General features: G+C 71.2%; 87 protein-coding genes and 5 pseudogenes (2 of these 92 cut by a window edge). 51 read left to right on the forward strand and 41 right to left on the reverse strand.

The features are described from left to right. Nucleotides 1-970 carry the 5' portion of a helix-turn-helix domain-containing protein gene (locus tag ACIQ7D_RS00260; RefSeq protein ID WP_403931632.1) on the reverse strand. 23 nt of this gene lie to the left of the window's left edge, so the window shows 970 of its 993 coding nt (coding positions 1-970); it begins with the start codon at nucleotides 968-970; the stop codon falls past the left edge of the window. Nucleotides 971-1,330: 360 nt separating this feature from the next. Between ACIQ7D_RS00260 and ACIQ7D_RS00265 the strand changes: the two genes are divergently transcribed. Together ACIQ7D_RS00265 and ACIQ7D_RS00270 are read left to right on the forward strand one after the other, a co-directional pair. Then, nucleotides 1,331-2,725: a protein phosphatase 2C domain-containing protein gene (locus tag ACIQ7D_RS00265; RefSeq protein ID WP_403931635.1), complete on the forward strand. Its 1,395-nt coding sequence runs from the start codon at nucleotides 1,331-1,333 to the stop codon at nucleotides 2,723-2,725. Between the two features lie 151 nt (nucleotides 2,726-2,876). Beyond that, nucleotides 2,877-4,619, forward strand: coding sequence for a pyruvate dehydrogenase (locus ACIQ7D_RS00270; RefSeq protein WP_403931637.1), 1,743 nt, complete (start codon nucleotides 2,877-2,879; stop codon nucleotides 4,617-4,619). 64 nt (nucleotides 4,620-4,683) lie between these two features. Here the strand turns inward: ACIQ7D_RS00270 and ACIQ7D_RS00275 are convergent, their stop codons facing one another. Then, nucleotides 4,684-7,812 carry a glycoside hydrolase family 38 C-terminal domain-containing protein gene (locus tag ACIQ7D_RS00275; RefSeq protein WP_403931640.1) on the reverse strand — a complete coding sequence of 1,043 codons (3,129 nt, stop codon included), beginning with the start codon at nucleotides 7,810-7,812 and terminating at the stop codon, nucleotides 4,684-4,686. Between the two features lie 213 nt (nucleotides 7,813-8,025). On the opposite strand from ACIQ7D_RS00275, the gene ACIQ7D_RS00280 reads away from it, so the two are divergent. After that, complete coding sequence (locus tag ACIQ7D_RS00280) at nucleotides 8,026-8,418, forward strand: ATP-binding protein (protein ID WP_403931642.1); 393 nt, start codon at nucleotides 8,026-8,028, stop codon at nucleotides 8,416-8,418. Nucleotides 8,419-8,668: 250 nt separating this feature from the next. Here the strand turns inward: ACIQ7D_RS00280 and ACIQ7D_RS00285 are convergent, their stop codons facing one another. Continuing rightward, nucleotides 8,669-9,721, reverse strand: coding sequence for a DUF2637 domain-containing protein (locus ACIQ7D_RS00285; protein WP_403931645.1), 1,053 nt, complete (start codon nucleotides 9,719-9,721; stop codon nucleotides 8,669-8,671). Nucleotides 9,722-9,932: 211 nt separating this feature from the next. Next, nucleotides 9,933-10,781, reverse strand: a complete 849-nt coding sequence (locus ACIQ7D_RS00290; RefSeq protein WP_403931646.1) for a (2Fe-2S)-binding protein — start codon at nucleotides 10,779-10,781, stop codon at nucleotides 9,933-9,935. A gap of 152 nt (nucleotides 10,782-10,933) precedes the next feature. Here ACIQ7D_RS00290 and ACIQ7D_RS00295 point away from each other — a divergent pair, with 152 nt between their 5' ends. Both ACIQ7D_RS00295 and ACIQ7D_RS00300 read left to right on the forward strand, forming a co-directional pair. Further along, nucleotides 10,934-11,824 carry a GntR family transcriptional regulator gene (locus ACIQ7D_RS00295; RefSeq protein ID WP_403931649.1) on the forward strand — a complete coding sequence of 297 codons (891 nt, stop codon included), beginning with the start codon at nucleotides 10,934-10,936 and terminating at the stop codon, nucleotides 11,822-11,824. Between the two features lie 410 nt (nucleotides 11,825-12,234). Continuing rightward, nucleotides 12,235-14,142, forward strand: a complete 1,908-nt coding sequence (locus ACIQ7D_RS00300; RefSeq protein ID WP_403931652.1) for an acyl-CoA dehydrogenase — start codon at nucleotides 12,235-12,237, stop codon at nucleotides 14,140-14,142. 24 nt (nucleotides 14,143-14,166) lie between these two features. Here ACIQ7D_RS00300 and ACIQ7D_RS00305 read toward each other — a convergent pair whose 3' ends face one another. The 5 genes from ACIQ7D_RS00305 to ACIQ7D_RS00325 are packed head-to-tail and all read right to left on the reverse strand — an operon-like array spanning nucleotide 14,167 to nucleotide 18,088. Further along, the gene (locus ACIQ7D_RS00305) at nucleotides 14,167-15,534 is read right to left on the reverse strand and encodes a cytochrome P450 (RefSeq protein ID WP_403931655.1); all 1,368 of its coding nucleotides are present in this window, start codon (nucleotides 15,532-15,534) and stop codon (nucleotides 14,167-14,169) included. A gap of 11 nt (nucleotides 15,535-15,545) precedes the next feature. Next, nucleotides 15,546-16,136 carry a GTP-binding protein gene (locus tag ACIQ7D_RS00310; protein ID WP_403931659.1) on the reverse strand — a complete coding sequence of 197 codons (591 nt, stop codon included), beginning with the start codon at nucleotides 16,134-16,136 and terminating at the stop codon, nucleotides 15,546-15,548. Then, entirely contained in the window at nucleotides 16,111-16,491 is a 381-nt protein-coding gene (locus ACIQ7D_RS00315; RefSeq protein WP_403931662.1) for a DUF742 domain-containing protein, read from the reverse strand. The genes ACIQ7D_RS00310 and ACIQ7D_RS00315 overlap by 26 nt, the downstream gene beginning before the upstream one ends. Beyond that, nucleotides 16,488-16,898 carry a roadblock/LC7 domain-containing protein gene (locus ACIQ7D_RS00320; protein WP_403931663.1) on the reverse strand — a complete coding sequence of 137 codons (411 nt, stop codon included), beginning with the start codon at nucleotides 16,896-16,898 and terminating at the stop codon, nucleotides 16,488-16,490. The genes ACIQ7D_RS00315 and ACIQ7D_RS00320 overlap by 4 nt, the downstream gene beginning before the upstream one ends. Then, nucleotides 16,895-18,088, reverse strand: coding sequence for an ATP-binding protein (locus ACIQ7D_RS00325; protein ID WP_403933719.1), 1,194 nt, complete (start codon nucleotides 18,086-18,088; stop codon nucleotides 16,895-16,897). The genes ACIQ7D_RS00320 and ACIQ7D_RS00325 overlap by 4 nt, the downstream gene beginning before the upstream one ends. 518 nt (nucleotides 18,089-18,606) lie before the next feature. On the opposite strand from ACIQ7D_RS00325, the gene ACIQ7D_RS00330 reads away from it, so the two are divergent. The 6 genes and pseudogenes from ACIQ7D_RS00330 to ACIQ7D_RS00355 all read left to right on the forward strand — a co-directional run bounded on the left by ACIQ7D_RS00330 (nucleotide 18,607) and on the right by ACIQ7D_RS00355 (nucleotide 26,776). Next, a complete protein-coding gene (locus ACIQ7D_RS00330) occupies nucleotides 18,607-20,364 on the forward strand; it encodes an ABC transporter transmembrane domain-containing protein (RefSeq protein WP_403931666.1) in 1,758 nt (585 codons plus the stop codon). Then, nucleotides 20,361-22,178, forward strand: coding sequence for an ABC transporter ATP-binding protein (locus tag ACIQ7D_RS00335; RefSeq protein WP_403931669.1), 1,818 nt, complete (start codon nucleotides 20,361-20,363; stop codon nucleotides 22,176-22,178). The genes ACIQ7D_RS00330 and ACIQ7D_RS00335 overlap by 4 nt, the downstream gene beginning before the upstream one ends. A 289-nt stretch (nucleotides 22,179-22,467) precedes the next feature. After that, the gene (locus ACIQ7D_RS00340) at nucleotides 22,468-23,754 is read left to right on the forward strand and encodes an ABC transporter substrate-binding protein (protein WP_403931672.1); all 1,287 of its coding nucleotides are present in this window, start codon (nucleotides 22,468-22,470) and stop codon (nucleotides 23,752-23,754) included. Nucleotide 23,755: 1 nt separating this feature from the next. Next, on the forward strand, nucleotides 23,756-24,775 hold the full coding sequence (locus ACIQ7D_RS00345) for a carbohydrate ABC transporter permease (RefSeq protein ID WP_403931675.1): 1,020 nt from the start codon (nucleotides 23,756-23,758) through the stop codon (nucleotides 24,773-24,775). Then, nucleotides 24,765-25,634 carry a carbohydrate ABC transporter permease gene (locus tag ACIQ7D_RS00350; protein ID WP_403931678.1) on the forward strand — a complete coding sequence of 290 codons (870 nt, stop codon included), beginning with the start codon at nucleotides 24,765-24,767 and terminating at the stop codon, nucleotides 25,632-25,634. Before ACIQ7D_RS00345 ends, ACIQ7D_RS00350 begins: the two co-directional genes overlap by 11 nt. A 90-nt stretch (nucleotides 25,635-25,724) precedes the next feature. Then, nucleotides 25,725-26,776, forward strand: a pseudogene (locus ACIQ7D_RS00355) (LacI family DNA-binding transcriptional regulator). Nucleotides 26,777-26,805: 29 nt separating this feature from the next. Here ACIQ7D_RS00355 and ACIQ7D_RS00360 read toward each other — a convergent pair. Then, complete coding sequence (locus ACIQ7D_RS00360) at nucleotides 26,806-27,591, reverse strand: hypothetical protein (protein ID WP_403931680.1); 786 nt, start codon at nucleotides 27,589-27,591, stop codon at nucleotides 26,806-26,808. A gap of 383 nt (nucleotides 27,592-27,974) precedes the next feature. Then, complete coding sequence (locus tag ACIQ7D_RS00365) at nucleotides 27,975-29,804, reverse strand: PucR family transcriptional regulator (protein ID WP_403931683.1); 1,830 nt, start codon at nucleotides 29,802-29,804, stop codon at nucleotides 27,975-27,977. Between the two features lie 393 nt (nucleotides 29,805-30,197). Between ACIQ7D_RS00365 and ACIQ7D_RS00370 the strand changes: the two genes are divergently transcribed. The 5 genes from ACIQ7D_RS00370 (at nucleotide 30,198) to ACIQ7D_RS00390 (ending at nucleotide 36,119) form a co-directional block, all read left to right on the forward strand. Then, nucleotides 30,198-31,097, forward strand: a complete 900-nt coding sequence (locus tag ACIQ7D_RS00370) for an FAD binding domain-containing protein (protein ID WP_403931685.1) — start codon at nucleotides 30,198-30,200, stop codon at nucleotides 31,095-31,097. A gap of 2 nt (nucleotides 31,098-31,099) precedes the next feature. Next, complete coding sequence (locus tag ACIQ7D_RS00375; RefSeq protein WP_403931687.1) at nucleotides 31,100-31,672, forward strand: (2Fe-2S)-binding protein; 573 nt, start codon at nucleotides 31,100-31,102, stop codon at nucleotides 31,670-31,672. A 5-nt stretch (nucleotides 31,673-31,677) separates the two neighbouring features. Continuing rightward, complete coding sequence (locus tag ACIQ7D_RS00380) at nucleotides 31,678-34,062, forward strand: xanthine dehydrogenase family protein molybdopterin-binding subunit (RefSeq protein WP_403933720.1); 2,385 nt, start codon at nucleotides 31,678-31,680, stop codon at nucleotides 34,060-34,062. A gap of 67 nt (nucleotides 34,063-34,129) precedes the next feature. Beyond that, nucleotides 34,130-35,287, forward strand: coding sequence for an XdhC family protein (locus ACIQ7D_RS00385; RefSeq protein WP_403931691.1), 1,158 nt, complete (start codon nucleotides 34,130-34,132; stop codon nucleotides 35,285-35,287). A 145-nt stretch (nucleotides 35,288-35,432) separates the two neighbouring features. Beyond that, nucleotides 35,433-36,119 carry a pentapeptide repeat-containing protein gene (locus ACIQ7D_RS00390; RefSeq protein ID WP_403931694.1) on the forward strand — a complete coding sequence of 229 codons (687 nt, stop codon included), beginning with the start codon at nucleotides 35,433-35,435 and terminating at the stop codon, nucleotides 36,117-36,119. A 4-nt stretch (nucleotides 36,120-36,123) separates the two neighbouring features. On the opposite strand, the gene ACIQ7D_RS00395 is transcribed toward ACIQ7D_RS00390, so the two are convergent. Continuing rightward, nucleotides 36,124-36,660, reverse strand: coding sequence for an aKG-HExxH-type peptide beta-hydroxylase (locus ACIQ7D_RS00395; protein ID WP_403931697.1), 537 nt, complete (start codon nucleotides 36,658-36,660; stop codon nucleotides 36,124-36,126). On the opposite strand from ACIQ7D_RS00395, the gene ACIQ7D_RS00400 reads away from it, so the two are divergent. Next, entirely contained in the window at nucleotides 36,569-37,396 is an 828-nt protein-coding gene (locus tag ACIQ7D_RS00400; protein ID WP_403931699.1) for a Scr1 family TA system antitoxin-like transcriptional regulator, read from the forward strand. The two genes, ACIQ7D_RS00395 and ACIQ7D_RS00400, sit on opposite strands and share 92 nt — an antisense overlap. Before the next feature lie 252 nt (nucleotides 37,397-37,648). On the opposite strand, the gene ACIQ7D_RS00405 is transcribed toward ACIQ7D_RS00400, so the two are convergent. The 3 genes from ACIQ7D_RS00405 to ACIQ7D_RS00415 form a co-directional block, all read right to left on the reverse strand. Continuing rightward, nucleotides 37,649-38,026, reverse strand: coding sequence for an aldehyde dehydrogenase family protein (locus tag ACIQ7D_RS00405; RefSeq protein WP_403931700.1), 378 nt, complete (start codon nucleotides 38,024-38,026; stop codon nucleotides 37,649-37,651). A gap of 28 nt (nucleotides 38,027-38,054) precedes the next feature. Next, complete coding sequence (locus ACIQ7D_RS00410; protein ID WP_403931703.1) at nucleotides 38,055-38,402, reverse strand: hypothetical protein; 348 nt, start codon at nucleotides 38,400-38,402, stop codon at nucleotides 38,055-38,057. 357 nt (nucleotides 38,403-38,759) lie between these two features. After that, a complete protein-coding gene (locus ACIQ7D_RS00415) occupies nucleotides 38,760-44,609 on the reverse strand; it encodes an RHS repeat domain-containing protein (RefSeq protein ID WP_403933721.1) in 5,850 nt (1,949 codons plus the stop codon). A 798-nt stretch (nucleotides 44,610-45,407) separates the two neighbouring features. Between ACIQ7D_RS00415 and ACIQ7D_RS00420 the strand changes: the two genes are divergently transcribed. The 8 genes and pseudogenes from ACIQ7D_RS00420 (at nucleotide 45,408) to ACIQ7D_RS00455 (ending at nucleotide 52,891) form a co-directional block, all read left to right on the forward strand. Then, nucleotides 45,408-48,521, forward strand: a complete 3,114-nt coding sequence (locus tag ACIQ7D_RS00420) for an FG-GAP-like repeat-containing protein (RefSeq protein ID WP_403931705.1) — start codon at nucleotides 45,408-45,410, stop codon at nucleotides 48,519-48,521. A 210-nt stretch (nucleotides 48,522-48,731) separates the two neighbouring features. After that, nucleotides 48,732-48,863: a hypothetical protein gene (locus ACIQ7D_RS00425; protein WP_403931707.1), complete on the forward strand. Its 132-nt coding sequence runs from the start codon at nucleotides 48,732-48,734 to the stop codon at nucleotides 48,861-48,863. Then, nucleotides 48,860-49,237, forward strand: a pseudogene (locus ACIQ7D_RS00430) (DinB family protein); the annotation flags it as partial. The gene ACIQ7D_RS00425 and the pseudogene ACIQ7D_RS00430, both read left to right, overlap by 4 nt. Before the next feature lie 66 nt (nucleotides 49,238-49,303). After that, entirely contained in the window at nucleotides 49,304-50,218 is a 915-nt protein-coding gene (locus ACIQ7D_RS00435; protein WP_403933723.1) for a transposase family protein, read from the forward strand. 106 nt (nucleotides 50,219-50,324) lie between these two features. After that, a protein-coding gene (locus ACIQ7D_RS00440; RefSeq protein ID WP_403931710.1) for an IS5 family transposase occupies nucleotides 50,325-51,142 on the forward strand; the annotation gives its coding sequence in 2 pieces (ribosomal slippage) (nucleotides 50,325-50,673 and nucleotides 50,673-51,142; 819 coding nt in all). 129 nt (nucleotides 51,143-51,271) lie between these two features. Then, entirely contained in the window at nucleotides 51,272-51,598 is a 327-nt protein-coding gene (locus ACIQ7D_RS00445) for a hypothetical protein (RefSeq protein WP_403931713.1), read from the forward strand. Between the two features lie 226 nt (nucleotides 51,599-51,824). After that, nucleotides 51,825-52,673 carry a Scr1 family TA system antitoxin-like transcriptional regulator gene (locus tag ACIQ7D_RS00450; protein ID WP_403931715.1) on the forward strand — a complete coding sequence of 283 codons (849 nt, stop codon included), beginning with the start codon at nucleotides 51,825-51,827 and terminating at the stop codon, nucleotides 52,671-52,673. Then, nucleotides 52,670-52,891: a DUF397 domain-containing protein gene (locus ACIQ7D_RS00455; RefSeq protein ID WP_403931717.1), complete on the forward strand. Its 222-nt coding sequence runs from the start codon at nucleotides 52,670-52,672 to the stop codon at nucleotides 52,889-52,891. The genes ACIQ7D_RS00450 and ACIQ7D_RS00455 overlap by 4 nt, the downstream gene beginning before the upstream one ends. A 325-nt stretch (nucleotides 52,892-53,216) precedes the next feature. Here ACIQ7D_RS00455 and ACIQ7D_RS00460 read toward each other — a convergent pair whose 3' ends face one another. Further along, nucleotides 53,217-54,251 (reverse strand): LacI family DNA-binding transcriptional regulator, encoded by a 1,035-nt coding sequence (locus ACIQ7D_RS00460; protein WP_403933725.1) that lies wholly within the window; start codon nucleotides 54,249-54,251, stop codon nucleotides 53,217-53,219. A gap of 215 nt (nucleotides 54,252-54,466) precedes the next feature. Here ACIQ7D_RS00460 and ACIQ7D_RS00465 point away from each other — a divergent pair, with 215 nt between their 5' ends. After that, the gene (locus tag ACIQ7D_RS00465; RefSeq protein WP_403931720.1) at nucleotides 54,467-55,753 is read left to right on the forward strand and encodes a VWA domain-containing protein; all 1,287 of its coding nucleotides are present in this window, start codon (nucleotides 54,467-54,469) and stop codon (nucleotides 55,751-55,753) included. Continuing rightward, entirely contained in the window at nucleotides 55,753-56,622 is an 870-nt protein-coding gene (locus ACIQ7D_RS00470; protein WP_403931721.1) for a hypothetical protein, read from the forward strand. The genes ACIQ7D_RS00465 and ACIQ7D_RS00470 overlap by 1 nt, the downstream gene beginning before the upstream one ends. Before the next feature lie 142 nt (nucleotides 56,623-56,764). Here ACIQ7D_RS00470 and ACIQ7D_RS00475 read toward each other — a convergent pair whose 3' ends face one another. Then, nucleotides 56,765-57,955, reverse strand: a complete 1,191-nt coding sequence (locus ACIQ7D_RS00475) for an alginate lyase family protein (RefSeq protein ID WP_403931724.1) — start codon at nucleotides 57,953-57,955, stop codon at nucleotides 56,765-56,767. 368 nt (nucleotides 57,956-58,323) lie between these two features. On the opposite strand from ACIQ7D_RS00475, the pseudogene ACIQ7D_RS00480 reads away from it, so the two are divergent. Then, a pseudogene (locus ACIQ7D_RS00480) lies at nucleotides 58,324-58,653 on the forward strand (Scr1 family TA system antitoxin-like transcriptional regulator); the annotation flags it as partial. A 289-nt stretch (nucleotides 58,654-58,942) separates the two neighbouring features. Continuing rightward, nucleotides 58,943-59,962, forward strand: a complete 1,020-nt coding sequence (locus tag ACIQ7D_RS00485; RefSeq protein WP_403931727.1) for a helix-turn-helix domain-containing protein — start codon at nucleotides 58,943-58,945, stop codon at nucleotides 59,960-59,962. A gap of 53 nt (nucleotides 59,963-60,015) precedes the next feature. On the opposite strand, the gene ACIQ7D_RS00490 is transcribed toward ACIQ7D_RS00485, so the two are convergent. Continuing rightward, the gene (locus ACIQ7D_RS00490; protein ID WP_403931730.1) at nucleotides 60,016-60,870 is read right to left on the reverse strand and encodes a response regulator transcription factor; all 855 of its coding nucleotides are present in this window, start codon (nucleotides 60,868-60,870) and stop codon (nucleotides 60,016-60,018) included. A gap of 105 nt (nucleotides 60,871-60,975) precedes the next feature. On the opposite strand from ACIQ7D_RS00490, the gene ACIQ7D_RS00495 reads away from it, so the two are divergent. Both ACIQ7D_RS00495 and ACIQ7D_RS00500 read left to right on the forward strand, forming a co-directional pair. Next, on the forward strand, nucleotides 60,976-62,712 hold the full coding sequence (locus ACIQ7D_RS00495) for an AMP-binding protein (RefSeq protein WP_403931731.1): 1,737 nt from the start codon (nucleotides 60,976-60,978) through the stop codon (nucleotides 62,710-62,712). After that, nucleotides 62,709-64,325: an AMP-binding protein gene (locus tag ACIQ7D_RS00500; RefSeq protein WP_403931733.1), complete on the forward strand. Its 1,617-nt coding sequence runs from the start codon at nucleotides 62,709-62,711 to the stop codon at nucleotides 64,323-64,325. The genes ACIQ7D_RS00495 and ACIQ7D_RS00500 overlap by 4 nt, the downstream gene beginning before the upstream one ends. A gap of 39 nt (nucleotides 64,326-64,364) precedes the next feature. Here ACIQ7D_RS00500 and ACIQ7D_RS00505 read toward each other — a convergent pair whose 3' ends face one another. From ACIQ7D_RS00505 to ACIQ7D_RS00515, 3 genes are all read right to left on the reverse strand, one after another. Beyond that, on the reverse strand, nucleotides 64,365-64,895 hold the full coding sequence (locus ACIQ7D_RS00505; protein ID WP_403933727.1) for a GNAT family N-acetyltransferase: 531 nt from the start codon (nucleotides 64,893-64,895) through the stop codon (nucleotides 64,365-64,367). 80 nt (nucleotides 64,896-64,975) lie between these two features. Continuing rightward, a complete protein-coding gene (locus tag ACIQ7D_RS00510) occupies nucleotides 64,976-65,668 on the reverse strand; it encodes a hypothetical protein (RefSeq protein WP_403931735.1) in 693 nt (230 codons plus the stop codon). Then, nucleotides 65,668-65,967 carry a hypothetical protein gene (locus ACIQ7D_RS00515; RefSeq protein WP_403933827.1) on the reverse strand — a complete coding sequence of 100 codons (300 nt, stop codon included), beginning with the start codon at nucleotides 65,965-65,967 and terminating at the stop codon, nucleotides 65,668-65,670. Before ACIQ7D_RS00515 ends, ACIQ7D_RS00510 begins: the two co-directional genes overlap by 1 nt. 48 nt (nucleotides 65,968-66,015) lie before the next feature. Between ACIQ7D_RS00515 and ACIQ7D_RS00520 the strand changes: the two genes are divergently transcribed. After that, nucleotides 66,016-66,534 (forward strand): Lrp/AsnC family transcriptional regulator, encoded by a 519-nt coding sequence (locus tag ACIQ7D_RS00520; protein ID WP_403931738.1) that lies wholly within the window; start codon nucleotides 66,016-66,018, stop codon nucleotides 66,532-66,534. Nucleotides 66,535-66,628: 94 nt separating this feature from the next. Here ACIQ7D_RS00520 and pcaD read toward each other — a convergent pair. From pcaD to ACIQ7D_RS00550, 6 genes and pseudogenes are all read right to left on the reverse strand, one after another. Continuing rightward, nucleotides 66,629-67,381 (reverse strand): annotated as a pseudogene (gene pcaD, locus ACIQ7D_RS00525) (3-oxoadipate enol-lactonase); the annotation flags it as partial. A 44-nt stretch (nucleotides 67,382-67,425) separates the two neighbouring features. Beyond that, the gene (gene pcaB, locus ACIQ7D_RS00530) at nucleotides 67,426-68,787 is read right to left on the reverse strand and encodes a 3-carboxy-cis,cis-muconate cycloisomerase (protein WP_403933729.1); all 1,362 of its coding nucleotides are present in this window, start codon (nucleotides 68,785-68,787) and stop codon (nucleotides 67,426-67,428) included. A gap of 80 nt (nucleotides 68,788-68,867) precedes the next feature. Then, nucleotides 68,868-69,461, reverse strand: a complete 594-nt coding sequence (gene pcaG, locus ACIQ7D_RS00535; RefSeq protein ID WP_403931741.1) for a protocatechuate 3,4-dioxygenase subunit alpha — start codon at nucleotides 69,459-69,461, stop codon at nucleotides 68,868-68,870. Continuing rightward, nucleotides 69,461-70,228, reverse strand: coding sequence for a protocatechuate 3,4-dioxygenase subunit beta (gene pcaH / locus ACIQ7D_RS00540; protein ID WP_403931743.1), 768 nt, complete (start codon nucleotides 70,226-70,228; stop codon nucleotides 69,461-69,463). The genes pcaG and pcaH overlap by 1 nt, the downstream gene beginning before the upstream one ends. After that, nucleotides 70,225-70,899 carry a CoA transferase subunit B gene (locus tag ACIQ7D_RS00545; protein ID WP_403931747.1) on the reverse strand — a complete coding sequence of 225 codons (675 nt, stop codon included), beginning with the start codon at nucleotides 70,897-70,899 and terminating at the stop codon, nucleotides 70,225-70,227. The genes pcaH and ACIQ7D_RS00545 overlap by 4 nt, the downstream gene beginning before the upstream one ends. Continuing rightward, a complete protein-coding gene (locus tag ACIQ7D_RS00550; RefSeq protein WP_403931750.1) occupies nucleotides 70,899-71,654 on the reverse strand; it encodes a CoA transferase subunit A in 756 nt (251 codons plus the stop codon). Before ACIQ7D_RS00550 ends, ACIQ7D_RS00545 begins: the two co-directional genes overlap by 1 nt. A 231-nt stretch (nucleotides 71,655-71,885) precedes the next feature. Between ACIQ7D_RS00550 and ACIQ7D_RS00555 the strand changes: the two genes are divergently transcribed. Both ACIQ7D_RS00555 and ACIQ7D_RS00560 read left to right on the forward strand, forming a co-directional pair. Beyond that, nucleotides 71,886-72,344, forward strand: a complete 459-nt coding sequence (locus ACIQ7D_RS00555) for a MarR family winged helix-turn-helix transcriptional regulator (RefSeq protein WP_403931753.1) — start codon at nucleotides 71,886-71,888, stop codon at nucleotides 72,342-72,344. Between the two features lie 130 nt (nucleotides 72,345-72,474). Further along, nucleotides 72,475-72,978 (forward strand): peptidylprolyl isomerase, encoded by a 504-nt coding sequence (locus tag ACIQ7D_RS00560; protein ID WP_403931756.1) that lies wholly within the window; start codon nucleotides 72,475-72,477, stop codon nucleotides 72,976-72,978. 127 nt (nucleotides 72,979-73,105) lie between these two features. Here ACIQ7D_RS00560 and ACIQ7D_RS00565 read toward each other — a convergent pair whose 3' ends face one another. The 4 genes from ACIQ7D_RS00565 to ACIQ7D_RS00580 all read right to left on the reverse strand — a co-directional run bounded on the left by ACIQ7D_RS00565 (nucleotide 73,106) and on the right by ACIQ7D_RS00580 (nucleotide 77,068). Further along, entirely contained in the window at nucleotides 73,106-73,285 is a 180-nt protein-coding gene (locus tag ACIQ7D_RS00565) for a hypothetical protein (RefSeq protein ID WP_403931758.1), read from the reverse strand. A 100-nt stretch (nucleotides 73,286-73,385) separates the two neighbouring features. Further along, entirely contained in the window at nucleotides 73,386-74,186 is an 801-nt protein-coding gene (locus tag ACIQ7D_RS00570) for an SAM-dependent methyltransferase (RefSeq protein ID WP_403931761.1), read from the reverse strand. A 612-nt stretch (nucleotides 74,187-74,798) separates the two neighbouring features. Further along, entirely contained in the window at nucleotides 74,799-76,514 is a 1,716-nt protein-coding gene (locus ACIQ7D_RS00575; RefSeq protein WP_403931764.1) for an enoyl-CoA hydratase-related protein, read from the reverse strand. Nucleotides 76,515-76,687: 173 nt separating this feature from the next. Then, complete coding sequence (locus ACIQ7D_RS00580; protein WP_403931767.1) at nucleotides 76,688-77,068, reverse strand: winged helix-turn-helix transcriptional regulator; 381 nt, start codon at nucleotides 77,066-77,068, stop codon at nucleotides 76,688-76,690. A 1-nt stretch (nucleotide 77,069) separates the two neighbouring features. Here ACIQ7D_RS00580 and ACIQ7D_RS00585 point away from each other — a divergent pair. From ACIQ7D_RS00585 to ACIQ7D_RS00595, 3 genes and pseudogenes are all read left to right on the forward strand, one after another. After that, nucleotides 77,070-77,693: pseudogene (locus ACIQ7D_RS00585) on the forward strand (NADP-dependent oxidoreductase); the annotation flags it as partial. 218 nt (nucleotides 77,694-77,911) lie between these two features. Then, on the forward strand, nucleotides 77,912-78,184 hold the full coding sequence (locus ACIQ7D_RS00590) for a hypothetical protein (RefSeq protein WP_403931770.1): 273 nt from the start codon (nucleotides 77,912-77,914) through the stop codon (nucleotides 78,182-78,184). Nucleotides 78,185-78,237: 53 nt separating this feature from the next. Then, nucleotides 78,238-78,594, forward strand: a complete 357-nt coding sequence (locus ACIQ7D_RS00595; protein ID WP_403933731.1) for a helix-turn-helix domain-containing protein — start codon at nucleotides 78,238-78,240, stop codon at nucleotides 78,592-78,594. Nucleotides 78,595-78,607: 13 nt separating this feature from the next. Here the strand turns inward: ACIQ7D_RS00595 and ACIQ7D_RS00600 are convergent, their stop codons facing one another. After that, nucleotides 78,608-79,993: a glycoside hydrolase family 43 protein gene (locus ACIQ7D_RS00600; protein ID WP_403931773.1), complete on the reverse strand. Its 1,386-nt coding sequence runs from the start codon at nucleotides 79,991-79,993 to the stop codon at nucleotides 78,608-78,610. Between the two features lie 332 nt (nucleotides 79,994-80,325). On the opposite strand from ACIQ7D_RS00600, the gene uraD reads away from it, so the two are divergent. The 3 genes from uraD (at nucleotide 80,326) to ACIQ7D_RS00615 (ending at nucleotide 83,690) form a co-directional block, all read left to right on the forward strand. Next, nucleotides 80,326-81,264 (forward strand): 2-oxo-4-hydroxy-4-carboxy-5-ureidoimidazoline decarboxylase, encoded by a 939-nt coding sequence (uraD, locus tag ACIQ7D_RS00605; RefSeq protein ID WP_403931776.1) that lies wholly within the window; start codon nucleotides 80,326-80,328, stop codon nucleotides 81,262-81,264. Between the two features lie 2 nt (nucleotides 81,265-81,266). Beyond that, nucleotides 81,267-82,238, forward strand: coding sequence for a factor-independent urate hydroxylase (pucL, locus tag ACIQ7D_RS00610; RefSeq protein ID WP_403931780.1), 972 nt, complete (start codon nucleotides 81,267-81,269; stop codon nucleotides 82,236-82,238). 75 nt (nucleotides 82,239-82,313) lie between these two features. Next, a complete protein-coding gene (locus tag ACIQ7D_RS00615; RefSeq protein WP_403931783.1) occupies nucleotides 82,314-83,690 on the forward strand; it encodes an 8-oxoguanine deaminase in 1,377 nt (458 codons plus the stop codon). Nucleotides 83,691-83,754: 64 nt separating this feature from the next. Here the strand turns inward: ACIQ7D_RS00615 and ACIQ7D_RS00620 are convergent, their stop codons facing one another. From ACIQ7D_RS00620 to ACIQ7D_RS00635, 4 genes are all read right to left on the reverse strand, one after another. Continuing rightward, nucleotides 83,755-84,558, reverse strand: a complete 804-nt coding sequence (locus ACIQ7D_RS00620; RefSeq protein ID WP_403933733.1) for a chitosanase — start codon at nucleotides 84,556-84,558, stop codon at nucleotides 83,755-83,757. Between the two features lie 124 nt (nucleotides 84,559-84,682). Beyond that, nucleotides 84,683-85,279, reverse strand: a complete 597-nt coding sequence (locus ACIQ7D_RS00625) for a TIGR03086 family metal-binding protein (RefSeq protein WP_403931787.1) — start codon at nucleotides 85,277-85,279, stop codon at nucleotides 84,683-84,685. Nucleotides 85,280-85,378: 99 nt separating this feature from the next. After that, nucleotides 85,379-87,010 (reverse strand): malate synthase A, encoded by a 1,632-nt coding sequence (gene aceB / locus ACIQ7D_RS00630; RefSeq protein WP_403931789.1) that lies wholly within the window; start codon nucleotides 87,008-87,010, stop codon nucleotides 85,379-85,381. A gap of 170 nt (nucleotides 87,011-87,180) precedes the next feature. Beyond that, nucleotides 87,181-87,867, reverse strand: coding sequence for an NTP transferase domain-containing protein (locus ACIQ7D_RS00635; RefSeq protein ID WP_403931792.1), 687 nt, complete (start codon nucleotides 87,865-87,867; stop codon nucleotides 87,181-87,183). A gap of 294 nt (nucleotides 87,868-88,161) precedes the next feature. Between ACIQ7D_RS00635 and ACIQ7D_RS00640 the strand changes: the two genes are divergently transcribed. After that, nucleotides 88,162-88,479, forward strand: coding sequence for a DUF5955 family protein (locus ACIQ7D_RS00640; RefSeq protein WP_403931795.1), 318 nt, complete (start codon nucleotides 88,162-88,164; stop codon nucleotides 88,477-88,479). Between the two features lie 38 nt (nucleotides 88,480-88,517). Here ACIQ7D_RS00640 and ACIQ7D_RS00645 read toward each other — a convergent pair whose 3' ends face one another. Further along, nucleotides 88,518-89,330, reverse strand: coding sequence for an IclR family transcriptional regulator (locus ACIQ7D_RS00645; RefSeq protein WP_403931798.1), 813 nt, complete (start codon nucleotides 89,328-89,330; stop codon nucleotides 88,518-88,520). Between the two features lie 294 nt (nucleotides 89,331-89,624). Here ACIQ7D_RS00645 and allB point away from each other — a divergent pair, with 294 nt between their 5' ends. The 4 genes from allB to ACIQ7D_RS00665 all read left to right on the forward strand — a co-directional run bounded on the left by allB (nucleotide 89,625) and on the right by ACIQ7D_RS00665 (nucleotide 94,185). Beyond that, a complete protein-coding gene (gene allB / locus ACIQ7D_RS00650) occupies nucleotides 89,625-90,977 on the forward strand; it encodes an allantoinase AllB (RefSeq protein WP_403931800.1) in 1,353 nt (450 codons plus the stop codon). A 3-nt stretch (nucleotides 90,978-90,980) separates the two neighbouring features. Then, on the forward strand, nucleotides 90,981-92,141 hold the full coding sequence (gene alc / locus ACIQ7D_RS00655) for an allantoicase (protein ID WP_403931803.1): 1,161 nt from the start codon (nucleotides 90,981-90,983) through the stop codon (nucleotides 92,139-92,141). 122 nt (nucleotides 92,142-92,263) lie between these two features. Continuing rightward, nucleotides 92,264-93,490 carry a sensor histidine kinase gene (locus tag ACIQ7D_RS00660; protein ID WP_403931806.1) on the forward strand — a complete coding sequence of 409 codons (1,227 nt, stop codon included), beginning with the start codon at nucleotides 92,264-92,266 and terminating at the stop codon, nucleotides 93,488-93,490. Beyond that, a complete protein-coding gene (locus ACIQ7D_RS00665) occupies nucleotides 93,487-94,185 on the forward strand; it encodes a response regulator (protein WP_403931809.1) in 699 nt (232 codons plus the stop codon). The genes ACIQ7D_RS00660 and ACIQ7D_RS00665 overlap by 4 nt, the downstream gene beginning before the upstream one ends. A gap of 75 nt (nucleotides 94,186-94,260) precedes the next feature. On the opposite strand, the gene ACIQ7D_RS00670 is transcribed toward ACIQ7D_RS00665, so the two are convergent. Beyond that, on the reverse strand, nucleotides 94,261-95,265 hold the full coding sequence (locus ACIQ7D_RS00670) for a Gfo/Idh/MocA family oxidoreductase (RefSeq protein ID WP_403931813.1): 1,005 nt from the start codon (nucleotides 95,263-95,265) through the stop codon (nucleotides 94,261-94,263). 101 nt (nucleotides 95,266-95,366) lie between these two features. Between ACIQ7D_RS00670 and ACIQ7D_RS00675 the strand changes: the two genes are divergently transcribed. The 6 genes from ACIQ7D_RS00675 (at nucleotide 95,367) to ACIQ7D_RS00700 (ending at nucleotide 101,147) form a co-directional block, all read left to right on the forward strand. Then, nucleotides 95,367-96,188, forward strand: coding sequence for a GntR family transcriptional regulator (locus ACIQ7D_RS00675; protein WP_403931816.1), 822 nt, complete (start codon nucleotides 95,367-95,369; stop codon nucleotides 96,186-96,188). 149 nt (nucleotides 96,189-96,337) lie between these two features. Continuing rightward, nucleotides 96,338-97,351 (forward strand): sugar ABC transporter substrate-binding protein, encoded by a 1,014-nt coding sequence (locus tag ACIQ7D_RS00680; protein ID WP_403931819.1) that lies wholly within the window; start codon nucleotides 96,338-96,340, stop codon nucleotides 97,349-97,351. Continuing rightward, nucleotides 97,348-98,370 (forward strand): ABC transporter permease, encoded by a 1,023-nt coding sequence (locus ACIQ7D_RS00685; protein ID WP_403931821.1) that lies wholly within the window; start codon nucleotides 97,348-97,350, stop codon nucleotides 98,368-98,370. Before ACIQ7D_RS00680 ends, ACIQ7D_RS00685 begins: the two co-directional genes overlap by 4 nt. Further along, nucleotides 98,367-99,182 carry an ATP-binding cassette domain-containing protein gene (locus ACIQ7D_RS00690; protein ID WP_403931824.1) on the forward strand — a complete coding sequence of 272 codons (816 nt, stop codon included), beginning with the start codon at nucleotides 98,367-98,369 and terminating at the stop codon, nucleotides 99,180-99,182. Before ACIQ7D_RS00685 ends, ACIQ7D_RS00690 begins: the two co-directional genes overlap by 4 nt. A gap of 205 nt (nucleotides 99,183-99,387) precedes the next feature. Further along, nucleotides 99,388-100,545 (forward strand): ROK family glucokinase, encoded by a 1,158-nt coding sequence (locus tag ACIQ7D_RS00695; protein WP_403931827.1) that lies wholly within the window; start codon nucleotides 99,388-99,390, stop codon nucleotides 100,543-100,545. Then, nucleotides 100,542-101,147, forward strand: coding sequence for a hypothetical protein (locus ACIQ7D_RS00700; protein WP_403931829.1), 606 nt, complete (start codon nucleotides 100,542-100,544; stop codon nucleotides 101,145-101,147). Before ACIQ7D_RS00695 ends, ACIQ7D_RS00700 begins: the two co-directional genes overlap by 4 nt. Nucleotides 101,148-101,193: 46 nt before the next feature. Here ACIQ7D_RS00700 and ACIQ7D_RS00705 read toward each other — a convergent pair whose 3' ends face one another. The 3 genes from ACIQ7D_RS00705 to ACIQ7D_RS00715 all read right to left on the reverse strand — a co-directional run. Next, nucleotides 101,194-102,393: an FAD-dependent monooxygenase gene (locus ACIQ7D_RS00705; protein ID WP_403931831.1), complete on the reverse strand. Its 1,200-nt coding sequence runs from the start codon at nucleotides 102,391-102,393 to the stop codon at nucleotides 101,194-101,196. Between the two features lie 8 nt (nucleotides 102,394-102,401). Beyond that, nucleotides 102,402-109,730, reverse strand: coding sequence for an amino acid adenylation domain-containing protein (locus ACIQ7D_RS00710; protein WP_403931833.1), 7,329 nt, complete (start codon nucleotides 109,728-109,730; stop codon nucleotides 102,402-102,404). 139 nt (nucleotides 109,731-109,869) lie between these two features. Beyond that, a protein-coding gene (locus ACIQ7D_RS00715; protein WP_403931836.1) for an SDR family NAD(P)-dependent oxidoreductase crosses the window boundary here: on the reverse strand, nucleotides 109,870-115,343 show its 3' portion. 844 nt of this gene lie beyond the right edge of the window; 5,474 of the gene's 6,318 nt are visible here — the last part of the coding sequence; the start codon falls outside the window, past its right edge; its stop codon occupies nucleotides 109,870-109,872.

The raw sequence follows: 115,343 nt of genomic DNA on the forward strand, positions 1-115,343 counted from the left end.
CCCAGCCCCGCTCGTACGCGTGCCAGCCGAGCTGGAGCCGGGTCGTCACCCCGCTCAGCTCCATCAGCCCCTTCACCCGGCGCTGTACGGTCCGCAGCCCCAGGTCGAGCTGTTTGGCGACGCTCGCGTCCGTCATCCCGGCGAGCAGCAGCGACAGGATCTCCAGATCGGTGGGGTCGGGGCCGGGCGGACCGTCCTCCCGTACCGCCCCGTCCGTACCCAGCCGCAGCGGCAGCCCCTCCCGCCACACCGCCTCGAAGAGCCCCATCAGCGACTCCAGCAACCCGCTGGCGTGCACGACCAGCGCCGCGGGCCCGATACCGCGGCCGGTCAGCGGCACCATCGCCAGCGCACGGTCCGCGACCACCAGCTTGGTCGGCACCCGCTCGGTGACCCGGACCCGTTCCTGCCGGCCGAGCGCGGCGGCCAGTTCGGTGAGTCCGGTGGGCTGGGCCAGCACCTCGCGCTCGATCACCACCCGGTAGGCGACGCCCCGGCTCGCCGCGCCGTCCTCGGCCTCGTTCTCCCGGCCGGTCACGGCGACGGGCTGTCCCGTGACGAGGGCGCAGACCTCCTCCGTGGCACCGAGCTGGAGCTGGAGGAAACGATGCGCCACGGCGCTGGCGCCCGTCACCACCTCGATCAGATCGTGCACGGCGGGCTCCGCCGCCTCCGCGCGGTACTCCTCGGCGAGCAGCACCGCCGCCAGCTCCGCCTGTTCGAGCTGATGACGGTGCTGGGTCAGCAGCGCGCCCAGCGCGACGGCGGGCGGCGCGGCGACCCACCGGCCCGCCCGGGAGGAGGACTGGGCGGCCAGGCCCTGCCGCTCCAGCCTGCGCAGCGCCCGTTCGGTGTCCGGTTCGGGCAGGGCGAGCCGGTGCGCCAGATCCGCGACCTCCGCGGCCCCGATCGCCACCAGCGCCCGATACGCGGCCTCGTGTCTCTCGTCAAGGCCTATGGCTCCCAGCACCCTGCCCACCCCTCCCCGCTCGCGCCGCGCGACCTCCTCGGACGCGTCCGTTCCCCGGCCCACCGTGGCGGATACCGGCCACGGCGTAAACCCGCCGTGCCCATCATCCCCTGTTCGCCCCGGCACTCTGTCATGGTGGCGCCATCACAGCAGCAACAGTCCCGGTCATATGCCTCTGTGCCTCTTCGGCCGGGATGTGCTCGGGAGAGCGATGCGTGCGGCCCGGCGCCCGCGTATCGGCCCGCGCTGGATCTGTGACCGTTCGCCGGGCGTCCTTCCCGTGGGGGGTGGGGTCGCCCGGCGGACTCATTTTTCGCGATGCCCGTTTTCGCTCCCCGGCAGCGGTCGACAATAAGGGACATGAGCGAGCAGGGGGAGCGGCCGAACACGGACGACTGGTGGGCCCGCCTGTACGACGCGTCCGCGCCCGACACGGGCCCCGCCGCGAAGTCCGGGGACACGCTCGACGACCGCTTCGACTCGGCGGCGGGCGCGGTGAACGCGGACCCGGCCGAAGGCCGCCCGGCGCAACCGGGCGACGGGGCTACGGGGGCTCGGCCACGCGCCTGGTGGGAGCAGGCGCCCGCGCCGGCCCCGTACGCGCCCAGCGACGCCAGGCCCCTGCCGAGAACGGACGCCCAGGACGCGGTGCCGGCCCCGGACCTGGGCCTGGCCCCGGACCTGGGCCTCGTCCCGGACCGGGCCCCGGACCCGCCCGTACCCCCGCCCGCGTCCGGTCCGCGTGCCGTCCCCGATCCCCGGTCCGCGCCGGAGCGCACTCCTGCCCCCGCCCCCGCTCCGGAGCGCGCCCGGGTCACCCATCTCGGTGACCGGCCGCCCACCTACGATCCCGAGCCCACCGCACTGCCCGCCGCACACCCCGACCGGCTGGACGAACTCACCGCCGACACCGTCCTCGACGGCGCCGCCTACGGGACGTACACCCTGCGGGCCGTGTCCGTACGGGGCGACTCCGCGCGGTACCGGGGCGAGCCCCGGCGCGACGCGCTGCTCACCGCCCGCTTCGGGACGGGGCCCGGCGCGCTCGTCCTCGTCGCCGTCGCCGGCGGCGCCCGCGCGGCCGAGGGCGCCCACCGGGCCGCCGGCGACGTGTGTCACTGGATCGGCGGCGCCGTCGGACGCAGCCACAGCAGGCTCTCCGAGGACCTGAGGGCCGACCGCAGGGGCGCGCTCAAATCCGGTCTGCACCGGCTCACGGACCGGGGGTTCGGCAAGCTCAGGGCCCGCGCCGCCGAACTGGGCCTGGCGCCGGAGGAGTACACCGCGAGCCTGCGCTGTCTGCTGCTCTCCGCCGACCCCGACTGCCGCACCCGGGTGTCCTTCGGCGTCGGCCCCGGCGGCCTCTTCCGGCTCAGGAACGGCGGCTGGCAGGACCTGGAGCCCCCGGTCAGCGCCGCTGTCCCTGCCCCCGCCGCCGAGACCCCCGCGGGCGACCGGACCACCATGGACCTGGAGATCACCAAGAGCCACGCCCCGTACATCGAGGGCCCGCTCCCGCCGGCGCCCGAGCCGTTCCGGTTCCGGGCGTCGGTCGGCCGTCCTGGCGACACACTCCTGCTGTGCAGCGCGGGGCTGGCCGAGCCGCTGCGCGGGGAGCCCGCGCTCGCCGGGGAACTGGCCGGCCGCTGGGCGGCGCCGGAACCGCCGGGGCTGGCCGGCTTCCTCGCGGACACCGCGCTCCGGGTGAAGGGCTACGCCGACGACCGTACGGCGGTCGGCGTCTGGGAGGCATGACGGAGGAGACGCCCGCCCACGCGCGCCCGCCCACGCGATCACCCGCCCGGCGCGCACGGCTGAGCATGCGCGACCGGCCCCGCCGTGGGTTGATGGAGACCGCAGGGCGGACCGGCCGTCCTGACCGTCACCGGAGAGGGCGCGGAGATCCATGGCCAAGCAGAACGTGGCGGAACAGTTCGTCGACATCCTCGTCAGAGCGGGCGTCCAGCGGTTGTACGGAGTCGTCGGCGACAGCCTCAACCCCGTCGTCGACGCCATCCGCCGCACCCCCGCCATCGACTGGATCCAGGTCAGGCACGAGGAGACCGCCGCCTTCGCGGCCGGTGCCGAGGCCCAGGTCACGGGCAGACTGGCCGCCTGCGCGGGCTCCTGCGGCCCCGGCAACCTGCATCTCATCAACGGCCTGTACGACGCGCACCGCTCCATGGCCCCCGTCCTCGCCCTCGCCTCCCACATCCCCTCCGCCGAGATCGGCCTCGGCTACTTCCAGGAGACCCACCCCGAGCGGCTGTTCAACGAGTGCAGCCACTACAACGAGATGATCTCCAGCCCCCGGCAGATGCCCCGGCTGCTCCAGACGGCCATCCAGCACGCCATCGGCCGGAGCGGCGTCAGCGTCGTCACCCTGCCCGGCGACATCGCCTCCTCGCCCGCCCCGGAGAAGGCGATGGAGCACTCCCTCGTCACCTCACGGCCGTCGGTACGCCCCGGCGACGCGGAGATCGAGAAGCTCGTCCGCCTGATCGACGAGGCGGACCGGGTCACACTCTTCTGCGGCAGCGGTACGGCGGGGGCGCACGCCCAGGTGATGGAGTTCGCCGAGCGGATCAAGTCGCCCGTCGGCCACGCGCTGCGCGGCAAGGAGTGGATCCAGTACGACAACCCGTACGACGTCGGCATGAGCGGACTGCTCGGCTACGGCGCCGCCTACGAGGCCACTCACGGCTGCGATCTGCTGCTCCTCCTCGGCACGGACTTCCCGTACAACGCCTTCCTCCCCGACGATGTCAAGATCGCGCAGGTCGACATCAGGCCCGAGCGGCTGGGCCGCCGCTCCAAGCTGGACCTCGCCGTGTGGGGCGACGTCCGCGAGACGCTGACCTGCCTGACCCCGCGTGTGCGCGCCAAGACGGACCGCCGCTTCCTCGACAGGATGCTGAAGAAGCACGCCGACGCGCTGGAGGGCGTGATCAAGGCGTACACCCGCAAGGTCGAGAAACACACCCCGATCCACCCCGAGTACGTCGCCTTCGTACTGGACGAACTCGCCGACGAAGACGCCGTGTTCACCGTGGACACCGGGATGTGCAACGTCTGGGCGGCCCGCTATCTCACTCCCAACGGACGCCGCCGGGTCATCGGCTCCTTCAGCCACGGCTCGATGGCCAACGCCCTGCCGCAGGCCATCGGCGCGCAGTTCACCGACCGGAACCGGCAGGTCGTCGCGATGGCCGGGGACGGCGGATTCACCATGCTGATGGGCGACTTCCTCACGCTCGTCCAGTACGACCTGCCGGTGAAGATCGTCCTCTTCAACAACTCGGCGCTCGGCATGGTGGAGTTGGAGATGCTGGTGGCCGGGCTGCCCTCGTACGGCACGACCAACCACAACCCCGACTTCGCCGCGATCGCCCGCGCCGCGGGCGCCTACGGGGTACGGGTCGAGAAGCCCCGGCAGCTCGCGTCCGCACTCAGGGACGCCTTCAAGCACCGGGGCCCGGCTCTGGTGGACGTGGTCACCGACCCGAACGCGCTCTCCATCCCGCCGAGGATCAGCGCCGAGATGGTGACGGGCTTCGCCCTCTCCGCGAGCAAGATCGTGCTGGACGGCGGGGTGGGCCGCATGGTGCAGATGGCCCGCTCCAACCTGCGGAACGTGCCCCGGCCCTGACCCCGCCGCCCGCCGTCGAACCGCCCGCCGTCAGAACGTCAGACCTTCCGCCCGGCCGGCGGGCTCACGCCGGGGTGAGCCGCAGTGTCAGGATCTGGAAGGGCCGCAGCCGCAGCCGTACCCCGTCCTCGCCCGGCTCCGCGTCGTGCAGCGGCCGTTCCAGCAGATCGGTCACGCGCGCGGCGCGCACCGGGAAGCCGACGCGCAGCGTGGCGTCGGCCCGGCCGCCCGCCGACTCGTAGAGCCGTACGATCACCTCGCCGCTCCGGTCCTCGGCGAGCTTGACCGCCTCCACGGTCACCGCCGGGTTGTCGATGTCGACCAGCGGCGCCAGCTCCGGGGCCGCCGCCACACGCAGCGGCAGATTGAGCGCCAGCCCCTCCTGCACGCTCTCCTCCACCGTGGCGCCGGGCAGCAGCGCGTAACGGAAGCGGTGTGTCCCCTGGTCCGTCTCCGGGTCCGGGCTGTGCGGGGCGCGCAGCAGTGTCAGCCGTACGGTCGTGCCCAGGCCCTCCGCGTGGGGCGTGCGCGTCACATCGTGCCCGTACGTCGAGTCGTTGAGCACCGCGACCCCGTACCCCGGCTCGGCGACCCGCAGCCAGCGGTGGGCGCAGATCTCGAACCGGGCCGCGTCCCAGCCCGTGTTGTCGTGCGTGGCCCGGTGCACATGGCCGAACTGGATCTCGGCGGTGGACCGTTCGGCGTGCACATCGAGCGGGAACGCGGCCTTGAGGACCTTCTCCGACTCACGCCAGTCGATGTCGGTGACGACATCGATCCGGTTGCTGCCCGCCGTGAGCCGGATCTCCTGCGTGATCCGCGAAGCCCCGAACACCCGTACCACCCGCACCGACGCGCGCAGCGGGCCCCGCTCCGTCACCTCGACGGACTCCGCCTCGTCCAGATCGGTGTGCCGGTGCCGGTAGTGCCGGTCGATGTCCCAGGCGTCCCACTGGTTGGGGTGGTCGGGGTGGAGCTGGAGCAGATTGCCCCGGCCGCCGGGCGCCAGCACCTCGCGGCGCGCCACGAGGTCGCGTACGGAGGAGAGCAGCCCGTCCGCGTCGACCACCACCTCCACCAACTGGTTCCTGAGCGTGATCGAACCGCTTCCCGAGGCACCTTCGGCGGCCACGGACGCGGAGACCCCCGACCGGTCCAGGGCGCCCGTGAACGACCCCGTCGCCAGCGACCGGGTGAACGCGGCGGCCAGCACCCGGCCGCCCGGCAGCGGCTGCGCCCGCACCGACGCGGGCACGTCCGCCGCGTCGAACTCGACCGGCTCACGGCGCGCGAACGGCGCCGCGTTCAGTACCGCGGGCCGGCCCCCGCCCAGCGCCGCCACCGCGTCCGCGACGATCGCCTCCAACTCCTCCCGTACCGCCTGGTACGTCGCCCGCGCCTCCCGGTGCACCCAGGCGATCGACGAACCCGGCAGGATGTCGTGGAACTGGTGCAGCAGCACCGTCTTCCAGATCCGGTCCAGCGCCTCGTACGGATACGCGTACGGCCGTGCCCCGGGCGCGAGATGGCCGCGCAGCGCCGCCGCAGTCGCCCACAACTCGGCCTCGCGCAGCAGGTGTTCACTGCGCCGGTTGCCCTGCTTGGTCTTGGCCTGGGTGGTGTACGTCGCCCGGTGCAGCTCCAGGTACAGCTCGCCCGACCAGACCGGCGCCCGCTCCCCGTACTCCTCCCGCGCCGCGGCGAAGAACGCCGCCGGGTGCTCGATCTCCACCCGGGGCGAGCCCTCCAGGGACTTCAGCCGCCGCGCCTTCTCCAGCATCTCCCGGGTGGGGCCGCCCCCGCCGTCCCCCCAGCCGAACGGCACCAGCGAGCGCGACGCCCGGCCCTTCTCCGTGAAGTTCCTTTCCGCGTGCGCCAGTTCGGAGCCGTGGAACTGCGCGTTGTAGGTGTCCACCGGCGGGAAGTGGGTGAAGACCCGGGTGCCGTCGATGCCCTCCCACCAGAAGGTGTGGTGCGGCATCCGGTTCGTCTGGTTCCACGACAGCTTCTGCGTGAGGAACGACTTCACCCCCGCCAACTTCGCCAACTGCGGGAAGGCCGCCGTGTATCCGAAGGAGTCCGGCAGCCAGATCTCCTCCGTCTCCACCCCCAGCTCCTCCTGGAAGAAACGCTTGCCGTGCACGATCTGCCGGGCCAGCGCCTCACCGCCCGGCATGTTGGCGTCGGACTCCACCCACATCGACCCCACCGGCGCCCAGGTGCCGTCCTTCACCGCCTGCTTGATACGCCGCCAGATGTGCGGCTGGTGATCCCGCACCCACGCGTACTGCTGCGCCTGCGAACAGGCGAAGACCAGCTCCGGATAGTCCCCGGCGAGCGCCGTGACATTGGCGAACGTCCGCGACGCCTTGCGGACCGTCTCGCGCAGCGGCCACAGCCACGCCGAGTCGATATGGGCGTGGCCCGCCGCCGAGACGCGGTGCGCGCTCGGTGACGCGGGCCGCGACAGCGCGCCCGCCAGCTCCCGGCGCGCCCCGGACGCCGTGCCCGCCACGTCGTGCAGGTCCAGCGCGTCCAGGGCCGACTCCAGGGCGCGCAGGATCTCGTGGCGCCGCGACCGGTCGGCGGGCAGCTCGGCCATCAGCTCGGAGAGCACCTCGATGTCGAGGACGAGATGCCACACCTCCTCGTCCAGGACGGCGAGTTCGGCCGAGGCGAACCGGTAGAGGGGGCGGTCGCCCGCCGTCAGCACGTCCCCGAGGAGCGTCGGCTCGAAGGAACGCAGCACGGCCGGGTTGGCCGCCGCCTCCAGCAGCAGATCCACGGACTCGCCGCCCGCCGCCGGGGCGGCCACCGGGATGTGCCGGTTGCGCGGATGGATGCCCTTGACCGGCACGCCCGAAGCGTCGTACACCAGCCCCTCGGCCTGGAACCCGGGCCCCTCACCGGTGAATCCGGGGTCGATCACCACCTCCACCCGGCTCCCGGCCCAGCCCTCGGGCACAGTGCCGGTCAGCCGGAACCAGCTCGTCGACCAGGGCGAACCCCACTCCGTACCGGTCGCGAAGGGCTCGTAGGTCCCGCGCAGCGCCCGCTCCACCGGCACCGGTTCGCCCGGGGCATGCCAGACGGCGAGCGTCAGCGGCTGCCGCGCCGCGTACTGCGCGGGGCGGATGAACTGGCGCAGCGCGCGCTCCAGCCGCCCTTCCACCTGCGTGCGGTCGTCGTGCATCGGGGCTCCTCGCTCCTCGGGATCGCTCCCCCCAGGACTTCCCCGCGGCCGCCGTGCGCACCCACCCGGCCGTGGCGGACCGGGGCCAGGACGGCGACAGGTGACGAACGCCATGAGTGGCCCATTCCGGCAAGGGGAATACACCTCTTGTACGCATGCGCCACGAGCCATTTCCGGCGGGGGGCTTGAAGTGACGAGCGGGGGGACCGAGTGATGAGAGGGCTACGGCGCAGAGTGGGGGGCGCCGATCTGGCCGCCGTCCCCGAGGTGCGGCATGCCTTACGGGAGATGCTGGGCCACTGGCGGGAGCGGGACAGCGCCGCGGTGGCCGAGCTGCTGATGAGCGAACTGGTGACGAACGCGCTGGTCCACACGGAGACGGGCGCGGTGGTCACGGCGACCGTCGCCGACTCGCGACTGCGCGTGGAGGTGCGGGACTTCGTCGCGGCCCTGCCCGCGCCGCCCGAGCCGCAGCGGCCGGTCCCCGACGACGCCACGCACGGCAGGGGGCTGGCGCTGGTCAGGAGTCTCGCGGACGACTGGGGGATAAGGGCGAGGCCGGTGGGCAAGGTGATCTGGTTCGAGCTGGACGGTGAGGCCGCCTAGCCGATGGATCCTGAACGGAGGCCGCCACGGCGGCCGGTGGGGGCGCAACGGCAGCGGACCGACGTGACGGTCGTCCGTCACGCCGGTCCGAGGAATGCCGCCGCACACGCCGGTGCGGGTGGTGCCTGTGGCGCTGGTATCACTGGTGGTGCGGGTATTCAGTAGTGCTGGTATCAGTGGTGACACGGGTGGCGCCGTTACCTGTGGTGCGGTGCGGTGCGCCGGTGGTGATCCGCCGAGCCCTCGGGGCTCAGCCGAACTGACGCTCCATCTCCTTGAGCTTGCGCTCCAGGGAGTCGAGCCTCGGCAGTGCCTGGGTGTCGTCCTCGGCGGTGAGGTCCACCGTACGGGCCTCAGTACCCTTCACGGGCTGAAGGGAGAGCCGGGAACGCTGGGGAAGTTGCGGCTGCTCTCCTATGGCAGGCTCCGCTGCGGCCTCGACGGCCGGCGGCGAGCCCGACCCCGAGTTCGCCGCGGGAAGGGCGACCTGACGGCCGCCGCGACCACGGCCCCAGGCGCGGTGCTGCCGGTTGAGCGCCTTGATCTGCGCCCGCTCCAGCTTCACCTGCTCGCGCCTGCGAAGACGGCCCTGCTCCTTCTGGCGCCGGTCCTCGCGCACCTCGTCGACGGCCTCGTCCAGCGTCCGCACGTTCTCCAGAAGCATCAGGGACCAGGCCGCGAAGGTCTCGCGCGGTGCCCGGAGCCACCGCACGATCCGGATCTGCGGCAGCGGGCGGGGGACGAGCCCCTGCTCACGCAGCGCCGCCCGGCGGGTCTGCTTCAGCGCGCGGTCGAAGAGCACCGCGGCCGAGAGGGACATACCGGCGAAGAAGTGCGGGGCGCCCTCGTGGCCGAGGCCCGTGGGCGCGTGCACCCAGTTGAACCAGGCGGCGGCACCGGCGAACGTCCACACGAGCAGCCGCGACCCGAGGGCCGCGTCACCGTGGCTGGCCTCGCGCACCGCGAGGACCGAGCAGAACATCGCCGCGCCGTCGAGACCGAACGGGACGAGATACTCCCAGCCGCCCGTGAGGCCCAGGTTCTCCTGGCCGAAGCCGACCAGACCCTTGAACGAGAGAGCCGCCGCCACGGCGGCACAGCAGAAGAGCAGCGCGTAGGAGGCCATCCCGTAGATGGCCTCCTTGCGCCTGCGGCGCTCCTCGCTGCGCTCCCACGAGTCCTCGACAGCCGGCTTCTCCCGGGAGCGCTTGCCACCGGCGAGTACCGCAACCGTCACCAGGGCTCCGACGACCAGCACGACGCCGGGAATCAGCCAGTTCAGCGATATGTCAGTCAGTCGCATGCGGTGTTCCTTGCATCGCAGTAGGGCGTTTGAGACGCCATTTTGGCGGAAGTGCGGTGCCCCTCAGAGGGTTTTGGGACAAGAGAACACCAACGGGGCGGTGAGGCACACAAATATGCACGATCGGCTAGAGCTGCCGTTCGGCAGGTGGCTGTCATGTTCGATTAATATCACTACTGAGGGTGGCGTGGAATCCACGGGTGACGGAGGGTCAGGCGGTCGCGCTGAGCTTCCTGACCCGGTCGTCGTCGCAGGTACGCGGACAGGTGACGCAGGTGTCCTCGGGGCGCAACGTGTAGAAGAGGCAGCAACTCGCTCGGTCACGGGTCGGCAAAGATTCGCCTCCCGGACCCGTCAGCTCACGGAAGCCCGCCGCACCGACGTACGGCTTGGTCGCCCCCGGCAGCAGCAGCTCCAGCTCCGCCATGGCGCGCCGCTCCTCGCCGAGCAGATGCGCGACGTACCAGAGCCCCTCGACGATCTCGTCGGTCGCCATGCCCCACAGCGCCCGCCTGCCCCGCCGCATACGCGGGGCGAACCCCTCCAGGACCGGCCCCAGATGCTCGGCGACGGCCGCCCGCACCTCGTCGCGCAGCGCCTTCTCGTCCGGTACGACCCGGGCGCCGGGCAGTGAGGCGGCGGGGTCGTCCGGCAGACAGGCGAACTCGTGCACACGGACGGTCATCCGGCCCAGCGCCCGCTGGAACGAGACGGACCCGGCCGGGATCCGGGGCACCCGGCGGTGCAGGAACCACGGCACGGTCATCAGCAGACAGGCCGGCCAGGCGTACCGGTGCAGCGCGAAGCCGGCGATCACATCGGGCCGGGCCCGCTGCCCGTAGTCGCGCAGCACCTGCGACTCGTCCCAGGCGAGGAAGGTGTCCAGGGCCGGACCGCCGGCCGCCAGCTCGGCCGCGCCCACCCAGCCGCCACCGAGGGGCGGCTGCTCACTGTCGGTGAGCTGATGGATGCTCAGCGCGGGAAAGGCCTCGGTCAGACGGGCGTACGCGCCCGTCACGGGCGAGGCGAGAAGGCCGGGCAGCACAGTGGGCACGGTCATGCAGGGACCACCGAATCGGGAATGTTTACAGGTAAGCCTTACCTTACCCGATGTGATCGAGGTTTGAACTGCGCCCCGGTCGGCCTATCGTGCACAGGGAGGATCCGGCCCTCCCGCGAGCCGGGCTGGTGGGAAGGCCGAGGAGGACCCGAGTGGAGCAGGGCAGAGCGCGTGAGGCCACCGCGCCGGTGGCGCCCGCGCCCCGGGCCGCGGCGTCCGGGGCGTCCGGGGCTCTCGAAGGGGCGCAGGCGGCGGCGTCCGGAGGCGTTCGGGTGCCGGAGCAGGCGCGTGCGGACGTGTGTGAGCCGGTGCGCGGGGAGCACACGCACAGTGAGCGTCCCGAGCCGCCGCGGGGGCTGACCCGGACGGCGGACGGCTCCGGGAGCGTGGGCCGGACGAGTGGTCCCGGTCACTCCGTACGGCGTCACTCGGTACGCGGCCAGATCCTCGCCGCGCTGCGGAACGCGCTCGTCGGCGGCGAGCTGGTGCCGGGCGAGGTCTACTCGGCGCCCGTGCTCGCCGGACGCTTCGGGGTCTCCGCCACCCCCGTACGCGAGGCCATGCAGCAACTCGCCCTGGAGGGTGCGGTGGAGACCGTCCCGAACAGGGGGTTCCGGGTGACCCTGCGCACCCCCGGCGAGATCGCCGAACTGACCGAGGTGCGGGCCCTGCTCGAAGTCCCGGTGATGCTGCGGCTCGCCCGTACCGTCCCCGCCGAACGCTGGGCGGAGATACGGCCGTTGGCGGAGGCGACGCACGCGTCCGCCGCCCTCGGTGACCGCGCGGCCTACGCGGAGTGCGACCGTGCCTTCCACCGCGCGGTGCTCTCCCTCTCCGGCAATCAGCACCTGGTCGCCATCGCCGACGACGTGCACCGGCGCTCGCAGTGGCCGCCGGTCGGCGCCCCCGCTGTACGCCGTGCCGACCTGATCGCGCACGCGGCGGACCACCTGGCGCTGCTGGACGCGCTGGGCGCGGGCGATCTGCCGTTGGTGCAGTCGCTGGTACGCGCGCATTTCACAGGGGAGCGGAACACCGCCTGAGCGGAATTGCGGGTAATTCCCCGATGGGCTCTCCGGCCCCGTGAAAAATTCTTCCATATACCCGTGATTTCCCCTCGGGGGCGAATGTCCTTTCCGTCTTTTCGGGCGGTTCGCGTTCGGCCGTCCGGACGGGCCGCCACCCCACCTGTCTCCCTGCGGACGGGCAAATCTCCTATGACTTCCCGGACCTGATGGGGTGTAACCTCGGTTTTCAGCCGATTCGGATGTTTACGCCGTGGAGTCGGGTGAGAGCCGAGGGTAATGGAGCCCGGGTGTTTTCTCAAGCCCACCGGCCGGTGATCTTCGGCTCAAAAAAAGATCATGTCAGCTCTGGAACAGGATGCGTTGGCCGGTATTCAATTGTTTCAACTTTCCGTCCACCGGTGTAAGGCGTCCATGCGGAGCAATTCATGACCATGCTGCCATTCCGTGACAAGGACCTCCCTGGGGCTGAGCCGGAGCGTGCGCGCCGCGCCCCTGAGCTGAGCCACGAGCTGACCCACCTCCTCTTCGACGGAGAGGACCGGGCCCAGGTGCACGGTGCCTGGCGCGCACTGATCGCCAGGGACGACTTCCGGCACCGTTCCGTGCTGTCCACCGCCGAGCGCGTCCAGCTCTCGTACTCGCGGCTCGCCCTGGTCAACGACGCCGCCGGCGACGCCCGGGAGCTGGCTCTCGACCCGCGCCGGCTCGCGGCGCTGCATGAGTGGACCGGGGTCGTGGACAGCGGTCTGGGCACCCTGGCGGGCATCCACTACAACCTGTTCCTCGGCAGCCTCCTCGAACAGGACGGCGGCGCCGCCCCCCGCGACCTGTCCGACTTCACCTCGATGCGGCGTACGGGAACGTTCCTGTGCACCGAGGTGGACCACGGCAACGACGCCTCGGCGCTCCGGACCACCGCCGAATTCGACCGGGCGACCGGGGAGTTCATCCTGCACACGCCCACGCCGGGCGCGCAGAAGTTCATGCCGAACACCAGCCTGACCGGCGGCCCCAAGAGCGCCGTCGTGGCGGCGCGGCTGCTGATCGACGGCGAGGACCAGGGAATCTTCCTGTTCCTGACCCCGCTGAGCGACCACCGCGGCCATCGGCCCGGCGTGCATGTCCGGCGTCTCCCGGACCGTACCGGCACCCCCGTCGACCACTGCCTCACCTCCTTCGACCGGGTACGGCTGCCGCGTGAGGCGCTGCTCGAAGGGGAGCACGGCCGGCTCGACCGGGAAGGGAATCTGCACAGCAACCTGGGCAGCGCCCGCAAGCGGTTCCTGCACTCGATAGGGCGTGTCACCAGCGGAAAGCTCTGCATGAGCGGGGGCAGTGTCGGTGTGTCACGGGCGGCGCTGGTCATCGCCGTACGGCACGCCCACTCCCGGCACATCAGCGGGCCGAAGCTCGGTGAACGCGTCCCGCTGGTGGCGCACCGCAGCCATCACGGAAGGCTGCTGGACGCGATCGCGACGGCGTACGCCATGACCTTCCTCCACCGGGAGGTGGTGAACCGGTGGATCGCGCACACCCCGGAGAACCGGGCGGACACCGAACGCCTGGTCGCGATCGCCAAGGGATGGATCACCTGGCAGGCCCGCGCGATCGCCATCGAGTCCCGGGAGCGGTGCGGGGCGCAGGGGTTCTTTCCGGTCAACGGCCTGTCGGACCTGCCGCTGAACATAGAAGGCAGCATCACCGCGGAAGGCGACAACCTTGTCATCTGGGTGAAGGCCGCCTCCGAGATGGTCTTCAACCACCAGGCGGAGCGCCGCCCGGACACCGCGACGCCACTGGCCGAGAGATCGCTGAACGATCTCGGCTTCCTGCGTGATCTCCTCGCCCGGGTCGAGGCCGCCGCGCAGACGCGGGCGCGCGAGGCCCTGCGCGGAGGGCCGTCGGGGGACCCGCTCGGCCGGTGGAACGAGGCGTCCACCCCGGCCCTGGAGATGGTCTCGGCACATGCCTGCCTCCAGGCCGCCGACGCCTTCATCGCCGCCGCGGCCCGGACTGCCGACCCGATGGCGCGCAATCTGCTGGAGGATGTGTGCCTGTTGTTCCTGGTCCGTCAACTCGCCCCCCACACGGGGACGTTGCTCGCCGAGGGTGAGCTGACCGCCGATCACGTCCGGGCGTTCCACGAGACCGGCGACGCCCTGGTGGCCGGTCTGGCGCCTCATATGATGACGCTGGTGGACGCGTTCGACCTGCCCGCGGAGTTCCTCTCCGCCGTCCCGATCGCCAGTGGTGGCGGGATCGGTGACGAAGAGGACACCTGGTCCACCTGGAGCCTGCGCACCTCGGACCGGCACGAGGCCGCGGTACGGTGACGGCCGCCGGGCCGGGTGGGGGTGCTACCCCTTCCACCAGGCCAGGAAGCCGCTCCAGAACTTGCCCTTCGGCGTCGCGGTGTGCGGCTCCGGGGCCTGGGGGCCGCCGGGCGTACGGGCCGCGGGGCCGCCGGGTCCGGGGCGCGGCTGCACCTTCCGCTCGGGGGTGAAGCGGGCCGGCAGCGAGCCCAGCGCCCGGTGGAACGGACCGGGCCGGTAGACCAGGTCGTCCGGGGAGACCGCCAGCTCGATGTCGGGCAGGCCGTTGAGCAGCCTCTCGATGGCCTGCACCGATATCAGCAGCGCGGGATCCTTGGCGGGGCAGGCGTGCGGCCCGGCGCCCCAGGCGAGATGCGCGCGCTTGCTCAGCGTCTGCCGGCCCATGGAGAGATTCGGGTCCGTGTTGGCGGCAGCGAAGCTGATGAGCACCGGGTCCCAGGCGTCGAGCTTGACCCCGGACAGATCGACGTCCTGTACGGGGAAGTGCGTGGCCCAGTTGGCGATGGGGGCGCTGTTCCAGAGGATGTCGTTGATCGCGTCCTCGACCAGCAGGTTGCCGGAGTGCTCGCCGTCCGCGTACTTGTCGTCGGAGAGCAGGACCCGCAGCGAGTTGGAGATGAGATTCGACAGCGGCTCCGTGCCACCGCCGATGAGCTGGAGGATCTGCGGGATCATCTCCTCGTCGGTCAGCTTGACCGGATGCTGCATCAGCCACGAGGTGATGTCGTCGCCCGGCTGTGACCGCTTCAGCATCACCAGTTCGACCAGGGCCTCCTGGAGGACCTCGTTCGCCTTCGCCGCGTCGACCCCGTCGAAGATGCCGGAGATGCCGAACACCATACGGTCGCCCAGCTCACCGGGGCAGCCGAAGAGGTCGTTGAAGACGAGCAGGGGCAGCACCTGTGCGTACTCGCCGACCAGGTCGACCTTGCCGCGACCGCTGAACTGGCTGATCAGATAGGTGGCGGTGCGCTCCACCATGCGCGTCAGCCGGTGGGTGTCGATCCGCGCCAGACTGTCGGTCGCCGCCTGGCGGAGCCGCAAATGCTGCGCGCCGTCGGTGAGGAGGGGACCCGGCATGTACGCCATCATCGGCAGGACGGGGCTGTCCAGGGGCACCCGGCCCTCGTTGAGGGCGCGCCAGCGCCGCGAGTCCCGGACGAACATGTCGGGGTTCTGGAGCACATGGAGCGCCGCCGCGTAATCCGTGACGAGCGACGCCTCGACGCCCGGGGCCAGTTCCACGGGCGCGGCGGGACCGAAGTTCCGCATGTACGTGTAGTGCGTGGCCGGGTCCTTGACGAACTCCGGCGTGTACAGGGGAACTCCCCGGCCGCTGTTGTGCGCTGGGCAACCCGGTGGCGGTGCGGGGAACTCCGAAGGAGAATGCATCTGCCGAACTCCTAGTTGAGGCGTGACTGAAGGTAACGGACGAGAGTGATCAGGGCGTTCGCCGAGGAACGCTGGTCACGCGCGTCACAGTTGACCAGGGGGGTTTCCGGGAGCAGGTCGAGCGCTTCCCGTATCTCCTGGTCCGCGTGGTTCGGACGGTCGTCGAAACGGTTCACCGCGATCGCGTACGGGATCCCGTAGTGCTCGACGAGGTCCATCACGGGGAAGGACTCCTCCAGACGCTCCGGATCGACCAGGACCAGAGCCCCGAGGGCGCCCCGGGTCATGTCCTCCCACACCTGGACGAAGCGCTGCTGGCCCGGTGTGCCGAACAGGTAGAGGACCAGCCGGTCGCTGAGGGTGAGACGGCCGAAGTCCATCGCCACCGTCGTGGTGGTCTTGCCGGGGGTGCCCTTGAGGTCGTCGATCTCCTCGCCCGCCTGCGTCATCACCTCTTCGGTACGCAGCGGAGGGATCTCGGACATGGTCCCGATGAATGTCGTCTTGCCGACGGCGAAATGCCCGACCACAAGAATCTTCGCCGCGGTCTGTACCGACTCACGTAGATAGACACCGTCATCCAAAACGGGCTTGAAGGCCATTCAGCACCTCCTCAAGTATGTGCCGTTCGACCAGCTTCGCGGGAGGTATGGGGGCACGCGTGACGAGATGCCCCTCCTGCGTGAGATCGGACAGCAGGATTTTCACGACCCCGACGGGAAGCTGGGTGTGTCCGACTATCTCGGCGACGGAGAGATGACCGCCCGAGCACAACTCCAGAAGATCGCGCTTCTCAGGATCGAGATGTTCCGCTCTGGGGGCGTCCTGAGCCGTCGTGACCAGCGTGATCAGTGAGAACTCGTGGTCATCGAGCAGACTGCGGCCGTTGGTGATGACATACGGACGTACTAATTGCGGGGCTTCTGGTTCCTGATCCGGCTCTTCCGGTGTGGTCATGCTTTCGTGTCAGCAATCTCGCGAGGGGGACTGGTCAGGGCTTTGCCGAGCTGGCCGACGAGCTGCTGCATACGGAAGGTGATCTCGGCCATGTCCACCTCCGGTGTTGCCGAGACTCCGAGATAGGCGCCCTCGCCGGCCGAGATGAGGAAGGCCCAGCCGTGGTCGAACTCGACCACGGTCTGACGCCACTGGGCCCGGTTGTTCGGCGGGGTGCCGCAGAAGTCGGCCAGGGTGCGGCTCAGTGACTGCATACCGCTCATCGCGGCGGCGACGGTGTCGGCGTGGTCCTTGCCGACCTCCTTGGACCGGGCCATGAGCAGGCCGTCGGCGGAGACGAGAATCGCGTGACGCGCTTCGGGCACTTCCAGAGCACTGTCAAGCATCCATGACAGATCGTAATTCACTGATTCTCATGCCCTTCGCTGCTGGTGTTGTTGAAACGACGGCCGGATTGTGTTCCGCGCTGGAACGCGCCCATCACGGAAGCCGCCTGCTCACTGTCGCGAGCGGGCGCCTCCTCGTTCTCGGCGGACGGAACGATCGATATCGCGCCTCTGCGACGGCGTTTCGGGAGGCCGCCGAAGGTGGTCGAAGGGGCCGCCGGAGTCTCGTCGGGCGGCATCGGGGAGGACGCGGCCACGGTGGGGAACAACTCCTTGGGCTCGGGCTGGGGCGCGGTACGGGGCGTGGGCTTGCGCTCGGGCTGGGGCGCGGGCCTCGACTCGGGATCCGGCATGGCGGTGAGCAGCTCGTCGGGGAGCAGCACGACCGCGCGCACCCCACCGTAGGGCGAGGTGGAATCCACGGACACGGTGAAGCCGTACCGCGCGGCGAGTACGCCGATCACGGTGAAACCGAACTGCGGCGGATTGCCGAGACCGGAGACACCGGGCGAACGCTCGCTCGACAGAAGCTTCGCCGCCCTGCTCTTCTCCTCCTCGTTCATGCCCACACCGGCGTCGTCGACAATGATGCAGACGCCCTTGGGCACGGGCCGGATATTGATCTCGATGATCGTTTCCGGCGCGGAGTAACTGGTGGCGTTGTCGAGGAGTTCGGCGAGTGTGAGCGCGACGGGCTCCACGGCCCGGCTGACAATGGCGAAGTTGCTCTGGGCCCGGATTTCCACACGGGTGAAGTGGCGAATGCGGCCCTTGGCGCTGCGTACCACGTCGTAGAGCGACGCCGCGGTGCGCTGCCTGCCCAGCCATCCGTCGCAGAGAACGGCGATGGACTGCGCACGCCGGGCGAACTGCGAGTTCATGTGGTCGATGTCGAGGAGGTCCTGGAGAATCTGGAGTTCTCCGTACTTCTCCTGAAGCTTGGTGATCGCGAGCTGCTGCTCGCTCGCCAGACCCTGAAGCGTTCGCATCGCCGACTTCAGCGCGGTCTTGGTGTCCTCTTCCGCCCTGTCCTTGGCTTCTTCGACGGCCTCGGAGTAATGCTCCTCCAGGTTCGCGTAGTGCGCCTTGAGCTCCTGTTTCTCCTTTCTCAGCTCGACGATCGTCCTTCTGCCGCGAATGATCGCGGCCGCGGCGACAGGAGTACCGGCGATCAAACCCCAAACCGCTGGATCCTGGAAGTATTGCGTCATAAGGCTCTCTTCGGGCGAGTGGGCCACCGGGTGCTGAATGTCTGGAGTGTGCGTTGAAATGGGCTCGCGGTCACAGACAGACGGAATAGGCCGCGCACGCTCGCCTGCCGGACTGCCTCGAAAGGCCCGGCTAATGGCATAGTTCTCCCCGGGGTGGCGGATTTCTGGGCCGATGCGCTGACTTTCCTCAATGCCATAGCGGGTTTGGTGCCACTTGGCAAGCTTGGCGATCTTATCACCACGGCATGTGCCTCCGGCCAGGTCGTTCTGTTCTTTTTCTGGCATCTGACGGTAATTCAGCAGCGTTTCCCTTTTGGGGTCGTTGGGCATCGTTACGAGCGCGTCGTGAACCCCTCCGGCGTGGGAGCGTTGCCTGTCCTTGCGGCGAAATCTCCCATTTGCTCCATGGGTGGTCACGTGCCAGAGGCACATTCGTGGTGGCCCCGTGTCGACGAGGTGGGGAGCTCGTGCGGATGCGTGCGACCGTGTGTGACGGAGGTGTCGTTAGGGTGCGGGGAATGACTGACAGGTACAGGGATCCCGGCACACCCGACCGGCGCGGCGCCGCCCGCTATCTGTGGTGGCTGGCGACCAGTCAGCGCGGCCGCGTGGCGGCCGGCGCGTTCTGGGGCAGCGTCTGGATGGTCGGGCTCACCCTGTCGCCGTACCTGCTGTCGCGCGCGATCGACGACGGCCTCGAACCGGGCGACCGGCGCGCGCTGTGGGGCTGGGCCGGGGCGCTGCTCGCGGTCGGGGTGGCCAACGCGCTGGTGGGTATGGCACGCCACCGCACCATGACCCGGGTCCGGATGGACGCCACCTTCCGCACCGTACGCGTCGTGGTCCGCCAGGCGACCAGGCTCGGCGCGACACTGCCGCACCGGATCACGGCCGGAGAGGTCGTCACGATCGGCATCTCCGACGTCCTCACGATGAGCCAGTGCCTGACCGTGACCGGCCCCGGCGTCGGCGCGGTCCTCGCCTACGCCGCGATCGCCGGACTCCTGATGTCCGTGTCACCCGTCCTCGCCGCCGTCGTCCTGCTCGGCGTACCGCTGCTCGCGGTCGCGGTCGGCCCGCTGCTGGGGCGGTTGCAGGGCACGGAGAGCGCCTACCGCGAGCGGCAGGGCGCGCTGGCCGCGCGCTTCACCGACATCGTCGGCGGCCTGCGTGTTCTCGGCGGACTCGGCGGCAAGGACGTGTACGCGGCACGCTACCGCCGCGACTCCGCCCGGCTCAGGGACGAGGGGTACCGGGTCGGGGCGGTGACGAGCTGGATCTCCGCCTTCGGCCTCGGCCTGCCGGTGGTCTTCCTGGCCGCCGTGGTCTGGCTGGCGGCGCGGCTGGCCGCCCGGGGCGAGATCTCGCTCGGCGAACTGGTCGCGGTGTACGGCTACACGGCCGTCCTCGTCGTCCCCGTGGCGTTCTTCATCGAGGCCGGTTACGACCTCAGCCGCGGCCTGGTCTGCGCCCGGCGGGTCGTACGGTTCCTGGACCTGGAACCCGAACACACCGACACCGCGGCGACGGAGGGAGGCGCCGGCGCCCCGGAGCGGGCGCCCGCCTCGCCCGCCGCCCTGCGCGACCCCGCCTCCGGCGTCGAGGTGGCGCCCGGGAGACTCACGGTGCTCGTCGGCGCCCGCCCCTCGGACACCGCCGAGGTCGCCGACCGGCTGGGCCGGTTCACCGCCTCCGACGCGACCTGGGGCGGCGTACGGCTCGACCGGGTCCCGCTCCGCGAGGTCCGCGACCGCGTCCTCGTCGCCGACAACGAGGCCGACCTCTTCGCGGGCACCCTGCGCGACGCCGTCGAGGGCCGCTGGAGCCGCGAGGACGAGGCCGTCGAGGCCGCCGTCACCGCCGCGGCGGCCCAGGACATCGTCCTCGGCCTGCCGGAGGGACTCGGCTCGGACCTCCTCGGCCAGGGCCGCAACCTCTCCGGCGGCCAGCGCCAGCGCATACGGCTGGCACGGGCGCTGCTCGCCGACCCCGAGGTCCTGATCGCCGTGGAACCCACCTCGGCCGTCGACGCCCACACCGAAGCGGCCCTCGCCGCCGGAGTACGCGCCACCCGCTCGGGTCGCACCACCCTGGTCACCAGCACCTCGCCGCTGATGCTGGAACACGCGGACACCGTCCACTACCTGGTCGACGGCCGTACGGAAGCGGTCGGCACCCACCGGGAACTGCTCGCCGGACACCCGGGCTACCGCGCCCTCGTGTCACGCGGCACGGACGACGACGAGCCGGACCGGTACGAGGAGGCCGTGCGATGACCGTACCCGGGACGAGCACGACGAGCGGGCTGCCGGTCGCCGGTCCCCGGCAGGTACGCCGCGCCGCGCTCGGGCTGCTGCGCCAGGACGGACGCGCCTTCGCCGCCGCGATCGGCCTCAACGCCCTGGCGGCGGCGGCCGGGCTCGCCGGGCCCTGGCTGCTCGGCCGTATCGTCAACGCCGTCAGGGCCGGCGAGGGCGTGGCCACCGTCGACCGGTACGCGCTGATCCTCCTGGTCTGCGCGCTCGCACAGCTCCTGCTGGCGCGCTACGCCCGCTTCGTCGGACACCGCTTCGGCGAGCGGACCTCGGCCCGGATCCGCGAACAGTTCGTCGACCGGGCGCTCGGACTGCCCGCCTCGGTGGTGGAGCGCGCGGGCACCGGAGACCTGACGGCCCGTGGCACCGCCGATGTCACCCTCGTCGGCACCACCCTGCGCGACGCGGGCCCGGACATCTTCATCGCCGGGCTCCAGGTGCTGTTCATCCTGGGCGCGGTCGTCGTCCTGGCTCCGCCGCTCGGCGCCTGCGCCCTGCTCGGCCTGGTCCCCATCGTGTGCGCCACCCGCTGGTACCTGCGGCGCGCGCGCACCGCGTACCTGGCCGAGGGCGAGGCCAACTCGGCCCTGGCGGAGATCCTTTCGGCGACCGCGACCGGCGCGCGTACGGTCGAGGCGTTCGGACTCCAGCGGCGCCGCCTCGACGCCTGCGAGGAGGCCGTCGGCCGGTGCGGGCGCACCCGAACCAGGACCCTGTTCCTGCGCAGTGTCCTCTTCCCGTCGATCGACGCCTCGTACATCGTCCCGGTCGTGGCCGTGCTGCTGGCCGGCGGCGCACTGCACGACCGGGGCGCGGTGAGCCTCGGGGCCGTCGTCGCCTGCGCGCTGTACATGCGCCAGCTCGACCAGCCGCTCGACGAGATCCTGCGGTGGGTGGAGCAGATGCAGAGCAGCGGGGCGTCGTTCGCCCGGGTGGAGGGGCTGGGGACGGCCCCGGCGGAGAAGGGCGGGCCCGAGGGCGGCGGTCGTCCGGGGGACCACCGCGCCGAGGCCCGCGCCCCGCGGCCCCGGGTCCCGGCGGACGACCGGATCGAGGTCGCCGGAGTGCGGTACGCGTACGACGGCGGGCGCGATGTGCTGCGCGGGGTCGATCTGACCGTACGACCCGGTGAGCGGCTGGCCGTCGTCGGCCCGTCGGGCGCCGGCAAGTCCACCCTCGGCAGGCTGCTCGCGGGCATCGACACGCCACGCGAGGGGTCGGTGACCGTGGGGCGGGTACCGATCGCCGCGCTCGGCCCCGAGGAACTGCGCCGGCAGGTGGTCCTGGTCACCCAGGAGCACCATGTCTTCCTCGACAGCGTCCGGGACAATCTGCTGATCGCCGCGCCCACGGCCACGGACCCGCAGATCCGCGTCGCCCTCGCGGCGGTCGGCGCCGACTGGGTCGATGAACTCCCCGACGGCCTGGACACCCGGCCGGGCCCGGGCGAGACCTTCCTCGACGGTGCACGCGCACAGCAACTGGCCCTGGCGCGCGTGGTGTTGGCCGATCCGCATACATTGATCCTGGACGAGGCCACCGCACTCCTCGACCCGGCGACCGCGCGCCACGCGGAACGCGCGCTGGCGGCGGTCCTCGACGGCCGTACGGTCATCGCCATCGCCCACCGGCTCCAGACGGCACGCGACGCCGACCGGGTGGCCGTACTGGACGACGGCCGCCTCACCGAGCTGGGCACGCACGACGACCTGGTGGCCCGGGGCGGCGCGTACGCGGAGCTGTGGCGCTCGTGGCACGGGGATCCCCCCGGGTAGCGGCGGGCGCGGTGCCCGCGTGCGGCCCGCCGCGATGACGATCACATAGGTGCCGCACGTCCCTTGACAGTGGTTTTCGGCCGCGCCGATACTCAACGGCAACGTTCACGTGAACGTTCACGGTCCCCGAAAACGCTGTCGGCCAGAGCCCAGGAACCATCGCCGACAACGTTGTCAAGGTGGGCAGAACCGTCCACGGATCCCTCCCCCCGTCAGCGGGCAGATTCGGCGCCATGCCCTGGCCGAGTCGTGTCCGGAAAGCGAGTGCGAGCGCATGGAACACCGAACGATGTCCCGCAGGCGTCTGCTGGGCGCCTCCCTGGGGGGCGCGGGCGCCGCCCTGCTGGGCCTGTCGGGATGCGGGGCGGGCAGCGGCTCGGCCTCCGCGGGCACCGACCACCTCAGCATCTGGTACTGGAACGGAGCGCTGAGCGAGAAGCTGCTCGCCGCCTCCGCGCGAGCGGTACCCGGGGTGGCCGGGCTGAAGGTGAAGGGCGCGCCGATCGCCGGCGACTACAAGTCCAAGCTGCGCACCAGCATGGCGGCCCAGGCGTACGTACCGGACCTGGCCTGCGTGAACTCCGGCGTCTCGGAGTTCTTCCCGGACGAGGAGGAGTTCCTCGACCTGCGGGACCTCGGCGCGTCGGCCGTCGAGGACCAGTACCTGGAATGGAAGTGGAAGAGCGGCACCAGCCCGTCCGGCCGGCTGATCGGCTTCCCGCTCGACGCGGGCCCCACGGCGCTCTTCTACCGCCCGGACCTCTTCGCGAAGGCCGGACTGCCCACCGAGCCGGAGGAGGTCGCCGAATCCACCTCCACCTGGGAGAAGTACCTCTCGGCCGGCCGGACCCTCAAGGCCAAAGCGCCCGGCAGGCCCTTCCTGGTCTCCCAGATCAGCTACATCTTCCGGATGGTCCTGTACCAGAGCCCGCGCCAGTTCGTCGACGCGGACGACCGCTTCATCGGTGACCAGGAGCACGTCAAACACGCCTGGGACGTGGCCGTGGAGGCCCACCGGCAGGGGCTCAGCGCCGGGTTCCAGGACAACCAGCCCGACTACAACGCCGCGGTGAGCGGCGGCCGGGTCGCCACGCTGCTCAACGCGGTGTGGGGCATCAACGGCCTCAAGAACGTGGCGCCGAAGACCTCCGGCTCCTGGCGGCTCACCGCGATGCCGGCCGGGCCGACCAACTACGGCGGCTCGTACGTGGGCATCACCCGCTTCTGCCGCGACCCGGAAGGGGCGTTCGCCTTCCTGAAGTGGATGTTCGGTCCGGAGAACCAGTTGAAGAGCTATCAGGAGATGGCGCTCTTCCCCACCACCCCGGCCGTCTACACCACGTCCCAGATGCGCCGGCCCGACCCCTTCTTCGGCGGCCAGATCCCCGTCGACGTCTTCGGCCCGGCCGCCGAGAAGGCCCCGGTCACCTACTCCAGCCCCTACGAGGCGACCGCCAACACCCCTGTCTTCCAGGAGCTGACCAACGTGGAAACGCTCGGCAAGAACCCCGACCGGGCCTGGCGGGACGCCATGAACGCCGCCGAGACCGCCCTGTCCCAGCGGGGGGTGAGCTGACATGGCGACCGTGACGGAACAGGGCCGGCCCCCGGCGGCCGACCGCGGCAGGGCGACCGGCGGCCGACGGGAACGCGCCGGAGGCCCGCGCGGCCGGTGGCGGCGCCATCTGCCCTCGTACCTCGCCATCTCCCCGTACTACCTGCTCTTCGCCGTCTTCGGCGCCTTCCCGGTGTTCTTCTCGCTCTACCTCTCCTTCCAGGACTGGGACGGCATCGGTGACATGCGCTTCGTGGGGCTCCAGCAGTACTACTGGCTGCTCCACGACCCGGTGTTCTGGCACTCGATCCTCAACACCTTCGAGATCTGGTTCCTCTCCACGGTGCCGATGCTGTTCCTGTCCCTGGGGCTCGCCTTCCTGCTCCACTCGCAGGTGCGTTTCTCCGCCACGTACCGGGTCGCCTACTTCATCCCCAACGTCACCTCGATGGTCGCCATGACCATCGTCTTCGGTTCGGTCTTCGCGCAGACCGGCCTGGCCAACTCGCTGCTCAAGGGGATCGGGCTGGACGGTGTCGGCTGGCTCAGCTCCTCCCTCGGCATCAAGTCGGCGCTCTCCATCATGATCATCTGGCGGTGGGTCGGCTACAACGCCCTGATCTTCCTGGCCGGTCTCCAGGCCATCCCCACCGAACTCTTCGAGGCCGCCCGGGTCGACGGCGCGAACAGCCGCCAGCTCCTCTTCCGGGTCGTGGTCCCGCAGTTGCGGCCGGTGATCCTCTTCGCCGTCATCACGTCCACCATCAACGGCCTGCAGATCTTCACCGAGCCCCAGGTGCTCTTCTACTCGGACGACCCGGGATCCACCGGCGGTCCCGGCCAGGAAGGTATGACCATCGTGCTCTATCTGTGGCAGAGGTCCTTCAACGACCTCCAGTTCGGTTACGGCGCCGCGATGGGCTGGCTCCTGTTCGCGATCATCGCGCTCTTCGCGATCATCAACTGGCGGCTGGTGTCCGGCTCCGACCGCGACGACCGCCGCGGGATCAGCCCCCGCAAGGGGGCCCGCGATGGCCGCTGAACGTACGGACTCGCACGCCGGACTCACCATCGGCGCCGGCAGCAGGGCGGCCCGGATCTGGGTCAGGGTGGTGCTGCTCCTCGGGGTGCTCGTCTCGATGTTCCCCTTCTACTGGCTGGTGGTGATGGCCTCCGTCACCACCCAGGACATCCTGAGCTACCCGCCCAGGCTGGTGCCGGGCACCCAACTGCTGCACAACATGCAGGAGGTGATCCACCGCATCGACTTCTTCACCTCGCTGTTCAACACCGTCGTGGTCGCGGTGACCGGCACGGTGCTGGTGCTGTTCTTCGACTCCCTGGCCGCCTTCGCCTTCGCCAAGTACGACTTCCCGGCCAAGAAACTCCTCTTCGGCGCGCTGATGGCGACGTACATGATCCCCGCGCAGCTCTCGCTGGTGCCGCAGTTCGTCACCATGGCCGAGTTCGGGTGGGCCGGCACACTGAAGGCGCTGATCATCCCCGGCGCCGCCAACGCCTTCGGCATCTTCTGGATGCGGCAGTACGCGCAGAACTCGCTGCCCGACGAACTCCTCGACGCCGGACGGATCGACGGGGCCGGCTTCTTCCGGCTGTACGCGCAGATCGCGCTGCCGCTCTTCCGGCCCGCGCTGGCCTTCCTCGGCATCTTCACCTTCATCCAGATCTGGAACGACTACATCTGGCCGCTGGTCGTCCTGGTCAACCCCGACCGGCTCACCCTCCAGGTCGCCCTCGCCAACCTCAACGTCGCCTACAACACCGACTACGCGGTGGTGATGGCCGGGGCGCTGATGAGCGTCGTCCCGCTGATCGTCGTCTTCCTGATCGGTGCGCGGCACTTCCTGAGGGACCTCGCCGCCGGAGCCACCAAGATGTGACCGCGCGCGGAACCGGCCGACGGCGACCGGGACATGACCGGTTCGGCCCGTACGGGCCGCCCGGTTCCGGCGCCGTCGTCACCGGCTACAGTGCACAGCGCGTGGGCCGACTACCAGCAACGGGAGCCACGATCGACGAGCCTGAGGGCCCGCACCACCGGGCCACCATCCACGATGTCGCGCGACTGGCCGGGGTGTCACGCCAGACCGTCTCCCGGGCGGTCAACAACAAGGGGGAGATCGACCCGGCCACGAAGGCACGGGTGCTGGAGACCGCGCGCCTGCTGGACTACCGGCCGAGCCGGTTCGCACGGGGCCTGGTCCGCAAGGGGGCGGTGACGGCGGGCCTGGTGATCCCCGACCTGATGAACCCCTTCTTCCCCGAGGTGGCCGCCGGTGTGCTGGAGGCGGCCGAGCAGCGCGGCTGGCAGGTCGTGGTGTGGGACTCGCGCACCGACAACGCCAGGGAGCGGGAGGCCCTCGACGTGCTGTCCCATCAGGCGGACGCGGTCGTGGGCTACTTCAAGAACGAGGACGACATCCTCGCCCGGCACCTCGGCGGCGTACCGCTCGTCCTGCTGGAACGCGGCCCGCAGCAGACCCGGTTCGCCGCCGTGGGCATCGACGCGGCGGCGGGGCTGGAACAGGGCATCGCCCATCTGGTCCGTACGGGACACCGCAGGATCGGCATGCTGGACGGTGACCGCCCGGACGCCCCCGGCCCCCGCAGGGAGGCGTTCCTGACGCAGGTGCGCCGGCACGGGCTGCCCGTCGACGAGAGCTGGGTCGTACGCTGCCCCGACCACAGCGTCGCGGGCGGCGAGGCCGGGCTGGAACGGCTGCTGGGGATACGGCCCGAGGCCACCGCGGTCTTCGGCTTCAACGATCTGATCGCCGTCGGGGCGATACGCGCCGCCCGGCGCCACGGCCGGCGGGTACCGGACGACCTGGCCGTCATGGGCTTCGACGGGCTCTCCCTGGGCGAACTGGTCGAGCCCGCCCTGACCACCCTGGACCTCGACAAGCGGCAGCTCGGACGGCTGGCCGTCGAACAGGTGGCCAGGCTCCGCGCCGGCCAGGAACCCCTGAGCGGCGCGGACGCGTGGGTACGCCCCGAACTGGTGGTACGGGCCTCCGCCTAGGCCATGCCCGGCAGCGCCTCCGGGCCCGCTCAGACCACCGGTGCCGGAGGCGTCGGTGTGAGCTGGTCCGCCAGCCAGGTGGGGACGCCGCCCAGAAGGCGGAAGAGGCGGCCCGCCTCGGCGCGCAGCCGGGTGGCCTCCGGTTCGGGCTCCGCGTCGGCGAGGGCCGCCAGGGCCGGGGCCGTGCCCACCAGGTAGCCCAACTCCTCCCGGATACGGAGCGATTCACCGAAGCCGTGCCGCGCCTCGGCCAACTCACCGTCCCGCAGGGCCAGTCCGGCGAGATGGCGCCAGGTGAAGGAGAGCAGCAGCGTCTGTCCGTGCGCCGTCGCCGCGGCGTGCGCGCGGCGGTACGCGGCGCGCGCCGACTGGGGGGAGTCCGCGAGGTGTTCGGCGACCAGCCCGCGCCGGAAGTCCAGCAGGGCCCGGCCCGACGCCGTCGGGTCCAGCAGCGCCGCCGCCCGCCCCAGGGCCGAACGCGCCTCGTCCGCGCGGTCCCGCACCCCGAGGACGGTCGACGCGTAGGCGAGATGGCCGCGCTCGCACGCGGCGGCGCCCCGCTCGCGGTCCTCGCGGGCCGTGGCCTCCGCCGCGCGCAGCGCGTCCTCGGCCTCCGGCCAGCCGTCCCCGGTGAACAGGCAGCGCTCCACGAGCAGCGCGGCCCGCTGGAGCGCGGGGCCGGGGGAGTCGGCGTGGGGCGTCAGCAGGGCCGCCGCGTCGCTCCAGCAACCACGCGAGCGCAGCCGCCATACCGCGGTCTGGAGTGGGTCGTCACCAGCGGTGCTCGCGGAACCAGACATGGCGGTATACGCCACATTGCCCTCCCCTAGCGCGCCATTGTGCTGTGAGTGTGGACGCATCTCAGCATGGATCAGCACGCCGGGCCAATAGGTCAGGTGAAAGAATTCACAATCACCCGGGCGTCAGTGGTGGCGGGAAAGGCGCGCGGCCGGGGCCCCGGGCCCTGGGTTCCGGTCCGGCCGTACGCCCCCGGCCCAGCGGCCGGCACGGCTGCCACCTGGGGCGATCACCCCGTTCCACGGTGCGCCCGGCGACCGCCGGACACCGCGGCCCGGCCTCCGCTTCCGCCGGGCCCGACGGCTGAACTCTCCCTGGCCGTTCAGGGTGACGGCGGTCAACCGGATGCGACAGCGGGCACGGGCCATGTGGCGCGCGGAGGGCAGGGGCCGGGCGCGCCTCAGGTCATGCGCAACGCCAGGAAGAAGTCCAGCTTGTCCTCCAGGCGCGACAGGTCACGGCCCGTCAGTTGTTCGATCCGGCCCACCCGGTACCGCAGCGTGTTCACATGCAGATGCAGGCGCGCCGCGCAGCGCGTCCAGGAGCCGTCGCAGTCGAGAAACGCCTCCAGCGTGGCGATCAGCTCGGCGCGGTGGCGGCGGTCGTAGTCGCGCAGCGGGTCCAGCAGCCGCGCGGTGAAGGCCCGGCGCACGTCGTCGGGGACGAACGGCAGCAGCAGGACGTGCGAGGCCAGTTCGTGATGGCCCGCCGCGCTGACCCGGCCCGGCCGGGCCGCCGCCACGCGTCGGGCGTGCCGGGCCTCCTCCAGGGCGCCCCGCAGCCCCTCGGCCGAGTGCACCGCGGCGCTCACCCCGAGCGTCAGCCGGCCGCCGTCACCGAGCCCCGCGGCGAGCGGGGCCCGTACGGCGGCCAGCAGCGTGTCCGCGTGCAGCCGGGGATCCTCCGCCTCCGGACCGGCCGCCTCTGGGCGGGCTGCCTCCGGACCGGCCGCCGCCTCCGCGTCGTTCGGAGCCGCCCCCTGCGCCGGTGACGGCGGACGCGCGCCCTCCTCCGGCGTCGCCAGCGGTACCAGCGCGATCGCCTCGTCACCCATGTGGCCCACAGCGATACGGTCCGCCGAGTCGGCCCCCGCAGGCCCGCCCGCCGGGCTCGCCGCACCGGCCGCCCCCACCAGGATCTCCTCCAGCAGCGACCGCACCACCGCGGCGCCCGACACATCGTCCGCGCCGCCTCCAGCCGTCCCGCCGCCCCCGGCGGTCCCGCCCTCCCCGGCGCCGTCCTCCGTCCACGCGATCCGCGCCACGACGACCTGCCAGTGCGGCGCCGTACCGCTCAGCCCCGGCAGCAGGAGCGGCGCGGCCACCCGCAGCCGGGCGGCGATCTCCGCCGGGGCCGCGCCCGCCTGGACCAGCTCCAGCACCTCCTGGGCGAGCCGGCGCCGTACCGTACGGGCCGTGTCCCGCCGCTCGCGCTCGACCGCGATGAGCTGGGTGACGCCCTGGAGCAGATCGAGCCGGGCCTCCGGCCAGTCGCCCGCGTCCGCCTCGACCGCGAGCAGCCAGTCGGCCAGCGCCGCCCCGCGCGCCCCGGCCTCGCCCCGGCCCTGCGGACGGACCGGGAAGAGGGAGTACGCCGTACCGTCGACGGCCGTACGGTACGGACTCCGCAGGCCCGCGCGCACCGCGGAGAGATGGTCGCCGGCGAGCGCGGCGGCCCGCGCCACGGGCAGCGGCGCGCCCGCCCCCGCGATCTGCCGGCCGGTGGGGGAGAGCACCCAGGCGCGCAGATCGAGGTCCGAGCCGAGGAGGTCGAGGACCACCTCGGGGCCGCCGCCCGCCGGCCCCGAGGTCATCAGCCTGCGGTGCCGGTCGACGACCGCCGCCAGATCACCGGCGCGCTCCCCGGAGACCTGGCGGACCACATGCTCGGTGATGGTGGCGAACGCGACCTTCTCGTGCACCGCGAAGAGCGGCAGCCGGTGGCGGGCGCAGGCCTCGACCAGATCGGCGGGGATGTCGCCCAGCTCCGCCTCGCCCGCCGCGAGCCCGGCGACCCCGGCGCCCGCGAGGATACGGACGAACGGCTCCGAGTCCTCGGCCGCCCGACGCCAGGCGAGGCCGCTGAGGACCAGCTCGCCGCCCGAGAGATAACGGCTCGGATCGCGCAGGTCGGTGGTCATCACCCCGCGTACGGCCCGGTTCAGCTCGTCCTCGCCGCCGAGCAGCCGCAGCCCCAGCGCATCGGTCTCCAGCAGTGCGCGCAGCCGCATCGTGTCGCCGCCGATCTCTTTCCTCGTCCGCCGCCCAGGGGGCCGCTCCCGGAGCTGCCACCCCGACGGAAGTGTCTTACGTTTCGATGGGAAGACCCTTCGGTTACCTGTACCCCATCATTCGTTCGAATCTACAAGACTGAGTGGCGGACCAGCCAACTCCTTCATGGTTTCGGTGACTGCACCGGGTGCGACGGCGGCTTGTGTACTGGTGGGAGGCCGTACGGAGCTTCAGCCGCTCACGTGCCGCTCATGTGCCGCCCGCGTCACCCTGTGCCACTCATCCGTCATCCCTGTGCGAGGACCGGCCGCCCCGGCTCCGTCCCCGGCCCCGCCCCCAGCCGGTCCCGGCCCCGGCGACCACGATCGCGACGATCGGGAAGAGAGCCGTTCATGGACTTCCTTCGCCCCGGAAGCTGGGAGGAGGCGCTCGCCGCCAAGGCCGAGCACCCCGGCGCCGTCCCCATAGCGGGCGGCACCGACATCATGGTCGAGATCAACTTCGACCACCGGCGACCGGACCAGCTCCTGGACCTGAACCGGATCGACGCACTGCGCGACTGGGAGGTCGGCGCCGACGAGGTCGCGCTGGGCGCCTCCGTCCCGTACACGCACATCATGGAGCATCTGCGCGCCGAGCTGCCCGGCCTCGCGCTCGCCTCGCACACCGTCGCCTCCCCGCAGATCCGCAACCGCGGCGGCGTCGGCGGCAACCTCGGCACCGCCTCCCCGGCGGGCGACGCGCACCCGGCGCTGCTGGCGGCGGGCGCCGAGGTGGAGGCGGAGTCCGTACGCGGCTCCCGGCGCATCCCGATCGACGCCTTCTACACCGGGGTGAAGCGCAACGCGCTCGCGCCCGACGAACTCATCAGGGCCGTCCACATCAAGAAGGCCGACGGGCCGCAGCAGTACTCCAAGGTCGGCACGCGCAACGCGATGGTCATCGCCGTCTGCGCCTTCGGACTGGCGCTGCACCCGAAGACCCGTACGGTCGGAACGGGCATCGGCTCCGCCGCGCCCACCCCCGTCAGGGCCCGCGACGCCGAACTCTTCCTGAACGCGGCGCTCGACGAGGGCGGCTTCTGGGACAGCGGAAAGGCCATCACACCGTCGGTGGCGAAGCAGTTCGCCGACCTCGCCGCGGCGGCCTGCGACCCGATCGACGACGTCCGAGGCACCGCCGCGTACCGGCGGCGCGCGGTCGGCGTCCTGGCCCGCCGCCAGCTCGGCTGGGTCTGGGAACGGTACCGGGCCTCCGGCCACGGCCCCGGCGGACTCGAAGGAGCTGCGTGACCATGCGTGTCCAATTCACGGTCAACGGGCGCGAACAGACGGCGGACGACGTCTGGGAGGGCGAGAGCCTGCTCTACGTGCTGCGCGAACGGATGGGCCTGCCGGGCTCCAAGAACGCCTGTGAACAGGGTGAATGCGGTTCTTGTACGGTACGGCTCGACGGCGTCCCGGTCTGCGCCTGCCTGGTGGCGGCCGGGCAGGCCGAGGGGCGGGACATCCTCACCGTCGAGGGCCTGGCGGACCACGCCAGGGCACGCTCCGGCGCCGACAAGACATCCGGGGCCAACCTTGACGGGACCTCCGGATCCGGCGTCGACGAGACGCCCGGATCCGGCGAACTCTCTCCCGTCCAGCGGGCGTTCGTCGACGCGGGCGCGGTTCAGTGCGGCTTCTGCACCCCCGGCCTGCTGGTCGCCGCCGACGAGATGCTGGAGCGCAACCCCTCCCCGAGCGACGGGGACATCAGAGAAGCCCTCTCCGGCAATCTCTGCCGCTGCACGGGGTACGAGAAGATCCTGGACGCGGTCCGCCTCGCGGCCGCCCGGCAGGCCGCCCGCCAGGACGAGGCGGTGTGAAGGACATGACCACCACCGGCATACCCACCAGCCTCACCCAGGGCTCCAGGACCCGCGGCGGCATCGGCGAGTCGACCCTCCGCCCCGACGGCACCCTCAAGGTCACCGGCGAGTTCGCGTACGCCTCCGACCTGTGGCACGAGGACATGCTCTGGGGCCACACCCTGCGCTCCACCGTCGCCCACGCCGAGATCCGCTCCCTCGACATCTCCGAGGCCCTGGCCACCCCCGGCGTCCACGCCGTGCTGACGTACGAGGACCTCCCCGCCGCCGTCAAGCACTACGGCCTGGAGATCAAGGACACCCCCGTCCTCGCCCACGGCAAGGTCCGCCACCACGGCGAGCCGGTCGCCCTCGTCGCCGCCGACCACCCGGAGACCGCCCGCCGCGCCGCCGCGAAGATCAGGGTCGACTACGCCGAACTGCCCGTCGTCACCGACGAGGCGTCCGCGACCGGCCCCGGCGCCCCGCTGATCCACGAGCACCGCGCCGACCACTACGCGGGCCATGTCCCGCACCCCAACGTCCTGCACCGCCAGCCCGTCGTGCGCGGCGACGCCGCGCTGGCCGCCGGGCGCGCCGATGTGATCATCACCGGCGACTACGTCTTCGGCATGCAGGACCAGGCGTTCCTGGGGCCGGAGTCCGGCCTCGCCGTACCCGCCGAGGACGGCGGCGTCGACCTCTACGTCGCCACCCAGTGGCTGCACGCCGACCTCGCCCAGATGGCGCCCGTCCTCGGCCTGCCCGAGGACAAGGTCCGGATGACGCTCTCGGGCGTCGGCGGGGCCTTCGGCGGCCGTGAGGACATCTCGATGCAGATCCACGCCTGTCTGCTCGCGCTGCGCACCGGCAGGCCGGTGAAAATCGTCTACAACCGCTTCGAGTCCTTCTTCGGCCATGTCCACCGCCACCCCGCCAGGCTCCACTACGAGCACGGCGCGACCCGCGACGGCAAGCTCACCCACATGAAGTGCCGGATCGTGCTCGACGGCGGCGCGTACGCCTCGTCCTCCCCGGCCGTCGTCGGCAACGCGGCCTCCCTGTCCGCGGGACCGTACGCCGTGGACGACGTCGACATCGAAGCCCTCGCCCTCTACACCAACAACCCGCCCTGCGGCGCGATGCGCGGCTTCGGCGCCGTCCAGGCGTGCTTCGCGTACGAGGCGCAGATGGACAAGGTGGCCGCCGCGCTCGGCATGGACCCGGTGGAGTTCCGCCGGATCAACGCCATGGAGCAGGGCACCCTGCTGCCGACCGGCCAGCGCGTCGACTCCCCGGCGCCCGTCGCTGAACTGCTGCGCCGTGTCAAGGCCCGGCCGCTGCCGCCCGAGCGTCAGTGGCTCCTCGCGGGCGAGGAGGCGGACGTACGGGCGCTGCCCGGCGGCCTGTCGAACACCACGCACGGCGAGGGCGTGGTCCGCGGCGTCGGCTACGCGGTCGGCATCAAGAACGTCGGCTTCTCGGAGGGCTTCGACGACTACTCCACCGCGCGGGTACGGCTCGAAGTGGTGGGCGGGGTGGCCGTCGCCGCCGTGCACACAGCGATGGCCGAGGTCGGGCAGGGCGGGGTCACCGTCCACGCGCAGATCGCCCGTACCGAACTGGGCGTCGCACAGGTGACCATCGTCCCGGCGGACACCCGGGTCGGCTCGGCGGGCTCCACCTCCGCCTCCCGGCAGACCTATGTCACCGGCGGCGCCGTCAAGAACTCCTGCGAGCACGTCAGGGAACGGGTCCTGGAGATCGGCCGGCGCAGATTCGGCACGTACCACCCGGCCTGGGCCACGGCTGAGCTGCTGCTCGAAGGCGGCAAGGTCGTCACCGACGGCGGCGAGGTGCTGGCCGACCTGGTGGACGTCCTGGGGGACGAGGCGGTCGAGGTGGAGCGGGAGTGGCGGCACCGCCCGACCGAGGCGTTCGACCTCCGTACGGGACAGGGCGACGGCCATGTCCAGTACTCGTTCGCCGCGCACCGCGCCGTGGTGGAGGTCGACACGGAACTCGGGCTGGTCAAGGTGGTCGAACTGGCCGTCGCGCAGGACGTCGGCAAGGCGCTCAACCCGCTCTCCGTCCTCGGCCAGATCCACGGCGGCTCCACCCAGGGCCTGGGCGTCGCGGTGATGGAGGAGATCATCGTGGACCCCGTCACGGCGAAGGTGCGCAACCCGTCCTTCACCGACTACCTGATCCCCACGATCCTCGACACGCCGACCATGCCCGTCGACATCCTGGAACTGGCCGACGACCACGCGCCGTACGGACTGCGCGGCGTCGGCGAGGCGCCGACCCTCTCGTCCACACCCGCGGTGCTCGCCGCGATCAGGGCGGCGACGGGTCTGGAGCTGAACCGGACGCCCGTACGGCCGGAACACCTCACCGGCACCTGACCGTCACGCGCACCTGACCGTCACGCACCTGACCGCCACCGGCACTCGATCACCTGAGGAGACCGACATGCTGGACATCGCGAAGGAGCTGCACCGGTGGGTCGGGCAGGGCCGTGACATCGCCGTCGCCACGGTGGTGGGCGTCGGCGGCAGCGCGCCCCGGCAGCCGGGGGCCGCGCTCGCCGTCGACGGCGACGGCGCGGCGATCGGCTCGGTCTCCGGCGGCTGTGTGGAGGGCGCCGTGTACGAGCTGTGCCGGGGCGTGCTCCGCGACGGCGGCACGGTCCTGGAGCGGTTCGGCCACAGCGACGACGACGCCTTCGCCGCCGGACTCACCTGCGGCGGCTCCATCGACGTCCTGGTGACCCCGCTCCGGCCCGGCACCCCGCTCGGCGCGGTGCTCGCCGGAGCCCTCGCCGCCGCCGCGCACGGGGAGCCCACGGCGCTCGCACGGATCACCGAGGGCCCGGCCGAACTCCTCGGCCGGGCCCTGCTCGTACGCCCCGACGGCTCGTACGAGGGCGGCTTCGGCGGCCATCGGGACCTGGACCGTACGGTGGCCGAGGAGGCGCGCGCCCTGCTGGACACCGGCGGTACGGGCCAGGTCCTGATCGGCGAACGGGGATCGCGGTGCGGACGGCCGCTGACGCTGCTGGTCGAGACGTGCGCCGAACCCCCACGCATGATCGTCTTCGGGGCCGTCGACTTCGCCGCCGCGCTGGTCGCCGCGGGCAAGTTCCTCGGCTACCACGTGACGGTCTGCGACGCACGGCCCGTCTTCGCCACGCGCGCCCGCTTTCCCGCCGCCGACGAGGTCGTGGTGGACTGGCCGCACCGCTATCTGGCCGGGACCGCCGTCGACGGTCGTACGGTGCTCTGCGTGCTCACGCACGACGCCAAGTTCGATGTGCCGCTGCTGGAGGTGGCGTTGCGGCTGCCCGTCGCCTTCGTCGGCGCGATGGGGTCGCGGCGGACCCACGAGGACCGTGAGCGGCGGCTGCGCGAGGCCGGTCTCACCGGCGCCGAACTGGCCGGGCTGCACTCGCCGATCGGCCTGGACCTCGGCGCCCGTACACCCGAGGAGACCGCGCTCTCCATCGCGGCGGAGATCGTCGCCGCCCGGCGCGGCGGCAGCGGCGCCTCCCTGACGGGCGCGCGTACGCCGATCCACCACGACGCGACGCGGACACCGCGGCGCCGGATCGGTTCCGCCGCCGGTATGTGACGGGCGGGGAGGAGCCGCTGAGATCCCCTCCTTTCCGAGTGTCACGGATTCGGATTCACTTTGAAGTGGGTTGACCGGCAAGGGTGGGCGGCATTTTCCCTTAGACTGGGCCGCGTCTCAGGAACCCCGGGAATGGATTAACCGCATGGCTCAGATTGCTTGGAAGGGCGCGAGGAACGCGCGAGTCAAGAACCCCGTAGCGCCCAAGTTTTCGGCAAATCCGCGATTGGCGGAGATGCCCCGTGACAACTTCGAACACGATGCGGTCATCAGGGGGGTGAGGTACGACGGGACCAGCCTCGTCGGCCTCTCGGTCGAAGCCCTCGAAGCCGAGGGGTGCAGCTTCGAGAGTGTCCGCTTCACCGGCACTGACCTGCGGCAAACCCAGTTCAGCGACTCGCGGTTCGAGACCTGCGACTTCGCCCAGCTGGTCACGCAGGACGTCTCGCTCATCCGCTGTCACATCACCGGAAGCCGCATCACCGGAGCCTCATGGAAATCCGGAACGTTCCGTGACGTGCGCATCGAAGGGTGTCAGATCAGCCCTGCGATGTACCGGCACATGAAGCTCTACAGCGTCGTATTCAGTGATTGCAAAATGATCGGAGCCGACTTTCAGGCAGCCGAAATGAACAACGTGCGCTTCGAAAACTGCGACCTCACCGGAGCGCAGTTCGCAAACGCCAAAACGGGCGTCGTCCGCTTCGAGAATTGCACCCTCATCGACGTAGGCGGCGGCGCCAGTCTCAAGGGGGCGACGGTGCAAGGCCCAGGGTCGATGGAGCTGGCCCTGAGCCTTGCCCGCGAAGCGGGAATCCTGTTCGAGCCGTAGGCCGTCAAGCAGCGACCGGCAGGTAGCCCGCGTACTCCGGACTGGAGATTGTGCGGGCTACCACCTCGAAGTCGATGCTCTCGCCGAAGGCACACAGCTCATCGAGCAACATCCGCCCGTACGCGGTGAAGTGCTCGCGCTGCTTCTTCAGGTCCGCGCACGCGTCCCGGAGCGAAGCCGTGTAGAGGTCTACGAGAGTCGTCCTGTCCTGGTGGTGCTCCATGAACATCAGGGGCACGGTCACGACGGCGGCGTGGAACGCCTTGTCGAGTGGCCTGCGCCGGCCGATCTTCACCGCCGACAGGGCGCGGAACCGGTCCGCATCGAGTTCACGCGAGGACAGGGCGAAGGTCCCGTACACCATGTCGCCCACGAAGAGGTTCAGGTGCATCGCCTCGTGGACGAGACACATCGCGTAGTCGAGGACACCCCACTTATCGCCAGGGCTCATGACCACGACGCCTGGGAGCCGTGAGGCCGAGCCGCCACCGTCGGCGCCGCTGTTGACGATCACGAGGTCCGTGACGAGGAGGTCGACCATCAGGTGGAGACCGGGGCCGATCTCCCAGCACAGGAAGCACGGGCAGCGTTGGGTGCTCGGCTGCGGGGATTCCGCAAGGACGCGGGGTTCTCCAGCGGCCGGGCATTCGCTGCTGCCACCAGGTGGCAAGTCGAAGGTCTCCCGGATCGAGAACGGCAAGCAGGCTGCCAGCGAAGCTGGCATACGCACCTGGTGTGAGAGGACGAACACCCAGGAGCAGGTTGCCGACCTGATTGCCACGGTCCGCCACATCGACGAACTGTGGCTGGAGTGGCGCCGACAGTTCCAGGACGGTGCTGAGAAGCGCCAGGCCAAGGCTCTGCCGGTCTACTCCAAGACCAAGGTCTTCCGGGTCTGGCACCCGACCCTCATCTGGGGGACTCTCCAGACCGCGGAGTACGCCGCGGAGACGTTCAAGCAAGTCATCGAGTTCTTCGAGATCCCGGACGATACCGAAGTGGCCACGGCCAAGCGGCTCGAACGACAGAGGTACCTGACCCAGGGCAACCGCATTTTCAACGTCCTGCTCGCCGAGCAGGCCCTGTACTCCAACTTCGGCGGTCCGGAGGTGATGAGAGGACAGCTGGACCGCCTGCTGGCGGTCATAGGGCTCCCACGGCTCAGCCTGGGCTTCATCCCTCGCTCCGCTCCACTGAGCATCTGGCCCGGCAACTCTTTTCAATATTCGACGACAAGCTTGTCCTCGTCGAGACCTACTCCGCCGAATTCTCCGTGACTCAACCTCGGGAGATCGCGCTTTATGGCAAGGCTTTCGCCACCCTGAAGCGATCAGCGATGTACGGAAAGGCGGCGAGAGACCTGATTCTGAACGCCAGCCACCACTTCGAGCAGATGGAATCTGTTTAGAGAGGCAAATTTATGGCGGAAATTATGAACTGGCGTACGGGTACGTACACGAAGAGCGATTCTTGCCGGTCGTTGCGGACCACGTACGAGATCTTGAGACCACGAGCAGCCCATGGCACGCTCATGCCGCATGATCGATGAATTCGCGAAAGACAACCTGCACGGGAGACTGCGGCGGGACCCCGGCCACGGCCAGGCCGGCGAGGAGAGCGGCGTTCTCGCGCAGGGTGCGCGCGAGCCGCGCCGCGCTTTCGGCGCGTTCGGCACCGGGGACGCGGGCCCAGGCGCGGGAGGCGGCGTGCGCCCGCGCCACGGTGGCCTCGATCCACGCCGCATCCCACGCCTCGTAGGTGGCTGTCGGCTTCCCGGTGGCAGGGCCGACCGTCGGACATCGCGTGCGGTCTTGGCGGCTTCCATCGCTTCCTTCGCTATCCCGACGACCTTCTCCTGGGGTGGATGTAGTCGGTGTCCTCCAGTCGCTGCTTGAGTTGAGCCACATCCCGCCCGGACGCCTGTATTTTCGACAGTCAGAAGATGGTCAGTAGGGGAGAGGAAAGGAAGTAATCGAAGTCTCCGATCTCGAACAGGCAAACAGTGAAGAACTCCGGAGATTTTTGGGGGTTCATCTCCCAATGTCCAACTGACCTTTTTCCTGCGGTGCGCCCGTCCGCTCCCTCTAGTTTGATACTAGTTCCGTTTGTGTGAAATCTGATCGCTGACGAGTCGGAGAGCTTTACCTCGAAGAGTCTTTTGCTCGGCCGCAGGCCCCCGCCGGCCCTTATCTGGCAACGGTTTCCGTCGATGGTTCCATTGACTCCGCTTCTCAGGCGGCTTCTTGCTGGATAGCCAGGGGCTGCGATTTCCTCGATCGTCATCCGAATCTCTCCATTGAGAAGAAGCCTCCAGTCCTCATGCTTGTTTGCCAGTGCGTCCGGTGATTTACCTCTGGACGGGGAGCGAATCAGACTTACTATCCCGATAGGGGTTTCCGCGGAGGCGTAGCAACGCTCCTCTCGTGCTGGCTCCGAGTATTCCAGCAATGACGAATGAAGTTTTCGTGCGATTTTGAATCTCAAATCTTCCTCAACCCCGGAATGTTCGCCGTCGGCTCCGCGCGTTATTTTCGGTGCGGAGCCGACGGCGAACCCAGTCCTATTCCAGAAAGGCTCTGTTTTGTGGTTTCCGTGCAGGGTGCCTCGCGTAAGGAACCCTTGAAGTGCTAATTGGTGGTTTCACCTGCGGATTTTTCCCCAGATTTGCCCTATATAATAGCCTGCCGGACCCTTGCCTGTCAGTTGCCTGAATGCCCCTTGGAAGCCTCCTCGGGTCAGGGAGCCAGCCAGATATCCGACCGATTCTGGCCCTGTGGTTTGATGTCCGTATGCTTTGTCTATGGCTAGATTGGTCGGTGTGCCGATTAGCGCTGCAGTCACTGCTCCAGCAATTACGACGCATCCCAGTCCAGCGGTTCCCGCGCATGCGGCAACGGCTGCGAGGCCTGCCAGCGTGCCTACACCGATGTTAGCTGCTGTCTGTGTTAGAAATCTATTGCTGGTAACTTTGGAAACCGTCGAATTGATTCTCCGGTTTATGCTTCCGAAGATTCCATCCTTTTTGCGTCGTTCCGCTTCTGCTTTTTGTCGGGCAGCTTTGGCTGCTTGAGCCTGTGCTGCCGCCTTGGCTCTTGCCTGTGCCGCGGCTTGTGCTTGGACGGCTGCATTGGCTGCGGCTTGGGCTTTGGCTTGCTGGGGTGATTTGTAGCCCGAGGTGCTGATGGCTTTGCCGCTTTTATTGATATATGGGCCGAGTTCGTAGCGGTTGCCGGTGGAGGCGTTGGTGACGTAGCGGGTGGGGTTGTTTTTGCTGGTGCCGGTTCCGCCGATGGGGTAGCCGTTGCCGCAGAGGTCGGCTGGGCAGAGGCCGGTGGGGTCGGATTGGGTGATGGGGTTGTTGTGGGCGTAGCTGTAGGCGTTCATCTGGGCGGGTGTGTTGATGTCGATGACGGGGTCGACGGAGAGGAAGCGGCCCAGGGCCGGGTCGTATTCTCGGGCGCCGAGGTGGGTGAGGCCGGTGGGGTCGTTGGTGCCGCCGACGAAGCCGCGGGTGCCGGGGAACTGTTCGGCCTGTTCGGTGCGGGTCTGGCCGAAGGGGAGCTGTTTGCGGCGGGTGACGGCGAGGCTGGTCATGGCGATCGCGGCCATCGCGGTGCCCTGGTGGTCGGGGAGGAGGAAGGAGAAGCCCTTGCTGGTGCGGACGGCGACGGTTTCGCTGCCGTGGGTGTAGTAGCGGACGGCTTCCTTGGTTCCCGTGCTGGTGGCTTTGAGTTCGTTGCCGCCGGGGAGGGTGAGGGTCTGGCTGCCGTCGGCGTCCTTGGTGATCATGCGGTTGCCGTCGGCGTCGTAGAGGTAGCTGGTGGTCTTGCCGGCTTCGGTGAGGGTGGCGAGGTGTCCTTCGGAGTCCCAGGTCAGTTTCTGGGTCCGGGTTCCGACAGCGCGTTGGGTGGTGTTGCCTGCCTTGTCGTAGGTGAAGCTGCTTGTCTGCCCGTTGTTGGCGCCGCCCTGGACACTGGCCTGCTGTACGGCGTGAGGCAGGCCGGTCTTGGCTGCGGGATGTGTGTAGGTGGTGGTGGCGTCCGTGCTGGTTTGTGTGCTGGTGGCGTGGTCGACGAGTTTGGTGCGGTTGCCGAGGGTGTCGTAGCTGTAGGTCTGCCAGTAGGCGTCCGGTCCGCCGACGGTGGCCGTCGTGGGGGCCGTGGCGCAGTTGGTCTTGGCGGTCCATGCTTCGCCGAGCCGGCCCAGGATGTCGGTGGTGAAGCACTGGGTGTCGACGGTCTTGGCAGTGTCCTGGCCGCTGGCGGTAGTGATGCCGGTGACGTTACCTGCGGGGTCGTAGGCGTAGGTGGTGTCGTCGATGCGCTGGGGGGCGAGGTCGCGGTCGGTGGTCTGGCGGGTCATCCGGCCGGTGTGCTCGTCGTAGACCTGGGACCTGTAGACCTTCTTGCCGAGCGTTCCGTATTCGGTGCGCACGGGCCGTGAGAAGACATCATGGGCGGTGGAGTTGACCAGGGTGATGGATCCGGCGGTGGTCTTCTGGGGGAGGTTGCCCTCGCTGTAGACGGTGGTCTGGCGCTCGCTCGGCAGATCACCCACGGCGGGGTGCTTGATCCATTCCTGCTGGCCAGTGTACGTGTTGTAGCCGAACGTCCACGTGTACGTGCCCGCGAGCGTTCCCGCCTCGGCGGGGACGGTGAGGGTGCTGGAGAGGGGCTCGTAGCTGTCGTTGTAGGAGTCCGTGGCAGTGCGGTACTCCTTGCCGGCGATGAAGCGGCTGCTGCTGGCCGGCTGGCCCTTGGCGATGGTGTCGTAGGTCCACTTCGCCAGGACCGTGCTGCCCTGCTTGGCATCAATCTGACGGCCCAGCGGGTCGTAACTGGTGGTCAGGGTGATGCCACGGGCATCGGTGGTCGAGGTGGCCTGGCCGAGCTTGTCGTAGACCGTGGTCGTGGCGCCCTTGTCGGGGTCGTCGGTCCTGGTCTGCTGGCCGCGGTTGTCGAAGGTGTAGGTCCAGGTGTTGCCGGCCGGGTCGGTCACCGCGGTGGGCTCGTTGTACTTGCCGTACGTATAGCTGGTCTTCTGCGACGTCGTGCGCTGCGTGTTGGTGTATTCGAGCCGTTCTGTGGTCCGGCCGCGGGCGTCGGTGACGACCGTGGTGGCGGTACCGCCCTTGGGCGGTATCACCGTGGTCCGGTCACCGTCGTAGACGCTGCTGGTGCGCCACTCCTCGTCGCCGAACGTGCGGGAGATCGCGGCGGTGACCCGGCCGGCCCCGTCGTAGAGGTTCTCGGTGGCGGCGGGGATCTTGTTGTCGGTGCCGGTCACCAGGGACTTCGAGGGTGCGCCGGTGGCGTAGTAGGGGGAGTAGGTCTTCCAGGTGAAGCCACGGGTGTCGTACAGCGTCTCGGTGATGACGCTGTCCTTGGTGCCGATGGCCGGGGCCTGGGTTTCCCTTTCCCGCAGCAGACCGTCGTAGAGGGTGTAAGAGGTGGAGTAGGTGCCGTCGAACTCCAGGGTCTTGGCCGCAACGGAGTTGGCGACGGTCTTGGAGATCGTGTAAGTGAATTCTGCGGAAGGCTGGGCGGCGTGATCGGCTTTGGGCCAGCCGGGGTTCCATACCTTCAGCACGCGGCCCAGTCCGTCGCGTACGGCCTCGGTCCGTTTGCCGTTGGCGTCCACGTTGGCGGCGGCGACGCCTCGTGCGGGGTCGTACTCCACCGTCGCCGTGTGGCCCAGAGCGTTCGTCTCGCGCTTCGATGTCGGGGGTTCGATGGTGGCCGGGGTGTAGGCGGTGGTGGTCTTGTTGCCGTCGGCGTCTGCGGTGGTGAGTTCCCGGCCGTGTTGGTCGTAGCTGGTGGTGGCGGTGGTCAGGTAGCCGGTGCCGACCGCGTCCTGCTCGTCGAGACGGGTCTCGTCCCCCTTTGCCGGAGGGGTGGTGATGCTGGTGGCGTCGTCGTAGTAGTACCGCGCCAGCGAGATCAGATCGGCGGGCAGCGACGGCGTGGTGTCGCAGGCCTTCGCGACCGCCTTGACCTCGGCCGGCAGCGTCAGCAGGTTCTTCTCGGTGTTCTGCGCGTAGCTGGTGGTGGTGCACTCCTCGTCACCGGTCTTCGCGGTGTCACCGAGCCGGGACTCGGTGAGGACCTGGCCGTAGGTGTCGAAGGTGCGCTCCGTCTTCGTGTTCCGCCAGGCGGCGTCCACTGCGGTTCGGGTCTTCTCCGAGGTGATGCCGGTGGCGTACGCCTTCACCGCGGGCAGCCCCTCCGAACGGGACTCGGTCGCGGTGGCAGCCGACATCCACGGCTCGTAGCTCGTCGCGGCGATCAGCTTGCCGCTGTCTCCGTCGAACGTCGCCTCTTCCCGGGTCATCCCGGCAAAGGGAGGACGGTCGGTGACGGCGATACCTTCCTGGTCCTTGACCTGGGCGCCGTCGATACCGCGGAAGTAGCGGTACTCCTTCAGCGTCCGCTTGTCGGCGCCTGCGCCGGTGCGGACCTGCAGGCGTCCGTAGCCCTTGCGGTCGTCGTAGGTGAGGTGCTTGACCTTGGTGAACTCGTCGTCCTTGGACTTGGTCCAGGCCAGACCGTCGAGGTAGGAGTAGTCGGTCTGCTTGACCGGTGCTCCGCCGGTGTTGTCGGACTCCAGGACTTGGGTGACCACGTAGGAGTGGAACCAGTCCAGGTAGGGCTCGTAGTCGGCTGCAGGTGCGTCCGGAGGGGACCACATGACGGGATAGCAGCGGCGGGTGTTCGAGGCGGGGGAGGGGACGTCACCGGCTTTGCAGTCGGCGGCCGAGTAGGTGATGCCGATGGTGCCGCCGGTCTCGGTGTCGATGCCGTAGACGCGGTAGCGTACGAGGGGTGGTATGGGGTCGGCGTTGCCGCCGGTGGTGGCTCCTTCGACGCGGTTGGCCAGTTGCTGGCCCTTGAAGGTGACCGCGGGCAGCGTGACGTCGCCGGTTCCGGTGTGGCCGGTGTGGGTGATCGACTTCAGCCAGAGGGCGGGGTCGGTGCCGTCACCGGTGGAAGGAAAGTCGTGGGCCAGCTTCCACGTGTCGACGGCCTGGTAGGCGCCACCGGTCAGGACCGAGGTGTCGACCTGGGTGAGCCGCTTGCGGCTCCAGTACGAGGGCGAGTAGCGGTCCTTGCATTCGGTGTCTGAGGCGCAGTACTGGTCGAACGGTACGTCGGGCCAGTTCTTCGCGTTGGTCTTGTCGAAGGTGCCGCAGTTGCTCAGGCAGCGCTCGGCGACGGTGAAGTCGACCTTGCCGGCGGCCTTCTTGCCGTACATGGTGTTCGAACGCAGGCCGTACTCGATGCTCTTGAGGTAGCCCCCGCGCGTGTAGCTGGTGGCGGTGGATGCGCCGGTGGTGTCGTTGACGTTGCGGCCGTAGGAGTTGGTCTCCTTCTCCCAGTAGTAGGCCATGGCGTCGGAGTGCGGGTCCACGACGTAGTCGAGGTTCCAGCGCCAGGCCTGCTGGCACCAGGAGTCCTTGAATGCGGTGGCGTGGCAGGGCTCACCGCTCTGGTTGCCGAAGACCGGCACGGTCCAGGTGGAGTTGGTCTCCGGCTTGCCCTCGACCCATCCGGGCAGCCGGTTGTAGCCGAAGTAGTAACGGGTGCCGTCGGGAGTCGTCACCCGCCAGTACTCTCCATCGTTGTCGCCGTTGCCCCGGCCGCTACTGGTGAGCTTGACCGCCTTGGTGCCGTCGTCGCCCTCCAGATGCCACTCGCCCTCGGGATCGTCCTTGACGGAGTCGTCCTTGACGAGCACGGTGGTCTGCCCGCCGAGATTGAGGACGGCGTTGTCCTTCTTCCAGCACTGGTCACCGACCTTGCCGGTGGCGTTGCTGCTCTTGGTGTCGTCGGTGCAGGCGATGTACCGGCGCTCGATGTAGCCGGGCTCCATGGACCAGCCGTCACCGATCCAGTTCGCCTGGTTGTTGGTCGCCGCCGTGCGGCCGTCCACTGACTGGGAAGAGTAGGACAAAGACACATCGGGCTGCAGCCCGCCGGGCACCTCGGGGGCGTTGATATCGTAGGTCCAGGCGAAACCACCGTTGCTTCCACCGGCCGACCAGGAGGCCGACGGGGCGAGCGAGGTGGCCTTGAAATCGCCGGACGCGCCGGACGCGGCCGCCGTGACCGCCAGAAGGACGGACTGCCTGCTTGCCGACAGTCCCGTGGCCGAGCGCTCGGAGGCAGCGGCCCTGCCGACCGGAGTGGTCTCCTGCTTGTTTCCGGGAGCCGCAGCAGGAAGGGTGACCGGGGCTGACACGCTTGCCTGCTTGGTGTCATTGACCGTTGGCAGCATTTTGCCCCTGCCGCATCCCTTGGCCTGCGGCGTGGTCAGGGCACAGGCAGGCAGTTGCTGCAGTGTCAAGCGCGATGCCCAGTCGCCGCCGAAAGAATGCCGGAAGCCGCTGTAGTCGATCTTCACACTGACCGACCCTGCGGAGCCGCCCACGGGCTCGACGGCCACAAGGACCCCGTCGACCCCCAGAACCTGTGCTGCCTTCTGATCCAGCACCTGCACCTGCACCTGCTCAGGCCCCTCAGCGCCGGACCGCTTGGCAGCAGATCGCGCCAACTGCACGGGCAGGGAACCCGTACGGCCCTGGCTCGCCCCGCTCCGCGGCACCGACATCCGGGTGGTGCCAGCCTTCGGCAAGACACTCTTCGTGTTCTTCTCAGACTGCTGCGCGGTTTGGTCCGGACGGGCGAGCGCGTGCTTTGCGACCGCGGAATTAGGGACCGGGTCTGGCTTTTTCAGGTTCAGCAGGTCCAGCTCGGCCGCGGCAGCCACCGGGCCTCCGAGCAGACCTACCACCAGGTAGGCCACAAGTGACAGCGCGACCCAACGGACAGCGCGCACAGGTCTGTTGACCGTGTGCGTGGAACGGCGAAATGGCTTCGCCCATAGACCTGGCACCGATTCCCCCCACGGGAAGTTCACAAGTATGAAGATCAGTCAGGGACCCTAGCAGCATGTAATGGAACGGTAAACAGCAGATCCCCCGGTGGTGATGCAAAGGCGGGGATGGGTGGAGGTGGAATCAAGTGGTGCGTTCATGTCTGCGAAAGGCGCCGAGATGGAGGGGGTGCCCAGTGATCTACAGGATCGGCCTGACCTGTAGGTAGTCACCGTCGCGATAGAGGTAAAAACGGAGGGTAATTGAACTTATGAGACATTTCACCCCCTTTATTCTCTTTGTCTTCAATTCGGCAAGAGATTCCAAGGGTGGTGCTCCGTGGTCCATTCATGCCTCGGGGGGACCGGGGTTATATGGTGCGCGAAATGACGTGCGCGAACCGAAAAGGAAGTGTGATGAGAGTTCACCGGAAGAGACCGAAACTTGCGGCTCCGCGGCGTGTCGGCCTTGCCCTAGCGCTCGCGCTGTCGATGGTCACTGTGCTCATAACCACGTACCCCGTAAACGCAGTTGAGGCAAAGACGGGAGCGTCAGAGGTCTCGGAAACCACTGCCGAGGCCAAGGCCCTCGCCCGGGCGGCCGAGTCCGGTGAGCCTGTCGAGGTGCTCTCGCAGCGCACCGAGGCGTCCCAGGTCTTCGCCAACCCGTCAGGAACCTTCACCGAGGAACGGTTCGCCACTGCCCAGTGGGCCCGCAAGGGCAACCGGCTGGTGGACATCGACACCAGCCTGCGGCGCGGCCCGGACGGAACGATCACTCCCGTGGCCACCGGCGTGGGACTCGAATTCTCCAGTGGCGGCGGGGGGCCACTGGCCACCATCACCCGTGACGGACGCAGCATCTCCCTGTCCTGGCCCACGCCCTTGCCCGAACCGTTGATCGCGGACGACACCGTCACCTACCCGGACGTGCTGCCCGACGTGGACCTGAGGTTGCGCGCCGGCGCCTCGGGCTTCGCCCAGCTCCTGGTCGTCAAGACGCCTCAGGCGGCGGCCAATCCGGACTTGAAGACCATCGCGTACGGCATGTCCAGCCAGGGCGTCGACGTCACCGCGGACGAGCACGGCAACCTCAGCGCCGTCAACCCCGGCGGCCAGGAGCTCTTCACCGCACCCACTCCCCGCATGTGGGACAGCACCACGCTCACGAACGTCCCCGCCTCGCGGACAGCACCTCGGCCCGCAGCCGGCACCACGGACGATGCGGCCGGCCCTCCCCAGGACACCGACGAGTTCGAACCCGGGCATGGGGCCCAACAGGTAGCCATGCCGGTCGAAGTCAAAGACGACACACTGGAATTGACACCCGACACGGAGCTGATGACCGGTGCGGGCACCCGGTACCCGGTCTACATCGATCCCTACGTCGAGGGTTCCCGCTACTCGTGGACCATCGCCTACAAGAAGCACCCCGACAGTGCCTTCTTCAACGGAGCCGGCTGGGGCGGCTCCGGCACGTCCACCGCTCGGGCGGGATACGAGGATGAGACCAACGGCCTGGCCCGCTCCTACTTCCGTATGAACACCAAGAACCTGTGGAGCACGGACAAGCAGGTCGTCAAGTCGACCTTCCGGATCAAGAACACCTGGTCCTGGTCCTGCACCCACAAGCCGGTCGACCTCTGGCGCACCACCGAGATCGACTCCTCCACCACCTGGAACAAGCGCCCCACCCGCAGGGAAAAGCTGGACAGCGTCTCCGACGCCAAGGGCTGGGGCTCGGGCTGCCCCGCAGGCAACCTCGCCTTCGACGTCACCTCCGGCGCCAAGGACGCGGCTTCGGGCAAGTGGAACACCATCATCTTCGAACTCGCCGCCAACAACGAGTCCGACGTGTACGGGTGGAAGAAGTTCGACGCCAAGTCCGCCGTGCTCTCCACCGAGTACAACACACCCCCCAGCGCGCCCACAGGCCTCGACACCATCCCCAGCACGAAGAACTCCAAGGGCTGCGGAGACACAGCCCCCTACGGCCTCATCGGCAACACCGACATCTACCTCACCGCCAAGGGCACCGACAAGGACGGCGGCACCGTTAAGGTCCAGTTCAACCTCTGGGCCACCGGGCACCACCCCAACGACGACCCCAACGGCGTCATGATCGTCAACCAGACCGTGTCCGTCACCTCGGGCACCGTCGCCAAGCTGAAGGTCACCAAAAGCACCCTCAGCAAGTACCTCGGCACAGCCAGCGGCAACTTCTCGTGGAAGGCCCGGGCGGACGACGGCAAGACCACCTCGGACTGGACCCCCGCCGCAGGAAAACCAGGCTGCCGGTTCGTCTTCGACCCCAACCGGCCCAGCACCCCGCCGGTGATCGCCTCGAACCAGTTTCCCGAAGGCACCGACGGATGGCCCTCCAACACCGGCTCCGTACGCACCGAAGGAACCTTCACCCTCTCCAGCGCAGGCGTCACCGACGTCGCCAAGTACGAGTACTGGAGCGACACTGATCTCACCGTACGCACCGCAACTCCCTCCGCCACAGGAGGAAGCGTCAGCGTCAAACTCACCCCCACCACCGCCGGCTCCAACCACCTCTACGCACGAAGCCTGGACAAAGCCGGCAACAAGTCCGACAGCGCCGACTACATCTTCTACGCCAACGGCCTCAAACAAGCCGACACTCCCAGTGACATCAACGGCGACGGCAACCCCGACATGTGGGCCGTCGACCAGGACGGCGCCCTCCACCGCTACTACGGCGCAGGAGACGGCACCCTCACCGACAACCCCAAGACCGCCTCCGACTTCAACTGGACCGGGGTGAAGATCACCCACCGAGGCGACTGGACCGGCGACGGATACGAAGATCTCATCGCCCTGCGCCCGGACACCACCACCGGCACCAACCGCCTGTGGATCCACCCCAACAACGGCTTCGGATTCGCCTGCACCGACTGCGAGGGCGACACCACCGACCGCCAGGAACTGACCGTCTACGACCCCGCGAACAACCACTGGAGCGACGCCGACGCCATCCTCGCCATCGGCGACGTCGACGGCCCCCTCGACGTCGACAACGACGGGACTCCCGACATCCCCGGCTACCCCGACCTCCTCGTCCGCAACGGCAACCTCCTGTGGCTCTACTACGGAGCACCCGACAACCGCCTCGACACCGACCGTGAACCCGTCCTCATCGGCACGGACGGCTGGAAGAACATGGACCTGTTCGCCCCCGGCGACACCACCGGCAACGGCCGCGTCGACCTCGGCGCCCGCGACCGCACCACCGGCGACATCTTCATCTACCGCGGCAGCGGCGACAACGGAGACGGCCTCGCCGACCACAGCACCAAGATCCAGGCCGGCAGCCAGTTCACCATCGCCGCCAACCCCCTCATCACCTCACCCGGCGACGCCGACCACAGCGGAGCCTTCGACATCTGGTACACCCGCAAAACCGACGGCGCATCAAGCCTGATCGCCTACCTCGACCTCGGAACCGACCGCAAGACAAAGGTCCCCGTCGCAGGCGACTGGACCGGATACCAGACCATCAGCTAACAAACCTCCACCACACGGTGCACCCCGATCAGAGACTCAAGGGTCACCGATGAGCAGTTCCTGAAGCTCCGGCCCCGCACACCCACACTCCTCTCCCGAGGACCACTACATGCGGGGCCGGAGTGTGTCTGAAAGATCGTGTAAGTCCGTGATGTGACAGGCTGGTCGGGGGTTCTGGCCTGGGCCTTTGACCAGCCGGGACGGACGGACATGAAGCACAACGAGATCCCAGCCGTCGAACCGGTCGAGGACAAGCTCGTGGATGAGGTCGTCGAGCGGCTGCTGGACCGCGTACGGGATCTTGAGACCACGAGCAGCCCATGGCACGCTCATGCCGCATGATCGATGAATTCGCGAAAGGCAACCTGCACGGGAGACTGCGGCGGGACCGCGAGGCGCTGATCTGGAAACTTGACGGCTTGTCCGAATACGACGCTCGCCGTCCTTTGACGGCGACCGGGACCAACCTCCTCGGCCTAGTCAAACACGTGGCCACCGTCGAGGCCAGGTACTTCGGCGAGGTCTTCGACCGCCCTTCCCCGGAACCGCTGCCCCGGTGGCAGGACCACAACGGCAGCGATATGTGGGCGACCGAGGACGAGACCCGCGATCAGATCACCGGGTTCTACCGGCGCACGTGGGAACACGCGGACGCGACGATCAGCGAGCTTCCCCTCGACGCCCCCGGCCACGTGCCGTGGTGGCCGGAGCCTTACGAGTTGGTGCGTGATAGCGGGTGGGGCACTGTGCCTGGCAGGTGGCATGATCCGGTTGTGGCGATCATGATCAATCGGGCGGTGCTGGCGCATCGGCAGTTCACGGGGATTTCTCGGCGTCATCTCGCGTGTCTGGTTGAGGAGTTGGCGGTGCCGTGGCAGGCCGGCCTTGAGGGCCGCCGCCATGCGGCGCGAGGCGGGGCCAGGAAGCGAGCCGCTGGTGCCGGCGCCCGCCACCAGCTGGTCTTCGTCGACCGGCTGGTGGCCACGCTGATCCATCTGCGCCACGACCTGCCGCACTCGGTGCTGGGGCTGCTGTTCGGCGTCGACCGCTCCACCGTTACCCGCGCGATCGCGGAGATACGCGCGCTCCTGGCCGAGCGGGGGCGCGCGGTCCCCGAGCGTCCCGGCCTGCGACTGCGGACTCTGACCGACGTGTTCGCCTACGCCCAGGCCGAAGGCGTCGAGTTGCGGCTGGACGCCACCGAGATCCAGGTCCGCCGACCGCCGGCCAACCGCGGCGGCCGGCGCGCGTTCGTCTCCGGGAAGAAGAAACAGAACACGATGAAGGCCACCGTCATCGCCGACCGGCGGGGCCGCACGTTATGGACCGACACCCTTCGACCTGGACGTATGCACGACGCCACGGCCGCCCGCAACGAAGGCATCGCCGTCTGCTTCCAGCACTTCCCCGGCGTCGAGGTTCTCCTGGACGACGGCTACCTCGGCCTGAGCCGCGACCACCGCGGGCAAGCGATCACACCGCCCAGAAAACCGCGGCCGGGAGCACTGCCCGGCAGAGTCGAACAGTGGGAACGCGACCGCCACTGGCACTCATCCGACCGCATCACCGTCGAGCATGCCCTTGCCGATCACAAACGCTGGAAGCAACTGATGCGCTGGACCCACCGCCGCGACCGCCTGCCCGACACCTATCGAGCCATCGCCGGCCTCGTATCCGACCGCACCATCGCCAGCTGAAAATAGGCCACGACCAGGCCAAACACGCCCCACCCGCTATCACGCACCAACTCGTTAACGCCCTCTTAGACCGTGTCCTATGTGGTGATCGCTCGTTGGTCTGGTCATGGGGCGGGGTATGTGGAGTTGGATTGTTCCGGACGGGCTGTGGGAGATCGCGGAGCCGCTGATCCCTGCGTCGAAGGTGCGTCCGCAAGGGGGCGGTACGCAGGACACGCCTGATGAGACGCTGTTCGCGGCGATCGTCTACGTGCTGGTGAGCGGGTGCGCGTGGCGGGCTCTGCCGCCGTGTTTCGGGATCTCGAAGTCGACGGCCCACCGCCGGTTCGTGATCTGGTCGAGGGCCGGTGTGTGGGAGCGGCTGCACGAGGCGGTCATCGACCGGATCGACGAGTGCGGACTGCTCGATCTCTCCCGTGTGGTCCTCGACTCGGCGCACATCAGGGCTAAAAAAGGGGCGAACTCACAGGCCCGAGCCCCGTGGACCGGGGTAAGCCCGGTTCCAAGATGCACGTCCTGTCCGACGCGGCCGGACTGCCCCTGGTCGTCGGCGTCTCCGCCGCCAACACTCACGACGGTCAGGGCCTGAAGCCGATCGTGGCCGGTCTCCAAACGAGACACGACCCGGAAAACGGCTGGAACTACAGGCCCGGCAAACTTCACGCGGACAAGGCGTACGACATCCCTGACCTGCGCAGATGGCTGAAGGGTAAGCGAATCGGCGTGCGCATCGCCCGGAAAGGAATCGAGTCCAGCGAACGACTGGGACGTCGCAGGTGGGTGATCGAGAGGACGATGTCCTGGCTGACTGGCTACCGTCGGCTCAACCACCGCTACGAACGTTACCCCCGCAACTACCTGGCCTTCCTCGTCCTCGCCGCTGCCCTCTGCTGCTACAAACGACTCCTCAAGCTCACCACATAGGACACGGTCTAAGACTTGCGGATTCGACTGGCAGCAGCGGCTGCCATCAGTGTCGCCAGCATTGTCGTAACAACAGGTTCCGCTCAGGCGGCCGACAGTGTCGGGGTCAGCACGGCCGACAACAGCGCGGTGTCGGCGACCGCCGCCGGCGACTGGTGTCAGCTTGTCTACGACTACACCGGAGACGAGTCGGGCGAGTCGTGCTTCGTGTCGTACGGGGACAAGTTCAAGGTCTCCGACTTCCGCGCTGATGGCATGCGGGTCGTCGCCGACTGGGAGACCGACTACGGCCGCACGGGTGAGTGCCACCAGTCCGGGGGCAACGGGGCGGTTGGCTACTGCAACTACGACATGCGGGAGGACAGCAAGGTCAGGTTCCGTGTCCTCCGACGCGATGGCGCGGAAGGAGACGACCACAACCGCACCCAGTGGTCACCCTGGCTGAACATCGGTTAACCATGCGCCCCGGCGCGGTGGATGTCCGAATGAGGGTCCGTCAGCTTGCTGGTGGACGCTCCCCGCTTATCGAGGGCGGAGCCCTCTGTGGGCGGGGTTCCCGAGCGTGTTCGCTGTACGGGTCAGGTGGGCCGTTGTACGGGTCGCGGGACGTGACCCGGTCTGGTGTCCCACGTTGTGTACGTGAACACCATTCGCACATCGATACGTTGGGGTGTGAGGGCGCATGAGGAGCAACGGCAGCCGTCAGAAGAAGCAACGGTCGCAGACCGACGACCGGCCTGGCATCTGGGTCGGCTACGGCAAGTTGGTCAAGCTCTTCCGCGAGCGGGCGGGGTTGACACAGCAGGAACTCGCAGACGCGGTCGGGTACTCGTACGAGCAGGTGGCCTCGATCGAGCAGGGGCGGCGGCCTGCGAAGCCGGCGTTCACCGATGCTGCCGATGAGGAGTTGAACACCGGTGGCGCGCTGACCGTGTTGCAGGATGAGGTCGATCTGGCGCGACTGCCCGCGTTCTTCCAGAACTTCGCGTTGATCGAGCTGGAGGCCATCAGCCTCTTCTGGTACGGCGGATACGTCATGCCTGGGCTGCTCCAGACCGAGGAGTACGCGCGCGAACTGCTGACGGCCCACTTCCCGCCGCTGGATGTCGAAACCATCGACGAGCGCCTGGCGGCCAGGCTCGACCGCCAGGCGCTGCTGAAGCGCGAGAAGCCGCCTCTCGTGTCGGTCTTCCTGATCGAGGAGGTCGTCCTTCGGAGGCCGGTGGGTGGCGCGGAGGTTATGAAGCGGCAGCTCAAGCAGCTTCTGGAGCGCGCCGAAGCGCGCAATATCCAAGTTCAGATCATGCCGACATCCTTCGGCGCGCATGCCGGCCTCAACGGATCCATGGTGCTCGTGGAGACTGTGCAGCACCGCAATGTCGCGTACATCGAAGCGCAGGACACCGGTGTGGTGATCTCCGAGGCAAGCCAGGTCAGTGAATTCCAACTGCGCTATGGAATGCTCCGGTCGCAGGCCCTCAACATTGGAGAGTCGGCACGTCTCATCGAGCGAGTCATGGGAGAGCTATGAGCAACAACCAGTTCCCGGACCGTCCTTCCGACCCGGCCTGGATCAAGAGCAGCTACAGCGGCACCAGCGGCGGCGAGTGTGTGGAGGTCGCGGTTGGCCTCAGTGCGGTACTTGTCCGTGACTCGAAGAACGTCAACGGGCCGGTCCTGCGCGTCGCAGGCCGAGGATGGGGCACGTTCGTCGGTTTCGCGAGCGGTCGGAAAGGCATAGGCGCCTGACATCGCCGTGGGCGCACCGAGGGGCGCCCTCCCGGCATGGCTCCCGTCGGCCCGTCGGGCGCCGTTCCGTTCCGCGTCCCCCACGGATGCGGAACGGAACGGCGCCTGGGCCCGCCTGGTGGGCAGGGTCGCGCCCCCGCGCCGGGTTACGGCAGTCCGAGCGGGGCGGCGATGTAGGGAACCGCCTCCTCCGGTGTGGGAGCGCTCCCATGAGCCTTGTCGAGGCGTCGTCCGTTGTCAAGGCCGGTGAAGGAGTCGGCGGTCGGACGGTGGTGTTCTCGGCCAGGGCGCGGCGCGGCGCTCCGGGGCGCCGCGCCGGGCCGCGTCACCCCGAGGTGCGCCGGACCAGTTCCGTACGGAGCACCACGTGCTGCCAGGCCGCCGAGGAGTCGTTGATCGTCTCCAGCAGCACCCGGGCCATCGTGCGGCCCATCTCCTCCACCGGCTGCCGCACGGACGTCAGCGGGGGATCGGTGTGGCGGGCGATGGGGGAGTCGTCGAACCCCACCACGGCCACGTCCTCGGGCACCCTGCGGCCCGCCGCCCGCAGTGCGTGCAGGGCGCCCACCGCCATCACGTCGGAGGCCGCGAACACCGCGTCGATGTCCGGGTTGCGGGTCAGCAGCTCGGACATCGCGCGGCGTCCGCTCTCCTCCGTGAAGTCGCCGTGCGCGATCCATGCGGGGCCGGGGCCCGGGCCGCCGTCCGCCGTGTCCCGTACGGCCTCCTCGTACCCCCGGAGCCGGCACTGCGCCACGTACATGTCCAGCGGCCCGGTGATCGTGGCGATCGTGCGCCGCCCGGACTCCCAGAGGTGGCGCACGGCGGCGCGGGCGCCGCCCACGTTGTCCGAGTCGACGTACGACACGGACTCCTCCCCGGAGCGCCGGCCGCTCAGGACCGTCGGCATCTCCATCTCCGCGAGCAGATCGGGCAGCGGGTCGCTGCCGTGCACGGAGACCAGCAGGACGCCGTCGATCCGGCGGGCCCGCGCGTACTGGAGGAAGCGCTGCCGCTCGCTCTCGGTGCGGACGAGGGTGAGCAGGAGCTGGAGATCGGTGTCGGCGAGCCCGTCGCCCACACCGTGCACGATGTCGGAGAAGTACGGCTCGGCGAAGAACCGCTTCTCGGTCTCCGGTATGACCAGCGCGACCGCGTCCGTACGGCTTCCGGCGAGCGCGCGGGCGGCGCGGTTGGGTATGTAGCCGAGCTGGGCGATCGCCTGTTCGACCAGATGCCGGGTGGTGTCCTTCACTCGCGGCGAGTTGTTGATGACGCGGGAGACCGTGCCCCGGCCGACGCCCGCGAGCGCGGCGACCTCCTCCAGAGTGGGCTGGCCCGTGCGTGCCTTCGTCACCATCGTGCGACCTCCAGTCAGCCTGAACCCGGCCTGATCGGTGCGCAGGGCACGGGCTTCAGTCATCCAACCACTGGGAGCGCTCCCATGCACGAAATCACCCTGAGGTGTATCCCTCGTACCGCCAGGGACACCGCCTCGTCACCTCCCGTACGGAGTGCTGACGGTCTGTCAGTTTCCGTTTGTCCCACCGGGTGCGTTATCACTATCATCCGGCGATGATCATAAGTAGACGGTCAGCAGCCGCTGTGTGCGGTCTGGTGGCCACCCTGGCCGTAGGACTCTTTCCTCCCGCCGCTGCCGCCGCCGACGAACCCACCGGTCAGCCGGCGCCGAAGGTCGATCTCGTCCTCGACGTCAGCGGCTCGATGCGCACCCGCGACATCGACGGCCAGTCCCGGATGGCGGCCGCGAAACAGGCGTTCAACGAGGTGCTCGACGCCGTTCCGCAGGAGGTCGAGCTGGGCATCCGTACCCTCGGCGCCGACTACCCGGGGAAGGACACCAAGGTCGGCTGTAAGGACACCAAGCAGCTCTACCCCGTCGGGCCCCTGGACCGTACGGAGGCGAAGACCGCCGTCGCCACCCTCGCCCCCACCGGCTGGACGCCCATCGGCCCGGCCCTCCTCGGCGCCGCCCAGGACCTCGAAGGGGACGGCGACGCCACCCGCAGGATCGTCCTGATCACCGACGGCGAGGACACCTGCGCACCGCTCGACCCCTGCGAGGTCGCGCGCGAGATCGCCGCCAAGGGCATCCACCTCACCATCGACACCCTGGGCCTGGTCCCCGACGACAAGACCCGCCGGCAGCTCACCTGCATCGCCGAGGCCACCGGCGGCACCTTCACCTCCGTCCAGCACACCGACGAACTCTCGCGCCGGGTCACGCAGTTGGTCGACCGCGCCGCCGACCCCGTCGTCACCCCCGTCGCGACCGAGGGCGCCGCGCGCTGCGCCGACGCCCCCACGATCAAGCCCGGGCTCTACAGCGACCGCGAGAAGTTCTCCGAGCACCGCTGGTACCGGGTGGACGTCCTGCCGGGCCAGGAACTGCGCGCCTCGGTGAGCGTCGCCGCCGACCGCGCCGTCGACCGGGACTACGGAGTGCTGCTGCGCGCCGTGACCGTCCACGGCCGGGAGATCGTCCGCGGCTCGGAAGCGGGCGACGGACGTACGGACGTGATCTCGGCCGGGCTGCGCTACCCGAAGCCGGAGTCCGACTCCGACGAGGAACTGGAAGGCGACGAGAAGCCGGCCGCCGAGACCGTCTGCCTCCAGGTCAGCAACGCGTTCTCCGCGCCCGCCTCCGTCAAGACCACCCCGGGCCTGCCCGTCGAGCTGACCGTCGACCTCGTCGACGCGCCCGACACGGCCTCCGACATCGCCGCGTTCGGCCTCGGCCGCGGCTGGTGGCTCCTCGCCGTACTGGCGCTCACCGGTCTGCTCGCCGGACTGCTGTGGGGCTGGATCTCGCGCCTGCGTATCGTCTGGAGGAGCAACTGATGCGTATCACCGGTCTGTTCGCACGCACCAGGGCCTCCCGTTCCCTGGCCACCGGGGTTCTGCTCGCGGGGGCGCTGCTCCTCGGTACGGCGGGCGCCGCCGTCGCCGACGAGTCCCCCTCGCCCTCCGCCGGGGACTCCGACGCCACCGGCGATTCCGACGGCGCGCAGGCGCCGACCGAGGCCGGTACGTCGTTCCGTACGGCCACCGCCTTCCGGCCGGGCCAGACGGCCACGGCGGACGGCTCCTCGGGTGACTACCTCTACTGGGTCTTCCCCGTGGACACCGGGCAGCGCGCCACCGTCACCGCCAAGGTCACGCTCCCCGAGTCCGCCGCCGCGCGGAAGGGCTCGGCCACCTGGCAGGTGGACGTCTACGACGGGCTGCGCCGCCGCCAGCCGTGCGTGTACGGCGCTCAGACGAAGGCGCTCGCGGCCGGCGCGAGCACGGTCGAGCTGCGCTGCGTGCTCCGTACCGTACGGGCCTGGGCCGAGCCGTGGTCCAACGATCCGCTGCCCGGCAGCTACTACGTACGGCTCACCGTTCTGAACGCCGACGAGAAGGACCTCGGCCTGCCGGTCCGCGCGGAGATCAAGGCCGAGACCCCCGACCAGGGCGGCGCCCACGCGGTCGACGGCAAGCTGGCCGTACCGCTGACGCCCGGCCGCACCACCGTCTCCCAGGCGGGCGGCGGCGCGTCCGCCGAGGGCGCGCGGCTCGCCGCGTCCGGAGTCGAGCCCGAGGGCGGCTGGTCCTCCGGCTGGTGGTCGGACCGCTGGCTGTGGACCCTCGCCGGGGGCGTGCTCGGCGCGCTCGCGGGCATCGGCGGCTACACCCTGGCGCGCCCCGCGCGCCGTCCGGCCGCATAGCGCGGGCGACGAGCGACGAGCGACGATCGGCGGGAGGCGTCCCGGGGAAACCCCCGGGCCGCCTCCCGCTGTTGCCGGCCTGCCGCGCGTGGGGCAGGCGCCCGCGCGAAGCGGCCCCTGCTCATGGCGGCTGCCGTGACGATCAGTTGGGGTTGTCGGCGTGGGTGAGCGTCGTCCAGGCGTTGAAGTAGTTGTCCGTGCCGGACGGCCGGTGTGCCTCGGTGTACTTCTGGGTGTTGGACATGGCGATGCCCAGGCGGTTGTGGAGGGCGTTGAAACCGACCTCCGTGACCCGGCCGAGCCCGGTGCTGACGGAGCCGCCGCACAGCCAGGACGGCACGGCGGTGCCGTTCTCGTAGGAGGTGTGGAAGCCCAGTGCGTGGCGCAACCGCTCCTGGATCCTGGGGTAGAGGTCCTGGCCCTGGATACGACTGGTCTCCGCGATGTCCGCCACGGAGGCGATGCCCCAGCCCGTGTGACCGAAGTCGCGGCAGGTCTCCTGGGCGAGGCCGTCGGTGAAGGTGCTCTGGTCCTGCCAGTACGTGATGATCTCCGCGCGGGTGTCGATGCTGCTGCCCGCGGGCGGGGCGGGCAGGTCGCCGTCACCGGTCACGTATATGTACGCCGGGACCCGGGCGAGGAAGGTGCTGACCGCCTTGTCGTAGCTGGTGCGGTCCTCGATGAAGACCGAGATGCCGATCGCGGCCTCGGTCATGACCAGTTCCCAGTTGCCGTTCTTGGTCGCGGCGCCGTTGATCACCTCGGGCAGGTACACATCGCGCAGCATGTTCCTGAAGCGGTTGGCGTTGGGCCAGCCGCCGTCGTAGGTGTACTTGATGATCTCGGCGGCGCGCGGCCAGGTCGAGCCCGACCAGCCGCTCTGCAACGGGGCGTTGCTGTTGGTGTGATCCGTGATGGTCGCCGACCACGCGTCCATGATCTCGATCGACTTCTTGGCATACCGGCTGTCGCCGGTGAAGTACCAGGCGAGCGCGTCGGTGTAGGCCGCGATGGCATCCTGACGCTCGTCGGTGCAACCGTAGTTGGGGTTGGAGGACGAGCCGCACTCGACGACGGCCCGCGGCTTGGCGGTACGCGACAGTGAGGCGTAGGAACTGGCCAACATGCCGTCGTAGGCGCCCTTCCAGGGTTGCTGGCCGGCCTGGGCCTTGGACCGGGCGAAGTCGAGCTGTGCCCGGCTCACCAGCACACCGGGGTGGGTGAAGGCGGCGGGTGCGGCCGTCGCGCGCGGGGCCGGAGCGGTGAACTGGAGGCTCAGTACCCCGGCCAGCAGGGCGAGAACGCTGAGCAGTGCGGTTCTGGTTCGTGTCATCCGATGACCTCTCAAGTCACGAATTTGAACACAGTTCCTCAATACGGACGGGCTTGGCCTGGACCATAGGGAGGGCTCGTGGCCATGTCAATGCAGGGTGCAGTCATTCCCGTACGGCGGAGAGATCCCGCCTACCTCAGCGCCGGGGCGCGGCAGACGGGGAGGGGTGGGCGCGGGAGTGGGCGCGGCACGGAAACCACCCTGAACGTGTGGACCCCGCTGTCATCAACTGCCGTCAGGACGACCCCCGATCCGGCGACGAGCCCATCCCGCGCCGTCTTCTGCGCCCCGAAGCCGACGCACCGGCGCCGGAGTTCGGCCGGGACGTCGGGAGGGTGACTCCCCGCGAGGACGGACGCGCCCGGAGAGACGAGAGCTGCAACCGTCGGCCCATCGGCGGGCCTGCGGTCATGGACGCCCAGTTGGCGCGTCTGATCGCGTTCGCCGAGCTGCCGAACACACTGCTCCAGGTGGCACCGTTCGAGATAGGCGAGCGCCGCACCTTCGACCTGCCGGTCAACCTTCTGACGCTGCCGGATCGATCCGTGGTCTGCTACGCGGAGTCCCAGGCCCAGGGACATCCGGACCGTGAAAGTGCTTCCGTACTGCCCATGTTGACGGCCTGCCATCAACTACAGGCCGAGGCGCTCTCGCAAGCCGCATCGGTGGCCATGATCAGCCAGTTGCGAAAGGGCACCCCGCGACGACCGAAACCCCCCGCTGGTCCGACGGGGCTTCCGCGTATCGGCGCAAGAAGGTCCTGCCGGCGGCCGGACTTCACCGCCCATGTCACAACGTGTGGGAGTCGTTCCGTCCAAGACGTCGTGACCACCGAACAGCGGCAGAGGAGCGCACCGCGGGGCCAGGTCGCGGCCGGCTCGCACCCAGGTCGCGGCCCGTCGCGGCCAGGGGCCACGGTGCTCGCCGATGCCGCACGCGCTGCCCTGGAGCTGACCGGGCAGGGCCGAACGCAGCGAGGAGAAGACGATGATCGAGACGGTGTTCCGGACCGAGGGCGTGCCCGCGGCGGAACGATTCGGATACTGGCGTGAGTGCATGACCCGGCTGCTGTGCCCCATGGACATGAGCAGTGACGACGACTCCACGTTCCGCGCGGAGACGCGGCTCCTCCAGCTCGGCGCACTCTCGATCTGGCCGGGAGCCATGCAGCAGTCGATGCGCTGCCGGCGGACTCCCCGGCTGATCCGGCAGTCCGATCCGGAGAACTACCACCTCTCCCTGCCGATGAATGGCTCGATGGCCGTCTCACAGGCCGGGCGCGAGGCCGTGCACGGCGCCGACGAGATGTATGTCGTCGACACCTCGCAACCCTATGAATGCCGGGTGTTCGACGGACCCCTGCGCGGTGTGGGGCTCGAAGTGCCCAAGTCACTCGTGCCGCTGCCCGTGCACACGGTCGGCCGACTGCTGACCCGGCGGATGCGGGCCCAGGAAGGGGTGGGCGCGCTGCTCGGCGGATTCCTGGCCCGCCTGGCCGAGGACAGCGCCGCGTACAAGCCCGCCGATGAACAGCGGCTGGAGACGGTCCTGATCGATCTGTTCACCGCCACCCTGGCCCATCACCTCGACGCGGACGACGACCTGCCGCCCGAGACCCGCCACCGGACCCTGCCGCTGCGCATCCGGACATTCATCCAGCACCATCTGCACGACCCGGGTCTCACCCCCGGCGCGATCGCCGCCGCGCACCACATCTCGACCAGCTACCTGCACGCCCTCTTCCGGAACCAGGACCGAACCGTCTCGGCCTGGATTCGCCACCAGCGCCTGGAACACGCCCGCCGCGACCTGGCCGACCGCGCCCATTACACGGCCCCCGTCCACCGCATCGCCGCCCGCTGGGGCTTCACCCACCACGCGGTCTTCACCCGCGCCTTCACCGCCGCATACGGCCTCTCGCCCCGCGACTACCGCCACCAGGTCCACGCAGCGTCCTCCTCGGACCCGGGCCCGACGAAGCCGCGGTCGCTCGGGACCGCGCTGTAGACGTGCCGACAAGCCCCCCAGCGGCCCACGATGCCCTGTGCCGCCGGCAGCCGCTACGGCAGCAGCCCCGCCCGGCGCGCCGCCACCACCGCTTCCAGCCGGGTGTGCGCGCCCAGTTTGCGCATCGCCGAGCGCAGATAGCCCTTCACCGTCTCCGGGCGCAGTCCCAGCAGTTCGGCCGCCTTCGCGTTGGTCGAGCCCGCCGCGACACAGGCCAGTACGTCCGTCTCGCGCGGCGCCAGCGCCATCAGCGGCGGCCGGCCGCGCCGGGCGTCCGCAGGGCCGGCCGCGCCCGCGAGGCGCCCGCAGACGGTGAGCAGTTCCTCGCGCAGCTCCGTGTCGACTATCCGCGGCGCCAGGGCCCGCAGTTCGCTGTGGGCCGCGCGGACCTCCTCCCAGGCGTCCGGGCCCGCCGGCAGCTCCCGGGTCGCCGAGAGCAGCCGCCGCACCTCGTCCCGTACCACCAGTGCCTGTTCCACGTCGCGCGCGGCGGCCACCGCCGCGTCGAAGGTGCGCTCACCGATCGGCAGGGCGCTGCGCAGGGCGCCGTACAGGACACCGCGCACCTTGCGCCGTACGACCACGGGCACCGCCAGCACCGAGCGCAGGCCCTCCGCCGCCACCGCCGCGTCGTACTCGTGGCTGATGTGGCGGGCGACCGCGTAGTCCGTCACCGCGCAGGGCCGCGACAGGACCATGGACCTGCCGCCCAGACCGTTGCCCGAGGAGATCGCCAGGGCCCGCAGCGCGCCGGTCGCCGTGCCGTTCAGCTCGGCGATCCGCAGCCGACCCGACTCGGGCAGGAGCCCGCCGAAGGCGACGGGCAGCCCGGTCGTCCTGCGCAGCCGCCCCAGCGCGGCCCGCATCTCCACCGCCTCGGCCACCTCGGCCCCGCCCTCTTCGGCCATGCCTCTTCCTTCCGCCCGCGTGGCCACCACCCCCGTCCGGGGGTGGTGAGACCTGCGTCACTGATTACACGATGTTAGTGAACGGTCCCGCAATGAGGAGGACACATGACGGCAAGGACACCGGCCAGTCGGGGCGGTCCGGGCACCGGTACGGCCGGTGGCGCCGCGACCGAGCGGTTCCGGGCCGCCAGGGACTTCCTCCTCGCCCATCGCGAGGACTACAGGACGGCGTACGAGGGGTTCAGCTGGCCGCGCCCCGAACGCTTCAACTGGGCGCTCGACTGGTTCGACCGGGTCGCCGAGGGCCCCGACGGGCGGGGCAACGACCGGCTCGCCCTGCATATCGTCGAGGAGGACGGCAGCCGCACCCGTGTCACCTACGCGCAGATGGCGGCCCGCTCCAACCGGACGGCCAACTGGCTGCGCGAGCGCGGCGTGCGGGCCGAGGACCGGATCGTCGTCATGCTCGGCAACCAGGCCGAGCTGTGGGAGACCGCCCTCGCCGCGATGAAGCTGCGGGCCGTCGTCATCCCCGCCACCCCTCTCCTCGGCACCGCCGACCTGCGGGACCGTGTCGAACGCGGCCGGGCCGCCCATGTGATCGTCCGCGCCGAGGACACCGGAAAGTTCGCGGACATCCCCGGCCGCTTCACCCGGATCGCCGTGGGCGGCGCCCCCGAGGGCTGGCACGCCTACGAGGACGCCCGCGACCGGCCGGCCGTCTTCGAGCCCGACGGGATCACCCACGCGGACGACCCGCTGATGCTCTACTTCACCTCCGGGACGACCGCCCGCCCCAAGCTCGTCGAGCACACCCATGTCTCGTACCCGGTCGGCCATCTCGCGACGATGTACTGGATCGGGCTGCGGCCGGGCGACGTCCATCTCAACATCGCCTCGCCGGGATGGGCCAAGCACGCCTGGTCGAATCTCTTCGCGCCGTGGAACGCCGAGGCCACCGTCTTCCTCCACAACTACACCCGCTTCGACCCGGCCCGGCTGATGGCGGAGATGGACGGGGCGGGCGTCACCAGCTTCTGCGCCCCGCCCACCGTCTGGCGGATGCTGATCCAGGCCGATCTCTCGCTGCTGCGCACCCCGCCGCGCGAGGCGGTCGCGGCGGGCGAACCGCTCAACCCCGAGGTGATCGAGACCGTACGCCGCGAGTGGGGGGTGACGGTCAGGGACGGCTTCGGCCAGACGGAGACGGCCGTCCAGGTCGCCAACTCGCCCGGCCAGCTCCTCAAGGCGGGCTCCATGGGCCGGCCCACCCCCGGCTTCAAGGTCGAGCTGCTGGACCCGGTCACCGGCGAACCGGGCGTCGACGAGGGCGAGATCTGTCTCGACCTCGCCGCCCACCCGGTCGGGCTGATGACCGGCTACCACGGCGAGCCTGACCGTACGGCGGAGGCGATGGCGGGCGGCTACTACCGGACCGGGGACATCGGGGCGCGCGACGCCGACGGCTACATCACCTACGTCGGCCGCGCGGACGACGTCTTCAAGGCGTCCGACTACAAGATCTCCCCGTTCGAGCTGGAGAGCGCGCTGCTGGAGCACGAGGCGGTCGCCGAGGCGGCCGTCGTCCCCGCGCCCGACCCGCTGCGGCTGGCCGTGCCCAAGGCGTACGTGGTCCTCGCCGAGGGATGGGAGCCGGGCCCGGACACGGCCAAGGCGCTCTTCGCCCACTCGCGCGCGCTGCTCGCGCCGTACCAGCGGATCCGCAAGCTGGAGTTCGCCGAGCTGCCCAGGACCGTGTCGGGGAAGATCCGCCGTATCGAGCTGCGCGAGCGGACGGCCGCGGGCTCCGACGCCGAGTACGACGAGGGGGAGCTGCGATGACGGAGCCGACGGCACGGTCGTACACACACGGTACGGGGACGACGGAGCTGCTGCACGAGACCATCGGCGCCCACCTGGACCGGATCGTCGCGGCCTTCCCCGACCGGGAGGCGCTGGTCGACATGGTGTCGGGGCGGCGCTGGACCTACCGCGAGCTCGGCGCGGCGGTCGGCACGCTGGCGCGGGCGCTGCTCGGGCACGGGGTGGCCAAGGGCGACCGGGTCGGGATCTGGGCCGTCAACTGCCCCGAGTGGGTGCTCGTGCAGTACGCGACCGCGCGGATCGGCGCGATCATGGTGAACATCAACCCGGCGAACCGCGCGCACGAGACGGAGTTCGTCCTCGGCCAGTCCGGGATCTCGGTGCTGTTCGCGTCCCTCGCCCACCGGGGCAGCGACTACCGCGCCCTGGTCGACCAGGTGCGCGGACGCTGCCCCGAACTGCGCTCCGTGCACTACATCGGTGATCCGAGCTGGGACCAACTGCTGGAACTGGCAAGTGAAGTGACGGGGGATCAGTTGGCGGAGCGGGAGGCCGGACTCTCCTGCGACGACCCGATCAACATCCAGTACACCTCGGGCACCACCGGCTTTCCCAAGGGGGCCACGCTCTCCCACCACAACATCCTCAACAACGGCTATTTCGTGGGGGAGACGGTCGGCTACACCGAGCGGGACCGGGTCTGTCTGCCCGTGCCGTTCTACCACTGCTTCGGCATGGTGATGGGCAATCTCGGCGCCCTCTCGCACGGCGCGTGCGTCGTCGTCCCCGCGCCGTCGTTCGACCCTGCCGCGACCCTCGACGCGGTCCAGCGGGAGCGGTGCACCTCGCTCTACGGCGTGCCGACGATGTTCCTCGCCGAACTGGACCTGCCCGGCTTCGCCGCGTACGACCTGTCCTCCCTGCGCACCGGGATCATGGCGGGCTCGCCCTGCCCGGTCGAGGTGATGAAGCGGGTCGTCGCCGAGATGAACATGCGGGAGGTGTCCATCTGTTACGGCATGACGGAGACCTCGCCGGTCTCCCTCCAGACCCGGCGCGAGGACGACCTGGAGCACCGTACGGGCACGGTCGGGCGGGCGCTGCCGCACATCGAGGTCAAGGTGATCGACCCGGCGACCGGGGTGACCCTCCCGCGCGGCGAGCCGGGCGAGCTGTGCACACGCGGGTACAGCGTGATGCTCGGCTACTGGGACGAGCCCGAGCGCACCGCCGAGGTGATCGACGCGGGGCGCTGGATGCACACCGGGGATCTCGCGGTGATCAGGGAGGACGGTTACGCGCAGATCGTCGGCCGGATCAAGGACCTGATCATCAGGGGCGGCGAGAACGTCTATCCGCGCGAGATCGAGGAGTTCCTGTACGGCCACCCCAAGGTCGCCGACATACAGGTGATCGGGGTCCCCGACGAGAAGTACGGGGAGGAGATCGTGGCCTGTGTGATCCCGCGCGACCCGGCGGACCCGCCATCGCAGGACGAGATCGTGGCGTACTGCCGGGAACGGCTCGCGCACTACAAGATCCCGCGCCAGGTGGAGATCGTGGACGGCTTCCCGATGACGGTCAGCGGGAAGGTCAGGAAGAACGAGCTGCGGGAGCGCTTCTCGGCGTGAGCTCGCGGGGCCCGCTCGGCGCCGACCCCCGGGCCTCGCTCAGCGCCGCCGCAGCGGGCTCGGGAGCGCCCGGCGCATACAGACCCGGGGCCAGCGGTCGAGTCCGTGCGCGGTCTCCGCGCGGCGGATCTCCCGCAGCCCGTCGGTGAGTTCGTTCTCGGCGAGGACGCGGAAGCCGAGGCGCGTGTAGTACGGGGCGTTCCACGGCACGTCGGCGAAGGTCGTGAGGGTGAGGGCGGTGAGCCCGTCGCCGGCGGCCCGCCCGGCCAACTGGTCGATCAGCGCCCGGCCGATACCGAGGCGGGCCGCGTCCGGGTGCACCGACACCTGCTCGACATGGGCGGCGCCGTCGACCGGGTCGTGCAGCAGATAGGCGACGGGCGGCGCCCCGCGCACGGTCTCGGCCACCCAGGCGCGGCCGGCGCTCCGGTAGCGCTCCAGCACGGCGAGGGGCGGCGGCGCGTCGTCGGCGACCGCCGCCATGCCCAGCGCGCGGAACGGCTCGCCCGCCGCCGCCTCGATGTCCTGGAGGACGGGCAGGTCGGCCGGGGCGGCGGGGCGGACGCGTATCGGGCGTACGGGCGTGGGGCGGTGGGACATGGAGCGAGTATGACCGGGCCCGGCCGGAGCGGCGCGCGGAATTCCCGTGGTCACGCCCCGGCGGAGACCAGTTCGTCGGCCGGTCCGTTCACCGGTTTCGGGGAGCCCGTGAGGTCCATGACGAAGAGTGGCAGCCCGAGGTCGTCGGCGCGGGCGCGGGCATCGTCCGCGTACCCCGCAAGAGAGAAGTAGACGCTCACCGCCGACGCGTTGAGGCCGTTGAGCCAGAGGCATTCCACGGAGCGCACGGACGCCGGGCTCATGGTCGGGTCGACCTGGGCGATCACATCGGGGCCGCGCAGATCGATACCGGACTCGGGCCGCTCGTCCGCCTGGACGACGCTCTTGAAACCCAGCCAGCGCAGATAGAGCCCGGCCGCGGTCACCGCGTCGTGGGACGTACGGATCGTCAGCGGGCGGAAGGCCGGGCGGGGCGAGGCGGCGGTCCTGGGCAGCGGGATATGGGCGGGCCGCTCGGGGATCCCGCTCCGTACCGGAATCCGCAGCACCGTGCCGCACGGGCAGCCCAGTTCGGGCCGGGGCTGCGCGCACGTGCTCCCGCATTCGTCGCAGCGGACCGTCACCCATTCGTCGTCCCACGTGCGGTGGTTGACGGGCTCCGCCGCCACGCCCGCGGCGAGCGGCGGGGCCACCGGGGCCCCGCACGCGCAGGGGTAGACCGACGCCGTGAAGGTGTGCCCACTGCCGCAGGACGGACAGCGCACCGGAACACTCCCACCCATCACGACCCCCTCCGTTCGATTGCGCTCAGTGTTCCATCGTCCACCAGGAGCGAGGTGAGGGGAGAGGCTTTGGCCAACCCTTGGGTGCCGATCCAGCCGCCGTAACCGGCCGTGCGCAGTCGGCCGACCCGGTTCCCGTACAGCGTGTTGAGCGCCGAGCATCCCGTGGCGGCGGCGAACCCGGCCGCGAACCCGGCCGCGACCGGGCGTTCCAGCAGGGGCAGTTCGGTGAAGAGGATGGACAGATTCACATCGAATCGCCGCTCTGTGCCGCGCCAGGGCGGGGAGACATAGGCCATGGGGAGTCCACCTCTACTGCGCTTGGGCTTCCGTACTGTCAGGGAAACATGGAGACGGAGACTTCGGTGACCTATCAGCAGCCGGCGCTGGACGACCTCGACCGGCAGATCCTCGCGGCGCTCGTCCGGAACGCGCGCACCAGTTTCACGGAGATCGGCCTGTCGATCGGGCTCTCGGCCCCCGCGGTGAAACGCCGGGTCGACCGGCTGCGCGAGGCCGAGGTGATCACCGGCTTCACCACGATCGTGCGGCCGGCGGCCCTCGGCTGGCGCACGGAGGCGTACGTCGAGGTGTTCTGCGACGCCGCCGGGCCGCCCCGGCGCCTCGCCGAGGTCGCGCGCACCTACCCCGAGGTGGTGGCCGCGGTGACCGTGACCGGCGGGGCGGACGCGCTGCTGCACATCAGGGCGGCCGACATCGACCACTTCGAGGCCGTGCTGGAGCGGATCAGGGCCGAACCGTTCGTCACCCGCACCAACAGTTTCATCGCCCTGACCCATCTGCTGCCCAACAGCCCCGAGGCGGGCAGTCCCGGTACCCCGCCCCACGAAACGAACAGCCGCTGAAGTGGCTTCATACGCAACATTCCCGCGGCGGGGGCACCGCGGTAGACCGCCGATGGGAGCAGCACCGCGCCGATCTCGTCCGGCGTCAGCCCGCTCCGTACGGCTGCGCGCCGTCGAGGTGGGCCCGCAGCGCGGCCGTCACGGCCTCCGGGCGTTCGGCGGGCGCCAGATGCGCGGCGCCCGGCAGCTCGACGAGCGCGGCGCCGGGAACCCCGGCCGCGATCTCGCGGGAGTGCGCGGGCGGGGCCGCCGGGTCCTCCAGCCCCGCGATGACCAGGGTCGGCGCGGTGATGGTGGGGAGCAGGTCGCGGATGTCGTACGCGCCCAGTGCCTCGCAGCACGCCGCGTACCCGGCGGGGTCGGCGTCGCGTACGTCGTCGACCAGCGCCGCCACGGTGAACCCCGGGGTGAACCAGCGGCTCGGCGACGCCCGCGCGATCCCGGCCATACCCTCCCGGCGCGCGAGGGCGGCGCGCTCCTCCCACGGCCCCCGGGCGCCGAAGTGAGCGGAGGAGCAGATCACCGCCAGGCTGGTCACCCGCTCCGGGACGTGCGTGGCGAGATGCAGTCCGACGGCGCCGCCGAGGGAGACCCCGGCATACGCGAAACGGTCCAGGGAGAGCGAGTCGGCGAGTGCCAGCACCAGGTCCGCGAGATCGGCGACCGTCGCCCCGGGGCCGATCAGAGCGGCGTCGGAACCGCCGTGGCCCGGCAGGTCCCACCGGACGACCCGGTGGGAGACGGCGAGTTCGGGTGCGACGCCGTCCCAGAGCGCCAGGGAGGTGCCGAGCGAGGGGCCCAGCAGCAGCGGGGGCGCGGAGGCGGGTCCCTCGGCACGGTGGTGCAGTCCCGCGGCGGTGGCCGCGGGAGTCTCGTTCCTGTCCGAGGGGGTCAACGTCGCTCCAGGGCACGGTCGGTGAGGGATCCGGCGCAGCCGGTGTACCGGGTGGGATCGGTGAGTCCGTCGAGATCCAGCCCCGCGAGGCCGGGCTCGTCGGCGAGCACCGTGGCGAGGACGGCGGCGAGCGTCGTGGAACCGGTACGGGTACGCCGCGCCGCCTCGGTGAGCAGCGCCTTCGCGCGGGCCCGGCCGACGAGCGGGGCGAGCGCGGCCGACAGCCGCTCCGAGACGATCAACCCGTCCGTGAGATACAGGTGTTCACGCATCGTCCCGGCGTGGACCCGTATCCCCTCGGCGAGTTCGGCCGCGCCCCGTGCCGCGCCGCCGGCCAGCCGGAGCAGATCGCGCAGCGGCTCCCACTCGGCATGCCAGGCGCCCGCGGGCCGTTCGTCCTCGGCGGCCATCGAGCCGAGGAGCGTCGCCGCGAGGGCGGGCGCGCGCCGGGCGGCGGCGGCGATCAGCGTGGCCCGTACGGGGTTCGCCTTGTGCGGCATGGCGGAGGAGCCGCCGCCCGCGCCCTCGGACAGCTCACCGATCTCGGTGCGGGAGAGCGTGAGGACATCGGCGGCCGGCTTGCCGAGCGCGCCCACCGTGAAGGCGAGGGCGGCGGCGAGATCCGCGACGGGTGTACGCAGGGTGTGCCAGGGCAACACCGGTTCCACCAGGCCGAGTTCGGCGGCGAAGACGGCGGGCAGCCGCAGCGCGGCCGCCGCCTCGTCCCGGGACCGCCCGCCGCCCGCCCCGCCGTCCGCCTCGTGGCCGTACGCCTCGAAGGCCGCCAACGTGCCTGCCGCTCCGCCCAGTTGGGCGGGGAGCGTGGCGCGGACCGCGCGCAGCCGGTCGCGGGCGTCCAGCACCAGGCTCCGCCAGCCCGCCGCCTTCAGCCCGAAGGTCGTCGGGACCGCGTGCTGGGTCAGCGTACGGCCCGGCATCACCGTGTCGCGGTGCTCGGACGCCAGCCGCGCCAGCGCCCGTTCCGTACGGGCCAGATCCCCCAGGACCGGCTCCAGCGTCCGTACGGCCACCAGCATCGCCGCGGTGTCCAGGATGTCCTGGCTGGTCGCGCCCCGGTGGACATACGGCGCGAACGCGGCCGGCAGCGCGGCGGTGAGCGCGGCCACCAGCGGTATCACCGGATTGCCCCCGTCGCGGGCGCGCAGTGCGAGATCCCGGGCGTCGAGGCGCGCCGTGGCGCACGCCGCGCCGACCGCCCGCGCCGCCTCCGCCGGGGCCAGGCCCAGCGCCGCCTGCGCGCGGGTCAGCGCGGCCTCCGTATCCAGCATCGCGCGGAGGAACGCGGCGTCCCCGGTGGCGGCCTCGGCGCGGCAGCCGGCCCGGCCGGGCGCGAGCAGCCCGGCGTCGAGCGGGCCGGAGGCGTCGGTGCCGGGTGTGTCGGTGCCCGGCGCATCGGTGCCGGGTGTGTCGTACAGGCTCACCGGAACTCCAGAAAGACCGTTTCCCCTTCGCCCTGAAGGCGGATGTCGAAACGGTACGCGCGCGGCGTGCCGGACTCGGGAGCGGCGATCAGCGTGGCGCGCCGCCCGGCGTTCAGCGAGGCCAGCAGCGCGTCGCCGGTGTCCTCCAGATAGGCGCGGGTGTAGAGGTGGTGGAGCAGACCACGGGCGAAGACCGCCACGCTGATGTAGGGGACACCGCCCGGCGGCAGCGTACGGACCGCCCAGTGCCCGTCGGCGTCGGTCGGGACACGCCCGAAGCCGGTGAAGTCGACCCCGTTGCGTCCGACGACCCGGCCGGTGACGGGGTCGTGGCGCAACGATCCCGGCTTCCCGGCGCGCGAGCCGCCGGGTGCGGGCTGCCAGGTCTCGACGAGCGCGTCGGGGACGGGGCGGCCCGCGCCGTCGTACACGTGTCCGTGCAGGGTGAGGGTGTCGGGGTGGCCGGCCGGGGCGATGTCGCCGCCGCCCTCGAAGGGCAGGGCGTACCCGTAGAACGGCCCGACCGTCTGGGACGGCGTCGGCCCGAAGGACCCGGATCCGGACCCGGACGGGGCGGTGGACGCGGACATCAGTGGTCGCCGCCTTCCTCGAAGAGCGTGGCGGACGGCCCGTCCAGGACGATGTCCCAGCGGTAGCCGAGGGACCATTCAGGGACGGACAGCTCATGGTCGTACGCCGCCACCAGCCGGGCCCGCGCCGACGCGTCGGTCACCGACTGGAGGACCGGGTCGTACGGGAAGACCGGGTCGCCCGGGAAGTACATCTGGGTGACCAGACGCTGGCTGAACGCCGCACCGAAGAGCGAGAAGTGGAGATGCGCGGGGCGCCAGGCGTTGACGTGGTTGCGCCACGGGTAGGCGCCGGGCTTGACCGTGGTGAACCGGTAGCCGCCCTGATCATCCGTCAGACACCGTCCGAACCCGGTGAAATGGGGGTCCAGCGGCGCCGGATGCCGGTCGAGCTGGTGCGCGTACCGGCCGGAGGCGTTGGCCTGCCACAGCTCCACGAGCTGACCGCGTACCGGACGCCCCGCCCGGTCGAGCACCCGGCCCGAGACGGTGATCCGCTCGCCGAGCGGCTCGCCCGGATGCTGCCGCGTCAGATCGTGGTCGAGCGCGGTGACGTCGGTGACGCCGAACGCCGGCCCCGTCAGCTCCACGGCCTCCGGGTCCAGTAGGGGGATCAGCGGCTGTTTCGGATGGCGCAGACGGCTGCTGCGGTACGGCGGGTAGTCGCGCGGCGGATGGTGCCCGGCCGCGGACGACGCCCGCGCCTTCGCGACCTCGGCGTCGATCTCGCGCTGGCTCAGCCCCTCGGGCAGGGGAGTGGTGGTCACAGGACGGCTCCGTGGGTACGGGGACGCGGCTGAACAGGGTCGGCGGTACGGACCTCGGCGGCGGTCTTCCGGACGATCTCGGCGGCGGTGACCCCGGGCGCGCACTCCACCAGCACCAGCCCGTCGTCGGTGACGTCGAGCACCCCCAGGTCGGTGATGATCCGGTTGACGCATCCCCGGCCGGTCAGCGGCAGGGAGCACTCCTCCAGGATCTTCGGGCCGCCGTCCTTGGCGGTGTGCGTCATCACGACGATGACCGTGCGCGCGCCGTGGACCAGGTCCATCGCCCCGCCGATACCGGTGATCAGCTTGCCGGGGACGGCCCAGTTGGCGAGGTCGCCCCGGGCGGAGACCTGCATCGCGCCCAGCACGGCGACATCGATGTGGCCGCCGCGGATCATGCCGAAGGAGAGCGCGGAGTCGAAGTACGAGGCACCGGGCAGGACGGTGACGGTCTCCTTGCCCGCGTTGATCAGATCCGGATCGACGGCGTCCTCCGTGGGGTACGGGCCGACACCGAGGATGCCGTTCTCCGACTCCAGGACCACTTCCACGCCGTCCGGGAGATGGTTGGGGATCAGCGTCGGCAGACCGATGCCGAGATTGACGTAACCGCCGTCCGGGAGTTCGCGCGCGGCCCGCGCGGCCGTCTCCTGCCTCGACCAGGCCATCAGCGACGCACCGTCCTCTTCTCGATCCCCTTGCCGGCGGCCTGCTCCGGGGTGAGCGCCACGACACGCTGCACGAAGATCCCCGGAAGGTGCACCTCGTCCGGCGGAATGGCGCCGGGCTCGACCAGTTCCTCCACCTCGGCGATCGTCACCCGGCCCGCCATGGCGGCCGGCGGGTTGAAATTGCGGCTGGACTTGCCGAAGACCAGATTTCCGTGCCGGTCGCCCTTCGCGGCGCGGACCAGCGCGAAGTCGGTCCGGATGGAGCGCTCCAGCACGTACTCCGTGCCGTCGAACTCGCGCACCTCCTTGGCCGGGGACACCAGCGCGACGCCGCCCCGGCCGTCGTACCGCCAGGGCAGCCCGCCCTCCGCGACCTGGGTGCCGACACCGGCCGGGGTGTAGAAGGCGGGGATGCCGTAGCCGCCGGCCCGCAGCCGCTCGGCGAGGGTGCCCTGCGGGATCATCTCGACCTCGATCTCACCGGCCAGATACTGCCGGGCGAACTCCTGGTTCGCCCCGATGTACGAACCGGTCACCCGCGCGATACGGCCCGCGGCCAGCAGCACGGCCAGCCCCGAGTCCAGCGCGCCGCAGTTGTTGGAGACCACGGCGAGATCGCGGACACCGCGCGCGTACACCGCCTTGATCAGCTCGTTCGGCACCCCGCTCAGACCGAAGCCGCCCACGGCGAGCGACACCCCGTCCCCGAGGTCGGCCACGGCCTGCGCGGCGCCGGCGACCACCTTGTCCATGCGTGAAGCCCCTCTCGTCCGGCGCCCGCACCTGGTGTCCGGCGAGTCAGTCGCTCAACGCATCAGATACTCAGGGCACTGACTATCTCCTCAAGATTTGACCCAAGCTGCCACCCCTCACCACATCCGTCAAGAGCGGAAGCGGAGCGCCATCGGGGCGCGTATCGTTCAGTGCTCAGACGAAATCTCGCCGGGGAAGACGCCCGGTGTCGCGCAGCCCGAGGAGCACACATGGCCGCGGTGGATCTGACCACGCACCCCGGGCATCTCGCCCGCCGTCTCCAGCAGGCGCACTACCTGCTGTGGAACACGATGGTCTCCGAGGAGACCACCTCGCCGCAGTTCGCCGTGCTCAACGCCCTCGTCGCCGAACCGGGCCTCGACCAGCGCACCGCCGGTGAACGGGTCGGCCTGGACCGCTCCACCATCGCCGAGGTGGTCACCCGGCTGAGCCGCCGCGGCCTGGTCGACAAGGTGCGCGACCCCCAGGACGGCCGCCGCTTCATGCTGCGCCCCACCGACGACGGCGAGCGGGCCCACCGCAAGCTGGCGCTCCGCGCGGCCCGGATGAACCAGGTCTTCCTCGGCCCCCTCTCACCCGCCGAGCAGGCCGTCTTCTTCGATCTGCTCCGGCGGGTCTCCGAGGCGGCGGAGAGCCTGCGCGACCCCGTGGCGCCGGCGGCACGCTGAAACCGCCCCGCCCGAACGGGGGGCGCGCTGAAACTGCCCCCGTTCGGGCGACCGATCGCGGGTATGCCGGCTCCGTACCTGGTCGGAGCCCGTCGGGCCGCGCGCGAACCCTCCTGACAGAATGTCTCCCATGACTACCGACAACGTGTTCTTCGACATCACGATCAACGACAAGCCGGCCGGCCGGATCACCTTCCGCCTCTTCGACGACGTCGTCCCCAAGACCGCGCAGAACTTCCGCGAGCTGGCCACCGGCGAGCAGGGCTTCGGCTACGCCGGGTCCGGCTTCCACCGGGTCATCCCGGACTTCATGCTCCAGGGCGGCGACTTCACCGCCGGCAACGGCACCGGCGGTAAGAGCATCTACGGGGCCAAGTTCGACGACGAGAACTTCAAGCTCAAGCACGACCGCCCGTTCCTGCTCTCCATGGCGAACGCGGGCCCGAACTCCAACGGCTCGCAGTTCTTCATCACCACCGTGGTGACGTCCTGGCTGGACGGCAAGCACGTCGTCTTCGGCGAGGTCGTCGAGGGCCAGGACCTGGTCAGGAAGATCGAGTCCCTGGGCTCCCGCACCGGCTCGACCTCGGCGAAGATCACCATTTCCGCGTCCGGTGCCGTGCAGGGCGCGTAACGGCCAAGGCCCGCGTCCCCGCGCCCGCGGCCCCCGAACGGCCGCAGTGACAGAAGCCCCGCCGGAGGCCCCGGCGGGGCTTGTGCGTGCGGTGGGACATCCAGGTGCGCGGGTTCGCGGCCGGTCCTCACCAGTCGGTCAGGTCGACCGTGTGGACACGGTGGGGGTCCGAGGCGTCCGCCATCCGGCGTTCCTCCTCACCGACGAGTGAGGGCAGGGCGGCCAGCAGGGCGGTCAGAGCGCCGGTGAGCTTGAGGTCGGCCGCGATCAGGCCATCGGCTTTCTCGGCGCCGAGGTGGAGCCGCACGCTCTCCTGCCCGATGAAGAGGAATCCGCAGAGCGCGGGTTCGTCGGCATGCCCTTCGGGGCCAACGGCACATGCCGGTTCTTAAGGCCGGTGCGGAATATCACCGTGTGGCCGCCTTGTACGCGACATATCCCCACTGCTCGGCGTCCGGACCTGTCGTGCCCTCCGGGAACCAGCGGTTGATGGGTGCGAGGCCGGGCGGGGGGATGGTGAGGCCGTCTGCGAACGCGGCCATCTGTTCGGCGGTGCTGGTGATGTAGGGGTCGGTACCCGAGGCCGCGTACGTCTCGTTCGCGGCGTCGGCTCTCGGCGTGGAGATCGTGGTGCACAGAACGAGGCAACTGCCCGGTGCCAGACGGTCCATGTACGTCTGTACCAGACGCGCGGCTTCGGCGGGATCGGGAACGTGGCCGATGACGGACAGCAGCATCAGCGCGACCGGCCGGTCGAGGTCGAGAGTCCGCGCCGCCTGGGCCAGGATGCTCCGCGGGTCGCGCAGGTCTCCGTCGATGTAGTCCGTCGCACCTTCCGGGGTGCTGGTGAGCAGGGCTCGGGCGTGCGCGAGCACGATGGGGTCGTGATCGACGTAGACGATCCGGGCGTCAAGGGCGGCTCGCTGGGCGACCTCGTGGGTGTTGTCGGCCGTCGGGAGACCGGTCCCGATGTCGAGGAACTGGCGGATATCCTGCTCAGCGGCGAGATGACGGACCGTCCGCCCGAGAAATGCCCTGCTCGCGAGGGCGAGGTCGACGGCCTCGGGCCATTCGCGCTTCATCTGCTCGCCCAGTTCCTGGTCGGCCGCGAAGTTGTCCTTGCCGCCCAGCAGGTAGTTCCAGAACCGGGCGGAATGCGGCTTCTCGGGCTGAAGGTCCAAGTCCTGGGTGAAGTCGTCGCTGCTCATCGGTTTCCCTTCGGTAGGCGGCTGGTGAGGACGCGGCGGTGGTGTCGGGGGCGGCCCGGTGGGCGCGCATCGCGCCCCGATCGTCGGTGACCGTACCGGCGTGGGTGTGCGGGGCATAGAGGGATACCACGGCATCGAAGGATCCGTCCGGGAAGTCCACCGAGGTGGCATCGGCCCTGATGAAGTCGGCCTGAGCGTGAGCTCCTGGGCTCGACGGATCCGCACCTCACTGATGTTGACGCCTGTGACACGGTGTCCTGCCGCAACAAGGTCACGCACGACGGGCACGCCGCTGCCGCAGCCCAGGTCCAGCACTCTGCTGCCTTCCTCAAGCCGCGCGTTCAGGACGGCGACCCACGATGGGTACTTCGTGGCGGAGCCGTACGCCTCGTCATAACGCGCGAAAGCGCGTCATACCCGCGCCGGACCAGGTCTTTGGGATCTCCGGAAGTCACAGGCAAGGACGCAAGCGCCGTGCTCCGCACTCAGCGCCCCCGTTTTTCCCTTCCGGCAGATTGCGCGGGCGTCGGTGGCGTCCGCCAACGGACCACGTGACGGCCGCGGCACGCCCGTTTCAGCGCGGCTTTGACCCGGCCGCTCTGCCGAGTGCGGTCACAATACGGCCGTGGCCAGGGCGTGTTCGGGGCGTGCGAGCGGCCGGGCAGGGCCGGTGGCGAGTTTGCCGACGAAGGCCGAACGCAGCCGGTGGTACGGCGCCGTCGGGTCGAAGAAGGTCCGGTGCATGTGGGCGAGTTCGTCGCGGCGATAGGCGGCCAGGGGCCGGACGTTCTCGTCCCGCTCCCGCCTCGCCCGCTTGGCCGCGATCTGCTCCGCCAGATCGGGCGTTCTCGCCAACGCGGCGGCCATGCGCTCCACTTCGGCGGAGAAGTCGTGCGGGGATACGGGGACCAAGCGGTCCACGAGGCCCATGCGGGCACCTGCGGAGGAACTGACCGGCAGCGCCTCCGTGATGAGCCGCTCCGCTGTCCGGGGGCCGACCCGGCGGGGCAGCGAGTAGGTCCAGAATTCGGACCCGTACAGCCCCATCCGCCGGTAGTGCGGGTTCAGGACGGCTCCCGTGCGGCACCAGACCTCGTCGGCCGCCAGGGCGAGCATGGTGCCTCCCGCGGCCGCGTTGCCGCCGAGCGCGGCGATCACCAGCCGGTCCGTCGTGCGCAGCATCGCCTCGACCAGGTCGTCCATGGCGTTGATGTTCGCCCACGACTCGGCGGACGGGTCGGCGGCGGCCTCGATGACGTTGAGGTGGATTCCGTTCGAGAAGAAGTCGCGTGTGCCACCCATCACCAGGACGCGGGTGGGCCGGCTCAACGCGAACCGGTAGGCGGCGAGCAGCCGTCGGCACTGGTCTGTGCTCATGGCGCCGCCCGGGAAGCTGAAGTGCAGAAACCCGACGTCAGAGCGTTGCCGATAGCGGATGTCCGTCCATGTGCGGCGCTGCGCGGGAAGTTCCAGCGGCGCGGGCACCTCGGGCCGGCCGTCGAGCCGTGCGCCCAGGACCAGGGCCGCGGGGAGCCGGAACGTCGCCGGGCCGCCCGGCCGCCGCCGGCGCCGTAGCTCGGGAATCCACACCGCCCCGTCGCACGTGGCCCGGCACACCGCGCCCGTACGGGTCGCGAGTACGTCTCCCGGGCATCCGCGCAGTTGGTCCTCCGGGTGGCCGCCGTGCAGGAAGAACTCCTCGTCGAAGAGTTCGTCCAGCACACCCGGGCGCGAGTCGGCCGCGCGCAGCTTCCGCAGCACCACCTCGGTGGTGTCCCGCCGCCAGTCGATCCGCCGGCGCTCCTGCCGGAAGGGGTCACGCCACACGATCTCCACCGAGCGGTCGTCCTGGGCCAGGGGCTTGGAGGAGCCGCCGGCGTAACGCTCGACGGCCAGCAGGACCGCTGCCATCGCCGCGTCGGATGCCTCGTTGCGGTACAGATCGCTCTTGCTGCCGGGCGGTACCTCGAACGGTACGGTCGCCCAGATATCACCGGCGTCCATGTCGGCCTCGGCCTGGAGCACGGTCACACCCCACCGTGTCGCACCCGTGGCGATCGCCCAGTCGATGGACGACGGACCACGGTCCCCGGGCGGGCCCGGATGGACGATCAGGCAGGTACGGTCCGACCACACATCCTCCGGGAGAGCGGTCCTGAGCATCGGGGCGATCACCAGCTCGGGCCGCATCTCGCGCACAGCCTCACGCACCGCTTCGTCCCCGTGCGTGGCCAGTACGACGTCCACGCGGTGCGCCCGGTCGGACAACTCGGCGTAAACCCGTTGGGACAGACTGTTGAAGGCGCTGGCGACGAGGAGGATGTTCATGGGGCAGGATCCTTGCCGCGCTTCTCCTGTACGGGACGAACCACGCCGGGCGTCGCCGGTGAATTGCGCCGGACGGACGCCACGGCTACGGCCCGCCCGACGCCCCCGACAAGGCCGACGGAGAGGGAGCGTCCGCCGGGGACCACGCGGATACTCAGTGCCCCGGCGGGGGCTCACTCGCTCTGGGCGACCGGTTCGGGAACGGCGTCGAGCGCGTCGAGCACCGCGTCGCCGTTCGCCCTCGCCCACTCGGTCAGGACGTGGATCGGATCGATCAGCGTCGCCCCGAGCTGGGTGAGCTCGTACTCGACGCGGGGCGGCGCCTCGGCGTAGGCGTGGCGGCGGATGAGTCCGTGCGCCTCAAGCCGCCGGAGGGTCTGGGTGAGCATCTTGCGGGAGATGCCGCCGATCAGCTCGATCAGCTCGCCATGGCGTACCGGGCCCCGGCTCAGGCCGTAGAGCACGACCACCGTCCACTTGTCGGCGATCAGCTCGACCGCCAGACGCGCCGGGCAGTCGGCGAGAAAGGGACCAGCGGGACCGAAACCGCTCATGGCGCCGGCGTTGCATCTGGCACGCAAGCCGGCGCCGCTCTCGCACGTCGAGGCGGCGGCGCTGCCGAGCGTCGGGCTGACGGCGTGGCAGGGCCTCGTCGACCTCGCCGGCGTGACCGAGGGCGACCGCGTCCTGGTCCACGGCGGTGGTGGCGGGGTCGGCCATGTCGCGATCCAGATCGCGAAAGCGCTCGGCGCGCACGTGATCACGACCGCCGGCGGGAGCAAGCGGAAGTTCGTCGAGGGGCTCGGCGCCGACGAGGTGATCGACTACACGGCGGTCGACTTCACCGAGGCGGTCCGCGACATCGACGTCGTGCTCGACACGATCGGCGGCGACACCGTCGAGCGGTCGCTCGAAGTGCTCCGCCCGGGCGGCCACCTGGTGACGGCGGTCGCCATGGGGGATTCGGAGCTCGCCGCGAAGTACGAGGCGGCCGGCATGCGCTTCAGCGGCATCGCGGTCGACCCCGATCCGGTCGCCCTGCGAGGTCTCGTCGAACTCGTCGAACAGGGCAGGCTCCGGGTCCACGTGCAGGAGACGTTCCCGTTCGAGCGCGTCGTCGACGCGCACCGGACGCTCGGCGGCGGTCACCTCCAGGGCAAGCTCGTCCTCACCGTCTGATCCCGTCGTGAGGCTGATCCCGTCGCGGGGCCTCGCGTGAGCGGGGCCCCACCGATGAACGGCCGGTAACCTGGTGCCGATGAACCGTGGGAGCTGTTCGAGCGGCTCTCGCGGAGAGCTCGACCGGTCGCGATGCGTGATCGACTCGGCCCCAGCTATGCCCTCTCGGCCGGAAGGCTGAGAGGATGTGCAGGTCAGAGCCTATGCCAGGGGGTACGGTGCGTTTGAGAGTGGAGTTCACGACCGAACCCTTCGATCTCGACGAGGCGCCCGCCCACGCGGTGGTGGCCCGCGAGGTCGTCCAGGGGGCACACCTCGACGCGGTCGACGTCGGGCCGTTCGGCAACACCGTCGAGGGCGGCGCCGACGCCGTACTGGCGGCGGTGGACACCCTTCTGCGCGAGTCGCTGGCGGCCGGCGCGACCCGGGTCTCGCTCCAGGTCAACGTGATCGGGAGCGGGCCCGGGGCCGCCGGGGAGGACGACCGGTGAGCGCGCAGCTCGACCATCCCTTTGTCGCGGCGGTGAAACCGCTGGTCGACGCCATGGGCGGACAGCTTCTGGCACCCGAGGAGGCGCAGCCGGACGATGTCGTCCTCGCCTGGGAGGGCGCCGAGCTGCTGGCCGTACGGCTGCCGCAGCTCTCGGAATCCCTGGACCATATTCTGGCGGCCCTGGAGCGCGGCCACGGCAGGCCCCTGGCGGAGCTGGACCGCAAGACCAAGCAGTCCGTCGTACGGACCCTGGAGGCGCGCGGCGCCTTCGCCGTACGGCACGGAGTGGAGACGGTGGCGACCGCGCTCGGCGTCAGCCGCTTCACCGTCTACAACTACCTGAACTACGCCGACGAACAGCGGGCGAAGGCGCGCCGGGGAGCCCCGAGCCCGGAGGGTGACGGCTGACCCGGGCGCCGCGTCAGTGGCCGACGCGGAAGGTGGCGTCCTGCCGCTCGCTGGTGGTGGAGACCGGGTCGATGCGCAGCACGTAGTTCGCGTGACGGAGGTAGCGGGTCGGGTTGTTGTACGACCGGAAGGACGACCAGCCGGCGTCCGCGAGGCCCGCCGTACGGTAGAAGGTCGCGTCCGCCGCGAACGTCGATGTGGCGTCGGCGGCGTCCAGTTGGAGCTGGTAGTTGTAGTGCCGCAGGTAGCGGGTCGGGTAGTTGACCGACTGGAAGGAGACCCCGGCGCTGTCGGCGAGGCCAGGGACCAGCTTCCACTGGGAGTCCGCGTACGGGTCGAAGGGATAGGGGTCGATACGGCCCACGTTGTTGGCGTGGCGGATGTAACGGGCCGGGAGGTTGTACGACTTGAGCCGGTTCCAGGCCGGGGCGCCCCACCGTGCCAGCAGGTTGTCGTACTCGGCCGCCGTGATCGTCGTGATGCCGCAGTGCTTGGAGTTGAGCGGCTGCGTGTAACTCCTCTGGTCGACCGCGGTCCAGGAACCGGCCGACAGGTCGGCGGACTGCCAGGCGTAGAAGACACCGTTGGGGGTGTACGTGTCCCCCCAGAGGTACCAGGTGTTCGACGTCAGGGACTTGACGAGGGTCGGCGCCTCGGTGCCGCCCTGGGCGACGCCCGTGCTGAACTCGGTGAAGCTGCCCGGGGTGAGTGAGGTGGACCGCGCCCCCACCAGGGCCTGGTTCTTCTTGAAGTAGAGGTAGTTGACGCCGCCCACGCCGACCGCCATGTCCCCGTCGATCACGTCGTACCCCGGGTCGAAGAAGACCTGCGGGGCCGAGGCCGTCAGGAAGTCGCTCGTGTAGTTCACCATGATCACGTTGTGGCCGGTGCTGTTGACGGCGGAGTAGATCAGCGCGTACTGGCCGCGTCCGGCGTCCCAGAACGCCTCCGGCGCCCAGGAGTGGGTGTTCATGTCGTGCAGCTTGAGACGGTGGTAACCGGTGAAGGTGCGCAGATCGGTGGAGTTCCACACGTGCACGTACTGGCTGACGTAGCTCCAGTCGGTGCCCTTGAGGTCGGTGGCGATGACCACGAAGGTGCCGTCGCGCTTGCGCAGGATGAACGGGTCGCGCAGACCGAGCGCGCCCGCGGTGGGGGTGACCACGGGGTTGTTCTGGTTCAGCGGGATCCAGTTGAGCGAGTCCGTGCTGACGGCGAGATGGAGGCCGTAGTCGGTGCCGTTGCCGCTCGGGGACTCGGTGAAGTAGCACATCACGTACGCCGAGTCGGCGGCGTGGGCGGTACCCGCGCCGAGGGTCAGCGCCCCGGCCGCGGCCAGTGGGGTGGCGGCGGCCATGCCGAGGAAGAGCCGGCGGGACGGGTGGGGGCTTGCGCTCATCGTGGTCTCCAGGTGGCGTACGGGAGCGGGGTGAGCGGCTGCGGTGCGCGGGCTGACGGGCGGTGGGGCGGGAGATGGGGCGGAAGGTGGGGCTGCGCAGCCGGGGGGGCCGGGATGGTTGGCCGGTATTTCGAACGGGGTTCGGGAAATCGGTCAGAAGGTAGAGGGTGGCCGTGTTCACGTCAATCGTTTCTGCGGACTTCGCGCGCTCCCCCGGACGGGCGCCGGACGCGCCGCCACGCGACATTTCAACAAAGTGTTGACGTTCTGCCGTGGACCGCGTTAGCTGAGCGCAGCCCGCCCAGCACCGCGCACTGCCACGGAGGTTCCCCGTGACATCGACACCACCCCCCGCCCCGGGCCTCACCCGGTTCAACGCCTCTCCCGACGCCGTGGCCCTGGCCGCGCTGCGCGAGGTGTGCGCCAGCCCGGCGTGGGGCGTGGCGCTGCTCGCCCGCCGCCCGTACGCCACCGAGGCCGAACTGCTCGCCACCGGCGACACCCTGACGGCGGAACTCACCGACGCGGAGCTGACCGCGGCCCTGGCCGGGCATCCGCCGATCGGCCGCCCGAAGCCGGGCGACCCCGCCTCGGCCCGGGAACAGCGCGGCATGGCAGGCGCCCCCGCACCGCTCAAGGCCGAGATGGCCGAGCTGAACCTGGCCTACCAGGAACGGTTCGGCCATGTCTTCCTGATCTGCGCGACCGGCGCCACCGCCGAGGAGATGCGGGACGCGCTGAGAACGAGGCTCGGCCACACACCGGAGCGGGAGCGGGAGATCACCCGCACCGAACTCGGCAGGATCAACCGCGTCCGGCTCTCCCGGCTGGTCGCGGTGGACCCCGACGCCGATCCCAGCCCCGGCCCGGCTCCGGCGCCCGCGTCGGTCTCCACGCACATCCTGGACACCAGCGCCGGGCGCCCCGCCGGGGGAGTCTCCGTCGCCCTCGCGGCCCGCACGGGCGACGAGGCCGCTCCCAACGGCGCGTGGGCGGTGCTCGGTGGCTCGGTGACCGGCCCCGACGGCCGCTGCACGGACCTTCCGGCGCTGCCGCCGGGCACCACCCGGGTACGGCTCACCTTCGCGACCGGGCCGTACCTCGACCGGGAGAAGCCGGCCGGAACGGAGCCGGACGCCCCCGCGCCACGGGAGGGCGGAACTCCGTTCTTCCCCGAGGTGGCGGTCGCGTTCACCGTCACACCGGGCGAGCACTACCACGTACCCCTGCTGCTCAACCCGTTCGGCTACTCCGTATACCGAGGGAGCTAGGGATGACCGACCTTTCCCGCCCGGCGGGCCAGGACCGTCCGGCGAGCCGGGGCCGCCCGGCGATGCTCGGCCAGAACCAGTACGGCAAGGCGGAGAACCGCGTCGTCCGGATCACCCGGGACGGCGCCACCCACCACATCAAGGATCTGAACGTCTCCGTCGCCCTCGAAGGGGACATGGACGACGTCCACTACTCGGGCTCCAACGCCCATGTCCTGCCGACCGACACCACCAAGAACACCGTGTACGCCTTCGCCAAGGAGTACGGCATCGAGTCGGCCGAGCGGTTCGGTATCCATCTCGCCCGGCACTTCGTGACCAGCCAGGAACCGATCCACCGGGCGTGCGTCCGGATCGAGGAGTACGCCTGGGAGCGCATCGCTGCGGGCGACGGCGATCCGGGCGACGGGCCCCGGCACTCCTTCGTCCGCAGGGGTCAGGAGACACGCGTCGCCCGGATCACCTTCGACGGCGAGAACTGGCAGGTCGTCTCGGGCCTCAAGGACCTGACCGTACTGAACTCGACCCACTCCGAGTTCTGGGGGTACGCCAAGGACAAGTACACGACGCTCAAGGAGTCCTACGACCGGATCCTCGCCACCGATGTCTCCGCGCGGTGGCGGTACGGCTGGACGGGCGGCGAGGAGTCCATGCCGGAGTGGGACACCTCGTACGAGCGGACCAAGGAGCACATCCTGCGGGCCTTCGCCGAGACGTACTCCCTCTCCCTCCAGCAGACCCTCTACCAGATGGGCGCGCGGGTCATCGACCACCGGGCCGAGATCGACGAGATCCGCTTCTCGCTGCCGAACAAGCACCACTTCCTGGCCGATCTGTCGCCCTTCGGGCTCACCAACGACACCGGCGACGGGGCGGTCTACCTCGCGGCCGACCGGCCGTACGGGCTGATCGAGGCCACCGTTCTGCGGGACGGGGCGGAGCCGGGGATACCGGCGGAGCTGACCCTCCTGTGAGCCCGCGCGCGAGCCCGTCCGTCCGTTCGTCCGCTCCACAGTCCGTCAGCCCCTGAGCCCGTGGGAGGTACCGCCGTGGCGACGTCACGCATCGTCATCGAGAACTGCGCCATCGCGACCGTGGACGCGCACGACACCGAGTACGCCTCGGGCCATGTCGTCGTCGCGGGCAACCGGATCGAGTCCGTCGGCGCGGGCCCCGCCCCCTCCGGGACGGCGGAGGTCGTCCGCCGGGTCGACGGCACCGGCCATCTGCTCACCCCCGGCCTGGTCAACACCCACCACCACTTCTACCAGTGGATCACCCGCGGCCTCGCCACCGACCACAACCTCTTCGACTGGCTCGTCGCCCTCTACCCGACCTGGGCGCGCATCGACGAGCCGATGGTCCGCGCGGCGGCGGGCGGCTCCCTGGCGATGATGGCCCGCGGCGGGGTCACCACCGCGATGGACCACCACTACGTCCACCCGCGCGGCTCCGGCGACCTGTCCGGCGCGATCATCGGCGCGGCGGCCCGGACAGGGATACGGTTCACGCTCGCCCGTGGCTCGATGGACCTCGGTGTCTCGGACGGCGGGCTGCCCCCGGACTTCGCGGTCGAGTCGCTGGACGGCGCGCTCGCCGCGACCGAGGAGACCATCGACGCCCACCACGACGCGTCCTTCGGCGCGATGACCCGGATCGCCGTCGCGCCCTGCTCGCCGTTCTCCGTCTCCACCGAACTGATGCGGCGGGGAGCGGAACTGGCGCGCCGCAAGGGGGTACGGCTGCACACCCACGGCAGTGAGACGGTCGAGGAGGAGCGGTTCTGCAAGGAGCGGTTCGGGATGGGGCCGACGGAGTACTTCGAGTCGACCGGCTGGCTCGGCTCCGACGTGTGGATGGCCCACTGCGTCCACATGAACGACTCCGACATCGCCGCCTTCGCCCGCACGGGCACCGGAGTCGCCCACTGCCCGTCCTCCAACGCCCGGCTGGCGGCCGGGATCGCACGCGTCCCCGATCTGCTCGCCGCCGGGGTGCCGGTCGGCCTCGGGGTCGACGGCACCGCCTCCAACGAGTCCGGCGAACTCCACACCGAGCTGCGCAACACGCTGCTCGTCAACCGCCTCGGTGCCCACGGCGAAAGGGCCATGACGGCCCGTCAGGCGCTGCGCCTCGGTACGTACGGCGGCGCCCAGGTGCTGGGCCGCGCCGAGGAGATCGGCTCCATCGAGGCGGGCAAGCTCGCCGACCTCGTGCTCTGGCGCATGGACACCCTCGCCCACGCGTCGATCGCCGACCCGGTGGCCGCGCTGGTCCTCGGGGCCGCCGCGCCCGTCACACTCTCCCTGGTCGACGGCCGGGCCGTCGTCGAGGACAACCATCTGACCACCGTGGACGAGGACGGGCTCGCCCGCGCCACCAGGAGCGAGGCCCGCCGGCTCGCGCGGATCGCCGCGGACGGCTGAGCCCACCGGAACGTCCGGCCGAGGGGGACGGCCCCCGGCCGGCGCCCGTGGGCGGGGCGGCGCGCTACCGGTCGATGCGATACGTGTCCCCGTACACCTTCCAGACGAGCGGGGGACGCAGACCGAGGTTGCCGTCGTCCAGGAAGACGCGCTGGGCGGTGTCGATCCGGCTGGTGTCGCTGTGGCCCCGCTCGCCGCGCATCGCGGTGACCCGCGCGTCGAGGAACGCGTCGAGGTACGCCGTCTCGTCGCCGCCGCGCGCCGGAGGGTCGGCCCGGGCGAGGGCTTTCGCGCGGATCGTACGGAAACCGACGGTGTCCTTCGCGTCGGCGTAACCGTGCATCACATACGCGTCGTAGTAGATGAACTGCCCCAGCGCCCCGAGCCCGTCCGTCTTCGCCCGTGCCACGGCCGGGGCGAAGTAGATCCGGTCGCGCTCCTCGTCCTGGGCCGTCCGCATCCGGGGGTCATCGGCCGCCTCGCGCCACGCGGCGGTGAAGGCGGAGCCGAGCCCGTCATGGGAGTCGCCGCCCTTCACCTCGCGGAGCGCCGGCAGGAAACGTACGAGCGCGTTGTCCGGCCGCGCCCGGGTGTACCGCTCGACGACCCGCAGCAGATCGCCGCAGCCGGTGCAGAACCCGACCAGGCCGGCGGTGTAGCCCCGGCCGTCGTCGATGTCCTCGATGTAGCGGTACTGGTCCTTCCAGTCGAGCGAGGAGTTCTCCGCGCTGGAGACCAGCCGCATGGCGATCTCCTTCTTCGGCGGATCGTCCAGATCCGCCGAGGCCCCTTCGGCGGGGGTGCACGCGACGCACAGGGCCAGGAGCGGCAGCAGGAGGCGGTGCAGCGTACGGCGGAGCGCGTGGATCACGTGACGGACCTTTCCCCCTGGTGTGCCCTGCGCGCACCGGCCTGCCACCGAGATTACGTGAGGGGCCCGGATGTTCCGGTATGGGTGGTGGGACGGTGCACCGCTTCCGGGGCGTGACCGGTCAGGCCCCCGGGGACCAGTCGGGACGCCGGCCGCTGAGGCCGATCACCCGGTCCAGCAGCGGTGCGTCCCCGGCCGTCGCCACCGGCGGCCCGAACACGTCGGAGGACCCGGGCCCGGCCTGCGACAGCATCCCGTACGACGCCCGCAGTCCCGCCTCGGCGGGGGCGTACGGCTGCCCGGTGGAGCGCGCCAGGTCCCAGCCGTGGATCAGCACCTCGTTGAGCGCCACCAGCCCGGCCACCGCGCCCGGCAGATCGATCCCGCCGACCCGGGTGTCCCCGTCCCACGCCGCGGGCGACCGCCACGCGGCGGCCAGCGCGTCGAGCCGCCGGGGCAGCGCCTCCCGCCAGTCCTGGGCCAGTACGGGCGGAGCGTCACCGGGCGGCGTGTCGGTCGTCGCCCCCAGCTCCTTGCGCGCGGCGTCCCGGAACGCCACCGTCAGCCCCATGAGATGCGCGAGCACCTCCCGCACCGCGTACGCGGGGCACGGCGTCGGCCCGGACAACTGCTCGTCCGTGACACCGCCCGCGACCCGGGCCGCCTCCTGGCAGACGGGACCGAGATCGAGCGGCTCCTGCGTTCTGTCTGTGTCCATACCTGATGAGACCGCGGGAGCCGCCGGAACTCATCGCGGGAAACGCCGTTCGGACGCTCTCTCCTCTTCCCGGGGCAACTCCCCGGGGCGGCTCCCGGGTCAGCCGCGGAGCTGTTCGTACGCCGGGAGGGTGAGGAAGTCCGCGTAGTCGTCGTCCAGCGCGACCGTCAGCAGCAGGTCGTGGGCCTGCTGCCAGCGGCCCGCCGCGAAGGCATCCTCGCCGGTCTCGGCGCGGATCGCGGCCAGTTCGTCGGCGGCGAGCGTACGGGCCAGTTCCGGGGTGGCGCGGAGGGTCGTGCCCTCGTGGTCGAACTCCACGCCCGCGTTGATCCACTGCCAGATCTGCGAGCGGGAGATCTCCGCCGTGGCCGCGTCCTCCATCAGGTTGAAGATCGCGACCGCGCCCATTCCGCGCAGCCATGCCTCGATGTAGCGGATGCCGACCTGCACGGCGTTGCGCAGCCCCTCGTACGTGGGGCGGGCGTCCAGGGAGTCGATGGCGATCAGGTCACCGGCTGCGACGGAGACGTCCTCGCGGAGGCGGTCCTTCTGGTTCGGGCGGTCGCCCAGGACCGCGTCGAAGGAGGCCATGGCGATCGGCACCAGATCCGGGTGGGCGACCCACGAGCCGTCGAAACCGTCGGCCGCCTCGCGGTCCTTGTCGGCCCTGACCTTCTCGAAGGCGACCTTGTTGACCTCGGCGTCGTGCCGGGACGGGATAAAGGCCGCCATGCCGCCGATGGCGTGCGCGCCGCGCTTGTGGCAGGTGCGGACGAGGAGTTCGGTGTAGGCGCGCATGAACGGCGCCGTCATGGTGACCGCGTTGCGGTCCGGGAGGACGAACTTGGCGCCGCCGTCCCGGAAGTTCTTCACGATCGAGAAGAGATAGTCCCAGCGGCCCGCGTTGAGCCCGGAGGCGTGGTCGCGCAGCTCGTAAAGGATCTCCTCCATCTCGTAGGCGGCGGTGATCGTCTCGATCAGCACCGTCGCCCGGACCGTGCCCTGTGGGATGCCCACGTGGTCCTGGGCGAAGACGAAGACCTCGTTCCAGAGGCGGGCCTCCAGGTGCGACTCCGTCTTCGGGAGGTAGAAGTACGGGCCCTTGCCCAGCTCGATCAGGCGCCGGGCGTTGTGGAAGAAGTACAGCCCGAAGTCGACCAGGGAGCCCGGCACCGGCTCGCCGTCCACCGTGAGATGGCGCTCCGCGAGATGCCAGCCGCGCGGACGCATCACGACGGTCGCGAGCTCGGCCGCGTCCTTGAGGGCGTACGACTTGCCCGTGCGCGGGTCGGTGAAGTCGATGGCGCGCCGGTAGGCGTCCATCAGGTTGAGCTGGCCGAGGACCACGTTCTCCCAGGTGGGCGCGGAGGCGTCCTCGAAGTCCGCGAGCCAGATCCGCGCGCCGGAGTTCAGTGCGTTGATCGTCATCTTGCGGTCGGTCGGGCCGGTGATCTCCACCCGGCGGTCGTTCAGCGCCTCGGGCGTCGGCGCGACCCGCCAGGTGTCGTCCTCACGCACGGACGCGGTCTCCGGCAGGAAGTCCAGGCTGGAGGTACGGGCGATCTCGGCGCGGCGCTCGACGCGGCGGGCGAGCAGCTCGTCACGGCGGGGGGTGAACCGCCGGTGCAGCTCCGCCACGAACGCGAGGGCCGCCTCGGTCAGTACCTCGTCCTGACGGGGCAGGGGCTCGGCGCCGACGACGGCCGACGGGGAGGTCGCTTCTGCGGACATGAGCTGTCACTCCTTCACGAGCGGCGCGGGCGGCGGGGGCGCCGTGGCGGCCGGCGTACGGGTCGAGCGCACCCCTCGAAATACCGGGCGCTTCTGACCTGTGGATAATAGTTTCCTCATGGTGGAACTTCAATGCTGTTGATGTCCTCCGCACTCCGTTGTGGGCGCCTTTACCTCCCTGGCTTTCCTGGGGAAGCCGCTCCTGGGGGCGGCGTCTGTTCGAGGTGCGACAGATCCTCCTCCGTGTCGATGTCGTACGGCAGGGCGACATCCCCGCATTCGACCGGAACGATGTCCCGTTCGTGTGCCTTCAGATAGGCGCGTGCCCCGCGGTCGCCCGTCGCATCCGCCGCGATCCGCGCCCAGCGGTCCGCGCCGAAGAGCACGGGGTGGCCGCGCCTCCCGCCGTACACCGCCGAGACCAGCGATCCCGGCCCCCGGTACCCGGCCACCACCCGGGCCACCGCCGCCGCGCCGATCCCCGGCTGGTCCACCAGCAGCACCAGGACCGCCCGCGCGTCCGTGCCCGCCAGCGAGGCCAGCCCCGCGCGCAGCGAGGACCCCATCCCGTCGGCCCACCCGGGGTTGTCGACCAGAACGGCACCCGGCAGTACCGCCCGCTCCCGTACCTCCGGCGCGGACGCCCCCAGCACCACGTGCACCGGCGCGCACCCCCCTGTCCGCAGGGCGTGCGCCGCGTGCTCCACCAGAGGCCGGCCCCGGTGCTCCAGCAGCGCCTTCGGCCGTCCGCCCAGCCGGCGGCCACCGCCCGCGGCGAGCAGCAGTCCGGCGACCGGCGGATCCGTGGCCTCGTACGCGTGGCTCGCGGGCGCGTCCGCGCCGTATGTGTCTGGCATGGGCCCTGCTTACCGCATCGTGCGCCCGCGCGCCCCCTCGCACCCCTTCGCGCCCTTTCGCGCGGTGAATGTTCCGCGTGCGCCCGTGATCATCGGGAATTCCTTCCGTATTCCGGCCGTCTTCCCGCCGTATTCGGTACGCCGAGTGGCGCCCGCCCCGCGTGATGGCGTTAACTTGCCCGCGAACCTTGGCGATTGACCACCGTCAACGGGGAATCGTCCTATCAGGACGGAGCCGCGTCCCGGCACGGAAGGAGTGCCGTGGCACGCGGGGCACCAGCACGAGGGGGAGCTTTGTTGCGGAGCGTGGGGAAGTCGCCGGCGACGGAGACGGGCGAGGACCCGAGAATCACGGGGCTGGGCGCCGCCGTCTCCCGGCTCCGGCGCGAACTGGCGGTCTACCCCTCGGAGTTCAAGGACCGCGCGATAGCCGAGGACGAACTGGCCGCGCTCGCCGCCATGGTGGCGAGCGGCGCCCCGGAGACCGCCCGGATGCGCCGTTCCCTGCTGCTGATCGTCGGCTCCATCGGCTCGGTCAGCGCCCTGGGCCCGGCGCTGATGGGGGTACGGAACGCCGTCGACCTCTTCGGGGGCGTCCCGCGCCCCCGCTGACCGGCCGGGTTCCGCGCCCCCGCTGACCGGCCCGGCGGTCAGCCCTGCGACTGCTGCGCCGCCGTGTTCGCCAGCGCCGCCGAGAGATCGCGCGCGACCTCCAGCAGTACGGGCACGATCCGCTCCGTGGCCTCCTCCGTCACCCGGCCCGCCGGGCCCGAGATGGAGATGGCGGCGGCGGTGGGGGAGTCCGGCACCGGGACCGCCAGACAGCGGACCCCGATCTCCTGCTCGTTGTCGTCGATCGCGAACCCCGAACGGCGCACCGTCTCCAGCGCCGCCAGGAAGGCGTCGGGTGTGGTGATCGTCTTCTCGGTGGCGGCCGGCATACCGGTACGGGCCAGCAGGGCGCGGACCTCCTCCGGCGGGATGTGCGAGAGCAGCGCCTTGCCCACGCCGGTGGAGTGCGGCAGCACCCGGCGGCCCACCTCGGTGAACATCCGCATCGAGTGCTTGGACGGCACCTGCGCGACGTAGACGATCTCGTCGCCGTCGAGCAGCGCCATGTTCGCCGTCTCGCCGGTCTCCTCGACCAGCCGCGCCAGATAGGGCCTGGCCCAGGTGCCGAGCAGCCGGGACGCCGACTCGCCGAGCCGGATCAGGCGCGGGCCGAGCGCGTACCGCCGGTTGGTCTGCTGGCGTACGTAGCCGCAGGCCACCAGTGTCCGCATCAGCCGGTGGATGGTGGGCAGCGGCAGGCCGCTGGTCGCGGACAGCTCGCTGAGTCCGACCTCGCCACCCGCGTCCGCCATCCGTTCGAGCAGGTCGAAGGCGCGCTCAAGGGACTGGACGCCACCGTTGCCGGAGGCGGATCTGGCGGCGTCGGGGCTGCTGGCGCTGGACGACGGCATGTCGACGGTCCTTTCGGGACGGGCGGACAAGCGAGCAGCCTATACCGGTCCCGGAGCTCGGACGGGTGGTCGGGGATGAGACGTCTCTGCCGGTCAGGGGGTGTTTGTCCGGGGTGTGCGCGGTCGCTTCGGGTGGGTAGGGTGTTCTGTCTGGTGAAATCAGTATTTCACGTTACGGAAACAACGGCGCGGCAGGTGGCCTTGACGGGGTACGAACCGGAGTGAACACTTCTTCAACAGTTCGTTGAAACGAGCCCCGTGGGGCCAGTCCCACGGGGCCAGTGAGGAGTACGGGTGTCCGAGGTGAGCCTGCTGCTGCGGTCGACGCGCGTCATCACCCCCGAGGGCACACGGCCCGCCACGATCGCCGTCGCCGAGGGCAGGATCACGGCCGTACTGCCGTACGACGCGGACCCGCCGCCCGGCACCCGGGACCGGCCCGCCGTGGTCGAGGACGTCGGCGACGACGTCGTGCTCCCCGGCCTCGTCGACACCCACGTCCATGTGAACGACCCGGGCCGCACCGCGTGGGAGGGGTTCTGGACCGCCACCCGCGCCGCCGCGGCCGGCGGTGTCACCACCCTGCTCGACATGCCCCTCAACTCGCTGCCGCCCACCACGACGGCCGCGCACCTCGACGTCAAACGGGATGTCGCCCGCCCCAAGGCCCATGTCGACGTCGGCTTCTGGGGTGGTGCCGTACCGGACAACGTCCATGAGCTGCGTCCGCTCCACGACGCCGGGGTCTTCGGCTTCAAGTGCTTCCTGTCGCCGTCCGGCGTCGAGGAGTTCCCCGAGCTGGACCAGGAGCGCCTGGGCCGGGCCCTCACCGAGATCGCCGGCTTCGGCGGGCTGCTGATCGCGCACGCCGAGGACCCGCACGAACTCGCCGCGGCGCCCGCGCGCGGCGGCCCCGCGTACGCCGACTTCCTCGCCTCCCGCCCGCGCGCCGCCGAGAACGCGGCCGTCACCCGTCTGATCGCCCAGGCCAAGCGGCTCGACGCCCGGGTGCATGTCCTGCACCTCTCGTCCTCGGATGTCCTGCCGCGGATCGCCGCCGCCCGGCGCGAGGGCGTCCGGATCACTGTCGAGACCTGTCCGCACTTCCTCACCCTCACGGCGGAGGAGGTCCCCGACGGGGCCACCGAGTTCAAGTGCTGCCCGCCGATCCGCGAGGCCGCCAACCAGGACGCGCTCTGGGAGGGGCTGGCCGACGGCACGATCGACTGCGTCGTCTCCGACCACTCGCCCTGCACCACCGACCTCAAGACCGCCGACTTCGCCACCGCGTGGGGCGGCATCTCGTCGCTCCAGCTCGGCCTCCCCGCGGTCTGGACCGAGGCCCGCAGACGCGGCCACACCCTGGAGGACGTCGCGCGCTGGATGTCGACGGCCCCCGCCGCGCTCGCCGGGCTCTCCCGCAAGGGCGCCGTCGAGGCGGGCCGCGACGCCGACCTCACCGTCCTCGCGCCCGACCGGACCTTCACCGTCGACCCGGCCGGACTGCACCACCGCAACCAGGTGACGGCGTACGCGGGCCGGACCCTGTACGGCGTGGTCACCTCGACCTGGCTGCGCGGCAGGCGGATCCTCCACGACGGCGTCCTCGCAGAACCCTCAGGCCGACTGCTCGAAAGGAACCACTGAACCGTGTCCGACGCCCCGCCCCCCGCCGTGCCCGAAGCCCGCTTCACCGGGGACGCCCGTCCGTACGCCGGTGGCGACCCGTACGCCGACTACCGCACCGCGGACCTCCCCTTCACCCACCTCACCGACCTTGCCGACCGGCGGCTCGGTGCCGGGGTGCTCGCCGCCAACGACGAGTTCTTCGCCGAGCGCGAGAACCTGCTGGAGCCCGGCCCCGCCGTCTTCGACCCGGAGCGCTTCGGCCACAAGGGCAAGATCATGGACGGCTGGGAGACCCGCCGCAGGCGCGGCGCCGCCGCCGGCCGGCCGCACCCCGCCCCCGAGGACCACGACTGGGCGCTCGTCCGGCTCGGCGCGCCCGGCGTGATCCACGGCATCGTCGTCGACACCGCGCACTTCCGGGGCAACTACCCGCGGTCCGTCTCCGTCGAGGCCGTCTCACTGCCCGGCTCCCCCTCCCCGGAGGAACTGCTCGACCCCGGCGTCACCTGGACCGTCCTCGTACCCCGGACCGCCGTCGGCGGGCACGCCGCCAACGGCTTCGCGGTCGACGCCGGGCGGCGCTTCACCCACCTGCGCGTCAACCAGCACCCCGACGGCGGGATCGCCCGGCTGCGGGTGTACGGCGAGGTCGCGCCCGACCCGGCGTGGCTGGCCGCCCTCGGTACGTTCGACCTGCTCGCGGTGGAGAACGGCGGCACCGCCGAGGACGCCTCCGACCGCTTCTACTCGCCCCCGGCCAACACCATCGGCCCCGGCCGCTCCCGCCGGATGGACGACGGCTGGGAGACCAGGCGCCGCCGCGACCTCGGCAACGACTGGATCCGCTACCGGCTGGCCGCACAGGGCGAGATCCGGGCCGTCGAGATCGACACGGCGTACCTCAAGGGCAACGCGGCGGGCTGGGCCGCCCTCTCCGTACGCGACACCGGCACGGACCCGGGTACGGCCACGGACGCCGACGGCTGGACGGAGATCCTGCCCAGGACCCGGCTCCAGCCCGACACCAACCACCGCTTCGTGCTCCCGGCCCCCGCCGTCGCCACCGAGGTACGCATCGACATCTACCCCGACGGCGGGATCTCGCGGCTCCGGCTCTTCGGCTCCCTCACGGAGCACGGCGCGGCCCGGCTGGCCGCCCGCCACCGGGAACTGGGCGGCTGACCACGGCGCCGGGACCGGCCAAAGTCGGGGGCGCGTGACGAAAGCCGGGAGTCGCGCGACTTTGGTAGCGGCCACCGCGCACCAGCGGTCTTCTCCCCTGTCACCTGCGTAAATTGGAGGCCATGACACGTACGGACTACCCCTGGCTGCTCCCCTCGGCGATGGCCGGTCCCCGGGGCCCCGAGCTGCCCGGCGACCTCGGCCGGCCCCGGCCGCGCCGTACCGTACGCGACTGGATCATCGACACGCTGATGTTCGTCGTCGCCTCCGGTGTCGGGCTGCTCGCCGTCGAGACGCTCCAGAAGGCCCACAACTCCGAGCTGGTCGACGCCTTCGACCTCACCGCCGGCTTCCTGGCCTGCTGTTCCCTGTGGCTGCGGCGGAGCCGGCCGGTGGAGCTGGCGATCGTCCTGTCGGTCCTGAGCACGGTCGCCCCGCTCGCCGGAGGAGCCTCGCTCGTCGCGCTGTTCTGCGTGGCCGTGCACCGGCCCTTCCGGCCCGTCGCGATCGTCAGCGCGGTGTCCCTGGCCACCGGGGTCGCCCAGGCGTACATCCGCCCGGATCCGACCACCTCCTTCACCGTCCTGGTCGTCGCGACCCTGGTCCTGCTCCTGCTGGCGGTCGGCTGGGGCATGCTCGTACGGGCCAGGCGCCAGCTCGTCGTCGCGCTGCGCGAGCGGGCCCTGCGGGCCGAGGCCGAGGCCGAACTCCGCGCCGAGCAGGCGCAGCGGCTCGCCCGTGAGGCCATCGCCCGCGAGATGCACGACGTGCTCGCGCACCGGCTCACGCTGCTCAGCGTCCACGCGGGCGCCCTGGAGTTCCGGCCGGACGCCCCGGCCGCCGAGATCGCCGGGGCGGCCGGGGTGATCCGGGACAGTGCGCACGACGCCCTCCAGGACCTGCGCATGATCATCGGCGTGCTGCGGGCGCCGGACGGCGACGAGTCCGAGCGTCCCCAGCCCACCCTGGCCACGCTCGACGCGCTGGTCGCCGAGTCGCGCGGCGCCGGTATGGAGGTCGACCTCGACAACCGGGTCGCCGATCCCTCCGCCGTCCCCGCCGCGGTCGGCCGCACCGCGTACCGCATCGCGCAGGAGGCGCTGACCAACGCCCGTAAACACGCGCCGGGCACCGGCTCCACCGTCGAGGTCAGCGGCGGCCCGGGGGACGGGCTCACTGTCGCGGTCCGCAACGCCGCGCCCACCGGCGAGGTGGAGAAGGTGCCGGGCTCCGGGCAGGGGCTGATCGGGCTGACGGAGCGGGCCGCCCTGGCCGGTGGCCGGTTCGAGCACGGACCGACCGGGGACGGAGGCTTCGCCGTCCGCGCTTGGCTACCGTGGGCCGCATGACCATCAGGCTGATCATCGTCGACGACGACCCCCTGGTCCGGGCCGGACTGACCTTCATGCTCGGCGGTGCCGACGACATCGAGATCGTGGGGGAGGGGGCCGACGGCACCGAGGTCGCCGCGCTGGTCGAGCGGACCGCGCCCGACGTGGTGCTCATGGACATCCGGATGCCCGTCATGGACGGGCTCGCGGCCACGGAGAGCCTGCGGCGCCTCCCGGACGCCCCCGAAGTCCTCGTCCTGACCACCTTCCACGCCGACGAGCAGGTGCTGCGCGCGCTGCGCGCCGGGGCCGCCGGGTTCGTCCTCAAGGACACCCCGCCCGCCGAGATCGTCACCGCCGTACAGCGGGTGGCGGCCGGCGACCCGGTCCTCTCGCCCGCCGTCACCCGCCAGTTGATGACCCATGTGGCGGGCGGGGTGCCGGGGCCGGGCGCGGCACAGGCCGCCACCAGCCGCCGGGCGGGCGCCGTGGAACGGCTCGACGCGCTCGGGGAGCGGGAGCGGGAGGTCGCGCTCGCCGTCGGCCTCGGCCGCTCCAACGCGGAGATCGCCGCCGGGCTCTACATGAGCGTCCCCACCGTCAAGGCCCATGTCTCGCGCATCCTGGCCAAGCTCGGCCTCAACAACCGGGTCCAGATCGCCCTGCTGGTGCACGACGCGGAGCCGGCGCCGGACGGCGGCGGCACGTTCTGACGGAGCGGGGCCGCCGGGCCCGCCCGCCCCGGGCCCCCGGCGCCCGCCCCGGCCCCGTGCCGGCGGCCCCGTCGCTCAGCCCCCGGCGATCTCCGTCAGCGCCACCGGACGGTGCTCGGCGCGCGACAGCTCGCACGCCTCCGCGATCCGCAGCGCGTGCAGCGCCTCCCGGCCGTCGCACGGATTCTCCAGCTCACCGCCCACGACCCTCACGAACGCGTCCAGCTCCGCCTCGTACGCCGGGGCGAACCGCTCCAGGAACCCCGGCCACGGGTTGTCGCAGGGCGGCGGCCCCTTCGGCTCGGTCGAGGTGATCGGCGTACGGTCGTCGAGTCCGACCGCGAACTGGTCCAGCTCGCCCGCCAGTTCCATCCGTACGTCGTAGCCCGCCCCGTTGCAGCGGGTGGAGGTCGCGGTCGCGAGCGTCCCGTCGTCCAGGGTGAGGACCGCGGCGGCCGTGTCGATGTCCCCCGCCTCGGCGAAGATCGCGGGGCCCGCGTCCGAGCCCGTCGCGTACACCTCCACCACCTCGCGCCCGGTGACCCACCGCAGGATGTCGAAGTCATGGACCAGACAGTCGCGGTACAGACCGCCGGAGAGCGGCAGGTACGCGGCGGGCGGCGGCGCCGGGTCCGAGGTGATCGCCCGTACGGTGTGCAGCCGGCCGAGCCGCCCCGACCGTACGAGCTGACGTGCCGCGCCGTACCCCGCGTCGAAGCGGCGCATGAAACCGAGCTGGAGCACCGTGCCCGCCGACTCCACCTCGCGCAGCGCGCCCAGCGTGCCCGGCAGGTCCAGGGCGATGGGCTTCTCGCAGAAACAGGGCAGTCCGGCGCGGGCGGCCCGGCTGATCAGTTCGGCGTGGGAGGAGGTCGCCGAGGTGATCACCACGGCATCCACGCCCCACGCGAAGATCTCGTCCACGGAGGGCGCCGCCGTGGCGCCGATCCGGTCGGCGACCCGCGCAGCCCGTGCCGCGTCCACGTCCGCGACGACCAGGGAACCGACATCACGATGGCGGTTGAGCACGTCCGCGTGGAAGGTGCCGATTCGGCCGGTGCCGATGAGTCCGATGCGCATGGCCCCCAAGGTGGCCGCAGCCGATCACCGTGTCAAGGCTTTGTCCTGACAACCGGACTTCTCTACTTCCCGTCAACAGGGCATGCGACTACGCTCGCCCCGTGCCCCATCAGCCGAGATCAGTCCGAACCGGACAGGAGACGACCGGCCCGGCCGAACCCGCCGGCCCGGAGCCCGACCAGGCCCCGCCGCTCCGGCTCCGCGTCGACCGCACCAGCCCCGTACCGCTCTACTTCCAGCTCGCACAGCAGTTGGAGGGGGCCATCGAGCGCGGCCGGCTCGCGCCCGGCAGCCTGCTCGGCAACGAGATCGAACTCGCGGGCCGGCTCGGACTCTCCCGCCCGACCGTCCGCCAGGCCATCCAGTCCCTCGTCGACAAGGGACTGCTCGTCCGCCGCCGCGGTGTCGGCACCCAGGTCGTGCACAGCCAGGTCAAACGCCCGCTGGAGCTGAGCAGCCTCTACGACGACCTGGAGGCGGCCGGCCAGCGCCCCGCCACCCGCGTCCTGCGCGACACCCCGTCCCCCGCCACCGCCGAGGTCGCCGCCGCGCTCGGGGTACCGGAGGGCGCGGAGGTACGGCTCATCGAACGGCTGCGGTACGCGCACGACGAGCCGATGGCCTTCCTCCGCAACCATCTGCCCGCCGGCCTCCTCGACCACGACACCGAACGCCTGGAGGCCACCGGCCTCTACCGGATGCTGCGCTCCGCCGGGATCGCCCTGCACAGCGCGCGCCAGACCGTCGGGGCGCGGGCCGCCACCGCCGGGGAGGCCGAGCTGCTGACCGAGCCCGCCGGGGCGCCGCTGCTCACCATGGAGCGGACCGCCTTCGACGACACGGGGCGGGCGGTGGAGTTCGGCTCGCACATCTACCGGGCCTCGCGGTACTCCTTCGAGTTCCAGCTCCTCGTCCGTACGTAGCCCGTCGTACGCGGCCCGCCGCACCCTGGGAACGGGCCGCAGGGACCCCCTCGCCACCGCGACCGGCCATGACCGATACTTGGGCGGCCGGGCTCCGCAGGGACGAGCCCCGGTCGCACCGAGGAGTACCGCGAGAAGGGCACGGGGTCGTGGCAAGGGTTCGGACAGGGGTACGCGCACTGAGCGCGGTACTGGCGGCGGTGCTCGGGGCCACGGCCCTCGCCGGATGCAGCAGCACCGGCGGCAAGCGCGCCGAGGAACGGGCCCAGCGGGCCGCCCAGGGACGGGCCGCGGTGGACACCCCTCGGTGGACCGTGGCCATGGTCACCCACTCGGGCAGCGGCGACACCTTCTGGGACATCGTGCAGAACGGTGCCAAGCAGGCCGCGGTCAAGGACAACATCAAGTTCCTCTACGCCAACAGCGACGAGGGCCAGCAGCAGGCGCAGCTCGTACAGTCCTACATCGACAAGAAGGTCGACGGGCTGATCGTCACGCTCGCCAAACCCGACGCCATGAAGGCCGTCGTCGACCAGGCCGTCCGGGCCGGCATCCCGGTGATCACGGTGAACTCCGGCGCCGCCGAGTCCAAGAAGTTCGGCGCGCTCACCCACGTCGGCCAGGACGAGACCATCGCCGGCGAGGCCGTCGGCGAGGAACTGGACCGGCGCGGGAAGAAGAAGGCGCTCTGCGTCATCCACGAGCAGGGCAACGTCGGCCACGAGCAGCGCTGCGCCGGGGCGCGGAAGACCTTCGGCGGACAGCTGCAGAACCTGTACGTCGACGGCACCAACATGCCCGACGTCCAGGCGTCCATCGAGGCCAAGCTCCAGACCGACCGGTCCGTCGACGCCGTCGTCACGCTCGGCGCGCCCTTCGCAGACGCCGCCGTCAAGGCCAAGGAGACCGCGGGCAGCAAGGCCGAGATCGACACCTTCGACCTCAACGCCAAGGTCGCCTCCTCGCTGACCTCCGGCGCCCTCGGCTTCGCCGTCGACCAGCAGCCCTACCTCCAGGGGTACGAGGCGGTCGACCTGCTCTGGCTCTACCGCTACAACGCCGATGTCCTGGGCGGCGGCCGCCCGGTCCTCACCGGACCGCAGATCATCACCAAGAAGGACGCGGGCGCCCTGGAGAAGTACACGGAGCGGGGCACCCGGTGAGCACGGACGAACGCCTGCTGCACACCTCCCCGCTCCGCAAGCTCCTCGGCCGGCCCGAACTGGGCTCGGTCGTCGGCGCGGCGGCCGTCCTCCTCTTCTTCGCGTTCGTCGCGGACTCGTTCCTCCAGCTCTCCAGCTTCGGCACGGTCCTGTACGCGGCGTCCACGATCGGCATCATGGCCGTCCCGGTGGCGCTGCTGATGATCGGCGGCGAGTTCGACCTCTCGGCCGGTGTGATGGTGACCAGCTCCGCGCTGGTCTCCTCGATGTTCAGCTACCAGATGACGGCGAACGTCTGGGTCGGCGTCCTGGTGTCGCTGCTGGTCACGCTGGCCTTCGGGGTCTTCAACGGGGTCATGCTGACCCGTACGAAACTCCCCAGCTTCATCATCACCCTCGGCACGTTCCTGATGCTCACCGGTCTCAACCTCGGTGTGACGAAGCTGGTCGCCGACACCGTCTCGACCAAGACGATCAGCAACATGGAGGGCTTCCCCTCCGCCCGCAAGCTCTTCGCCTCCCAGCTCACCCTCGGCGGCGTCGACCTGAAGGTCACCATCCTGTGGTGGGCCGCACTGGTCGCGCTCGCCACCTGGATCCTGCTGCGCACCCGCCTCGGCAACTGGATATTCGCGGTGGGCGGCAACGCGGACGCCGCCCGTGCCGTCGGCGTACCGGTGGAGCGGACCAGGATCCTGCTCTACATGGGCGTGGCCTTCTGCGCCTGGATCGCAGGACAGCATCTGCTCTTCTCGTTCGACGTCGTCCAGTCCGGTGAGGGCGTCGGCAACGAGCTGATCTACATCATCGCGGCCGTCATCGGCGGCTGTCTGATCACCGGCGGCTACGGTTCGGCGATCGGCTCCGCCGTCGGCGCGTTCATCTTCGGCATGACGAGCAAGGGCATCGTGTACGCCGAGTGGAACCCGGACTGGTTCAAGTTCTTCCTCGGAGCGATGCTCCTTCTGGCCACCCTGCTCAACGCGTGGGTGCGCAAGCGCGCGGAGGCGTCACGATGACCGCACTCGTCGAACTGGACGACGTCAGCAAGTACTACGGCAACATCCGCGCCCTGGAGGGCGTCTCGCTGGAGGTGCACGCCGGGGAGATCACCTGTGTGCTGGGCGACAACGGGGCCGGCAAGTCCACCCTCATCAAGATCATCGCCGGGCTGCACGGGCACGACGCCGGCGACTTCCTCATCGACGGCGAAACGGCGGCGCTCTCCTCCCCGCGTGACGCGCTGGACCGGGGCATCGCCACCGTCTACCAGGACCTCGCCGTCGTCCCCCTGATGCCGGTCTGGCGGAACTTCTTCCTCGGCTCGGAGCCGCGCAAGGGGTTCGGCCCCTTCAAACGGCTCGATGTGGCACGGATGCGCGAGACCACCCGCGCCGAGCTGCTGCGGATGGGCATCGACCTGCGCGACGTCGACCAGCCGATCGGCACCCTCTCCGGCGGCGAGCGCCAGTGCGTGGCCATCGCCCGCGCCGTCCACTTCGGCGCGAAGGTCCTCGTCCTGGACGAGCCGACCGCCGCCCTCGGGGTCAAGCAGTCCGGTGTGGTCCTCAAGTACGTGGCCGCCGCGCGGGACGCGGGGCTCGGGGTGGTCCTCATCACGCACAACCCGCACCACGCGTACCTGGTCGGCGACCGTTTCGTCCTGCTCAAGCGCGGCGCCATGGCGGGCAGCCACACCAAGGACTCGATCACCCTGGACGAGCTGACCCGGCAGATGGCGGGCGGTTCCGAGCTGGCCGAACTCAGCCACGAGCTGGAACGCGCCCCCGCCCCCGAGCCGCCGGACCCCCCGGCGGCCGACCAGGACTGACCCGGGGCGGGCCGGGCCGCACAGCGACCCCGCCCGCCCCGGATGGCACAATCTGGCAGGGCGGACACCCGTCCGCCGCCGCCGCCCGCCCGGGCCTGGCGGCCCCCGACCCCGCAGGGACGACACGACTCGTGCGAGCACCCAGCCGCCGCCCCACTCGGTACGGCACGACCGATCCGACGGACGACACACGAGGAGCGGGCCGATGAGTACGTACCGTGACTTCACGCACCGAGGCACCGCCCGCGCCACCGTCCTGCGGACCGTCGGCACCCGGGAGCGCCGCTCCCTGCTGACCGCGCCCCGCGTCCCGACCGTCGGCATCGACATCGGCGGTACGAAGGTGATGGCCGGGGTCGTCGACCCGGACGGCAACATCCTGGAGAAGATCAGGACCGAGACGCCGGACAAGTCGAAGAGCCCCCGCGTCGTCGAGGACACCATCGTCGAGCTGGTCCTCGACCTCTCCGACCGCCACGACGTGCACGCCGTCGGGATCGGAGCGGCCGGCTGGGTCGACGCCGACCGCTCCAAGGTGCTCTTCGCACCCCACCTCGCCTGGCGCGACGAACCCCTCAGGGACGCGCTCTCCTCCCGCCTCGCCGTCCCCGTCATGGTCGACAACGACGCCAACACCGCCGCCTGGGCCGAATGGCGCTTCGGCGCCGGACGGGGCGAGGACCACCTCGTCATGATCACGCTGGGCACCGGAATCGGCGGCGCCATCCTGGAGGACGGCCGGGTCAAGCGCGGCAAGTTCGGGGTCGCGGGCGAGTTCGGCCATATGCAGGTCGTGCCCGGCGGCCACCGCTGCGCCTGCGGCAACCGGGGCTGCTGGGAGCAGTACAGCTCGGGCAACGCCCTCGTCCGCGAGGCCAGGGAGCTGGCCGCCGCCGACTCGCCGGTCGCGTACAACATCATCGAACGCGTCAAGGGCAACGTCCAGGAGATCACCGGTCCGCTCATCACCGAGCTGGCCCGCGAGGGCGACGCCATGTGCGTCGAGCTGTTCCAGGACATCGGGCAGTGGCTCGGCGTCGGCATCGCCAACCTCGCCGCCGCCCTCGACCCGTCCTGCTTCGTCATCGGCGGCGGCGTCAGCGCCGCCGACGACCTGCTCATCAACCCGGCCCGCGACGCCTTCCGCCGAAACCTCACCGGCCGCGGCTACCGTCCCGAGGCCAGGATCGCCAAGGCGGAGCTGGGCCCCGAGGCGGGCATGGTCGGCGCCGCCGACCTCTCCCGGCTGGTCGCCCGGCGCTTCCGCCGCGCCAACCGCCGCCGCGTGGAGCGCCATGAGCGGTACGAGCGGTACGCGCAGGCGATCCGTACCGCCGTGCCCGGCCAGGAGCCGCCGGCATGACCGGGGACCAGCCGCGTGCGGGCTCCGCGCCGGACCCGGAGGAGGAGGCGGCCGTGATCGGGACCAAGCCGCCCGAGGACCGGCGCCACCGCAACCGCCGCCGCTGGCTGACGGCGATCGTCATCGTGCTGCTCATCGGCGTCCCGGCCGGCTATCTCGCGATCTCGGCGGGCCAGAGCCGGGACAGCGGCCGGAACAAGGAGATCGAGTCCTCGGCCACCGGCCTCCAGGAGCTGCGCCCCTCCAAGATGAAGCGGCGCGTCTTCGAGGTGCCGATCCCGCCGGGCGCCTCCGGGGTGCGCTACTTCGAGACGAGCAACTGGAAGACCAGCCGGCTGTACGTCCAGTTCGACGTGACCTCAGGACGGCTCGACGCCTTCCTCACGGAGATGGGGACGAGCCGCTCCGCACTCAAGGACGGCGCGATCACCATCACCCCCCGCGACCGGCGCACCGTCGGCTGGGACTTCGACCTCCCCGGCCACGACCTGGCGGGCACCCACCACAGCCGGCAGAGCCCGCGCCCCAGCCAGGACGTCGTCGTGGACCTGACCGATCCGGGGTTCCCCCGGGTGTACGTGGTCTCCACCACCACGCCGTGACCAGTCCGCCCCGGCCGGCGGCCGGGGCGGTAACCGGGCGGGAGGGTCAGCCGTCCGCGCCGAAGCGGGGCGGCGTGTACGTCATCGCCTTCTCGAAGGGGCGCATCAGCAGGGACGTCGGCGCGTAGCGCATCAGGGTGTTGCGCAGGGCCATGGCCAGGGGGCGCTCCTCCTGCTCGTTCCTGCTGAGGGTGTACGAGTTGTCGACCAGCCATCTGGTACGGGCGCGGCGGGCCTCCTCGTACGCGCGCAGCCCGGCCACCGGGTCGGACGCCGCCGCGCAGCTCCTGGCCAGCACCACGGCGTCCTCGATGGCCGCGCTCCCGCCCTGGGCGAGGGCGGTCAGCATGGGGTGGGCGGCGTCCCCCAGCAGCGTCACCGGCCCCTCGCCCCAGCGCTCCAGGAACGGCCGGTCCTGCGCGGGGACGGCGTGGACGGCGTCCTCGGGGGTGGTCCTGATCACCTCGCCGACCACATCCGCCCAGCCGTCGAAGGCGCGGGCGATGTCGTCCCTGCCCCCCTTCCAGTCGCGGGCGGACTCGGCGGACATGTTCCGCGTCCCCCACCAGTAGGCGTGGCCCTGACCGATGTCGTGCAGTCCGAAGCGCTGCCCCCGGCCCCAGTAGTGGCCGTTGAAGCCCGGGGTGAGGCGTGGGTGGTCGAAAGGGGTGACGGCGAGCCAGCAGAGGTAGCCGGCCTCCCGCAGCGGCTCCGGTCCCGCCAGTTGCCGGCGGACCGCGGAGTGGATCCCGTCGGCGCCGACGAGCAGATCGGCGCGGGCCTCCCGCCCGTCGGCGAAGCGGACCCGTACCCCGTCCCGCTCGACGGTGTAGCCCGTGGCGGCCGACCCCAGGTGGATCGGGCAGTCCCCGGCCGCCTCCAGCAGGGCCGCCTGGAGCTCGCTGCGGGAGACGCACACGCTGGGGGCGCCCAGCCGGTCGGTGAGGTCCCGGTAGGGCAGGGTGGTGATCCGGCCGCCGGTGGCCGTCATCAGCTCGGCGGTCTCGATGGCCCGGCCGCGCTCCTCCAGGCGCAGATCGACACCGAGGGAGGCCAGCGCCGTCATGGAGTTGCTCATGACGGACAGGGCGGTGCCCGCCGGGCGCAGCTCGGCCGCCCGCTCGTGGACCTCGACGTCGACGCCGACCCGGCGCAGCGTCACGGCGGCCGCGAGACCGCCGATCCCGGCACCCACGACGATCGCCGTTCTGCGACCGGTACCGCTTGTTCCGTTTCCGCTGCTCATGTCCCTCGTCACCGCTTTCCTCGGGTTCCGTCGACGGCGTCCGGGAGGCTCGCCGTCACCAGGTGCGTGATCTGTTCCGCCACGTACTTCACGTACGGTTCCTCGACGACCTGAAGATGGTCGCCGGGGACGTCGATGACCTCGATGGCCCCGGTCGTCCTGGTCCGCCAGCCGTTGGTGGGGTCGCCGTGCAGCGAGCCCGCCCCGTCGTGCAGGGGCCTGAGCACGTCCGGCAGGTCGCCCTGGGCGTGGAGAAGGGTCAGGTCCAGGTCGCCGATCTCGGAGCGCTCGTCCATCAGCGCCTGGTAGTTCGCCTGGAAGACGGCGTGGAGACGGCGGACCGCGGCGTGGGAGTCGCCGGGCGGCAGGATCCCGTTCCGCTCGGCGACCTCGGCCACGCGCCGGAACACCTCCTCCTCGGAGCCGACCTCGCGGGACAGCTCCTCCACCGGGGTGTCGCTGCCGCCGTCCGCCCACAGGAGTTCCCAGAAGAAGAAGTGGAGCAGGGACCGGTCGCTCAGGTCCCGGGGGGCGTCCGGGCTGAGCGCGACCGTGTCGAGGAGGATCGGCGCCAGCACCTCCTGGCCGGCCCGCCGCAGCAGCCGCGCCATCTCGAAGGCGACGAACCCGCCGAACGACCAGCCGCCGATGATGTACGGACCGTGCGGCCGCACCCGCCGGACGGCCTCGACGTACGCGGCGGCCATCTCCGGGATCGAACGGTGCGGCTCGGTGCCCGGCACGAACCCGGCCGACTGGAGCCCGTAGAAGGGCTGGTCGTCGGGGAGGTGCCGGGACAGCGCCAGATAGCAGAGCACATTGCCGCCCAGCGGATGGACGAAGAAGACCGGCGGCCGGTCACCCTCCCGCCGGAAGGGCACCACCACGTCGCGGGGGCCGGGCGCGGCGTCCGAGGTACGCAGGTGTTCCGCGATGGCGGCGGGGGTGGGCGCCGCGACGAGGGCGGACAGCGGCAGGCGCACACCGAGACGCTGTTCGATCCGCATGACGAGGCGCATGGCGGTGATCGAGGTGCCGCCCTGTTCGAAGAGGCTGTCGTGGACGCCCGGCGCGGAAAGGTCCAGCAGCTCGGCGAAGAGCTCCACGAGGGTCCGCTCGAACGCGTCACGCGCCGGGCGGCCGGGCCGGGGCGCCGTCGTCGTCAGCTCGGCCCGGCGCAGCGCGGCATCGTCCCGCTTGCCGCTGGGTGTGAGCGGCATCCGGGGCAGCCACTCGTAGTGGGAGGGGACCAGATACTCCGGGAGGGCCGCCCGCAGCTCGTCCCCCAGCCTTCCGAGGTCGGTCAGTTCCGGGTCGCCCACGAGGAACGCGGCGAGGAAGGCGTCCGTACCGCGCCGCCGGTCCACGACCGCGACCTCGCGGACGCCGGAGCCGGGCGCGGCATGGCGGGCGACGGCGAGTTCCACCTCGGCGGGCTCGACCCGGAAGCCGCGGATCTTGACCTGGGTGTCGGCGCGTCCGGTGTGGACGATGTCGCCGCCCGGCAGCACATAGCCGAGGTCGCCGGTCCGGTACAGCCGCCGGTCACCGCCGTCCGGATGCGGCACGAACCGCTCGGCGGTCAGCTCGGGCGCTCCGGTGTACCCGTCGGCCAGGCAGACGCCGCCGAGGTGGATCTCCCCCCTGACGCCGACGGGAACCGGACACATCCGCTCGTCCAGGACCAGGACCTCCGCGCCGTCGACCTGGGTGCCGATCGGCGGCAGCGGCGGGAAGGCGGCCGGGTCGCCGGTCATGGTGAAGCTGGTGACGACATGCGACTCGGTCGGCCCGTACTGGTTCTCCAGGACCGCGCCCGGCAGCAGGGCGCACAGCCGGCGGATCTCCTCGCTCACCCGGAGCTGTTCGCCCGAGGAGACCAGCGTCCGCAGCCGGCGGGGCACCGGGCCGAGCGCGCAGGCGGCCTCGGCGAGCTGCTGGAGGGCGACGTACGGCAGGAAGATCCGCTCGACGCCGTGCCGGTCGAGGAGGCGCAGCAGGGCCGGCATGTCGCGCCGTTCGGCCTCGGTGGCCAGGACGAGGGTGCCCCCGGAGCAGAGCGTGGAGAAGATCTCCTGGAACGAGACGTCGAAGCTGAGCGGCGCGTACCCCAGGGTGGTGCCCCCGGCCGCGCCGCTGGGCCGGCGGTTCTGCCAGGCCACCATCGCGGCGAGCGAGCGGTGGGGCATCACCACGCCCTTGGGCCGGCCCGTGGAGCCGGAGGTGAACAGGACGTACGCGGTGGCGGCGGGATCCACCCCGGGGAGTGCGGGGCCGTCCTCCGGCAGATCCGGTGTCTCCCGTACGAGGTCCTCCGCGAGCAGCAGGACGGCCGGGTCGCCGACCAGATGGGCGTGGGCGCGGTGGGCGACGACCCGTACCGGCCGCGCCTGTTCCAGCATCGCGGCGATCCGCTCCGCCGGGTAGCCGGTGTCCAGCGGGACGCACGCGGCGCCCGCCCTCGCCACCGCCAGGATCACCGCCACCGTCTCCGGCGCGCGGTCCATGGCGACGCCGACCCGGGCCCCGGCCCCCGCGCCGAGGCCGGTCAGCCGCCGGGCGATCCGGTCCGCGGTCCGGTCCAGCTCCCGGTAGGTCCACCGCCGCGTCCCCTGGACCAGGGCGACGGAGTCCGGGGTGCGGGCGGCCTGGCCCGCGAAGAGCCGTACGACGTCCAGCGGTTCCGCGGTGGCCCCCGGGTCACGTACCGCCGGTGCGGCGGCGAGCGCGCCCGTGGTGGCGAGGAAGCCGAGGTCGGCGGGGTCGTCCGGGCGGTCGAGGACGCGGGTGAGGATCTCGGTGTAGGCACGGGCGACCAGCGCGGCCTGGCCGGGGGTGAAGGTGCGGCCGTCCCCGTCGACACGCAGCCAGAGCGTGCCGTCGCCCGGATCGGTGACGGCGTTGACGAGGAGCTGGAAGTCGGTCTCCTCGAAGGTGCGCACCGACCGCAGCGCGACATCGGGGCGGTCCAGCACCGGTGCGAGGACATGGAAGTTGACGTAGTTGAACGCGGTCCGCACGGCGGGCCCGTGCGGGGAGTCCTCCTGGATGGCGCTGAGCGGGTAGTGGCGGTGCGGATGGCCGCGCCGCTCCTCCCGGTGCGCCTCGCGGACGGCGGCGAGCCAGGTGGAGGCGGCGTCGTTCATCCGGACGGGCATGGTGTGGACGAACAGACCGGCGGTGCGGTCCCCGTCGGCGCGCTCGGGACGGCCGTGCGTGAGCAGCCCCGTGGTCAGGTCGTGCTGCCCGGAGAACAGCCGCAGCGTCAGGCAGTGCGCCGCGAAGAGCACGGACTTCACGGAGACGGCGTGGGTACGGGAGAAGGCGCCGACCCGCTGTTCCAGCCCCGCGGGCAGCGCGGCCCGGTGGGAGACGAAGCCGGGCTCCCCGGTCACCGGCGCGGCGGTCCTGAAGCCGTCGAGGGCGAGCGCCCGCGCGCCCTCCAGCCGCTCCCGCCAGTACCGCCGGTCCTCCGCGGACTCCAGCGCCGCGCGCTCGGCGAGGACATGGTGGGCGGGGGAGGGCGGCGGGCTCTCGGGGGCCGGGCCGCTCATCTCGCCCAGGGCGCGCAGATGCTCCTCCAGCAGCTCCCGCAGCAGGCTCGCCACACTGCCCCCGTCGAGCAGCACGTGGTGGAAGCTGAGCACCAGCTCCACGGTGTGCTCGCGGACATGGACCCGGAAGTGGCAGAGCGGCCCGGTCGACAGGTCGTAGCTGTGGTGGCGCTGTCCCTCGATGTGCGCGTCGAGGGCCGCGTCCGCCTCCGCCTCCGGTGTGCCGCGCTGGTCGACGACGACAAGGCCCCCCGTGACCCGCCGGTGCACGATCTGGAGCGGTTCCGGGTGCCCGCCGAGGTCGATCGAGGAACGCAGCGCGGGATGACGGGCGGCGAGCAGGCCGAACGCCCGCCGGAAGGCGGACTCGCTCCACGGCAGCCGGAAGGAGTAGTGGAAGACGTCGTGGTAGACGGCGGACCCTTCGCGGGCCGCGCTGTGATAGATCAGCCCGAGCTGGAGGCGGGTCAGCGGGAACGCGTCCTCGACGTCCCCCTCGCGCAGCAGCCGGGCCCGTGACTCCTCGGGGACCAGTGCGAAGGGGGCCAGGTCCGGGCCCTGCTCGCGCGCTCCGGTGGTGCAGTGGGGGGCCAGCGCCGCCACGGTCGGGTGCTGGACCAGGTCGTTCGGGGCGAAGTGGACGCCGAGCCGGGCGGCCCTGGCCTGGATCCTGATGGTCAGCAGGGAGTCGCCGCCCAGCGCGTAGTAGTCGTCGTGGACGCCGATGTCCTCCTGCCCCAGCACCTCGGCCCAGACGGAGACGAGCGTCGCCTCGGTCCGGTCGCGGGGCGCGGCGGCCTCCGTCCCGGACGCGGCGCCCGCCGGCCGGGGCGCGGGCAGGGCGCGGCGGTCGGTCTTGCCGTGGGGGGTGAGCGGGACGCGGTCGATACGTACCAGATACGCCGGGATCATGAACTCCGGCAGACCCAGGGCGAGATGGGCGCGCAGCGCGCCGTCCTCGACCGGTTCGCCGGCGACGTAGTAGCCGACGAGCTGGGTGCCGCGCTCCGACGTCACACTGTCGACGACGGCGCCGCGCACCCCGGGGGCGGTCGACAGATGGTGCTCCACCTCACCGGTTTCGACCCGGTTGCCCCGGATCTTCACCTGCCCGTCGATCCTGCCGAGGTATTCGATGGTGCCGTCGGCGAGCACTCGCGCGAGGTCGCCCGTCCGGTAGAGGCGTGCGCCGGGGGCCGACGGGTGCGCGGTGAACTTCTCCCGGGTCAGCCCGGGGCGGCCCAGATAGCCGCGGGCGACACCCGCCCCGGCGATGCACAGCTCGCCGGGCACCCCGAACGGCTGCGGCTCGTCCGGGTGGTCGCCGATCACATACAGATCGGTGTTGTCGATCGGCCGGCCGATCGGCACCCGCACCACGGGCCGGGCGGGGTCCGCCGGGCACGCGTACCAGGAGACGTCGACGGTCGCCTCGGTCGGTCCGTAGAGATTCACCAGCTCGGGCGCCGGCCGGTGGGCACCGTCCGCGCCGAAGATCCGGTTGAACTGGTCGACGCGGGCGGGCGGCAGGGCCTCGCCGCTGCAGAAGACGTACCGCAACGAGCGGACCTCCGCGCGCCGCTGTGGGGACTCCTCCAGCAGGTCGAGGAACGGGCCGAGCATCGAGGGCACGAAGTGCGCGACGGTCACCCGCCGTTCGGCGACGGTACGCGCCAGCGCCCGCGGGTCCTTCTCGGCGCCGACCGGGGCCGGTGCGACCGCGGCGCCCTCGACGGCCCACCAGAACAACTCCCACACCGAGACGTCGAACGAGATCGGCGTCTTGTGCAGGATCACGTCGTCCGCGCCGATGGGGTACGCGCGCTGCATCCAGGCCAGCCGGTTGACGACCGAGTGGTGCTCGACCATCACGCCCTTCGGCCTGCCGGTCGAGCCCGAGGTGTAGATGACATAGGCGAGATCACGCGCGGTGGCGGTGGGTTCGGGCGGTGTGGCCGGAGCGGGCGGCAGATCGCCGACCCGCAGCACCCGCACGCCGCCCGTCGCCTCCGTACCGTCGGCGCCGGGCCGGTCGGGGCCCACCAGGACGACCTTGGCGCCGCTGTCCTCCAGCACATACGCGATCCGCGCCGGCGGATGGCCCGGGTCGACCGGCACATAGGCGCCGCCGGCCTTGAGCACACCGAGGACCGCCACCAACGTCAGCGGACCGCGCTCCATCAGCACGGCGACCCGGTCGTCGGGGCGGACCCCGGCCGCCCGCAGGGAGTGCGCCACCTGGTTCGCCGCCACGTCGAGCGCGCCGAAGGTCAGGGAGGTGTCGCCGCCCGCCGCGCCCGACAGCACCGCCCTCCGCTCCGGGGTGCGCGCGGCCCGCTCCTCGAAGAGGCTGTGCAGGGTCCGGCCGTCCGCGTACGGCATCCGGGGCCCGCGCGCGGCGGCCGCCAGCTTCCGGCGCTCGGCCGCGCCCAGCATGGGCAGCGTCCCGGCCGGCCGGTCCGGCTCCTCGACCGCCCCGCGGATCAGGGCGGTGAGGTGACCGGCCAGCGCCGCCACGGGGAAGTCCTCGTCCAGGACGTCCCGCCCGTAGGCGAGGGTGATCCGCACGTCGTCGGTGCCCCGGGTGTGCAGGACATGGACGGCGATGGCGTCCTGTGCGTGCGCGGGCGCGGACCCGCTGGTCTCGCGGGTGAGCCCGGCGACACCGGGGCTGGGAGGCATCGGCAGGTACGACAGCGTCACGTCGAACAGACGCGGCGCGCTCCCGCTGCCGCGGGGCAGCGCCCGGAGCACATCGCCGAGCGCCAGGCGTTCGTGGCGCCGCAGTTCGTCGCCGCCGGTCTCGATGGCCGCGCCGATCTCGCGCATCGTCGCCGTGCCGGGGGTCCGTACCCGCAGGGGGAGGATGTTGGCGAAGTGGCCGACGGTCGCCAGCTCCTCGCCGGTCCTGCGGTTGAGCAGGGGGATACCGAGCACCACGTCCCGCGCCCGGTGGATCCGGCCGAGATACGTGGCGAACGCCGCGGCCACGACGGGGAACACCAGCCGCTGCTGTTCGCGCAGCCGCCGGACGAGCGCGCTGTCGACGGTGAAGGTGTACCGGCCCATGGCCGGCTCCGGTCCGGGAGGGGAGTCCGGTCCGGACGAGGAGTACGGGCCGGTGGCCGCCGCGCCCCGGTTGAAGAGCGCGGGCACCGTGTCGGCGTGCGCCCGGCGGTGGAACTCCTGGTCCCGCCGGAACTCGGGCGAGGCGGTGTAACGGGCCTCCTCCTCGATGAAGTCCAGGTAGGAGGGGGCGCTTCCGGCCAGGGGTTCGCCGCCCCCCTTCACCCGCCCGTAGTCCTCGAAGACCTGCTCGGTGAAGAGGAAGACGCCGTAGCCGTCGGTGATGATGTGGTGGGCCTTGACGACCAGGTGGACAGCGCCTGGCCCCTCTCTGAGCAGGGTGAGTTCGAACATCCGGCCGCGGCGCAGCGGGAACGGGCGGGCCAGCGACCGCTCGACCCAGGTGGCGCACGCGGCGCGCGGGTCGGGCTCGTCGGAGAGGTCCACGACCGTGACGAGCGCGCTGTCCGGGGCGGCGCCGACTTCGGGGTCCTTCCACTGGCGGGGTATCTCGTCCCGCGCGTCGAAGGAGAGCGAGAACGCGTCGTTGCGCCGCACCGCGCGGGCCAGAGCGGCGCGCAGGGCGCGGACGTCCACCCGTCCCGCCAGGCGCTCGTGCACGACACAGTTGAACTGCGGATGGCTTTCGTCGAGGGCGCTCGCCACCCAGATGTCGCGTTGGTAGGCGGTCAGCGGCAGGCTCAAGGGCTCGGACATGTCTCCTCCTCGGAAGGGCGGGCCGGTGCGGTCGGCCGCCGGCCGGACGGTGCCGGGACGGCCGGGGACCCGTACGGATCCCGGGGGCCCGGGGACGTCCGGGGGCCGTCCGCCGGCCCCCGGACGGGGCGTACCCCGGTCAGCGCGTCGGCGGCTCCCCGGCCACCAGCTCCCGGACCAGCGCCCCGGACAGCGCCCGTACGGTGCCGTGGGTCCACAGCAGGGTCGGGGAGAGCGGGGTGCCGAACGCGGCCTCCAGCCGGTTGCGCAGCTCCAGGCTCATCAGCGAGTCGAGGCCGAGCGTCTTGAACGGCGTCTCCGGGCCGACCCGTTCCGGCGGGAGCCGCAGCACCCGCCCCGCCAGCTCGCGCACCGTGGCCTCGCCGAGGGATGCCCGGGCGTCCGGGGGAGCGGTGAGCAGCCGCTCGCGCAGCCCGCCCGCCGCCGGGGCGGGGGCGCCGTCGTCGGCGGCCGCCGCCGCGCGCAGCAGCTCCCAGCTCGGCAGCGCGGCCGTGTCGGGGTACGCGTCGAACCACCGCTTCGGGTCGAGGGGTACGTAACCGACGACCGGCTCGTCGTGCTCCAGCATCCGCACCAGCGCGGGCCAGGCCTCGTGCGCCGGGAAGCCGCCCATGCCACGCTCCGTCAGCCGGGCACCGCGCCGTTCGTCCGAGGCCGCGAGACCGATGTCGGAGAACGGCCCCCACTGCACGCTCAGCGCGGGCAGGCCCCGGGCGCGGCGCCTCTCGGCCAGCGCGTCGAGGGAGGCGTTGGCGGCGGCGTACGCGGCCTGCCCGGCGTTGCCGACCAGCGCGGCGGCGGAGGAGAACAGCACGAACAGGTCGAGCGGGTCCGCCGCGGTCGCCGCGTCCAGATTGCGGGCGCCCACGGCCTTGGGCGCCAGGACGGTCGCGGTGCGGTCCGGGGTCAGGGAGTCGATCGTGGCGTCGGCGAGGACACCCGCCGCGTGGAAGACGCCCCGCAGCGGCGGCAGTTCCTCCCGTACGTGCTCCAGCGCCTCGCCCAGGGCCGCCGCGTCGGCCACATCGCACCGTACGGTCTCGACCCGGGTCCCGGCCGCCCGCAGCGCCGCCAGCCGCCGCTGCGCGTCGGCGGTCGGCGCCGACCGGCCCAGCAGGGCGAGCGCGCCCGCCCCCCGGTCCGCCAGGAACTCCGCGAGGGACAGGCCGAGCGCGCCGAGGCCGCCCGTGACGAGATAGGTGGCGTCGGCCCGGAAGCGGCCGTCCGGCAGCGGTACGGGCGCCACCGCAGCGACGGACTCCGGGGCGGTGAGGACGAACTTGCCGATGTGGTCGCCGTGGGACATCTCGCGCAGCGCCTCCGCGGCCTCGGAGAAGGGGCGGGTGCGCACGGGCAGCGGGGCGAGCCGGCCCTCGGCGATGTGCTCCCAGACGTCGGCGAAGGTCCGGGCGAACCGCCGCGGCCTGCGCTCCATCAGCCCGGCCAGGTCCACGGCGGAGAAGCTGACGCCCTTGCGGAAGGCGTCCAGGGAGATCCGGTGACCGCCGTGGATGTCCTTCTTGCCCAGTTCGACGAAGCGGCCGTCCTCGGCGAGCACCCCGAGACCTGCCTCGATCGCCGCCCCGGTCAGGGAGTTGAGCACCACGTCCACGCCGCGCCCGCCGGTGGCCTCGCGTACCGCGGCCGCCCAGCCGAGATCCCGCGAGTCGAACACGTCGGCGACGCCGAGGCCGGTGAGATACCGGCGCTTGGCCTCGCTCCCGGCGGTGGCCACGACCCGGGCGCCGAGGAGCCGGGCGACCCGCAGGGCGGCGAGCCCGACACCTCCGGCGGCCGAATGGATCAGCACCGTCTCGTCCGCCTCCAGACGGGCGAGTTCGGCCAGCCCGTACCAGGCGGTGGCCATGGCGAGCGGCAGCGCCGCGGCCTCCGGGTCGCCGAGCCCGTCAGGGACCGGCCTGGCGTGGTCGGCGCGTACCGTCACCTGACTGGCGAGGGAGCCGAACACACAGGCCACCACGCGGTCCCCGGGGCGGAACCCGGTCACGTCCCGGCCGACGGAGACGACCCGGCCCGCGCACTCCCCGCCGAGCAGCCGGGCGCCGCCCGTGGGGTCGGGGTAGGTGCCGAGCGCCTTCATCACGTCGATGAAGTTGAGCGCGGCGGCGGTGACCTCGATCCCGATCTCCCCGGGGCCCGGCGGCCGTCCGGCCAGCGGCAGACACACCACGCCCTCCCATCGCCCCGGTCGCGTGGAGGCGACCCGGAACGGGCGGCGGGCGGTGCGCAGCGGCGGGCGAGGGGTGTCGGGTTCCGCCGCCCCGAGGGCGCCTGTCCGGGTGAGCCGGGCGGCCAGGCGGGTGCCCGCGCGCAGGGCGACCTGGTCCTCGCGGTCCGCGCCGAGGACTTCGGCGGCGCAGGCGCCGGCCCAGCCGGCGTCGGCCGGGTCCACGTCGACGACGCGGGGCTCCAACTCCCCGTGCTCGCGCCGCAGAACCCGGCCGTAGCCCCAGTAGAGGGCGGCCCCCGGGTCGGGGAGGTCTCCGGCGGCGGCCGCCTGGCCCAGGGACGTGACCACGGTCAGCCGCGGCTCGACGGTCAGCGCGGCGCACGCGCGGACGACGTCCGTGAGCGCGTCGAGCCCGCGCTGCTGGGCCGGGAGGCCCGCGTCGGCCGGGGGAGCGGCGAAGACGACGCCCTCGGCGTCGACCACGCCGCCGAGCGCGCCCCGGCTCCCGCCCGTGGTCACGCGCGTCACCTCGGCGCCGGTGGCCGTGAGCGCGTCGGCGAGCGGTTCCGCGATGCCGCCCGGGGCGCCGCAGACGATCCACGGTCCGTGCGGCGCGCCGCCGGGCCGTGGAGCACAGCCCGCCTCGGTCCACCGCAGCCGGTGCAGCCGGGCGGCGTCCGCCGCGCCGGCCGCCTCGGCGCCGGCCAGCGCCTCCAGCCGTAACCCCTCCATGGCCAGCACCAGGCGGCGTTCACCGTCGAAGACCCGTACGTCCACGTCGCCGTTCCCGTGCCGGACGGCATGGGACCACACCCGGTCGACCGGCGGGCCCACGGGGCGTTCGGGCAGCCGGATCCGGCGCAGCGCGGTCGGTACCAGCGCCGTGTGCGCCGCGTCCTGCTCGAAGAGCGCGAGCGAGACCTGGAGGGCGCCGTCCCACAGCGCGGGGTGCAGCGGATACGGTCGCGCGCCGGGCAGCAGCGTCTCGGCGAGCACCGCCTCGCCCACCGCCTCGCGTCCGCCGGGCGCCCGGTACAGCGCGCGTACACAGCGGAAGGCGGGCCCGTAGTCGAGCCCCCGCGCGGCGCACGCCTCGTAGAACGGCCCCGGCTCCGTGGCCGCCGCCGTGTCGAGCCACCCGGGGAGGCCGGGCAGCGGCTCGGCGGTCTCCCGGTAGTCGGCGCGCGCCGTGGCGTGCCCGGTCCAGGCGGATCCGCCCTCCGGCAGCGACAGGAGGCGGAAGCTGCCGCCCTCCGCGATGTCGTCACGCCACTCGGCGGCCAGTCGCTCGGGCCCCTCACCGAACGCGACCGCCGCGCTCAATGTGATGTCGTGCAGCGCGCGCGGCACCGAACCGGTCCTGGCCCGCGCCGTGTTGACCGCCAGCACCAGGGTCGCGGCGCCCGGCAGGACGGCGGTGCCGTGCACCCGGTGGTCCGCGAGCCACGGCAGGTCGCCGACCGCGAGTTCGGTGGTCCCGTGCCAGACGTCCCGCTCGCCGGGCGAGGGGACGAGCCGGACGTCGAGGCCGCGGGCCGCCCCGGAGCGCGCCGCCGCCGTACCGTCGGGGAGCCAGTGGCGCTCCGGTCGCATCGGATGCGCCGGCAGCGGCACCGGACGGCAGCGGGGCAGGTCACCGAAGGGTTCCAGACCTGCCGCGTAGCCGCGCGCGAGCGCGCGGGCGAACGCGTCGGGGCCACCGTCGCCCCGCCGTACGGTCGTCAACGCGGCGGCGGGCCGCCCGCCTTCGGCGATCAGTTGCTCGACGGCCGGGGTCAGCACCGGATGCGGGCTGATCTCCACGACATGGCTGACATCGTTGTCCAGAGCGCGGGTCAGCGTATCGGCGAACAGGACGGGGCTGCACAGGTTCTCCACCCAGTAGGCCGCGTCCATCACGCGGCCGTCCAGCGGCTCCCCGCGCACCGTGGAGTGCAGTACGACGCTCCCGGGCCCGGGGACGGCCGCCGCCAGTTCGACCAGCAGGTCCTCGCGCAGCTCGGCCATCTGGGGGCTGTGCGAGGCGTAGTCGACCTGGACGAGCCGGCAGTACGTACCGTCCTCCTCCAGCGACTCCTTCAGCGCGAGGACGGCGTCGCCGTCCCCGGACAGCACACAGGAGGTCGGCCCGTTGTGCGCGGCCAGCGCGATCCGGCCCCCGAACGGTGCGACGGCCGCGAGGGCCGCCTCGCGGTCCAGATCCACCGCCAGCATCCGCCCGCGTCCGCAGGTCCTGCGCACGACCGCGCTGCGCCGTGCCACGACGAGCGCGGCGTCCTCGTACGACAGGATCCCCGCGACCGTGGCGGCGGCGATCTCGCCCTGGCTGTGGCCGACGACCACGTCGGGCTCGACACCGGACGCCCGCCACAGTTCGGCCAGCCCCACCGACATCGCCCACAGCACGGGCTGGAGGTCGTCGACCCGCTCCAGCCAGGCGTCGCCGGACTTCCCCGTGAAGACGTCCAGCGGATCCCACGTCAGATGCGGACGCAGCGCCTGCGCACAGCGCCCCACGACCTCGGCGAACAGCGGGCTCTCCCGGTACAGCTCCTGCCCCATGCCGCTCCACTGGGAGCCCTGACCGGGGAAGACGAACGCGGTGCGCCCCCGGGGGACGGCCCGTCCCGTGACCACCGCCGGGTGCTCGCCGTCCTCGGGCCGGTCGGCCACCTCGGCGAGCGCGGCGGCGAGGGCGTCGGGCGTGGTGGCGAGCAGCGCCGCCCGCACCGGAAGGTGGCCACGGCGCCAGGCGAGCGTCCCGGCCAGCTCGGCGACGGCCACCTCGCTCTTCGGCACCCGCTCGGCGAGCTGGGCGGCCCGCTCGGCGAGCACCGGGGGCGACTGCGCGGACAGCGGTACGAACGTGGGCAGCCCGGTGGCCGGCCGGCCGCTCCCGGCGGACGGAGAACCGGACCGGCCACCCGTCCGGGGCGCGGAGGGCGCGGCGCCCTCGCCGGTCCCCTCGGGCGGGGCGGCCACGACCACATGCGCGTTGGTGCCGCCCCAGCCGAAGGAGCTGACCCCGAGCCGTACGGGCCCGGTGCGCGGCAGTTCGAGCGGCTCGCGCAGCACCCGTACGTTGAGGTCGTCGAAGGGGATGTCCGGATTCAGCACGTCGGCGTGCAGGCTCGGCGGTACGACCCGGTGGCGCAGCGCGAGCAGCACCTTGAACAGCGAGCCCATGCCCGCGGCGGCCTCCAGGTGCCCGATGTTCGTCTTGACCGAACCGATCGGGACGGGGCCGCCGGTACGGTGCCGGCCCACGGCCCGGCCGATCGCGGTGGCCTCCGCGGGGTCGCCGCGCCGGGTCCCCGTCCCATGGGCCTCGATATAGGCGACGGAGTCCACCGGGACGGCGCCGGGACCGTCCCCGTACACACTGCTCAGCAGCGCCTCCT

This window comes from Streptomyces sp. NPDC096310 (genome assembly GCF_044763125.1).
Taxonomy (GTDB): domain Bacteria; phylum Actinomycetota; class Actinomycetes; order Streptomycetales; family Streptomycetaceae; genus Streptomyces.

Bases quoted from the DNA above. Each gene is read 5' to 3' on its own strand.
- ACIQ7D_RS00265 (WP_403931635.1), top strand. From the start codon at position 1,331: ATGAGCGAGCAGGGGGAGCGGCCGAACACGGACGACTGGTGGGCCCGC.
- ACIQ7D_RS00270 (WP_403931637.1), top strand. From the start codon at position 2,877: ATGGCCAAGCAGAACGTGGCGGAACAGTTCGTCGACATCCTCGTCAGA.
- ACIQ7D_RS00275 (WP_403931640.1), bottom strand. From the start codon at position 7,812: ATGCACGACGACCGCACGCAGGTGGAAGGGCGGCTGGAGCGCGCGCTG.
- ACIQ7D_RS00280 (WP_403931642.1), top strand. From the start codon at position 8,026: ATGAGAGGGCTACGGCGCAGAGTGGGGGGCGCCGATCTGGCCGCCGTC.
- ACIQ7D_RS00285 (WP_403931645.1), bottom strand. From the start codon at position 9,721: ATGCGACTGACTGACATATCGCTGAACTGGCTGATTCCCGGCGTCGTG.
- ACIQ7D_RS00290 (WP_403931646.1), bottom strand. From the start codon at position 10,781: ATGACCGTGCCCACTGTGCTGCCCGGCCTTCTCGCCTCGCCCGTGACG.
- ACIQ7D_RS00300 (WP_403931652.1), top strand. From the start codon at position 12,235: ATGACCATGCTGCCATTCCGTGACAAGGACCTCCCTGGGGCTGAGCCG.
- ACIQ7D_RS00305 (WP_403931655.1), bottom strand. From the start codon at position 15,534: ATGCATTCTCCTTCGGAGTTCCCCGCACCGCCACCGGGTTGCCCAGCG.
- ACIQ7D_RS00310 (WP_403931659.1), bottom strand. From the start codon at position 16,136: ATGGCCTTCAAGCCCGTTTTGGATGACGGTGTCTATCTACGTGAGTCG.
- ACIQ7D_RS00315 (WP_403931662.1), bottom strand. From the start codon at position 16,491: ATGACCACACCGGAAGAGCCGGATCAGGAACCAGAAGCCCCGCAATTA.
- ACIQ7D_RS00325 (WP_403933719.1), bottom strand. From the start codon at position 18,088: ATGACGCAATACTTCCAGGATCCAGCGGTTTGGGGTTTGATCGCCGGT.
- ACIQ7D_RS00330 (WP_403931666.1), top strand. From the start codon at position 18,607: ATGACTGACAGGTACAGGGATCCCGGCACACCCGACCGGCGCGGCGCC.
- ACIQ7D_RS00335 (WP_403931669.1), top strand. From the start codon at position 20,361: ATGACCGTACCCGGGACGAGCACGACGAGCGGGCTGCCGGTCGCCGGT.
- ACIQ7D_RS00340 (WP_403931672.1), top strand. From the start codon at position 22,468: ATGTCCCGCAGGCGTCTGCTGGGCGCCTCCCTGGGGGGCGCGGGCGCC.
- ACIQ7D_RS00345 (WP_403931675.1), top strand. From the start codon at position 23,756: ATGGCGACCGTGACGGAACAGGGCCGGCCCCCGGCGGCCGACCGCGGC.
- ACIQ7D_RS00350 (WP_403931678.1), top strand. From the start codon at position 24,765: ATGGCCGCTGAACGTACGGACTCGCACGCCGGACTCACCATCGGCGCC.
- ACIQ7D_RS00365 (WP_403931683.1), bottom strand. From the start codon at position 29,804: ATGCGGCTGCGCGCACTGCTGGAGACCGATGCGCTGGGGCTGCGGCTG.
- ACIQ7D_RS00370 (WP_403931685.1), top strand. From the start codon at position 30,198: ATGGACTTCCTTCGCCCCGGAAGCTGGGAGGAGGCGCTCGCCGCCAAG.
- ACIQ7D_RS00375 (WP_403931687.1), top strand. From the start codon at position 31,100: ATGCGTGTCCAATTCACGGTCAACGGGCGCGAACAGACGGCGGACGAC.
- ACIQ7D_RS00380 (WP_403933720.1), top strand. From the start codon at position 31,678: ATGACCACCACCGGCATACCCACCAGCCTCACCCAGGGCTCCAGGACC.
- ACIQ7D_RS00385 (WP_403931691.1), top strand. From the start codon at position 34,130: ATGCTGGACATCGCGAAGGAGCTGCACCGGTGGGTCGGGCAGGGCCGT.
- ACIQ7D_RS00390 (WP_403931694.1), top strand. From the start codon at position 35,433: ATGGCTCAGATTGCTTGGAAGGGCGCGAGGAACGCGCGAGTCAAGAAC.
- ACIQ7D_RS00400 (WP_403931699.1), top strand. From the start codon at position 36,569: ATGACCACGACGCCTGGGAGCCGTGAGGCCGAGCCGCCACCGTCGGCG.
- ACIQ7D_RS00395 (WP_403931697.1), bottom strand. From the start codon at position 36,660: ATGGTCGACCTCCTCGTCACGGACCTCGTGATCGTCAACAGCGGCGCC.
- ACIQ7D_RS00405 (WP_403931700.1), bottom strand. From the start codon at position 38,026: ATGTGGCTCAACTCAAGCAGCGACTGGAGGACACCGACTACATCCACC.
- ACIQ7D_RS00410 (WP_403931703.1), bottom strand. From the start codon at position 38,402: ATGACGATCGAGGAAATCGCAGCCCCTGGCTATCCAGCAAGAAGCCGC.
- ACIQ7D_RS00420 (WP_403931705.1), top strand. From the start codon at position 45,408: ATGAGAGTTCACCGGAAGAGACCGAAACTTGCGGCTCCGCGGCGTGTC.
- ACIQ7D_RS00425 (WP_403931707.1), top strand. From the start codon at position 48,732: ATGAAGCACAACGAGATCCCAGCCGTCGAACCGGTCGAGGACAAGCTC.
- ACIQ7D_RS00435 (WP_403933723.1), top strand. From the start codon at position 49,304: ATGATCAATCGGGCGGTGCTGGCGCATCGGCAGTTCACGGGGATTTCT.
- ACIQ7D_RS00450 (WP_403931715.1), top strand. From the start codon at position 51,825: ATGAGGAGCAACGGCAGCCGTCAGAAGAAGCAACGGTCGCAGACCGAC.
- ACIQ7D_RS00455 (WP_403931717.1), top strand. From the start codon at position 52,670: ATGAGCAACAACCAGTTCCCGGACCGTCCTTCCGACCCGGCCTGGATC.
- ACIQ7D_RS00460 (WP_403933725.1), bottom strand. From the start codon at position 54,251: ATGGTGACGAAGGCACGCACGGGCCAGCCCACTCTGGAGGAGGTCGCC.
- ACIQ7D_RS00465 (WP_403931720.1), top strand. From the start codon at position 54,467: ATGATCATAAGTAGACGGTCAGCAGCCGCTGTGTGCGGTCTGGTGGCC.
- ACIQ7D_RS00470 (WP_403931721.1), top strand. From the start codon at position 55,753: ATGCGTATCACCGGTCTGTTCGCACGCACCAGGGCCTCCCGTTCCCTG.
- ACIQ7D_RS00475 (WP_403931724.1), bottom strand. From the start codon at position 57,955: ATGACACGAACCAGAACCGCACTGCTCAGCGTTCTCGCCCTGCTGGCC.
- ACIQ7D_RS00485 (WP_403931727.1), top strand. From the start codon at position 58,943: ATGATCGAGACGGTGTTCCGGACCGAGGGCGTGCCCGCGGCGGAACGA.
- ACIQ7D_RS00490 (WP_403931730.1), bottom strand. From the start codon at position 60,870: ATGGCCGAAGAGGGCGGGGCCGAGGTGGCCGAGGCGGTGGAGATGCGG.
- ACIQ7D_RS00495 (WP_403931731.1), top strand. From the start codon at position 60,976: ATGACGGCAAGGACACCGGCCAGTCGGGGCGGTCCGGGCACCGGTACG.
- ACIQ7D_RS00500 (WP_403931733.1), top strand. From the start codon at position 62,709: ATGACGGAGCCGACGGCACGGTCGTACACACACGGTACGGGGACGACG.
- ACIQ7D_RS00510 (WP_403931735.1), bottom strand. From the start codon at position 65,668: ATGGGTGGGAGTGTTCCGGTGCGCTGTCCGTCCTGCGGCAGTGGGCAC.
- ACIQ7D_RS00515 (WP_403933827.1), bottom strand. From the start codon at position 65,967: ATGGCCTATGTCTCCCCGCCCTGGCGCGGCACAGAGCGGCGATTCGAT.
- ACIQ7D_RS00520 (WP_403931738.1), top strand. From the start codon at position 66,016: ATGGAGACGGAGACTTCGGTGACCTATCAGCAGCCGGCGCTGGACGAC.
- pcaG (WP_403931741.1), bottom strand. From the start codon at position 69,461: ATGTCCGCGTCCACCGCCCCGTCCGGGTCCGGATCCGGGTCCTTCGGG.
- ACIQ7D_RS00545 (WP_403931747.1), bottom strand. From the start codon at position 70,899: ATGGCCTGGTCGAGGCAGGAGACGGCCGCGCGGGCCGCGCGCGAACTC.
- ACIQ7D_RS00550 (WP_403931750.1), bottom strand. From the start codon at position 71,654: ATGGACAAGGTGGTCGCCGGCGCCGCGCAGGCCGTGGCCGACCTCGGG.
- ACIQ7D_RS00555 (WP_403931753.1), top strand. From the start codon at position 71,886: ATGGCCGCGGTGGATCTGACCACGCACCCCGGGCATCTCGCCCGCCGT.
- ACIQ7D_RS00560 (WP_403931756.1), top strand. From the start codon at position 72,475: ATGACTACCGACAACGTGTTCTTCGACATCACGATCAACGACAAGCCG.
- ACIQ7D_RS00570 (WP_403931761.1), bottom strand. From the start codon at position 74,186: ATGAGCAGCGACGACTTCACCCAGGACTTGGACCTTCAGCCCGAGAAG.
- ACIQ7D_RS00575 (WP_403931764.1), bottom strand. From the start codon at position 76,514: ATGAACATCCTCCTCGTCGCCAGCGCCTTCAACAGTCTGTCCCAACGG.
- ACIQ7D_RS00580 (WP_403931767.1), bottom strand. From the start codon at position 77,068: ATGAGCGGTTTCGGTCCCGCTGGTCCCTTTCTCGCCGACTGCCCGGCG.
- ACIQ7D_RS00595 (WP_403933731.1), top strand. From the start codon at position 78,238: ATGGGCGGACAGCTTCTGGCACCCGAGGAGGCGCAGCCGGACGATGTC.
- ACIQ7D_RS00600 (WP_403931773.1), bottom strand. From the start codon at position 79,993: ATGAGCGCAAGCCCCCACCCGTCCCGCCGGCTCTTCCTCGGCATGGCC.
- pucL (WP_403931780.1), top strand. From the start codon at position 81,267: ATGACCGACCTTTCCCGCCCGGCGGGCCAGGACCGTCCGGCGAGCCGG.
- ACIQ7D_RS00625 (WP_403931787.1), bottom strand. From the start codon at position 85,279: ATGGACACAGACAGAACGCAGGAGCCGCTCGATCTCGGTCCCGTCTGC.
- aceB (WP_403931789.1), bottom strand. From the start codon at position 87,010: ATGTCCGCAGAAGCGACCTCCCCGTCGGCCGTCGTCGGCGCCGAGCCC.
- ACIQ7D_RS00635 (WP_403931792.1), bottom strand. From the start codon at position 87,867: ATGCCAGACACATACGGCGCGGACGCGCCCGCGAGCCACGCGTACGAG.
- ACIQ7D_RS00645 (WP_403931798.1), bottom strand. From the start codon at position 89,330: ATGCCGTCGTCCAGCGCCAGCAGCCCCGACGCCGCCAGATCCGCCTCC.
- ACIQ7D_RS00660 (WP_403931806.1), top strand. From the start codon at position 92,264: ATGACACGTACGGACTACCCCTGGCTGCTCCCCTCGGCGATGGCCGGT.
- ACIQ7D_RS00665 (WP_403931809.1), top strand. From the start codon at position 93,487: ATGACCATCAGGCTGATCATCGTCGACGACGACCCCCTGGTCCGGGCC.
- ACIQ7D_RS00670 (WP_403931813.1), bottom strand. From the start codon at position 95,265: ATGCGCATCGGACTCATCGGCACCGGCCGAATCGGCACCTTCCACGCG.
- ACIQ7D_RS00690 (WP_403931824.1), top strand. From the start codon at position 98,367: ATGACCGCACTCGTCGAACTGGACGACGTCAGCAAGTACTACGGCAAC.
- ACIQ7D_RS00695 (WP_403931827.1), top strand. From the start codon at position 99,388: ATGAGTACGTACCGTGACTTCACGCACCGAGGCACCGCCCGCGCCACC.
- ACIQ7D_RS00700 (WP_403931829.1), top strand. From the start codon at position 100,542: ATGACCGGGGACCAGCCGCGTGCGGGCTCCGCGCCGGACCCGGAGGAG.
- ACIQ7D_RS00705 (WP_403931831.1), bottom strand. From the start codon at position 102,393: ATGAGCAGCGGAAACGGAACAAGCGGTACCGGTCGCAGAACGGCGATC.
- ACIQ7D_RS00710 (WP_403931833.1), bottom strand. From the start codon at position 109,730: ATGTCCGAGCCCTTGAGCCTGCCGCTGACCGCCTACCAACGCGACATC.